We start from the raw sequence: 111,488 nt of genomic DNA on the forward strand, positions 1-111,488 counted from the left end.
TGGCCGACGGACTCATCAGCGAGGCTGATAATCCGGCCCGCCGGGTACCCAAACCGCGCCGGCTGCCGTCGACGCGGCGCGGCCTGCCGGACGCACGCCTGGCCGAGATCAACCGCGTGGCCGCTGCCACGGGCAACGACCCCGCCTTGGACACGCTGTTGCTGCGGCTGCACACCGAAACCGCGTGTCGCCGCGGCGGCGCCCTGGCGCTCACGGCCCGGGATCTGGATCCGGATCAGTGTCTGGTCCTGCTGCGGGAGAAAGGCGACACCGTCCGGTGACACCCGGTTTCACCGATGTTGATGCGGCACCTGCAGGCCCACGCCGACCAGCGCGGCGCCGCCGCGTCCGGTGGGCCGTTGCTGCGGTATCGCAGTGGTGAGCCGATCACCCGGCGGCGCTACGACCCCCTCTGGCACCGGCTCGGTCAGCACTTGCCGTGGGTGGCCACCCAGCAGATCAGCACCCACTGGCTGCGCCACACCACCCTGACCTGGGTCGAGCGCCACTGCGGCTATGCCGTGGCCCGCGCCTACGCCGGACACACCCACACCACCGGCGGGGTGACGGCGGCACCACCAGCACCTACATCCGCGCCACCCTCCCCGAAATCGCCGCAGCCCTCGACACCCTCACCGGAGAAAACCACCCACTGGCCACATAGCTCCTGCCCACTCGCAGGAAGGACAGTGCCGAGCAGGGCCGGCTTCGCCAGCGCACCCAGCCTGGCGAAGCTGACCCTGGAGTCATCATCGCTCAAGATCGCAATGCTGACGGTGTCTGCACAGGTGCCAGGCAGCTTCGATGAAGCCATCGGTGGGTCTGTCTGAAATTTGGCTCTGGCTCGTTTTCGGTGGTGACGGGGTGGGTGGTGTTAGCCGAGGAGGATGCGGTGGCGGAGAAGGGGGAAGCCTGCGCGTCCGTACATCTTTCGTTTGATCAGCTTCGTTTTGGTGTTCACTCTTTCTGTTCGTCCATTATGGATTAACTGGGTGATGGCGGCGTTCATGGCGTGGCGGTCGAGCTCGAGGTCGCGGGTGAAAGCGTGGAGGTGGGGCAGGTTCTCGGCTCGGGCGTGGTTGATCCAGCGGGTCAGGCGTTCGTTGTTCCCGGGGTCGAGTGTGAGTAGTGCGGCGAAGTCGCCGATGAGGGTGGCGAGCGCAGTCATTTCGGGGCAGGCGCCGGTCGCGGCTTCGATTCATTCTCGTTGGTGAACGTGGATTTTGTCCGAGTGGGTGAACAGGTAGCGGGCAAGCCGTCTGGGCGAGATCGCTGGCCGGTCGGTTTCGACGCCTCCTTGCGTGATGTAGCGATACAGCAGGTTCTGGCTTCCGGTGTAGCCGAGTTCGGTGATCTCGTGGAGCAACTGCAGGACGGTTACGGCTGGCTCTTCCTCGCGGCGGCGGCGCAGGTAGTCGCGGAACGGGTTGACCAGGGTGGGCCGGTACTGCGGATGAGGCGTTCGGGTTGGTCGATGCGGGCGTAGCTCTTGACCGTGTTCAGCGCCAGGTTCAGCCTGCTGGAGCTCTCGAGCAGTCCGATGCCGCGATCGAGCAGATCTGAACCTGCCGCCAGCGTTCGCGGGTCGTGGCGGCGCGCTTGCCCTCGCGGGGTGGTGGGCCGGTTTTGCCCCCAGCACGCGCTGTGGGCAACGACCTCTTTGAGGGCGCTTCGGCGAGGTTGTGCCACAGGTGCCACCGATCGGCGACCTGCACCGCGTCGGGTAGTGCGCGGCGAATGGCTTCGGCGTAGGCACCGGAGCCGTCGCGGCAGACCACGTGCACGTTGGGGTGTTCGCATAACCAGGCTCCGAGCGTGGTCGCGGTGCGGTCGGCCAGGACGTCGACGCGGTCTCCGGTGACCGCGTCGATGATCACGGTGGCGTAGCGCTGTCGCTTGCGCAGGGCGAAATCGTCCACCCCGATCACCGTCGGCACCGGCTGGTCCGGCACCGGCAGACGCAACAGCGCCCGCAGCGCGGTGTGCCGTGACAACGAGGCATCGAGACCGGTCAGGACTCGAGCCCCGGCGCGCCCGGCCAGTTCTCGCACGACATAGCCCACCTGTGGCAAGCCGGGTAGTGCGGCGCTGATACCGCTGGGCCACGCCGGTCAGTGGCTCGCGGAAGGTCCGATGCGAGCACTCCAGCGTCGAGCAGAGCATCCGCCGTGCCCGCGCCCGGACCACGAGGCCGCCCGTCGACCGGCACGTCGGCGACTCGCCGCTCGACATAGCCATGCACCCTCGCCTCGTCTCCGCGGCGCAGCCCGGGTAGTCCACCGGCCCAGGTGGCGTCGACGCCCGGACAACGATCGTCCCAGCATCATCCTCGACCCCTTGGATGACCAGGGAAGACAATCCGAGAACACCAGCGTCACAAGTTGATCAACATCGCACCGGCGTCACCATGTCATAACACGCCGTGGTCAACGGTCCGACCCCCCGGAACCACCGAGAACGAGCCAGAGCCAAGATCAGGGCAGTCCTCCATCCCGCTTAACGTGGGTGACATCCGAAGGTGGTGTCGGGTTAGTTGACGCAGGGGATGCCGCTGGCGGTGATGGCGTCGTCGCTGGGTTTCGGGGTTGCGGGTGCTTGGGAGTGTGGCCCGTCGAGCTGGAGCGGCTGCGAGGGGCTGAAACTGTCCTCGGCGCCGGGCCCGTCGTAGTCGTCGGCCAGCAGGACCCGGACTTGACCGTCGGTCAGACCCGGGTCGCGGGTGGTGGGCAGGCCGTCGAGTTCGTCGGCGACGTAGCGGGCGGCCTTGTCGCTGCCGGGGGCGTAGGTCACGCGTGAGTTGGACCGGGGGTCGGCGTTGCCGGCGGCGGCGACGGACAGGTCGGCCTCGGTCAGATCGTCGGACACGCGGGAGGCCAGGCCGGTGATGTCGGTGGTGTTGTCCACGGTCACGGTCGCGTCGGTGAGATAAGCAGGTGGGGCCGGCTTCGGGGGGATCCCCTTGTTACCTCGGCGAATGGTGTCGCGGACCTCGTCGGGGTCGATTTTGATGGCTTCGCCCTCGGGGGTGTTGTAGGCGGGGTTTTCGACCGGGATGGTGTCGAAGGTGATGTTGCCGCCGGCCAGGCCCTGCATCTGTTGGGCGAAGGTGAGGACGTCCCAGCCCTGGTCCAGCACGATGGAGCGTTGCAGGGAGTCGAACAGCGTGTTGAGTTTGTTGGGGTTGGCCAGGGTGCCGGTGTCCAGCATGGAGCGGGCCAGTCCGGCCAGGAAGGCCTGTTGGCGCACTACCCGGTCCAGTCCGCCGCGGGGCAGGCCGTGGCGTTGGCGCACGAAGGCCAGCGCGTCGGACCCGGAGATGGTTTGGCGTCCGGCGGGGAAGTCGGCCCCGGAGTAGGGATCGTCGACGGGGTCTTTGAGGCAGACTTCGACGCCGCCGACGGCCTTGGTCAGTTTGTAAAAGCCCAGCAGGTTGACTTCGGCGTAGTGGTCGATGCCCACCCCGGTGAGGTCCTCGACCGTGTCGACCAGGAGTCCACGCCCGGCCTCCGCGGAACGGCGTTCCAACTCCGCTGAGTTAGTGACTCCCTGCTCGCGCAGGTCCTCGGCGGCTTCGGACTTGGCCCGCCCGAACGTCGAGTTGATCTTGTGCTGGCCGTAGTTGTCGGCCAGTTCGACGTAGGAGTCCCGCGGGATGGAGTAGGCCACCGCCCGGGAGCGGTCCTTCGGGATGTGCAGCAGGATCAGCGTGTCGGTCAGGCTGGCCTCGTTGTCGCCGGCGCGGAGCTTGTCCAGCACCTCCTGCGGCAACGGGTTGCCCTGGGCGTCGGTGCGGCTGTCCTTGCCGACCAGCAGGATGTCGGTGGAGCTGTCTGCTCCGGGCCCGGCGGTGACGTCGCTGGTCGACAAACCACTGCCCAGGTCCCGCAGGCTCGTCCACGCATAGCCGGTGACCACCAGCACCACCGTCGAGACCAGCGCCACCAGTGTCCGCGCCCCGGCGCGCCAGCGTCTCCGGCCGCTACCAGTCGCGGCCCGAGTTCGTGGTCCAGAGCGAGAGCGCTGGCCCTGTTTCGGGATCGGCCTCGTACGCTCGGTCTCCGCCTGGGAAAAGAGGTCCCCCCGCAGCGAGCCGGCCCACCGGTCCGACCTGGTGGGGTGTCCCCGCCGAGGGGGCGACGACCGGGACCGCCGGCGCGGAGCGGGGTCCTGACCACGGGCCACGGCGTTCTCCTCCCGTTGCGACGGCCGGTGTCTCCTCATGGCGGGTGGCCCGCCCGACGGCCAGGCTACCGAACCGCGCCTCATCCCGAGGACCGCCTCGATCCGCTCCCTCGAGGCGATCCTCGGCAGAATCGGCTGTGTTGAGCGTGGTGCAGGTGTGTCGATGGAGGGTTTTCAGCCGCGCGTGTCGGTGATGGTGCGTTGGGTGGCGTCGCGGATGTCGCCGACGAGTTCTTCCAGCACGTCTTCGAGGGTGATGACGCCGAGGACCGTGCCCTCCTCGGCGACGACCTGGGCCAGGTGGGCGCTGTGCTGGCGCATGTGAGACAGCGCCTGGTGGAGTGGAGTGGTCGCGGAGAACGTGGGAAGCGGGCGCAGCCGTGCCGACGGGATCGGTTGGTGGGGTTGGGTGTGTTCGTCGTCGAGGACGTCTTTGAGGTGCAGGTAGCCGAGCAGCCCGCCGGCGTCGGTGGCGATGGGAAAGCGGGAGAAGCCGGTGCGGGTCGCGGAGCCCTCGACCTCGGCGGCAGTGGTGTGTTCGGGCACGGTGGCCAGCTGCTCCAGGGGGAGCAGGACCGAGCGCACGGTGCGTTCCGGCAGGGACAGCGCTCCGGTGATCAGTTGGTGCTCGGTGGGGGCCAGCAGGCCCTCCTGGCGGGACTCGGCCACCAGCGCGGCGACCTCGTCGCGGGTGTAGGTGGAGCTCACCTCGTCCTGGGGGGTGATCCGGCACAGCCGCACGATGCCGTTGGCGGTGGCGTTGAGCACGAGCATCGCCGGTTTGAGCAGGCGCACGATGCCGTACAGCACGGGCCCGAGCGCCAAGGCGACACGGTCCGGGCCGGCCAGGGCGAGGTTCTTGGGCACCATCTCGCCCAGCACCATGTGGAAGTAGACCACGATCGCCAGGGCCAGGATGAAGGCGAGGGGATGCAGCAGTCCCGCGGGGACGCCCAGGGCGGCGAAGGGCACTTCCAGCCAGTGGGCCAGCAGGGGTTCGGCCACCGCGCCCAGCCCCAGTGAGCACAGTGTGATGCCCAGCTGGGCGCAGGCCATCATCAACGAAACCTGCTCCATCGCGCGCAGCGTGACCCGGGCGCGCTGCGATCCGGCCTCGGCGCGGGGCTCGAGCTGGGTGCGTCGGGCCGAGACCAGGGCGAACTCGGCGCCGACGAAGAACGCGTTGCCCGCCAGCAGCCCGAGCGCGATCAGCAACTGGATCATCCGGCCTGCTCCCCGGTCTCGGCGTCCGGGGCGTTGTGCCCGACTGTGCGCAGGTCGAGGCGATCGATCCGGAAGCCGTCCAGGTGCTGCACCGTCACCGACACGGTGCGGTCCTCGGCGCGGATGTCGATCCGGTCGCCTGCGACCGGCAGGCGCTGCAGCTGGTAGTTGACCAGACCACCGAGGGTGTCGTATTCGGCGTGTTCGGGCAGCGCGATTCCGGTGATCTCAGCCACCTCGTCGGGACGCAGCAGCCCGGACAACCGCCAGGTCCCATCGGGAAGGCGCCGCGCCCGGGTGCTCGCCCGGTCGTGCTCGTCGCTGATCTCGCCGACGATCTCCTCGACGAGGTCTTCCAGGGTCACCACTCCGGCGGTGCCGCCGTACTCGTCAACCACGATCGCCAGCTGCAGCCCGCGCCGCCGCAGCAGGCTCAATAGGCCGTCCAGGTCGCGGGACTCGGGCACCGAGACCGCCGGGATCATCACCGTGCGCACCGGCTGGTGCTGCCGCTGCTCGATCGGGACGGCCACCGCGTGCTTGAGATGCACCAGTCCCACCGGGTCGTCGGCTCCCTGACCGAACACGGGAAAGCGGGAGTGGCCGGTGCGGCGCGCCAGCGCCACCACCTCGTCCACCGACGCCTCAGGGGGCACCGCCCACAGCCGTCGCCGCGGGGTCATCACCTCCCCGGCCGTTTTCGCGCCGAACTCCAGCGACCGGACCACCAGCCGCGCCGTCGGGGTATCCAGCGTGCCGTGTTCTCCGGAGCGCCGCACCGAGGAAGCCAGCTCCCGCGGGGACCGGGCCGAGGCCAACACCTCCTGCGGCTGCACCCCCAGTCCGCGCAGCACCCGGTTCGCCGAACCGTTCAGTACCAGGATCAACGGCCGCGTCAGGGTCGTGAACCCCCGCTGCGCGCCGGCCACGAGTTTGACCACCCCCAGCGGAAGCGCGATCGCCAGGTTCTTCGGCACGAGCTCGCCCAGCACCATCTGAAAAACCGTGGCCGCCACGAACGCCACGGTGAACGCCACCGGCGTCGCGGCCGCACCCAACCCGAACAGCTGCAACGGGCCGCGCAGCAGCACCCCCAACGACGGTTCCGCGACATAGCCCACGAGCAAACTCGTGACCGTGATCCCCAGCTGAGCTCCCGACAGCTGCGTCGACAACGACCGCAGCGCCGCCAACACGCTCCGCAGACGGCGATCCCCGCGCTCGGCGCCGCGCTCCACCGTGGCCCGATCCACCGTCACCAGACTGAACTCGGCGGCGACGAACACCGCATTCGCCGCCACCAGCGCCACCACGGCCACCAGCAGGACCCACTCGATCACATCACACCCCTCGCCCTTGCCCGGACCACGGCGTGATCTCGACCGTCGGGAAAGCTTTTGCCCCGGTCACGAACGGCGTTGACCCACAGTAAGCCATCACCGCCGACGGCACCCGCCGTCGACGCCAGCGCACACACCCTCGCTTGTCGGCACCGCCCCGTAGCCCCATCAACGTTCCGGGAAACTATGCACATCCCCGTGACGACCTGGTCGTGCCCGTGCCAGGGCCCAAGGTGGGAACTGCCGGGCAGGTGAGCGCTGCCCCACACGGGCTAACGCGCTCGTCACCCTGGGGTTTCCGGTCACATCGCGGCAGCGCGTCCACCGTGTTCCAGAAAGATCAATACTGTGGTGGGGCGGCTACCGGTGGTGATAGGAACTTCCCACGGGTTCTGCCCGACAGACACCCCGCCGAGAGGCGCAGCATGGGCGACATCGCCGGCAAACTGGACAAGTCCTACGAAAGTATGGGCCTGAGCGACCTCGCCGAGACCCCGGTCGCAGCACTGCAAGGAGTCAGCGACACCGACGTGCAGCACCTCACCGACGCCTTCGGCATCCACACGATCTGGGGCCTGGGGACCAACTCCTACTGCCGGTGGGCCTAGTCGATCGTGGGCCTGGTCGACTAACAGGCGCACAGCACGCGGGGCGCGGCCCGGCACAGGCCGGGCCGCGCCCCGCGTGAGCTGCCAGCACATTAGAGGCGGGCAAACACCAGCCCTCTCAGATGGCTGTCCCCGGGAGGGCAGCACTGTCCGTACCGAACAGAGCCACCAGGCTCTGCGGAGGGAAACGAGTACCGCCTGTAGGAGTAGTTCCCCACTTGCGGTTACAGCTGTCGCCGTAGCTGGACGGAGTTGCAGGGTTGGGTCGCTGCAGTGCAAACGCGTGCTACTACGCGATTCCCCTTGTTGTTCGTCGGTTCCGACGAGTAGCACGGGACACGGGGCGTCCTGGAGGAACTGAGTGACCACGGAGCCCACCGTCATGCCGGTGACCGGGCCTTTGTGTTTGCCGCCGAATACCAGTAGATGAGCCTCTCGTGCCTGCTCGAGCAGGGCCGTAGCGGGTTCCCCGCGTTCTCGGTGATGCGGTCACGAGGTCGTAGAGTGGATGTTGTCCCCATTCGTCCGATTTCTTCGAAGCAGGCCCGGACCGTGCCGGAGCAGGAGGACCCGCCATGATCGGATTCATCATCGCCGGCCTGGTCGTCGGTGCCTTGGCTCGCTCACTCAAGCCCGGCAAGCAGAATCTCGGCATCCTGGTCACGTTGCTGCTGGGTCTGGCCGGTTCGGTGGTCGGCGGTGTGATCTCGAATCTGCTCGGCACCGGCAGCATCTTCGAACTCAACGTGATCGGATTCCTGGTGGCTATCGTCGCCGCGGTGGCATTGGTCGGGACCGCCGAGAAACTCGCCGCGCGCCGCAAGTAACGACAGCTCCGCTGAAGGGGCGCAACGGCAGCTTTCGGTGAGGCCGTGCCCACGGTGCCCGAGTGTTTCTGTTGCTGTGGCCAGGCTTGCCTGCGTATCGGTTCCGCCACCTCGTCCCGCGGCCCGGTGGTATCCGCTCCTCCGTCTCGTTGGGGGCCGGTGGTGGTACGGCAGGCACGAGCTGTTGCAGTGTCACAGCGAGCCCACCAGCGAGGTCGCCCCTATCCAACGTTGACGGCCAGAACGGCGAGATCTCCGTCCAGGCTTCGAGGAGTGCGCTGTCCCAGGGTCAGGCCAAGGTCTACACCGTGGACGCTGAGGGCACTACATCCACGTCGGTGACCATTCCTGTCGGCGGGGACTACAGCCTGGTCAGCAATCTCACGGTTCTCTTCAACGAGAGCGGGGACATCGTCCAGTACGGTGAGACGCTCATCAGTGAGAACGACGCCGGAAACTTCAACATCACGAGTTACACGGACGGCGTTCTCGTGAACAGCAACGACACTGATCAGCCGTACACGACAGACGCCCAGCTGCAGCAGGATACGGACAGCGGACCTGTCAGTTCTGAAGGGATGGCTGCGATGGGCGCCGGGGGCACGGCCGCCTGCGTCGCGGCAGTACTTGGCGTAAGTGGCGTCACCGCGTACCTCATCGTGGGTGCCTGCACAGGTGCGTGCGCGGTTCCCGGAGTGGGGACGCGGTACTGGTGTCCCTCGACGTCGGTCTCGGACGGCAGATAGTCCGGACCGCTCCCACGAAGGTCGTGACCGACGCCAAGAGGTCCCATCGAGCGTCGGTCACGACCTTCGCCTGCGTGGAGTGGTCACGAGCCGAGAGCGGCGTCGACCCCCCTTCGCCTACTGCTGCACCCGGGCGAGGTGCGGGTGGGCGTTTGGAAGGTCCGTGACAGAGGAAACGCGAGTGAGCATCACAGCTGGTCATAGCCTCTGAGGCGAACACTGGGCCAGCCTCCGACGGTGACTGAGCCCGCCCGGTGACCAGCGATGACGTTCAGTCCTTCCCAGCCCTTCTTCAAACCCCAACCTGTGTTCGTTCGGCTTTCGGGAACACCGCGCCCCCGTAGATCGTTGACGGGACGAGGCGTGGTTGCTACTCCCCGTGCCCACGGAGGGACTGGCGAGTTTGCTCGGCCCGTGATCGGGGTAAAGCGGCGGCACGACTGAGGGCCTCATGTGGTCCGTGTACCGACCTGGCAAAGGAGGGGCCGAGATGAGCATGATGGACAAGCTGAAGGGGCTCGTCGGCAAGAGCCCGGACAAGCTCAAGCAGGGGATCGACAAGGCGTCGACCTTCGCCGACGAGAAGACCGGCGGCAAGTACCACGACAAGATCAGCAAGGGTTCCGAGCAGGCCCGGAACTTCGTCGACAAGCAGGACTCGCAGTCCCAGGGCGGCCAAGAGGGGCAGCAAAGCCCCGGGCAGCAGGGGCCCAACCAGAGTGGCGACCAGTCCCAGGGCGGCCAAGAGGGGCAGCAAAGCCCCGGGCAGCAAAGCCCCGGGCAGCAGGGGCCCAACCAGAGTGACGACCAGTCCCAGGGCGGCCAGTCCCGCCAGTAACCAACCACATCGGTAATCGACCTGGTACTCCTGAACGTGCCCCAGAGCGCGAAGTATGGCGTATGGCTGGTGAGGGCGCTGATGTCAGCAGCTACTGGGCTGGTGTCCCTGTTCGCGATCATCGGACTGGTAACTCGCTGAGCTGCGAGAACATGACACTTTGCGTGCTGGGCCAGTTTCGGGGTGTCGGTAAGGAAGCTGTCACCAGTCGCAGACGAGCGTCCCGGAGTGGGAATCGGATACGTCGGGAAGGGGTCGTGCTACTCGTTTTCGCTGGTCAGCAGTTCGGTCGACAGGACCGTGCGGCGTAGATCGTTCGTATCGAATGCGAACACCCGTCCGTAGCCGGTGCGTGCTCCGACAATCGTCGTGCAAATACTCGGGTTGACGTCATCGTCCTTACTGGCTGGCTTGGCTGTGCCCTACTGGCCAGCGAGGACGCCGAGGCGTGCTGTTATCGGAGCAGTAAGCAACCGGAATGCCAGGATATGTACCCGGTCCCGATGACTATGCCGTCACCTTCCGTCGACCCCACGGCCCCTTTCGGGGTTACCTCGCCTGTCCTCTTCGGTCATACCGTCGTCATCGTCGGCGACCGAGTTGGGGCGGCTGGCTCGCAGTCACCAGTCGAAGGGCTGGCGGGCCTACCTGAACGGATCCGGCACACCGGTTCCTCACGTGGGCAGCGGACGAATCGCGGCCAGTCGTGAAAAAGCCGTGCTCGTCCTGTTGGCACACCGGGACGTCCGGAGCAGCTGACCCGCTGGTCGGATTCGTATCAGGCTGTCGTGCCGTCGACTTCGTTGCGACTGGCTGTGATCAGTGTGGGGGTGCTGACTCCGTGTTGGGCACCGGCTTCGGCGAGGAACGCGGCCAGCCATCCTAGTGCGTCCAAGGACCAGCTGACGAGAGTGCCGTGGACGGTAACTCGGTGACAAGGAGGTCCGTTCCATACCTGGTCGATGACGGGTGGTTTCATCCCCCCATTCTCGTCCTGGTCCGTTTCCGCGACTGAGTCGTCCGTGAATACGTGTTGTTGGAACTGCCGTAGCCACTGCAGCATCCCGGGTATTGCCGCACGGATGGTTGGGTCCTGTCCACTGTCCAGGGTGATCTGTACCGATGTTCTCCACGTTCCGGGGCAATCGGCGAACCAGCCAGCATCCTGCATCAGGGACATCACGGCGTTCTGATGGGGAGAACGGCTTGTTGTGGCGGCGCGATCCTGTATCGGCACCATGAGTTGTATCGCCCGCAGGTCCAGCGTGCCCATGCGCGCTAGCACATCACCGGCACACACGAGGAACGGCTGCACCGATAACGGCTGCACCGATAACGGCTGGTCCGATGATGTCGGCCTGTTCCAGGACACCTGGAAATAGGCGACCCGTGGGGGTTCGATCCGGAATCAGGGCCGTGCCCTGCTTCGTTCATGCCCCACAGGCCGCTGGTTGGGCTCTCCACGGCGTCAGCGAGCCAGCCCATCGCCGAGGAACGTGCGACGAACAGGCTGTAAGCGTCCGACGAATCGGTGGTGGGACTCCGCCAGGGGTGCCAGGTCATCCCCCCGTGCAACGCCGCGACCATGGTGCTGGCAGCCCTGATGTTCACTGTGTTCCTCTCACGTTATCGCCTGCAGCAAATGTCCTGTGGTGGTGTGACGAGTTTGCCCGGGTCGTCGACCAAACCGACCAAATCCACATCGATGACGCTACGCCAGCCTGTCAGCTTACTGAGCCTGCAGCTCATGCGCCCGGTCGCGCGATTACCGGCACCACCACCGGGGATCACTGTGGCCCTGCCCGGTCTCCCCATGTTTCTCCAGACATCGTCGCTGTAATACTGCTGCAATTGCACTGTCACGCGCGCCGTCGTGGTGGGGAAATTGCCATTAGTCCACCATCCATGTCCGGACGCTTCAAAAGCGGTAGAGGAAACGTGGACGTAGTCACCCTTATTCTTGAAGAGACAGGGCGCCAAAGGCGCCGGAGTGCCGGACGGAGATCCCGTGTTCTCCGAACTCGCCACACCCTCCGGGGGGGGGGCAGGCGCGGGGGCGAGAGCAGGCGCGGGAGATTGCTCTTCCGGAGTCGCAAGCGCCAAATCTTGTGTCGTCCCGAGCAATGCCACACTCATGAGTCCTGCTGCGATGGAGGCTTACGTGGTAAGCGACGCGTGATCGTTCCTAAAACGGGTGGTGACAGTATTGGCAGTCCCAGTTGATCGACTCCTGTCTCAATGGGAGATCAACGATAACACCACACGAACACCGCCAAGTAGGCGAATATTGGTGACTATTCAACTGTCCCCGGATGGAGTAGCGTGCCTGCCCGATAGGGCGCTGGGAAGCACTTTCACTCGGCGACGCTTCACGTCGCCACCGAATACCGCCACATCTCATGTCCGATTTTTCCACTTGAGAACAAGTGATATCATTTTCTCCTGATCGCCGCAACAAGTCACATGATTACCAATCTGGGCAAACTCCCAGAATTGGATAGCTGAATAGCTATGAATATTTTTCATATCATGCTCTTGGGTCGTGCCCAGGGCCAGCAAGGCCGGCGTACTCATCTCGCGCGTGTTCACTCGGTGCCTCGTTGTGGGCATCGATGTCGCGGTGGACCTGGTCGAGCTGTCGTATCAGCGGCGCGACCGGAAGAGCTTCGACGTTGGTCTCTCGGAGCCGGTCGAGCACATGCCCCGAGGGGTCGGTGACCGTGCTCGGCGCGCGCAGGGAGGTGACCAGGAACCCGTGCTGTACCAGGGAAGTCACGGGTCACCGGCCTGCGGAAAAGCATGGCCCAGCTTGTCGGTCAGCACGCGGAACTGGACCGGTGACCGGGTTTCGCGGCGGACGGTGCGCACCGCGCTGCTCTCGCGGACGCTGGTCGCATTGTGGTCGGGGATTTCCAACCGCCCACTGCGGGATTCGGCCATGTCGGTGAAGACCACATCAAGCCGGGCCAGCAGCTCCGGGCAGCCTTCGAGCTGCTGAATCACCCCGTGGAGCCAGCCCATGTCAGCACGCACGACGGGAACGTGCTGCTCTGCCCGCTGAACGCTGCTCACCGGACCGACGGTGACCGGGGCGACTCCGGCGAACGTGCCGAACGGCGTGGACCGCCCGGCAGCGCGCAGCGCACCACCGCCAGGGTCACGCGTTGAACGTCCCGGGCCGGGGAAGGATCACCGGTCAGGATCGCTTCGACCCGCCCGGCGAGGACCGGGCTCGCGTGCCGAATGGGCATCGCCAACCCCGGCAGGGACCAGGCCTCGCTCAGCCAAGTGCGGCAGTCCTGGGCGTCAGTGGGATCCGGCCACCAACTGGGCTCGACGGTCTCCGCTGTTGCTCGCAGCAGCCCGGTGCCGTGGTGCTGGTAGTCCACGGGCATTGCGCACACCTTCCAGGGGTAGGGCCCGGGGGCCGGGCCTTGGCCCGGCCCCCGGGGGTGATCAGTGCGACGAGTTGCAGGCCGAGATCTCACACGTGTGCCCGCAGCCGTCGTCCGTCTGACGCGGTGGTCCCGCGTTCCGGATCGGGTCCGTCGTGACCCGCACATCCAGGTCGAAGACGTCCACCGGCTCCTTCGAGACGGCAGTGGTCATGAGTCACCTCCTTTCGAGACGCGGAGTCGCGACGGGGCCACAGGTGCTGTGGTCCCGTACTGCGGAGCCGGGACAGCTCCACAGAGTCTTCTTGGCCTGGACTTCATCCGGACTTTTTGGTTGGAAGCCCGCCCCGGCCATGCCGTTGGGACAGGGGCGGGCGTGGTCCGGTGTCGGTCGGGGGACAGGCGGCACCGGACCGAGTTCTACGTGCGTCGGCGGTGCGCTCCTCCGCGTCCGCGCAACGGCACACCTGACTCGGTGAGCACGCGGTGCACGAAGCCGTAGGAGCGGCCGGTGGACTCGGCCAGACGGCGAATGCTGGCCCCGTCGGCGTATCGGAGTGCCAAGTCGGCGGCGCATCGGTCATGCGCGAGCAGCTGGAACTTCTTCGGGAACTGGCCGATCTCCAACACGTCACGCTGCAGGTCCTGCCGTTCAGCACGGGCACTCACGCCTCGATGGGGACCTCGTTCACGATCCTGCGGTTGCACAGCAACGGCAAGCGCACCGTGTACGTGGAAGACCTCACCAGCGCGGACCACCTGGGTCGACCGCATCACCTGGACACGTATACCCGGGTCTACGACCGACTGCGCATGGCTGCGCTCGGCTTGAACGAGTCGCAGTCCGTACTGACGCAGGTCATAGACGAACTCGGCACTGGAAGGTAAGGACGTCAACCCCCGATCTCACCGGAGCTCGGTGGCGCGAGCCCACCCGTAGTAACGGCAGCGGTGCGTGCGTTGAAGTGGGGATCGTGCCTTCCGCTACTGGCGTGCGTGACACCAAGCTCGGCGAGGTCAGCCCCGTACTGGCGTTCACACGCACTCAGTGGAGCAGCTTCCTCCAACGCGTCCAGGACGGATGCCTCGACGTCTGATCCGATCATGACTATCGAGGCTTCGTCCGAGTGCAGCTTCGGACTGAGTCTCGCTCCAGATCACCTGAACAGGTGCTGCAGAGTAGCCGTGAGCTTGCGGAGGCTTCCTCCTCGTCGGAGCCGCACTCGAGGTGAGGGAGCACGGTATGCCCGTTCCAGCAGACTTCGTCCAGGCAACCTGGCGTAGGTCAAGCCGAAGCGGCAACACCGGTAACTGCGTCGAGGTCGCCGAGCTCCCGGCCGGTGTCCGTGTCGTTCGCGACACAAGGACCGCGACGGTGGTGTCCTCGCGGTGGAGGGCACCGCGTGGTCGGCCTTCACCGGCGTGATCAAGGACGGTCGTCTCGACGGCTGATCTGTCCGGATGCACGGGAAGCCCCACCTGGAACCGCTGCGGATCGGGTGGGGCTTCGTGTTGACTGCGGTAGGTGCCGGGTGGTCTCCATAATGGTGCTGCGCGGTTATCAGGACGCGGAGGTGCGGGCACGTTCGAAAGCCGAGCGCCCGGGGCGGGTGCTCGGAAACCGTGAGCCACCCGAGGAAAGGTGAGGGTTGATGCGAGTCAGCGTGGACAACGACATCTGTGATGCGCGCGGCCAGTGCAACGTGGTCGATCCGGAGCTGTTCACCCTCGATGAGGACGGGTACAGCGACATCGGTCAGGGCAAGCAGGTCCCTGCTGGGAAGGAAGATATCGCGGAGCAGGGCGTGGAGATCTGCCCCGTGCAGGCGCTGTACACCGACTGACCCGGCCACCGCCCGACTTCGAGGGCCTTCTTTCAGATGGTGAGGGTGATGGGGCCGCCGGCGGATTCGAGCATGGCTCCGGCGGCGGTGATGATGTCGAAGTCGTGGCCGTGGGTCTCGGCGTGGGCGCGGCGGAGGTTGACGGCGTGCCGTTCGGCGTCGTGCCAGGTCGCCCAGCTTTCGCGGGCCTGGGCTTCGAGGGCGTCGAAGTCGGGATTTTCGGTGGTGCCGACGGCTTCGAGCAGCCAGCGCAGGTAGTCGCGCAGTTCGGCCAGTGCCGTGTCCTGAGCAGTGATCACGGGGCCGTGGCCGGGGACGAGCTGGGTGGCCTGGAAGTTCTCCAGCCAGTCCAGGGCTTCCACCCACCCGCTGATGGAGCCGTGCATGGCCAGGGGGGTGACGCCGTGGAAGGCCAGGTCTCCGGTGAACAGCACCTCGTCGTCGGGCTGCCAGACCACGAGGTCGCCGTTGGTGTGGGCGTGGGTGGGTACGGGGTGGATCTCGACGGTGGTGCCACCGAGGTCCCAGGAGGTGGACTCGGTGAGGGTCTCCAGCTGCTCGGGTGGGGTGATCTCGCCCCAGCTGGTGCAGTCGAACAGTTCCGGGTAGGTGTGCGGGCCGGTGGCGATGTCGGCGGCGGCCGCGGCGGTGGCCAGCACGTCACCGCCGGAGGCGGTCACGAGTCCGGCTCCGTGGGCGTGGTCGCCGTGGGCGTGGGTGAGCACCGCTGAGACGGGGACGTGCGGGTGGGCAGCTTGGGCCTGTTGCAGCAGGTGCCGGGAGCGGGCCTCGGTGGCGCAGGTGTCGACCAGCACCGTCCGTTCGGTGCCGGTGATCCACCCGGCGTTGTTGAGGAACCACCCACCGGGGAGCTGGAGGTAGGCGGTCGCGGTGGCCCCGAGCGGGGTGACGAGCGGATCGGCGGGCACGCGGAGTTCCTCCCTCGGGATTAGTGCTGGGCCGGCTGCATCCGATACAGCACGTGGTGCGGAGTGTCGGCATCCGAGAGCCTGACGCCGGCACCGCTGACCGTCAACGCCCGCCAGCTTCCGGAAGCCGCGGCGAACCTCACCCGCACCGGCTCGGCCGCCGAAGAGGGCTGGGACAGAGAGGAACTCCTGCGTTCCCGGAGCGCCGCCCGTTGACGGCGACGGTGCAGGTGACCACGGGGTTGCCGCTGCGGCTGTGGCGCACCTCGGGGTCCTTGGTCAGGTTGCCGTGGATGGTGCTCTCCGTTCATGGCTGGCACTCCTGTGGGCTCGGATGATCGCGCTGGCTTCGGTGGTCAGGTGCTCGGTCGAGTCGTCCTCAACGTCCCCCGCCTGGCGGTACCGTGCGGGAATCCCTACCGGTTGCACTGTTTGTGGGGATTTGACCACGGAAGGTGTTCGCGGTGGCCGCAGCGTCTCCACGCCGCCCACAGGCCGAGCAGCACCGCCGGGAGTGGCTGCACACGATCGCCCAGCAGTTGGCTCGCCGCCAGGGGTGCTCGGCTCGACCAGTGCTGCACGTCGAGTCCTGGCTGGAGAGCGATCCACGGGTGCGCCGTGACGAGATCGTGGTGACCTGGACGGCGGCCGAGGCCGGACTCGTCCGCTGGGCTCTGCGCGAGCAGCTGTCCCCGGAGCGGGTGTTTGCCGCTGCGCCCCGCGTGCGCTACGGTCCGACCGCCCACCGACCTGAGGACATTCCCGGCCCTCGCGGTGGTTCTCCGCCCGAGTCATGACCGTTCCGGCTACCGTCGGGCGCACCGGTGCTGGTGGTGTCGTGGCGGCCGGCCGAGTCAGTCCAGGGCGGCGGAGAGTCTGTCGCCGAGGGCGGTGATCGCGTCCTTGTCGTCTGAGGTGCCCGGTTGCCAGGGCCGCACCAGTCGGTCCTTGGTCTTGTCGACGTAGCGCGGAATGACGTGCAGGTGGAAGTGGAAGACCGTCTGCCAGGCGTAGGCGCCGCAGCAGTTGAGCAGGTTCACCCCGGCGGCTCCGAACTCCTTGACCGCTGTCCTGGCGATTCGCTGTGCGGCCAGGGTGACCGCGGTCAGGTCCTCGGCCGGGATCTCGAGCAGGTCCTGGCTGTGCTGCTTGGGAACGACCAGCAGGTGACCGTCCGAGGCCGGGTTGATGTCCATGAAGGCGTACGTCGTGTCGTCCTCGGCCACGTTCACGCTGGGGATGGTGCCGGTCACGATGCCGCAGAACAGGCACTGATCGCTCATGGCCGCTGACGTTAGTCAGCGCGGCTCTTCCTGCGTGAGGTGGGTGGGCGGCTCCGTTGCCGATGAGCAGCATGCGCAGTCGGTAGCCGGCCCAGTCGTCGAATTCCTCCCGTCCTCGCAGGTGGTTCATCCGAGCGCTGTGGAGGTCTGGTCGGGTCGCTGATTCGGCGGTGTCTTGTGCCAGGGTGGGTGTTGTGGAAGCTTGGCGGGCCGACCGGGTCGGGTCGGCATTGCGCGGTGAGAATCCCACGGTCCTGGCGCGGCTGCCAGAGGCGTTCGCGGTTATCGGCGATGTGCAGTGGCTCCCCGGTTACTGCGTCCTGTTGACTGATGATCCGTCCGCGACGCGGTTCAGCGATCTGCCGCGCGATCGACGGCTGAGGTATCTGGACAGCGTTGATCACCTGGCCATTGCTGTCGAGACGGCTTGTGTCGAGGCTGACAGTGGCTTTCGTCGGGTGAACATCGAGATCCTGGGCAGCGCCGATCCCTTCCTGCACACCCACGTCTGGCCTCGCTACGAGTGGGAACCCGAGCAGTTCAGGAGCAAGCCGGTCTGGTGCTACCCGCCGGAGCGGTGGAGGGAGTCGGCGACCGTGCTGGGCAGCCGCCACGATCCATTGCGGAAGGCGTTTACCAGGCTGTTGACCGTGACCGATTGACGAGTACGGGCTGTGTCGGTGCGTTGCCCGATCAGGCGCGGGTGCTTCCCCAGGTGAGTCCGTCGTGGATGGTGGTTTCGGCTTCGGTGGTGGTGAAACCTTCCGTGCCGATGTGGGTTTGGGCGGCGCCGAGCAGGTGGGCGCGGGCGTCGTCGTAGTTGAGCTGGCCGGCGCCGACGAAGCGGCCGAGGCCGGCAGCGGCGGAGAGCAGGGTGCTGTGGCGGGTGCCGACGGGGGCGGCGCGGACGGCGGCGGTCCGGCGGCGTAGCGCACCTTGGACGTAGGCGCTGGCGTGCCCCGGCGGGAGATCGTCGCGCATCGGTGGGGGAGGCGCCGGGGGAGCCAGGCGCTGGACCAGCCACCGGGGGAGCGGGGCCGGTTCGGTCGGGCGGGTGGTGTCACGGCGGTAGCACCCGTGGGGCAGTGTTGATCCGGCGGCGATGATGAGTCCGCCGGTGGCGCGGACGTCGATGAGGCATCCGAGCCCGGTCGGGCCGGTGCTGTTGCGGATCGTGGTCTCGCTCGGGGCCTGGTAGTAGAGGTGGTGGCCTCCGCCGGGGGTGTGGACGGTGTAGGTGGCCAGCGGTACCGGCTGACCGGCCTCGGCGGCCAGCCGGGCGAGGACGTCCACACCGTGAGTGGGACCGTTCGGGGCGTTGGCACCGTGTCCGGCGGCGTGGTCGAGGTCGAGGACGACGAGGCCGGCCGGCCCGGTGGCGATGCCGATGTTGTAGGCCCGCTGGCGCCACCAGGCCACCAGCAGGTCCGGGTCCGTGGTGGCACGCGAGGACCATCCGAGGTGGCCCTGAGCGCAGGCGCCGGTGCCGGGGCACCGGTCGCGGTGGTGCAGGGCCGGAATTTTCGAGCGGGGGTGCAGCGGAAAGACGGGCCAGCCGCGCTCGGTGGCGGCCAGGGCGGCCGCCAGCAGAGGCGGGGGCTGGTGCGCGGTGGTGACCATCGACGGGCTCGTTTCTCCTCGGGAGCAGACTACGACGCAGCACCGACAACCGAGACCGAGCAAGTTGCTGGGGAGGTCGTGGTGAGCAGTGGTGAGAGCGTGCTTCGGTGGGACGCCCGTGCGCCCCACCGAAGCGCTGGGATCAGGACTCGTGCTCAGGGCTGGACCACACCGGTGACTCCATTCGCCCGGAGTCGTCGTGGGGGTCGGGCAGGCGGGGAACCTGTTCGACGATGGCGGCGGCCAGCGCGCGGGGCTCGGTCACGGCTTCGGCGGTGATGGCTCCCCCGGCGCGGCAGCGGCGCCAGTAGCGCTGCTCCCGCACACCGGGCAGGCACGAGACCTGGTACGGCCGGTGGTCTCCGGCGGCGAACTCGATCAGGTAACTGCGGTCGTAGTCGTCCCCGCAGTGATGGAACTCGGAGTCGCCGGGCAGGACGGCGACCTGCGCGGTGATGCCGTACTCGGCCAGGGCCAAGCGCGTGGCGTGCGCGAACAGGCGACTGGCGTGCCCGGCGGCGTAGGCGGCCAGCTCCGAGTCGCCGACCGCGCGTGCCTGCATGATCATGTTGGTGGCGTCGTCGATGCGGAAGGTCAGCTCGGTCAGGAACAGCTCGGGGTGCTCGGACGGGATCATCGTGGATCGCTCCCTTGTGGATCGGGGTGGGAAAGGCCTCGGCGGCTCGGATTGGGAGGCGATCCGAGGGGCGACTGCGGGCGCGAACGGCTACCGCCACCTACGCCACTGGATGCGGTCGAGATCGTGGCGAGCGTGATCGGTCGCCAGGATTCGCGCGCGGCGCAGGTCGCGGGGTGTGCCTGCGGTGATCTCGATGGTGAAGTCGCAGCGCGGGCACTCGTACCGGCCGTGGTGGGAGAAGTGCCGGTCGATGACCGTCTTCAGCCGAGCGGTCAGGCGCTGGATGAGCCGATCGCTGGGACCGGGGAACAGCAAGCCCATCGTGGATCCCTCTTTCCGCGGTCGCGAGGTGTGTTGACGGGTCCGGGCCTCAGCGCACCGAAGGGTGGGGGTCCCGCAGGGACGGCGGGGGCTCCGGGTCCACCAGCCCGGGTGGGATCGCGTCAGCGACCCGAAGGGCTCGTCTCACCCGGGTGGTGCGGCCCGGGTTCATCGCCGCCTCGCCCCCACCCGGTGTGCTGACCTCCGGCGTCAACACACCCGACCGCGGTGGCGGGGCCCGCGAGCGCGCGGACCCCGGTCGTGACCGCTTCACCGAGGGTGCTGTCCGCGTGGAGCGGAGTAGTCATTTCCCATGGGAGGTGCGTAAGAGTGCTGATGGCAGCGCGAGTGCCTCGTCGATCCGATCGGGGTATGGACAGTGAAGTCGCCGACCGGCGTCAGGCGCGGATCACGAGCACGGTGTTGGCCGCGCCTGTGCTGGCCGTCAGCATCCTGCTCACCCGGGGCTTTTCAGCCTCGTTCCCGCTGACCACTTGGAAAGCGCTGGTGGTGTGCTGGCATTGCCCGGCCTGGTGGGCTTCGCAGCACTGCTCAACGTGATCGCCGTGTACCAGGCGCCGAGTGCGAGAACGGCGTGGAGCAGGAGCAAGCCGCTCGCCGTCGGCGGAACCCTCGCGGTGTTGCTGCTGAGCAACTGGATCTCCGAATCGCTGTGGTCCTGACGAGCTTCGAGCTGGCCCGAAGCCCCGAACAACCGCTGTATCGCAGCGGGATGGGTTACCGATGCATGAGCAGCGCCTCAGCACCGCCGGTTCCTGGATCGGTGATGGTCTACGAGGGCTGAGGGTCTGGCCAGTTCACGGTGGTGGTGCGGTTGCTGTAGCTGTGCTTGAGTACTTCGAGGAACTGGTCGTGGGTGACGGGTCCGTCGAAGCCGGAGCCGATGTCGGTGACCTGGACGTGGCGCCGGTCCACTTCGGTCGCGCCGAGCACTGCCATGACGCAGTCGCGGCGTTGCCTGCTGGCGCGGATGCGCGTCCCCAGCGATCCCTCCACTTCCAGGCGTGGCCGCAGGCCGGCAGCGATGAGGGCGTCGACGAGTTCTTGGGCGGCACGGTCCTGGTCGGGCCCAACCGGCATGACACATGCCTGCACCGGCGCCAGCCACAGCGGCAACCGGCCTTGGTAGCGCTCGAGCAGCGCAGCAACCACGCGTTCCATGGATCCGACGGTGCCACGGTGGATCATCAGGACCGCTTGTCGTGACCCGTCGGCGGCGTCGTAGGTGAGGCCGAAGCGTTCGGGCTGGTTGAAGTCGAGCTGCACAGTGGCAATGGTGTCGTCGTATCCATGCCCGTCACGAACCTGCAGGTCCAGTTTTGGCCCGTAGAAGGCCGCTTCACCGTCAACCTCGACTAGGTTGAGCCCGCGACTGGGCAGCTCGACCGCGTGGGCGGCTTCGCGCAGCGCCTGTTCGGCGTGCTGCCATTGCTCGGTCTCGCCGAGAAAGGCCGGGCTGGTGTCTCGCCGTGACAGGCGCACGTAGTCGACCCGCAGCCCCAAGATCTCTTGGGCGCGCAGCGCCGACCGCAGCGCGCGGGCCGCCTCGTCTGCGACCTGGTCGAAGCGGCAGAACACGTGGGTGTCATCGAGGTTGATCTGACGCACTCGGCCGAGTCCGGCCAGGACACCGGAGCGCTCGGCGCGGAACATCGGAGCCAGCTCGTTGAACCGGATCGGCAACTCTCGGTAGGAGTGGCGCGAGGCGGCGTAGATGAGCGCGTGATGGGGGCAGTTCGCCGGTCGCAGCACGAGATCGTCGCCACCGACGCGCATTGGCGGGAACATGTCCTCGGCGAACTTGCCCCAGTGCCCTGAGCGTTCGAACAGGGACCGCTTGCCCAGAACCGGCGAGTGCACGCCCTGACATCCGTCTGCTTGAGCGATGTCCCGGGCGAGCCGTTCGAGCTCAGCACGGACCGCCGAGCCGTTCGGTAGCCAGAGCGGCAAGCCCGATCCGACCACCGGGTTGGTGGCGAAGATGTCCAGATGTTGGTTGAGGTCGCGGTGATCCGGTGCCGGTGCGACGTCGTGGTGGTCGTGGTTCACGAAGGTCTCCTCGGTGGTAGGCCCCAGAGTCGTGAACCGAGGTATGACAAAGCCCCGGAGCACAGCTCCGGGGCCCAATGTCTACGTCAATGCGACTCGTCAGCGCCGGAGTGGTTCCGGCGTCGTCGTCTGCTGAACAAATCGCATACAACTAGTCTAGAACACGCCTGCATGATGCTGGCGCCACCACGACCAACTCACCCCAATACTCAAAACTCAGTAGCGCCGTCTGTCGTTCCGATGTTCCTTGAGCCCCGTCAGCCCGCCGCGCAGCGCGTCCTCGACGTCGACAGCGGTTCCCAGCGGCTCGTAGTCGACATCGATGTGCTCCAGCGCGTCCCGCGCAGGTTGGTCGGTCGCGGCGACGACGGCGACCGCCTCACCGACGAAGCGCGCCTCGTCGACGGCGACCGGTAGGTGCTCCGGCAGCCTGATGTCCTCGGCGACCGGCCACGTGCACGGGATCCCGATCACTCGGTCGCGAGGTCGCGAGCGGTGAACACCCCTAGCACAGCCCCTCGAGCCACCGCGTGTGAACCGCACCGGTCCGCAGCTCGGGCTCGTCGAGCAGACGTCGGTGTGTGGCAACCGTGCTGGGCACACCGTCCACGTGCAACTCGGACAGCGCCTGGCGCGCACGGGCCAGTGCGACATCGCGATCGGGTCCGAAGCAGATCAGCTTGGCGATCATCGAGTCGTAGAACGGGCTGATCCGGTCACCGGCGACGAACCCGGTATCCACCCTGACCCCGGGACCGCCGGGCAGGTCGAGCCGGGACAGGTTCCCGGGCGTGGGTTGGAAGTCGTTGTCCGGGTCCTCGGCGTTGATACGCAGCTCCACCGCCGCACCGTCGAGCGACACGTCGTCCTGGTCGAACGACAGCGGCAACCCCGCCGCGATGCGCAGCTGCTCGGCCACCAGGTCGACATCGGTGACGACCTCGCTGATCGGGTGCTCGACCTGGATGCGGGTGTTCATCTCGATGAAGAAGAACTCGCCGTCCGGCGTGAGCAGGAACTCGACCGTGCCAGCACCCACGTAGCCCACCTGGCGGGCCAACCGTACCGCCGCGTCGTTGATCCGTTGCCGCGTCTCCGGCGCCAACCCCGGTGCTGGCGCCTCCTCGATGAGCTTCTGCCGCCGCCGCTGCACCGAGCAGTCCCGCTCGAACGTGTGCACCACGTTGCCGTGGCCGTCGGCCAGCACCTGCACCTCGACGTGGCGGGCACCAACGATCGCACGCTCCAGGTAGATGCTGTCGTCGTTGAACGCCGACCGCGCCTCGGCCTGCGCGGCGGGCAGCACCTCGGCCAGCTCCTCGGCGGTGTGGGCCGGGCGGATGCCCCGTCCGCCACCACCGGCGGCGGCCTTGAGCAGCACGGGAAAGCCCACGTCCTCGGCCGCCGCGACGGCCTCGTCCACGGTGGCCACAGGCGGACTGCCCGGAACGATCGGCACGTCGGCCCGTTCGGCGGCACCGCGCGCGGCCGCTTTGTCGCCCATCATCTCGATCGTGGACACCGCGGGGCCGACGAAGGTCAGACCCGCGTCGCCGATCTCCTTGGCGAAGCCGGGACGTTCGGACAGGAAGCCGTAACCAGGGTGCACCGCGTCCGAACCGGTGCTCACGGCCGCCTCGACCAGTGCGGCGGAGTTCAGGTACGACTTCGCCGCCGCCGACTTGCCGATGTGCACCGCCGCGTCGGCCAACCGCACCCACTGCCCCTCGGCGTCCGCGTCGGAGTGGACCGCGACCGCCTCGATGCCCGCGGCGTGGGCCGCCCGGATGACCCGCACCGCGATCTCACCGCGGTTGGCTACCAGGACGCGTCGCATCAGCCCTCCAACCGCACGATGTCCTGTCCCACGTCGACCTCGTCGCCGTCCTCGACGAGGAACGCGGCGACGGTGCCGGACTCGTCGGCCTTGACCTCGTTGAACGTCTTCATCACCTCGATCAGTGCGATCGTCTGACCTGCACTGATCGCGTCACCGTCGTCGACGTAGGCGGGCTTCTCCGGCGCGGGTCGCCGGTAGAACACGCCCGGCATCGCGGCCTTGATCGTCGCCATCGTTGGCTGCCTCCTTCACCGTCCGAGTTGCTGCCTGACCTGTTCGATCCGCTCGCGCCGGTCCCGTCGCGCGGCCAGCGCCGTGTCCAGGTCGACCGAGCGGAACCGCACCGACTCCCCCGTCTTCGCCTGGGCAATGCGGTCGCGGTCCACCGAGATCACCGTGCCGATCGTGGCGTAGCCACCGCCGGTCACCGCGTCGTTGAGCAGGACGATCGGCTCGTCACCGCCGGGCACCTGGATCGAACCGATCGGATAGCCGAGGTCGACGACGTTGGCGGGGTCGCTGCCCGCGCCGAACGGCTGCTCCCGCTCGGTGAAGTCGAGCTTGCCGCCCCGCAGCCGGTACCCGACGCGGTCGGCGTCCTTGGTGACCTTCCACTCGGTGCCTAGGAACGACGCCAGGGCGTCCTCGGTCAGCCGGTAGGAACACAGACCCACGACCGTGCGCAGCTCGGCCGGGCAGTCCAGGTCCGGACGCAGGTTCTCGGGCACCACCGCACCGCCCGAGCCGGTCGCCTGCCCGTCGGCGGCCAGCTGGAGGGTCTCGTCGTCGACCAACTTGCGCCCCTCGTGCCCGCCCATCCCGGTCAACGTGTACGTCGAGCGCGAGTCCAGGTACACCGGGACGTCGATGCCGCCGCTGACGGCGACGTAGACGCGGCAGCCCGCGCGGATCATGGCGAACGCCAGCACGTCGCCGGGCCGCACGCGCACCGCGGTCCACGGCTCGACGGGTTCGTCGTTGAGCGTCACGGGCGCGTCCGCACCGGTGACCGCGAGCAACCGGTCGTCGGTGAACTCGAGTTTCGGGCCGACGTAGGTCGCCTCCAGCACCGCGGCGTCGTCGGCGTTGCCGACCAGCATGTTGGCCACCACCGCCGAGTAGATGTCCATCGCGCCGGACGGGGGCATGCCCATGTGGTAGTGCCCGAACCGGCCGGTGTCCTGCACCGTGGTGTACAGGCCACCGGCACGAACCAGAAGCCGATTCATCGGTACAGCACCTCCAGCAGCTCGCGGTTGACCGCGTCGGGATCGGCCAGCAGCGCCGCGGGCTCGAACTCCGCCTCCCGGATGCGGTAGCGGAACGTGCCCGCCTCCACCTCGGCGCGGGTGGCCTCGAACTCGGCCATGTCGATCGCCCGGTAGCGCAGCACGTCGTTGGCCTTGGGGAAGCTGATGTCCTCGGCGAAGTCGGGCAGGCTCTGCGACAGGTCGAACACCGGCGCGGGCGCCATGCCGAACATCTGGTAGCCGCCGGCGCCGCGCACCGGGTAGACCACCGCGAACGCGCCGCCGAAGCCGAACGTGCGCTCCGGGGTGTCGGTGCGGGGCCGCACGTACTTGGGCACCTGGATCTGACGCTCCCGCGGCACCAGCTGGTAGCAGAACGGCAGGCCGGGGACGAACCCGAGCATCGTGACGATCCACGGCGCGCTGGTCATCGCGTCGATCACGCCCTGCATCCCGTCGAACCCGTTGATCCGCGCGGCGTACTCCAGATCGGTGGCCTCCGGGTCCTGGTGGCGGTCCCGGAATCGCATCAGCGTCTCGTGCGACCAGGGGTCGTTGAACAGGACCGGGACGTCGACGACGCGGGTCTTGAGCACGTAGTCCTCGGGCAGCGTGCCCACCGAGGCCTCGAGTCGCCGCAGCTCGGTGACCAGGTCCCGCGGGTCGATGCGGTCCGGATCGACCTGGACCATGTACGACGCGTTGGAGGGACAGATGTCCACGACGCCGTCGATGGCCTCCTCGCGCAGCGCGTTCGTGACCGCCATGCCCGCGAAGTTCGCCTCCAGGCTCATGGCTTGGTCCAGCTCGACGAACACGAACTCGTCCCCGCCGTACTCGTACCGCGCGGGCGGCAGTTGGATCTTGTCAGTCATCACCACGACTCCAGCGTGTCAGCGATCACATCACTGTGCCCGCTGTGCCACCCGCCCGCCAGCGACACTCCGTACAACACCGGTATCGCCGCGTTGGACACACTGCTAGATTCGGCAAGCATGCCGACCGTGAGCGAGCTCGCGGACATCACGCGGCTCGGGCTTGTGCTCCGCGCGGGCAGCGCGGGCGCCGACCGGCTGATCTCCTGGGTGCACTCCAGCGAGCTCACCAACCCGGCGCAGTTCCTGTCCGGCAGCGAACTGCTGCTCACCACCGGTCTCGCGCTGCCTTCCAGCGCCGCCGGCCAGGCGGCCTACGTCCGCAAGCTTGCCGACGCGGGCCTGGCTGGCCTGGGATTCGGCATCGAGCTCGGCCACGACGAGATCCCGTCCCCGCTGCTGGTGGCCGCCGACGAGGCGGGACTGCCCGTCCTCGAAGAGCCGCACCGCACGCCGTTCATCGAGATCAGCAAGACCGTGTCGCATGTGCTGGCCGACCGCAACAGTGCCGAGGCCCGCCGGATCGAGTCCGCCTGCAACGCGCTGACCACGGCAGCAATGCACGCCGACGACCTCGGCGGGCTGGTAACCTGGCTCACGGCCGAGCTCTCCTGCTGGGCGCTGCTGCTGGACCCGCGGGGACGCCTCACCCACGCCGAACCCGCCTCGGCGTCGCGCCACGGCCCCGCCGTCGCCGACGACCTCGACCGGCTCCGCGCCACCCGACCACCGTCCAGCGCCGGTTGCTCTGCCGACGGCCAGGCCATCGCCGTGCACTCGCTCGGCGGAGCGACCAAGCTGACGGGGTTCCTCGTCGTCGGCCGTGCGCGCACCTTCACCACCACCGACCACCACATCACGCACATCGCGGGCTCACTGCTGACGATCGCCCTGACCCAGGCGAAACCTGTAGCCGCCGTGCGGCTTCGGGCCACGGCACTGAAGCTGCTGCTCGACGGGCACCACGCCGCCTTCGCCGACCTTGCCGACCCCCTCGGTGTCACCCCACCCGACGAGCCCGTCGTGGTGGTGGCCGCCTCCGGCCACTCCCCCTCGCTCGTCGACGACTGCGCGGCCTCGGGGCTGCTCGCCGGTGAGATCGACGGCGAGCTGATTGTCATAGCCCCCTCCTCGCAACGGCTGCCCGCGGCACGCCACCTGGGCGTGTCCGCACCGACCGGCTGGGGCGGTCTCGACACTGCCCGACAACAGGCGCGCATCGCGCTGCACGAGGCCACCCGCCACGGCGCCGCGGTGTCCCGGTTCGACGAGCTGGGCATCGGACTGCTGCACCACCTCGACACCAACGAGGTTCTCCAGCGCGCCGAAGCGATGCTGCACCCCCTGCGTCGACACGACACCGAGCGGCGCGGCGACCTGGTGCGGCTCCCTGCGCACGTGGCTGTCCCACCACGGGCACTGGGATCCCGCCGCCACCGAGCTCGGCATCCACCGGCACACGCTGCGCCACCGTATGGGCAGGGTAGCCGAGCTGACCGGCTGTGACCTGGACTCGCCCGACGTTCGCAGCGAGCTCTGGCTGGCGCTGCGGCTGAGCGTGTAGCACCGTCGACCCGGTGGACACGACGCACTGTCGAGGAGCCACCCCGTCCGATTGGCCACAACGTCCATTTCGCGCACCGGTCCGGCGCCCCACTGTCTCGCCCATCGCGTTCTCGACCCACGAAGGGAGCAGGTCTTGAAGACGCTCATCGATCTCAACGCCGACGCCGGTGAGAGCTTCGGCCGCTGGAAACTCGGCGACGACGCCGCGTTGCTCCCCCAGGTCAGCTCCGTCAACGTCGCCTGTGGCTGGCACGCGGGGGATCCGGCGACCATGCGCCGCTCCGTGGAGCTGGCCACGTCGAACGGCGTCTCCCTCGGCGCGCACCCCGGGTTGCCGGACCTCACCGGGTTCGGCCGCCGCTCCATGGCGCTGACGCCCGTCGAGGCCGCCGACGCCTGCCTGTACCAGTACGGCGCACTGCGCGGCTTCGTCGAGGCAGCCAGTGCTGACCTCGCGCACGTCAAGCCGCACGGCGCGTTCTACGGGCTGACGCTGCGCGATCCGGAGGTCGCCATAGCGATCGCGGAGTCCGTGACCGCGGTCGATCCAGATCTCATGCTGGTGCTGCTGGCCGGGCCTACCGCCGAGCGCGTGCTCGCCGACGGATTCCGCGTGGCGCGCGAGGCCTTCGCCGACCTCGACTACGACGACAACGGGCACATCATCATCGAACCCAACCCGGAGGTCAAGGATCCCGAGCAGTGCGCCCAACAAGCCGTCGACGTGCTCAACGGCGGCGTGACCTCGGTCAACGGCAAGGCACTCGACGTGGACGCCGACACCGTCTGCCTGCACGGCGACCGCCCGAACGCCCCCGACATCGCCAGGGCGATCCGAGCGCGGTTCCAGCAGCACTCCGTACGCATCGCCCCCATGCGCGAGGTGATCGCCACTCGGAACCAGTGACCACCTCGGGACCACGCGGCGCCGGATTCAGCGACCGGCCAGTCGATGTGGCGCTCACAGCGTTCGACGCGTGGACCGCCGCAGTGGGCTATCGCAGTCCACCCATCACGCGGCGAGCGACCAGGAGATCTCCGTGTGACCGTCACCTTCAACCACACCATCATCGCCGCCAAAGACCGCGAGGAGTCGGCGTGCTTCTTCCGCGACATATTCGAGGCAGCCGAAGCGCCATCGTGGGGCGTATTCACCAACGTCCAGCTCGACGAGGGCGTGCTGCTGCAGTTCGCCGAGCCACCGGTGGACGAGATCCAGATGCAGCACTACGCCTTCCTGGTCGACGACGATCTGTTCGACCGGGCGTATGCCCGTATCCAGGACCGCGGGATCGACCACGCTGCGGACCATCAGTGGAAACGCCCAGGTGAGACCAACACCGAGCACGGTGGGCGCGGCGTGTACTTCATGGCCCCCGCAGGCTGCGGCCTCGAAATGATCACACGGCCGTACTTGTAGCCGTACTCCGGTGGGGGTTTTCGCGGTATCGCACAGCGGGAACCCCTGTCGTACGTACGGAAGGGATCCGCTTGCGATACAGGGTACGCGGGTCACGTTGCGGGTTGGCAGGTATCGAGCTGGCGCAGCTCGTCGTCGGACAGGCTGAGGTCGGCCGCGGCGACGTTGGAGCGGAGGTGGCGGACGCTGGTGGTTCCGGGGATCGGGATGACTGGCACGTCGTGTGCCTGCTGTCGGTAGTGCACCCAGGCCAACGCGATCTGTCCGCTCGTGGTGTTGTGCGTACTGGCGATCTCGTCCAGGGTGCCTCCGAGGCCACTCGCTCCCTGCTCGTCGGCTGTACTCGGAAGCTGGTGGAGGAATCCGTGATCGTTCGGGGAGTGGGCCACGACGGCCACCCCGAGGTCGGCCACGGTAGGCAGCAGCTGCTGCTCGATGTCGCGCTGCGCCAGGGACCATTGCTCCTGTAGCGCCGCGATCGAATGCACGGCGTGTGCGCGGCGTAGGTCGTCCGCTGTCACGTTGGACGGACCGAGAGCACGCACCTTCCCTTGACTGACCAGTTCGGCCATGGCCCCGACGGTTTCCTCGATCGGGACCGTCTCACGGCGATGGTGCAAGTAGTAGAGGTCGATCACGTCGATCCCGAGCCGTTGCAGGCTCGCCTCGCTGGCCTGCTACACGTACGACGGGTCGGCTCGTACGTCGAAGCCGCCAGCCACTTCATCTCGCCATACCAACCCGAACTTGCTGGCCAGTAGCATCTCATCACGGCGTCCTCGAATTGCTCGCCCAACCAGTTCTTCATTCTCGTAGGCATCCGCGGTGTCCACCATCGTGATGCCCCCATCAAGGGCGGCGTGGACCACGGCCACCGGGGCGCGGTCGGTCTCGTCGGCAGTTCCCTCGCGCAACCTCATCGAGCCGAACCCCTGGCGATTGAAAGCATCCCGGCTCATGGACAAACGCGTTCCCGTCTCAACAGTTGGCATGATCCACACCCTAGGACCTCAATCGCGATCGAGGTCCAGTCCATGAGTCCGTCCGCAAACGACCCCCACTGAGACAGCACTACCTGGCCGGTATCGACGCGGCGCAAGCACGTGAGCGGGAACGCTGCTGACCAGGGATGTCTCAGTAACCTAGGGCGGTGACATTCTCACGGGCGGGCTCAGCGTGACATTGCAGGACATGCTTAGCGTCCTGGTGTGCCACGCCGTCGCTCCATCGAGGATCGAGGTCTCATCGCTGGGCTCCGGTGCCTGACCGAACTCGGTGGCCGCATCGGATCCCTTTCGAGCACAGGACCGGCCGGGGCGCGGGTGGCGCGCCCCGGCCTGGGTGTCCCTAGTCGAGTCGGCCTTGGATGTCGTCGGCGGCACTGGTGATGAGCTCTTCGAGCTGTTCGGGGCTGATTCCGCAGCTCAGGCTCTCGGCGAGCAGGGCGGCCAGGGCGTGGCCCGGCGATGCTCGCTGGGCGTGCTGGCAGGCGATGTTGGCCAGTGCCCCGTGACCGCGCCGGTAGGCGGACACGGCCAGCAGCACGGCGGGCTCGGCCCGCCACGGACGGGGAGCCTGCCGTGTGAGGTGGGCCCAGAGTTGTTCGGCTGCGCCGTTCCAGGACAGGCAGTGGTCCCGAACGTCCGGATCGGACAATGCTTGCAACAGCGCGACGATGTCGGCATCGCTGTCGGGCAGGTTGGCGAGCGCGGCATTGCCGGCGGCGTGGCGCAGCAGCGCCAGCCGCGCTCGGCGGGAGGAGGGCTCATCGGTGTGCTGGATCAGCAGCTTGGTGCGTCGAGCGAGGTCCTCCGCGGGGGCTGGGGCGAGGAGTGCGGCGATCTCCTCGCGGCCGGAGAAGGTGACCTGGCCGCAAGCCGCCTGTTCGGCGGCGGCCACGGTGCTGCGCGGGTCGGGCAACAGGTCGGTGTGGTGCGGGTCGTCGTAGTCGCGCCAGCGGACGCCGGCGGTCACCGCCGGCAGCCAGTAGCGCCCCACGATGGTGGTTCCGGCCGGGTCCAGCCGGGTGCCGACGATGTCGAGCAGGGAGCGGTACGGCAGGTCGGTGGGGTCGGTGCCGCTGCCGACCACGGCCAGCACCTGGTGGTCGACGGTGACGTGGCCCAGCTGGGCCCGCATCGACTGGGCGAACTCCTCGAGCACGGCGGGGTGTCCGGTCGGCAGGTCGGCGCGGCAGGCATAGCGCACCCGGGCCTCGCGGATACCGACGACCAGCAGCGACTCGTGCGGGGTGAAGCCCAACAGGGCCGGGGCGCAGGCCAGCAGCTGGCCGGGGCTGGAAACGTGGCTGGGCATGACGAGTGGTCCTTTCACGCGGTCTTCGACGAGCCCCGATCGGGGCGCCCCCGGTGTGGGGTGCACTCGCTGAGGACCGGCGTGCGGGTGGGCCGGGCGGGGCGCCGCGTTCACCCGAGCGGTGTGAGATCGCCGCCAGGCGACCCGACAGGGCCGCGTCTCACCCGTCTCGGCGTGAACAGCAGCGGGGATCGCCCGCAGCCACCCCTGCCGGTCAGAGTGCACACCCCTCACACCGAGCGAGGCGTCCCGGCGACGGGCACGTGACCGCGTTGACCACCGTGGCCGCCCAGCTGCAGACCTGACCGCGCTGCAGCCTCGTACCGAGTCGGCCTCGTGCTCTCGAAGCCGTCCTGAACCACAAAGCAGCCGGGGATCGACTGGTCACCGCCCTGTGATCGAGGTCGAGCCTCGTTGCAGGGGGCGATAGACTGTGGCCAGTCCCACGGAGAACAGCTCGGCTCACGGGCAGGCCAGCTGTACTGGCGATCGCCGACAGCACTTCGGACGAATTCCTCGGCAGCGTCGTGCTCTTCGACGTCGCCAACGACCGCGCGAAATCGGGTTCTGGCTCGTCGCAGCGGCACGTGGCCGTGGAGCTGCGCACCGGGCTGTGGAGTGTGCGGTCGAACTCGGCACCCGCATGGGGCTTCGCGAGCTGTGCGCCCGGAGCGTCAACGACAACGACGGCCTCTGTGCGCACGCTGACCAGTGCAGGCTTCGTTCCTCACGGGAACGTGGAAATGAGAATCGCGCCTTCAGGCGAGCAAACCCTCCTACAGCACTACACCCGCAGCCTATGAGCACACCGGCCGTTGTCCAGCACGAAAGCCGGCCACGTGCTCGGCGAGAACACGACGTAAGGAGACCCCTCAGCGAAAGGCGTTCCCTTGTGTGCGGGGGGTGACGTGGTGGTCCAGAGTTCCGCCAGAGTGCTGTTGACACGGTCGGGGTGTTGGATGTGGGGATAATAGCCGGGAACGTGGGGCTGTTCGGCGCCGATCGCGTGTGCCAATCCATCGGCGCAGGACATCAGCGCTTCTCCGGCATATTTCCGATGCAGTTCGGGTGCGTCCTGCCAGATTCCGGAGAGGACCGGTCTGGGGCAGCTGGCGGTTCGCAGCGCGGCCGTGGGGATCTCGGCTTCCCAGACCGGGCGCTCACGCATCGAGGTTGCCAGCCATGCGTTGGACGGTGACGTGCTGCCGGTGCCGGCGTCTCCGCGGTGAGGGCGAGGACATCGGGACACTGCGGACAGACCGCGCTGTTCTCGAGTAGGGGAGTAACCGATACTCGACGTATGCCAGAGGAACAACGAGCGCGAGCACGCGAGGGAGCGGACCTCCCGAAAGACGACAACACCGGTGGCGACTCCGCGTGCTGGCTCACGCACGTCTGCCCGGAATGCGGGCGGTTCGCGGAACAGGACCCGCCCACCCAGTGCGACCGGTGCGGAACCGACGTCCTGCCCACCTGAGGCGGTCATGCTTCCGGCGCTGAACCGGCACGTCCCGAGCTCGCGCACCGAGGAAGAGCTTTGGAGAAGAGGAGTGCCGCGGCCCGTTTCGGCCGAACTCCGTTCCGCCTCCTCGACAGGGGCCACGGCGGTTTCGTAGCCTGATCATCTCCACCCGAGTCAGGGTGGGCCTCACGCGTCCCGTCCCGCCGGCTGATCCGCCCCCGAGCCGGTGGGTGCGGGCCCACAACTGCCCCGGCGGGGTCGCTGCGCGGAAAGGAGTGTGCGCGATGGGGCTGACCCCGTTTGAGCACGGGCTGTTGCAGCGCTATGGTCCCGAGACCGAGCTGGGTTGGATGGTCGGGCAGGGCTCGCGGCACGCGTATGTGGGCCACCCGTTGGCCCGCCCCGCCACCATGACCGCGCTGTGTGCGGTCACTGTCCACGCCGACCAGCCGCCCACCGGCCCTGAGGCTCTGCCGGCCCCGGTGCCGACGTGTGCGTCTTGTTGGCGCCGTGCCGTGCTGATCCGCACCCGGCGCGCCCCTCCGGACGAGACCGACCAAACCCCCGAGCCGGGCTCCGAAGACGGACATCGCACCGACAAACATCTCCGACCGCGCCCACCCGAGACCCCGTAGGCGGGCACACCGAGCGACTCGGGATGAGCCGTGCACGAGCGGGAGGCGGTGCCTCAGCGGCGGCTGGTGGCATCCAGCACCTGCGCTCAAGGCGTCCTGCTGCGCGAGGTCATTGTCCTCGCCGAGGGGCAGAGGTGTGATCGTGCGGGTCCGGTGCCGGGACTGCTCGGTTCCACCCACACCGGGGGTGTGCCCCCCGCCGGCGACGGGCATCCGGTGGGCATGGAGTCATTGACCGAGTTGGAGCTTGAGCCTGTGCTGCTGCTGGTCATCACCACGGGGGTACCGTTGGCCGACGGTCCTGCGGTGTTGCAGTTGCTGTGGCTGCTCGCGCTGGTGGTGGGTGCGTGGCGGTTGCTGTGGGGGTACCGCGCGGATGTTAACGCGCCGGCCGCCTTGTGATCCTGCCGGGCCGGCGTGGGGCCAGGGTGCAGGAAGGGGAGCGCTCTCGGGGATCCCTATCTGGTGGGTCAAGCGGGGTGTGGGTGGCTGGTAGGGAGTTTTGTCTCTGAACGTGGCGAACAGGACGTTGCAGCGGCGGCGAGCGAGGCAGATGGGGGCGTTGTGGCGTTTGTCTTCGGCGCGTTTGCGGTCGTAGTGGGCCCGTGAGGTGGTGTCGGCCAGGGCGGCGGAGGCGGCCAGATGTCCTGGGGTGGCGCAGGCCGAGGCGTCACCGACTTCGAGGAGGATGCGGGCGGCGGTCGGAGACTCCGATGTCAGGCATCGAGGTCTCCGACCCCGGCAAAGTTCTTGAAAACGGGAGGCCCGGCCCCGCACCGGAGCAGCGTTCCGGTGCGGGGCCGGGCCCGGATCACACCGACAGCAGCTGGTGGGCGTGCTGCTTCTTGCCGGCCAGGGTGGTGCTGGTCAGCACCCGGTTGGCGCGGACGTCGGCGTCCTTGGCGGGGCTGTGGTGGTCGAGGTACTCGGTGACGGCCTGCAGGCCGGCCCAGCGGGTGCCGCGGATGGACGCCTGAGTCTCGGCGTTGGTCCACAGCCGCATCAGCTCACCGGTGCGGCGCTCGTGGTTGCTGCGAGTGCGTGGGGAAGCGGTGTTCCCGTCGAACGGCCACAGCCGGTCGATCGTGTCCCGGAACTGCGCGGTGGACAGCTCGGCCTGGATCATGCGTTCGGCCTCGACCTCGAAGGCCTCGCAGTACTGCCACATCAGCCCGAGCTTGGACCGAACTTCGGCGATGCGGAACCGACTGTTCTTGGTGTGCCGGATCGAGTACGAGGCCTGGGCGTGGCGCAGGGCCATGTGCTGGGTGTTGGCGCAGACCACCCGCACGGGGCTGACCAGCACGCGGAACGCGCTGCTGCCGTCGTGGCTGTTGAGCGCCACGATGTAGAAGTCCACGCTGTCGGTGCCGGCCAGACGCATCGTCTGCGGCAGCTTCATCGTCACGAAGGTCTCGCGCCCACCACGCAGGGACCCAGCGGTTTCGAAGTGGGCTTCGGACTCGTCGACCAGCGCATCCAGCAGCTCGACCTGTTCCTCGTTCTGGCGGACGACGTACTCGGTACCGACGGTGCCGAGGTAGTCCGGCTGGCCGGTCACCGGGTGGGTGCGCACGGTCATGAACTTCTCGGGATTGTCCACCGTGCTCACACCGTCGGGAGTGAGCTCGGTGCCGGACTGGGCCAGCTTGCGCACGTTCCACCCGCCGAGCCGTGCGGCGCTCATGACCTCGGCGCCGGTCATGCACGCGCGGGTGACGGTGCCCAGCCGGTGCCAGGCGTCCAGCCGGGCGCTGGCGAAGGCCGCGCTGCCGTCGGTGAACCGTTCGATGTGGTGAGCCATGAGAGAACTCCTCGATTCTCGAAATCGTGTGCTGCCCCTGTGGTGGGGCGCACTCGACCCGGAATCGGCGCCGAGCGGGAGTGTCCAGCCGCGCGTACAGCCGGACGAGTTTTCCCGGAACGCGTGGCACCGCCCAGGGCGGTTGGCGCCGTCGTGGGTTGGAGAAAAGTCGTCCGGCTGCGGCTGGACGCGACCCGGCGCTGATTCAGAGTGCCCGCCTTACCACCAGCGGCAGCCCACTGCGGAATCGTCAGCGAGTCCTCGGCTCCGGTGTCGCGGAGCAACCTGACGAGTCCGTGGGGGTACGTTCCGGAAGGGTCGGGTGCTCAACGGGACGCGCTGGAGGGTGCGGTGGACGGTCGGTCTCGAGGCGGAGGACAGCTCGGTGAGGTCGGTGATGCTGCAGTCGTCGGCGGCGTGCATCCGTGGCAGTTCAGCCTGCTGCTTCGGCGGGAGTTCTGGCTGCTTCCAGTGCAGCTTGCTCTTCCTTACTGGCACCCCAGTTAGGTTCGCCGCCTGAGCTGATCCAGTCCATGCACGGCATCACCGAACAGGAGGTTCAGGACGTGCTCGCTGCGCTGGTCGTCCGCGCCTGCGGCGGTGATCGTTTGTACTGCTGGATAGCCGCGCAGGCCGACCTCGGTCGGTCGTCCCGCGGAGATGACGGTGTATACCTCGCGGACCGGGTAGGTGTGGACGGCGCTGACCTGTTGGGTGGATGCCGCGTCCGGCCGATCCCGATGATGGGCAGGCTTGGGGGTGGGGTGAGTTCATGCGCGACGAGGTGGAGCCAGCGGTTGTCCCGGCGTCGTCCCCGGGCGAGGCGGGCGAGGCGGACGAGTAGGGCATCCGCGTCCTGTTACCGCGGCGGGCTCCTGGAACGATCCCGCGTACATGGGGTGAGACCGGAATACGCCAGAAACCTGCCGTGGTGGCTGATAATCGCTGGTCAGCGACTGGAAGGGGGTAGGTCGGGTTCAGCTGCGGCGGCGAGTCCGGGCGGACATAGCGCTACACCGAGCGCAGGCTCTTGTGTCCGGTCTTGGCCATGATCACGTTGGCGTCGCCGAGGTGGGCGGCCGCGGAGTGGCGGAGCTGGTGTAGGTGCAGTCCGTCGCCATAGTGGGCCAACAGGATGCGGGCGCGATCGTAGCCCAGCCGGGTCCGGCCGGTTTCGGGGCAGAAATCGCCGGGGTTGAGGCGCTGCCCAAGCCTGAGTTGCTGAATGCTCTCGGCGTTGGCGTCCTGCTCGGGCATCTTCAGATGATCTGGCTTGAGTAGTGCTCAACCCCTGACATGTCAACTGCAGCCAGACTCCTCAAGACTTTCCGCAAACAACTAGTTGCAAATACTTCTTTGCGGTCATAGCTTGGTGCCATGTCGGACGGAGAAGATCTGCGCAGGGTCACCCTCGACGCGAAGCGGTTACGTGCGCTCGCGCACCCGCTGCGGGTGCGGTTGCTCAGTGCTTTGCGCCTGGATGGGCCGGCGACGGCCACCGGGCTGGGGCGACGTTTCGGGCAGAACTCGGCGAACGCCAGTTGGCACCTGCGTCAGCTGGCCGAGGTCGGGCTGGTCGCCGAGGATCGTCGCCGGGGCAATCGGCGGGAACGGTGGTGGATCGCCGCACAGGACCGCACGGAGTTTGACCCCGGGGACCTGTCCGAGGACCCGGACGCGTCGGACTCCCTGGTGACCTACTTGAGCGTGGTCAATGGTGTGCACCACGAGCAATCCAGTACATACCTCGCCACCATGCAGGACTGGTCGCGGGAGTGGCGCAGCGCCGCAGAGCTCACGGACGATCGCTTGCCTCTGACTGCGCAGGAGGCTTCGGAACTCAACCGGCGCATCCAGTCAGTGGTCGAGGAGTTCCGCCGTGCACCACAGGCCGAGGACGTCGAGGTGTTCACGCACTGGCACGCATTTCCGGTGCGAGAGCATCCCGATACTGGTGACCAGCTGTGATCGCGCGGCACCGGAGCGGCGGCTATGCGAGCGTGGCCGCGACGCGCCGTGCCTTTTTGGTGTTGACCGCACTGCGGTGGCTGCCGACCGGGCTGCTCATGCCGACGCTCGTGCTGTATCTGACCTCGGCGGGGCTGAACCTGGCCGAGGTCGGGTTCGTCACGGCGCTGCAGGGCGGGATGATCCTGCTGCTGGAACTCCCCACTGGCGGACTGGCTGATGCGTGGGGCCGCTGCCCCGTGCTGGCCGGAGCCGCCGTGGCCTCCATAGCCAGTATCGCCACGTTGCTGGCCGCCGACACGATCGCGCTGTTCGGACTAGCGTTTGCGCTGCAGGGGGTTTATCGCGCGCTGGACTCCGGCCCGCTCAATTCCTGGTACGTCGATGCCGCGCTGGCCGTCGATCCCGCAAGGAATCTGGAACGTGATCTCGCCCAGGCCGGCAGCGTGCTCTACGCCGCGGTCGCCACCGGCTCTCTGCTGGCCAGCGGACTGACTGTGCTCGACATGCTGCCAATCGACCCGCTCGCCGCGGCTCTGGTCGCCGCGTTGGTCTGCGAAGTCCTGCACTTGGCGGCGGTGTTGGTGTTGCTGCGCGAAGTCCGGCCACACCGGGGATTCGCGGCCGCTCATACCGCGATCGTGCAAGCCCCCCGTGTGATTGCCGCCTCGGTGCGGCTCGGATGGAGCCGCCGGTCGCTGCGCCTGCTGCTGGCCGTGGAACTATCCTGGGGCGCGGGGCTGTGCGCCCTGGAACTGCTGTGGCAACCCCGCACCCAGAGCGAACTCGCCGGTCCACAACAGGCGTGGGTGTTCGGCACCATGAGCGCGGCCGCCTGGATCACCGGGGCCGCCGGCGCCGCGCTGCTGCCCCTGCTGATCCGCATCCTCAACCGGCGAGTGACCTGGACTGCTGCACTGCTGCGCATCGTCCAAGGAGCAACACTGGTCACCCTGGGGTTGGCCTGGGGCCTGGCCGGTGTCATCGTCGGCTACGTGGCGTTCTACACCGTGCACGGGGCAGCCAACCCCGCCCACGAGGCCCTACTGCACCGGCGCGTGACAACCGGCCACCGCAGCACCGTCCTCTCACTGAACTCGCTGGTCATGCGCGCAAGCTCACTTCCCGCCGGAATCCTGTTCGGAGTCCTCGCCGACCACTCAGGACCATCAGTCGCCCTCGTGACCGCCGGTCTCCTCCTAACCACGGCCGCCCCGCTGTACCTCCTCTCAGGAGAGCCTCCCGCCAACCCCACCCAAGATCCCTCGATGAGGCACCCGAGCACGAAACAAGCAAGTACGAACCCACCCGCTGACTAATGGGAAGAGAACTTCTTTGCGCGCGTCCCACAAGCCGAACCCCCAACGCACATTTCGATCTTGACCCAATGGCGAGCGACGATCCCCCTTTCAGTACCAGTGATCACCGTGGTTCAGTCGCACTGACGATCGTGTCCGATGATCGACGTCGAGGAACTTGTGCCCGATCAGGAGACAACCCGGCTGCCTACCTCCCTGGCCATCCTCACCTGAGCGATTTCGTGCCACCCACCGGGCGGCACGAAATACTGCACTGCACGCGCTGGTGCGATCGTGTCGGCATCGGGCAGCGCGCCTACATCACCGTCGAGCTGCCGCATACGCAGCAGGAGTGAGTCCGATCGGTACGACCAGAACGCCCGTCACCGCGCGTGGTGCATCCTGTCCCGCATGGAATCAGTGTCCCCACCACACGGACAGCACCACTATCATTACCGCGCGCCGCAACCGCCCCGCGCGGACAACGCGATGGGTACCGCCGCGCTCGTTTTGGGGATCTGCGCCGTGGTGTTTGCCTTTATCCCCTGATCGGCCTCATCGCCTGGCCCCTACTGATCATCGGCCGCAGCCTCGGTCGTCTCGGCCGGCAGAAAGCCACCAGCGGCACCGCTACCAACGGCACGTCCGCCAGGGCAGGAGTGATCCTGTGCGACATCGCCCTGTTGATCTGCCTCGGCTGGGTCGCCCTGTTCGCCACGGGGATGCCCAGCACCTGATCAGCCCTTGGTCTCCGGAAAGGGGTGCACCGGCGGTTGCTCGCGAACTATGCGGGAGCCGTTTCGGCGCCGAGGCCTTCGACCGTGCCGCGGTCAACACCGCCCTGGCCGTCCTCGCCGACTGGGCGCAGCATTCCGTGCCAACCATCAGGCGGCACGAAATGCTGCGCTGGGTGCTCAGGCGAGACCGTCGTCACCACCTGCCTCCGCATCCTGTGCCGACGAACCGACCACGGACTATCGTCACCAGCACAACCACCCCCAGCTCGCACCGCAGAGCGGGAGGCACGACATTGGCGTCCTACACCACCGACGACGCGAAGCGCGTCACTGCCCAGGACATGGCCGAGGCGCACGCCTACTACACGCGCCTGGCCGCTGAGCAGCGCCCGGCGGTGCGCCGCGCCATCGCGCATCTGACCAACACCACCCCGCCCGCGGACACCGAGCCGGACGTCGACGACGACCGAGACGAGGCGGAGGGCGAGCTCGACGGTGAGGCGGGCGAGCAGTAGCAGCTGCTAGAACAGCGTGGTCTGCACCGCGGTGCTTCCGGTGTCCGCGGTGTCGTCTTCGCCGCGCAGGCGGCGGCACCTCCGGCAGGTCACCGGTCTGCGGGTCGCCGACAGTTCGCTGTGGGTGCCGTGTCCGGCGAAGCCCTGGCGCCGGGGCCGGCAGCATCAGGTTGTTGATCCAGTCCAGCCACGTCGTCGCGTGCACAACTTGTGATTGGCCGACGTGCAGGTTCCTGTCGGCGAACGCCCGCTGCTGGGCGGCGGCGAACCGCGCCGGATCACGCCGCCGTCACCCACCACGACCTGGCGGGGGAGCGAACGGCACGATCTCGGCGCCCTGGTTGTCGTGCTCGGCGGGATCGGCAGACATGCGCCCAGTACGGAGCTTCCACGGGCCGTGAGGAACATCGGCACGACAGACAGCGCTAAGGCTGTCGATGCTGGTCACCGTGCTGGTCTGGTAGCACCGCGAGTCGGTGTCGTCGAGCCTGATGCGTGATTCCTGCATCGGATGCGATCGTTCCTGTCGCAGATAAGCACGCCGTGTCGGCCTGCCTGCCCGCTCTGTCCACTCTGGTCAGCGATGCGCCGGGCGGGAGATACCGCAGAGAGTTCAGGGATATCCACGATAGTCACGGACCGTACAAGCGCCACTCGTCGGTCCGATGTTCCTCGGCCCTCAGCCCCCGGTCATGAGCCTGTCGTGAGTGTGGCTCTATGGCGAAGTGCTGATCCGACGTCCGCCTTTCGGTGCGGGGTTGGCTGCACGTCGTCTGTCGTGCGGCACTCGTGCTCCGTGCGCTGGCGGTGTCTCCCCTGGAGCTGCCTGCGATTCACGTATGAGCTTGGCTTCTGCTTGCTAACTGTTGCCTCGATTACATATTGCATGTAATTTTATCGCCCCAAGGAGGCCGATGATGACTCAACACACACTGGACGCAAGTTCCATCACCCGAGGCGACGGCCTCGTGGATAAGGCCTACAAGGTGATCCGCGACGCGATCCTCAGCCGGCGCCTGGCGCCAGGCAGCCGACTGTCCGTCCCCGAGTTCGCCCGGCAACTCGATATCAGCCGGAGTCCTGTTCGGGAGGCCATCGCTCGCATCGAGTACGAGGGTCTCGCGGAGAGCACCTCCCACCGCGGGGCGGTCGTCGTGCAGATCGGCCTCGACGAGCTCATCAGCATCTATGACCTCCGAGAGGTCCTCGAAGGGCTCGCAGCGCGACTCGCAACCCGAGCCGCGGACACCACTGTGATCGACGACCTCGAGCAGAACTGGCAAGCCCACCACGATGCCGTCGAAAGCGGCGACGTGGAGCGGCACATGGAGCTCGACGCCGCGTTCCACGGTCACATCCGTGACGCCGCCGGCAACCTTCGCCTCTCGGACAACCTGCGACAGCTGCAAGGGCAGATCCGGATCGCCATGACCACCACCGTCGCCCGTCGTGGCGGCATGGATGCGGCGCTTGCCGAGCACCGCACCCTCATCGACGCCATCCGAGGCGGCGACCCCGCTGTGGCGGAGAACGTCGCTCGAGACCACATCACCCGTCTGCGCGAGAGCCTCCACGATGCCGCTCTCGCAGACCATCACCACATCGACGAAAGGCACGAGACATGACACTCACCGCAGTGATCGGACTGGGCACCATGGGCGGCCGCATTGCCGACTCGGTCGCCGAAGGCGGCCACGAGGTCCGCGGCTTCGACCCCTCCGAGGGCGCCCGCGAAGCGGCCTCCGCCTCGGGCCTCTCCGTCTACGAGACCGCCGAAGAGGCCCTTCAGGGAGCGGAGCTGGTCGTCCTCTCCGTACCGCGCCCCGAGCACGTGCTCGCCTCCGCGCGCGGCGCACTGTCCACGGCCGGGGGAGCCGTCGTCGTCGACATGTCGACGATCGACCCCGGTACCGCCCAGGATGCCTCGACGATCCTCGCCAAGCACGACGTCACCTACGTCGATGCTCCGGTGCTGGGCCGCCCGGACAAGATCGGCAATTGGACCCTTCCCGCCGGGGGGACCGAAGTCGCGACCGCCCTGGTGCGCTCCGTGCTCGAGGGCACTGTCGCCAAGCAGGTCATCCACGTGGGCGACGTCGGCGCCGGCCACGCCGTGAAGGTCCTCAACAACCTCATGTTCGGTGCGATCAACGCGATCACCGCCGAGGTCCTCACCACCTGTGAGGCCGCGGGCGTCGACCCGGAGGTCTTCGTCTCCACCATCGCCGACTCGGGCGCCGCGACCGTCTCGAACCTGTTCCGCGAGATCGCCCCGAAGATGATCGCGAGCGACTTCGAGCCCGCCTTCGCCCTCGGGCTGCTGGCGAAGGACAACAAGCTGGCCATCGATCTCGCCCGCTCCGTCAGTGCGCCCACGCACCTCGCCGAGATCATCGACAGCGTGAACACCGCGGCCATGGAGCAAGGCCTGGCCGACCGTGACACCGGAGCCGTCCAGGCGCTCTACCACTCGCAGTCCGCAGCCGTTCGATGAGCGGCCAGCTCATCGAACGCATCGTCGCGCGCGTTCTTGAGAGCCCCCTCGATGACCACGTGCCGATGTCCTTCTCCCAGCTGAGCGTCCGACGCACCTTCCTGGTCGAGGTCCATGCGGGCGGTGAAGTCGGAATCGGCGAGAGCTGGATCAATTACCCCAACTGGGCTGCCACCGAACGCCTCGCGACCCTGCTCGAGGGGGTCGCCCCGATCGCTCTTGGACGCGACGCCCTCGACCCCGGGACACTGCTGGACACCCTCGTCGCTGCTCTCGGAGGCGTCGGGCGACAGTGGGGAGCGCACGGCCCGATCTGGCAAGCGATCAGCAGCATCGACATCGCCCTGTGGGACCTGCGCGGTCGCCTGAGCGGCACGTCCACGGCGCAGACGCTCGGACCGGTCCGCGACAGCATCCCGGCGTACGCCAGCGGCGTCGGTCCCACCAAGGTCCACGAGCTCACCGAGCGTGCGCTCGAGCTGGGCCTGACCGCGGTCAAGACCAAGATCGGATTCGGCCGGGAGACCGACCGTGCCACTATCGCGGCGGTCCGCGAGGCCGCCCCGAACATCCGCATCTTCGCCGACGCCAATCAGGCCTGGACCCTCGACGAGGCCATCGACAATGCGACGTGGCTGCAGGAGGAGGGCGTCGAGTGGCTCGAGGAACCTGTCTCCGGGGATGATCCACAGGATCTCGCCGCGCTGCACAAGGTCACCGGGATGCCGCTGGCCGGCGGCGAGAACGTGTACGGGCTGGAGAACCTGGTCCGCCTCGTGACCACCGGGGGCCTAGTCCAAGCCCAGCCCGACGTCGCCAAGTCGGGCGGTCTGACCGTCCTGCGTCGTCTTGCCGAGCAGCTCGGGGGCACCGGCTGCGTGCTCAGCCCGCACTGGTACTCCGGCGCCATCGGCCTGCGCGCATCGATCACGCTCGCCACCACCGTCGCCCACGCCGGGTGGATCGAGCTCGACGTACGCGCCAATCCCCTGCGTGATGATCTCGTCACCGGCGGGTTCCCCCTCCACGAGGGCAACGTCCTCGCCCCCACCGCTGCCGGCCTCGTCGGCGATCTCGACGCCGACGCCGTGAACCGATTCCAAGTCCACTCCGACGAACGGAGATTCTCATGAACACCACGTATATCCCCGCAGCCCGCATCGGCGGCCACTCCCTCGACGGCGTCACCCATGACGTGATCGACCCGGCCACCGGCGCCGCCTTCGCGAGCGTCGGCTGGGCTGGTGCCACCGACGTCGAGCACGCCGTTGGCGTGGCCACCGACGCCTTCGCGGCCTGGTCCACGACCCCGGCCCGGGAGCGCGCCTCGGCCCTGCGCGGCATCGCCGCCGACCTGCGCGCCGAAGCCGCCGAGATCGCGCCCGCGATCGCAGCCGAGTCGGGCAAGCTCCTGGCCGAGGCCACCGGTGAGGTCGAGTTCTCCGCGAAGTACTTCGACTGGTTCGCCGAGGCTCCTGCGATCGCCGAGGAGGAAGCCGGCCGCGTCACTCCGATGCGCCGCTTCCGCGTGCGCCGCCACCCGGTGGGGGTCGTCGCCGCGATCGGCACCTGGAACTTCCCGCTGTCGATCCCCGCCCGCAAGATCGCCGCGTCGATCGCCGCCGGCTGCCCGACTGTCCTCAAGCCCAGCGAACGCACCCCCGTCTCCTCCGATGCGCTGGTGCGCATCTGTGAACGCCACCTCCCCGTCGGCGTCATCGGCCAGGTCATCGGCGACGGCATCGAGATCTCGAACGCGCTGATCGACGACCCGCGCGTCGCCGCGGTCACGTTCACCGGAGCCACCCCGATCGGCAAGATCATCGCCGAACGCGCGGGCCGCACCATGACCCGCGCCTGCCTCGAACTCGGCGGCCGGGCCCCCTTCATCGTGCGCGAGGACGCCGACGTGGCCGACGCCGTCGACCACCTGATGATTGCCAATCTGCGCAACAACGGTGAGTCCTGCATCGCCGCGAACACCGTGTTCGTGCCCACCTCGCTGTCCGAGGAGTTCCGGTGCGTTCTCGCGGCACGCATCGAGGCCACCCGTCCGGGGGCGCAAAGCGAGGCCGAAGCCGACTTCGGCCCGCTCATCGACATGGATGCGGTCGAGCGCCTGACCGCCCTCGTGGACAAGGCCGAGCAGGCCGGGAAGCGTGTGGTGCGCGGCCAGGCAGGTCCTGATAGCGGCGCCTTCATGGCCGCAGCCGTCGTCGAGGACGCCCGCGACACCGAGCTGTTCGAGCAGGAGATCTTCGGTCCGGTCCTGGCACTGGTCACCTACGACGACGAAGACGCCGTCGTCGAAGAGGTCAACGCATGGGGTGTGGGTTTGGCCGGCTACGTGTGCGGCCGGGACCTCGCCGCCGCGCAAAATCTCGCCGAGCGCCTACGGATCGGCATCGTCGGGATCAACAACGGTGCCCCGAACACCCCGGAGGTCCCCTTCGGCGGCTTCGGTGCCTCCGGAATCGGCCGCGAGGGCGGCATGGACGGGTACGACGAGTTCACCGAGCTGCAGACGATCTCGATCGCACGCTGAGCGTTCCCTCCCCAGGAAAGAGACCGCCATGGACAAAGTAGTCCTGCGCACCAAGCGTGATGTGATCACGTTCGTCAACGACCATCCCACCGGCAGCTCCCGCGGCAAGATCATCGCCCTGATCGCCCTGGGCTCCATCTTCATCGACGCCTACGACTTCACATCGCTCGCGATCGGTCTGGACTCGATGAAGGCGGAGCTGAACCCGACGCCGTTCCAGGTGGGCACCACCACCTCGGCAATGGCGGTCGGCGCTCTCCTGGGCGCAATCTTCGGCGGGTACCTCGTCGACAAACTCGGCCGCTACAAGCTGCTGATCCTCGATCTGGTGCTCTTCGTCGTCGCAGCGATCGGCGCTGCCCTATCTCCCTCCATCGAGATGCTGATCTTCTGGCGCTTCCTGCTGGGGCTGGGCGTGGGCCTCGACATGCCGGCGGCGCTGAGCCTGGTCGCGGAGTTCACCCGCAACAGGGACAAGGGCAAGTTCGTCAACCTCTGGCAGCCCATGTGGTACGCCGCGACGATCACCTCCGCAGCCCTGGTGCTGCCGCTGGTGTTCCTCGGTATGGAGGAGCACATGTGGCGCTGGGCCGTCGGCTTCGGCGCCGTCCCCGCGCTGGTCATCCTGGTCCTACGCTTCCTCTTCGCCGATGAGAGCCCCATGTGGGCGGCGCACAATCTCGGCATGGGAGAGGCGGTGAAGATCCTCCGCAAGAACTTCCCTTCCACGGAGTTCGTGATCGAGGACGGCGAGGTGGAATCGGAGACCGACACCCGTATCAGCCGCATCTTCGAGCGCGGATACCGACTCCGCTCCCTCGTCGTCGCGGTGGTTAGCGGCTTCCAGGCGGCCCAGTACTTTGCGGTCGGGTTCTACCTGCCCGTGATCGTGGGGCTGATCTTCGGCCAGGACGTCGTCGCCATCGTGATCGGCACGATCCTGCTGAACGTGTTCGGCCTTTTGGGCGGTGGCATCCAGCCGTTCCTCACGCATCGCTTTGGCGGACGAGTGCTCACCCTGATCGGCAGTGCGATCTGCGTTCTCGCACTGATCGCCGTCGGCATGGTCGAGGTGGAGTCCGCTCCATACCTCGCCGCGATCCTGATGGGTGCGTTCATCTTCGGCCACTCCTTCGGTCCGGGCTCGCAGGGCAAGACGATGGCGACGCTGTCGTACCCCACCGATCTGCGCGGCACCGGAACCGGCTGGGCCGAGGCCTGCAGTCGCGTGGGATCCATCGCGGGCTTCTATGTGTTCCCGCTGGTGGTGGCTGCGGTGGGTCTGTCCCAGACGATGATCTTCCTCGCAGCCGTTCCGCTGATTATCTTCGTGACCGTGCTGGTCGCCCGCTGGGACCCGAAGGATGTCGACATCGAGGCCGGGTCCGTCGGTCCGGCCGCCGGATCGGCGAGTCCGGCGCTCGCACCACGGCAGCCCTAGCCGCATCCCATGGCCCCGCCGCATCCCCTGGACGGGTAGGCGGCGGGGCCCATCCGCACTGGCGGACCACTGCTTTCCCAAGGCGAACAGGCTCATCCGCTACCGCTGAGTCTTGTCCGGGATCCATGAGCACCAGCTCGTGCTCGGGGCCGAGGAACATCGGACCGACGAGTGGCGCTTGTAGGGGTAGCGGTAGTTTTCGCGCAAGATCCAACGATGGGATCGTGGTCTGATTGACTGGGGTGTGTGGCGACTCGGGTGTTTTCGCAGGCAGAGCTGGACCAGCTGCGACGGTTTCCGGAGACGATCACGGATGAGGAGCTGGTCCGGTATTTCACGCTGACGTGGACCTGTACTCCTGAAGCTGACCTGAGCCGCGAAGTAGTGGAAAGTTGGTGGTCAGCGTGCTTGCCCGTTCGGGTCTCGGTGCAGGGTGCGGTAGGGGGAACGCCGGAGTACGTCGGCTCAGCACACCACAGCGCTGCGGCCGAGGGCGGACTGGGAGATCCTCAGCGGCTGGTCCGTAGTATGCGGCTCGCGCGCAGTGCCTGGGGCGGTTCGCCCTCGAATTCCGCGGATCCGTCGAGGTAGCCGGCGATGAGTTCTGCGGCGGAGTGGTCTTCGACGTCGGTGAAGCCGAGGGAGCGCAACTGTGCTGCGATGCCGTCGGGGGTGAAGTAGCTGAACCAGGGTTCGCCGGCAGCGGCCACTCGATTCGCGCGCTCCCGCAGCTGCGCACGCTCCTCCTCGGTGTCCGCCGGCTGCAGGTAATCGAAAACGACCTCGACCGGCTGGGCCTGACCGGCGATGTATTCGAGGGTGGTGTGAGCGGCATCCGGGGTCAGGTAGAAGACGACACCAAGCCACACGAACACGGCCGGTTCGGCCCGGAGGAATCCGGCGGACTCCAGTTCCGTTGCCAGCCCGTGGGTTTCGAAGTCGACCGGCACGAACGTCACCGTCTCGGGGCGTTCGATGCTGGCCGCAGCGAGACGTTGACGTTTCCAGGCTTGGGTAGCCGGATGGTCAACCTCGAACACACGCAGACCAGGGTGCGGATTGCGGTAGGCGAAGGTGTCCACGCCCGCGCCGAGGACCACGACCTGCCGCACACCCGCAGACACGGCCGCGGCCACGCGGTCCTCGGCGAAGCGGGCACGAGCAGCGAAGAACAGGCGGCGCGGCCGATAGCTGGCACCGCTACCGGGGCGGTCCTCCGTGGGCTCGACGAATGCGGACAGTTCATCGGCGGTGACACCGAGCAGACGCGCCGCGAGCGGGTCGGTGAGGATGAGTGGCCGGTCGGCGATCTGGTGATAAGCACGGGCATAAGCGGTCGCGAGCGCTGTCCGGCTGGGCCCCTCGTTGTCCATGCTCACGAATCTACTCACGAACACGACACGAGCATCATGAACTCAGCACGTTACCTACGCCAGGTAATAGCGTTTATCTGGGGCAGTGGTGATCGCGGCCAGGGGAAACCCCCTCGGTGGCGCACACCGACGATGACTCGTTATCTGGAATAGCGAGGGGTCGCTTGGGAAGCGTGACCGCGTTCCGCTCGTCCGACTCGGACTCGGCCGGGGTTCCCCCGGTGCGCGCCGCGCTGGATAGCTTCGCTCACCAGTTGCGCAACACCCGCCAGCAGTCCGGGCACTACACCAGTGAGCACACCGTGCGTAGCTACCGCTCGACCTGGCGGGTCCTCGTTCCGGAGGAGACCACCCCGGTGTCCGAGCTCGACGGCGTCGAGCTGGCCACCCGGTTTCGTCGGCAGTGGGGGCGGAGTTCGCCGACGACGTGGAACGCCAAGCGCGCCGCGGTGCGCGCCTTCACCGTCTTCGCCTGCCAGCGGGGGTGGCTCGACGAGGACCTGGCGGCCGGGCTCTGCCGGCAGCCGCAGCCGGACTCGACCGACCGCGCCCGCGGCCGCTACGACCTCGACCGGCTGCTGCGCGACAAGCGCCACCCGCTGCGGGAGCGCACCCTGTGGCGGCTGCTGTATGCGACCTTCGCCCGCGCCGACGAGATCCTCGCACTCAACGTCGAGGACCTGGACCTGCGCAACCGGCATGCCTGGATCACCCGCAAGGGCGGCGACCGCGACCGGGTGGCCTGGGACTCCACCACCGCGCGCCTGCTGTCGCGCCTGATCGGGCAACGCAGCCACGGCCCGGTGTTTCTGACCCACCGCTCCGCCAAGGGCGCCGGCCGCGGCGAAGTCGACGCGGCCGATCTGGACCCCGAAACCGGACGCGGCCGGCTGAGCTACAACGCCGCGCTGAAACTCTTCAAAGAGGCTACGGGCGGGTGGACGTTCCACGACCTGCGCCACTCCCGACTCACCCACGCCGCCGAGGACGGCGTACCGACCACCGTCCTGCGCGCCAAGTCCGGACACCGCGACCTGCGCAGCCTCAGCCGCTACGCCAAGCCCTCCGTCGAGGACGCACAACGCCAAGTCGACCAAGCACGCGAGCACCGGAACGGAAAAACACGATGATCGCGGCGAGCACCGACCATCGCCCCACCCGAGAGGACACGACCACGCACGTGCTCATCCCCGACGACGAGGACCTCCTCGGCCCGTGGCAACAAGCCGAGGACCTGCTGCGGTGACTGCACACCGACACCGCCGAGGACGAGGTCGAGCCGTGGCTGCTGCCCGTACCACTGGCCGACGCGGTGGCCCTGCGGGCCCTGGAGCGCATCTGGGACGCCCTGCGCACCGAGCTGGACGCCGTCCCCGGGGTGGGAACGGAATACGTCTGAAACTGACATCGCGGGGCTCGCGAGGTGCGGCACTGCTGGGCTGACCAGCACGAACCGGTTTCCGGGTTTCTCGGCTTCGCTCATATCGCTGATTCAGCCAGGAACGCGGCTGACTCGTCCAACGCATTCCGGCAACCGCATAGGAGCAAGCTTGGACCAACCGCACCCAATGGTCACGGTAAGTAACCACCTGCCCTATCCGCTCCCGGGAATACAGGTCACTCCAATACAAGAGCTCACCAGTCCCAGACCCCCGCCCCCGGCGGCAGGCGGGTTGCCCATGGTGGGCAGCCTCCCCGGCGGGAAACCCTGCTCACTACCGCAGCGCAACAACCTCCAAGGTCCGATGACCACCAACTTCCCGCTACTTTGCGGATCAGGGCAGCTTCGGGAGTACAGGGCCGCCGAGCAGCGTGAACGCGACCAGGCCCTGCAGCCCGCCCAAGCCGGACTTGCTCGAACACAGCAGGGCATCGGCGAGCTCGATCCGTCGGCGCAGCCGGAGGTCGCGCTCGAGCTCGACGAGCATCAGGTCGAGCCCGGTGACGACGAACTCCGTTGATCATTCGTGTCGGTTCCGTCCGACACGCTCACCCCCGAACCTGTCCGCATCGACACACACAAGGGAGCAGGCTTGCCCGCACCGCACACCGCGAACGTCAGTGTTGAGCACATCCGTGAGGGGTTGCGCATCGAGTGCGATGCCACCGTCGCCGGGCTGGTGGCCGAGGCGGTCCAGCTGTACACGCTGGAATCCGGCAGCGATCAACTCGCCGACCTGGCTCACCAACTCGGCGAGGCCACCGGCACCGACGTGACCGTAGCCGGGCTCGCTCCGTAAGTCCTTGTGGCAGCAGAAGGGGCAGCCAGAGTGGTGTTGTGGCCCTGAGTGGTCGGGTGGTCACCGTAGGATGATCGCGTGATCACTCCCGCGAGCATGCCCAGCCACCGGCCAGGACAGCATGAGCCGGTCTTTGTGGACCAGGCCACCGGTGAGACCGGCATTATGCTGCAGCGCGCCGACGCGGTGTTTTGCTTCCATCCGCACACCGGTGGCCCGCCACGGCCGATCCTGCAACCCGGTCGATATCGCCGCGCCGACACCACCACCGACACACGGCGAGGCCAGCCCCGGCGCCGCCGGGCGGGCCGCGCACGCGCCAGCCGAGACGACCGCTCCGGCGAGGCGGTGCCCGAGCCGGGTGAATCGGGCCGGTGGTGCCCGTCGGGGCACGGGGCGGTCTCGAAGGTCAGGTGCCCGCCCGGCGGCCGTCTCGTGACAGCGTGCCAGTATCGGCGGCCACCGGGCCGGGTAGGGGCGTGGGTAGCAATGGAATCGTGCGTGGCGCTACGGCGTCCAGTTTGCTGAACACCCGTGGGATGCTGCTCTCGCGTGGCGATCAACGAACGGGTCGAGGCCGGACGGCGGGAACGTCGGGTGTTGCGGGTGGCGTGGCGATGGGACCAGGCCGAGCGTGAGCGCGCGTGGGCGCTGGCTTCGGCGCGTGCCGAGGGAGTGTCGGTCCGAACGTTGGCGAGGGCGGCGGGATTGTCGCCGTCGCGGGTGCATCAGCTTGTCACCGCCGTCGACCTGGCCGAAGCCGAGACCGCGCGGGCCGAGTTGCGAGCGGCGGACTGGCCCTGCCCGGAAAACCCGGACGAGGAGGATGACCCTGAATTGACCGGCCGGGATGCGGTGGCCGACCGGCTCTGCGACGAGGTGGCCTGGCTGGTCCAGTTGGACACCGGTCGCTACCCACCGGGGGTGAACCCGGGGTGTGAGGAACATCGGAACGACAGACAGCGCTAAGGCTGTCGATGCAGGTCACCGTGCTGATTCGGTGGCGCCGCGACCCGGTGTCGTCTCGCCTGATGCGAGTTTCCCGCATCGGATGTGGTCGTGCCTATCGCAGATGAGCACGCCGTGTCGGCCTGTCCGTCCGAGTCGTCCACGCTGGCCAGTGAAGTGCGGGTCGGGATGTACCGCAGATAGTCCGGGGCTATCTGCGGAACCCCCGAACGTGTCCTCGCACCTCCGACACGCACCTCGCTGACCAGCAGCATCAACGCTTAGCGCCAGTTTTCGTTCCGATGTTCCTCAGGCCCCGGAACAAGATCGTCAACGAAAGAAAAAGCAGCACACAGCTTGATCAGAGCTTAGCGCTGTCTGTCGTTCGGATGTTCCTCAAGCCCCTGCCCGTGCACATCGCCACGACCGTGAGGCCTATGCGAACGCCAAGCAGGCGTTCGTCCGCCGTGTGCTCGAGCGGAACTCGTAACCGGCCCACCCACCCGATAGGGGATCCCCAGCTGAGACGGCTGTTCGGTGTAGAAGCCAGCTTCCTGTACCGCGATGAGTTCGGGCCAGTTGCGGAGTCGGTACCGGATGAGTGACGTTCCTGCGGGGAGAGGAGCAGAGATGGCGACGTTCGTACTGATCCCCGGTGCCGGCGGTGCCGGCGAGGTGTACTGGCGCGAGGCCGCGGCCGAGCTCGAAGCGCGCGGGCACACCGCGATCCCGGTCGAGATCGAGGGCGACGACCCGGCGCTGGGCCTGCGCGAGTACGCGGTCATCACCGACCAGGCGATCGGCGAGCACCGCGAGGTCGTGCTCGTCGCGCAGTCGATGGGCGCCTTCACCGCGCCGATGATCAGCAAAAGCGATGCCATCGCCCGCATCGTTCTGCTCAACGCGATGATTCCGATTCCCGGCGAGTCGCCCGGGGAGTGGTTCGAGGCCACCGGCTCGGGCGAGGCTCGCCAAGCTGCCAACGAAGCGGCCGAACGGTCGAACGAGTTCGACCTCGAGGAGGTCTTCCTGCACGACATCCCCGACGACGTGAAGGCCGACATGGCCGAGGGTGATCGCGAACCGGCCGAGACACCGTTCGCACAGCCGTGCACCTTCGAGGCGTGGCCGGATGTCCCGATCCACGTCCTGGTCGGCGCTGACGACCGCCTGTTCCCGGCCGAGTTCCAGGTGCGGGTCGCCCGCAATCGGCTCGGCGTCGAGGCCGACGTGATGCCCGGAGGGCACATGGCGGCCAAGAGCCGTCCGGTCGAACTCGCCGAGCGACTGATCGCATACCTGGACGCCGGCACATCGTCAGACGAGCTCAGTACGGCCGAGGTCGGCTTCGACCTCGCCGACGCCGCGGCCGAGATGCGGCGAGTCGCGGCCGGCGTCCGCGATAACCAGCTCGACGCCCCGACGCCGTGTGCCGACTGGACCGTACGTGACCTCGCCGCCCATGTGCGCGGGCTGACCAAGGCGTTCACGCACACCGCGCGCCACGAGCACCCAGGCGAGCCGCCACCCGACGGTGCGAAGCTGCCCGACAACTGGCGCGAGCAGCTCAACCGCGACCTCGACACGCTCGTCGCGGCCTGGCGAGAGCCGTCGGCATGGCAGGGCGAGGCCGAGGCCGGCGGTTTCACCATGCCGTCGACCGAGCTCGCGACCGTCGTGCTCGACGAACTCGTCCTGCACGGCTGGGACCTCGCCCGCGCCACCGGTCAGAGCTTCACCGCGACCGACCACGACGTCGCCATCTGTACCGGCTTCGCCGCCGCGATGTCCACGCCCGACACGCTCGACAGTCGCGAGGGACTGTACGGGCCGACCGTCGACACCGGCACCGACCCAGCACCGCTCGATGCCCTGCTCGGACTTGCCGGCCGCGATCCCGGACGACCATCGTGATCTAGGGGTCTGAAGAAGAGTCGGGAAGGATTGAACGTTATCGCTGGTCACCAAGCTGGCTCAGTCTTCGGCGGAAACTGGCCAAGTGCTCGCCTCCGAGGCTGTGACCAGCTGCGGTGATCATTAGCGTTTAATCTGTCACGGATCTTCCCCAGACCCCGAAACCCTCCGGCGGTGGACGCCAGCGGCGCCGCAGCTACACCAGCGAGCAACTGAACAACTACCAACTCGAACCCGTGCGCAGCGACTCCGGCGAGATCCTGCGCTACACCGTGGTTTTGGCCGGTGACCGGATCGGCACCATCACCCGCCCCCCGTACCGCAACCGCGGCTGGCAGGCGCAGACCACCACCGGGCCCTCCTGCCCCCACAGTGGACCCGGCCGCTACGCGGCCACCCGCCAGGTCGCTGTCGTCGATCTGCTGCTCGAGCTCGGCATCACCAGCACCGACCGCTGAAACCCACTGGCCAGCACGTCATGGCATTCTGAGGTCACCACGGTTCGTTGGTGACCGGCGAAGGAGGTGAGGATGGTCGCAGGCGGTGTTGTTCTGATGCTGGCCGGAGCGGTGGTGCTGACCAGCTCGGCGCTCGCGCTGTCCCGAGCCAACCCCACGGCCGTGTTGCCGCGCTGGTCGAATCCGCCTCGCCAGCCTGTTCGGGCCCGGTTGCTGCGTGGCGCCGGAGCCGGTCTGGCCGTCTACGGCAGTATCTTGCTCTCGTCCCTGTTCGGATACTGGTCGGTCGGGCTCATCGCCGTCGCCTTCGCCGGTGTGCTCGGTGTCCACGGGCAGCACAACCGGCAGGTACGTACCGCGTGTCGGACCGAATAGGCCGGGTGCCGCCACACGGTCCCGGGTGTGCCGACGCCGTGTGCCCGGTGTTGCCTGCTCTCGTGGTGGACCGGTGGGGCGGGCTACGGTGTGGGTCATGGCCAGATGGGGTGGTCCGACGTGGGGCGCGGTGACCCGCCTCGATCGCGGGATCGTGGCCCACCCGTGGCTGGCGGCGCTGTCCACCACGGGGGGTGCCGGAGGGGTCGCGGTGCTGCTTGAGGTGCTCACGCCCGCCAGCCGCACGATGGGACTCGGGTTGCTGCCGGTGCTGGCGCTGGTCAGTTACCTGCTGCTGTTTTTGCCGATGAGCAAGCACTATCGCCGCCGACCACCCCGGCAAGACTGACCGGCACCTCGGCCCGGGTGCCGGACTGTGGGCCCCCGCACCTCGCCGACGGTGTCCGCACCGCGGGAGCAGATGCCGGGCTCCTTCCCGTAGCGGGTCGCCAGCCGCGTGTAACGGCTGGTCTGGATCCCCAAGGGCGGGATACGGTCGCGGATCAGTACAGACTGCGAGGTGGGGAGTGGGCAGGGGACGCCACGAACGCAGTGATGACCCGTACAGGCAGCCTCCGGAGGTGGCCGCCGGGGTGGATGTGGACAGTCCGAACTCGGCGCGGATGTATGACTACTACCTCGGCGGGGCGGCGAACTTCGCCGTCGACCGCGAAGCCGCCGAGGCCGGGCTGGTCGCCATGCTCTACGCACGTCACTACGCCCAGGCCAACCGGTCGTTTCTCGGTCGGGCGGTGACCCACCTGTGCCGGCGCGGCATCGATCAGTTCCTCGACCTCGGCAGTGGGGTGCCCACGGTGGGCAACGTCCACGACATCGCTGGCCGCCACAACCCCCGGGCGCGGGTGGCCTACGTCGATCACGAACCGGTGGCCGTGGCTCACGCCCACCGGATGCTGGCCGATTACGACCACGTGACCATCACCTAGGCCGACATCCGCGACCCGCAGACCGTGCTGGCCGCGCCCGGAGTGGCCGGACTGCTGGACTTCGACCGGCCGGTGGCCGTGTTGGCCGTGGCCGTCCTCCCGTTCGTGCCCGACCAGCAGGAGGCACAGGCGGTCCTCCGCCTACCGGCAGGCCACCCCGGCCGGAAGCGCCCTGGTGCTGTCGCACATCGCCGCGCTGAGCGCCACCTCGCAGCAGGTCGCCGATGCCGAGGCGGTCATGGCCCGCACCCCCACACCGGTGCGCTGGCGCACCCACCAGGAGATCGCTGCCCTGCTGACCGGCTACCAACTCCTGGACCCCGGCCTCGTGTCCGTGGACCACTGGCACCCCGCCGACCCGGTCTCCGACCACCAGGCCGCCCAAGCCAACGTCTACGGCACCGTCGGACTCCTACCACCCCACGCTCCCGAAGACAGACTTCACCTCTCGACCTGAATCAGGCCCGCCCCGTCCTCACTGAGGACGGGGCGGGCCTGATTCAGAAGGACAGAACTATGCCCACCAGCAGAAGCAGTCCTGCCATGATCGCGGTTGCGATCAGCAGGAAGAGTCCGATTCCCGTCAGGGACACAGGCTCCGGAGATGGCCGGTCCTGTTCGGCAGGAGGAGGGCCAAGTTGCCTGTCCTGTCGGTCTCGCCCCAACTGAACGAGGGGCGAGGTGTTTCCTCCGGGCACGCGGTGCTGTGGACGAGCGTGGAGGCCTTGCCAGGCGTCGAGGTAATGCTCGGCGTCCTCAGGGGCTCGCCCGGTTGCTTTGCACAGTACGACAAGCAGCGTACGCAGGTGTTCTTTCTTGTTTTGGTCAGGCAGCTTCTGTCCGGTGACATAGGCAGAGAGGGCGGATCTGGCCCAGGCATGAGCGGAATCGTGTCCACGCATCTTCATTGCCAGGTCCCGCAGGCTCAGGCCCGCCTGTTCGGCGAGCTTGGCCAGCGCCTGCTGAAACTCGGCTGCGGTGGTGATCTGGGCGATGTCGTCGGGTGGCGCGCCGCGCTGCTGCAGTTGGGAGGACAGCAGAGCATGGATACGCAGACAGACCTGGCGGGACTCCTCGTCGGTTTCCAGAGCATATAGCAGCCGTTCGTAGGTCTTTCGTTCCACCAGATCCGGGCCGGGATCGAAGGCCCGCTGTATCTCGGAGATAGATACTTCACTGACCGCAGACAGCACCTCAGTCGTCCAGAGCGTGCCGCTGACGGGCTGCTGGTACAGCTGTTCCAGAGTGCGCCGTAACGTCGCGGCGTGGTGGTACTTGTCGCTCCCGAACCAGAAGTGATCCGGCACGCCCGCGCGGGGTCGCGAGGGAGGCGAAGCATTCATCGTCAGCACCACCGTTCCGCGCCGTCAGTCTGCGTAGGGTTCGGTCCAGGGCCTAGCGCGGGAACGGTGACCGTCACCAGCCAGGCCGCGATGCTGGCAGCCACCGTCAAAGGCTGGCCCACCAGCACCATCAGGGTCACGAAGACAGTGACCACAGCCAGGGCGACGAGCTGGGCGCGCGAGCTGGCCCCGCACGTAGTACGCGGCGACGAGGGCAACGGATTCGGCAAAACAGACATCAGGTGATCTCTCCACAGTGAGGGTCGGTCGAGCACGCGTCGAACTTCTCCCTGCGGAAGCAACGCACGGTGGTGGCCAGCCACTCTCCCGCCGGGGTTTTTTCATCATGGAGCAGAACCACACGGCCACGGAAACAAGCGCTGTCCACTTTCAAACCTCACGGGAGTGATCTACAGCACGATTTCGCGGGCTCCCCCCATGTCGGGCCTCACACCGCAGCAACCCCAGGTGTGCAGGGAAAACAACTTGCGAGAGGAGCGGCGTCACATGTTTCCGCTGGTCTCAGGCTCTGCCAGGGGGATGTCCACCTCCCTTTCCGGCGAGCCGTACCGGCTGAGGCTGAGCCTTACAGTCAAGCCTCGGAAGGGGCCGAACCCGAACCTGAGCAGGCCAAACAGGTTCCCTCGTGTTTGGCCGTTCGACATCAGGTGCCCGGGCGTTGTGGCACGCGAGCGCGCCCGGGGGCCAGTATCAGACTCTCTGCCTGTCCGAAACCGCTGGTCGCAGACCTTACAGGGCCTGTGCAGAAGTAGGGTCGTTACGGGAAAACCCCGGTCAGCAGGCTAAGACTGGCCACAGAGGATGGATGAAGCAGGGTGAACTTGCTGCTCGCGGCCCCTGTTGGATCCAGTAGGCCATCACAAGCCCCTGGTCATATCCGCAGTAGGCACATACTGTTTTCCCCACACCGCCCGAGGCAGGGATCCCTCCCTGGTAACAGGCGCGACCAGCGAAAACGTAGTCCGCGAAGAAGGCGCCCAAGCTTCTCGATCGAAGAGCCGCCGTGCCGCCGCCGAGCTAGAGGACGGCACGGGTGCGGAGTAGTCGCAAATGTCAGAACAGCGTGGCCTGCACTGCGGTGCTCCCGGTGTCTGCGGTGTCGTCTTCGCCGCGCAGGCGCCGGCACCTCCGGCAGGTCACCGGTCTGCGGGTGGCCGACAGTTCGCTGTGGGTGCCGTGTCCGGTGAAGCCCTGGCGGCACGCGGGTGCGGGCAGGGTGAGGTCGTCGATCCAGTCCAGCCACGTCGTCGCGTGCACAACTTGTGATTGGCCGACGTGCAGGTTCCTGTCGGCGAACGCCCGCTGCTGGGCGGCGGCGAACCGCGCCGGATCACGCCGCCGTCGCCCATCGCGACCCGGCGGGGGAGCGAACGGCACGATCTCGGCACCCTGGTCGTCGTGCTCGGCGGGATCGGCGGGCATGCGCCCAGTATGGGCTTCCGTGGCCGCGAGCGACAGGAGCCAGGATCAGAGCGAGGATCACAGAGCGGTTTTTGCGACGCGGCTGGACGGGATAATCCCCGGAGAGTCGCGCACGGCCACAATGCCGTCTCATTTTCCCACAGAGAAAAATAACCTGCTCATGGACTTGGTTGATCGGGGGGAGATTTCACTCCTTGGCCATGTCGACGAACCGGGAGTAGTGCAGCTGGTGGGCCACGGTGACCGTGGTGGGCGGGCCTTGGCGGTGTTTGGCCAGGATCAGGTCGGCCTCGCCCATGCGGGGGTCGTCGCGCTCGACGGCGTCGGGCCGGTGGATGAGGATGATGTTGTCGGCGACCTGGTGGATCGTGTCGGACTCGCGGAGGTCGCTGAGAGCCGGGCGCCTGTCGGCGCGGTTGTCTACGGAACGTCCCAGTTCGGCGGTGACCACGACAGGCACGTCGAGCTCGCGGGCCAGGGTTTTCACACGGCGTACTGCGGTGGATAGCTCGCGTTCACGGCTGGCCCCGGCCTCAACCGAGGCGGTCAGGGACGCCGGGGAATCCACGGCGATCAGGCCCATCGGGTGTTGGGCACACAGCTCGGTGGCCTCGGCGGCCACGGCTTCGACGGAAGCGGCCGGGGTGCTGTTGAGCCACAACGGTGCCTCGGCGAGTTCGGACATGCGCCGTGCCAGGCGGGTCCAGTCGTCGTCGCTGTTCATGCGCCCGCCGCGCATGTCGCCCAGCCGGATGCGGGCTTCGGCGGACAGGATGCGCTGGTTGATCTCCGTGGCTGGCAACTCCAGGTTGAACAAGGCTGCGCCAAGTCCGTGTTTGATCGTGCAGCCGCGTACGAAGTCCAACAGGAGGGTGCTGCGTCCGACTCCAGGGCGGGAGGCGAGCACGGTCAGCGTGCCGGGACGTAACCCCGTCGTTATGGCATCCAGATCGGTGAATCCAGTCGGCAAGCCAACGGATTCACCTCCTCGACTGGCTACGTCGTCGATCTCATCCATCGTGGGCTGCGACAGATCGTTCCACTGCCTCGTGGGGGTCAAGGGGTCTGGGGAAGAACCGTGCGAAATTGAACGCTAAGCCCTTGATCGCAGGTCAGCATGCGGTGGCGGATACGGGGTGTGTCGCTGGAGTTTCTGAGCGGTGAGCAGGTCGAGGCATTCGGCCGGTTCACGGGTGTGCCATCGCGGTCGGAGTTGGACCGGTTTTGCGTGCTCAGCGACACCGACGTGCAGCGGGCGCGGCAGCGGCGCCGGCCACAGAACCGACTCGGCTTCGCCGTGCAGCTGGTGACGGTGCGCATGCTTGGCCGGTTCTTGCCGGATCCGCTGGAGGTGCCCTGGGAGATCGTCGAACAACTGGCTGGCCAGGTCGATGTCGACGATCCGTCGTGTCTGAAGCAGTACGCCCAGCGTTTGCCCACCCAGCATGAGCACACCCGTGAGATCACGGTGATATATGGCTACCGCGCGTTCGAGGATGCGCAGGCGCAGCAGGAGTTTCGCGAGTTCGTTGCCGCGCGGGCGTGGACGAGCACCGAGGGGCCACGCAAGCTGTTCGAGCGGGCCACGGTCTGGTTGCTGCGTCACAAAGTGTTGTTGCCGGGAATTACCACGTTGAGCCGGCGCGTGGGCGAGATCCGTGACGAACAGGCCCAACGGCTGTACACGGCGGTGGGTGCACTGGTGTCGCCGGAGCAGGCCGACGAGTTGGAACAACTGGTTCGGGTTGGTGACGGGGCGCGGCTGTCGGAGTTGGAGAGGCTGCGCCGTTCTCCGACGGAGAACACGCCCACGGAGCTGGCACGGCAGGTGGAGCGGCTCGGCGAGCTGCGCGGGTTAGAGCTGTCCGAACTGGACATCTCGCGGATCCCACAGAACCGGCTGTGGCACCTGGCCCTCTACGGGCTGGGCACCAAGGCCGCGACCATTCGCGGGCTGAGCTCGGCCCGGAAGACGGCCACGTTGGTGGCAATGGGACGAGTGCTGACCCAGCAGGCCACTGACGACACCCTGGATGTCTTCGACACGCTGGTGCGGGAGAACCTGATCCGCCGCGCTGAACGCGAGTCAGCCAAGACTCGACTGCACTCCTTGCCGAGGCTCTCTCGCGCCTCGATCACTGTGGCCACGGGGTTGAAAACGGTGCTGGGCCAGTTACGTCAGGATTCCGATCAGGCGGTGGATGCTGATGCGGTGTGGACCGCACTGGAGACCGCGGTGGGCCAGGCCCAGCTGGCCGAAGCCCTGGACGCGGTCGAGGAGCTGACCGCCGACCAGGGCGATCCAGATGCCGCGGCTCGGGCCGAACTGCTCGATCGGTTTCCCACCCTCCGCAAGGCCGTGGCGTCGCTGGTTGAGGTCCCGTTCGGGGCGGCTGAGGGCGGCACTGCGACGCTGGCGGAGTTCCGGCGGTTGCCGCAGCTGTTTCCCGGCCGGTGCCGCAAGCTTTCGACCGCGCAGATTCAGTCCGAGTTGGTGGGCCCGTCCTGGCGGCGCCTGGTGTTGGGTAACCCGGATCTGGCCGCCGATCAGGTCGATCAGCGCGCCTACATTTCTGCGGTCACCGAAGCGTTCCATAGTCGGCTGCGCCGCGGGGATGTGTTCGCCCACGGTGGACTGCGCTGGGCTGATCCGCGCGAGAAGCTGCTGGACGAAGCCCAGTGGCAGGCAGCCAAGCCCGAGGTGCTGACCAGCCTGGAACTGCCGGAGGATCCGCAGCCGCATCTGGGACAGCTGGCGGGCAAGCTTGATACCGCTTACCGGGTTGTGGCCGATCGCGGACAGGACAGCGAACCACAGGCTGCGACCGTCGGCGCGGACGGTCGCCTGCACCTGGACAAACTGGAGCCGCAGGAATCGCCCGAGGAGGCCACTGAGCTGTCCCGGCTGTGTGCGGCGATGCTCCCAGAAGTCGACTTGCCGGACCTGATGATGGAGGTGCACGGCTGGACCGGGTGCCTGGAGGAGTACACGCACCTGTCCGAGACCGAGGCCCGCATGAGTGAGCTGCCGCTGTCGGTAGCGGCGTGCCTGGTCGCTGAGGCTTGCAACGTGGGTTTCACCCCGGTGATCCACTCCGGGCATCCCGCGTTGCGCCGAGACCGGCTCTCGCATGTGCAGCAAAACTACCTGCGACCTGACACGCACCGGGCGGCCAACGCGCGGCTGCTGGAGCGGCACAACACCCTCGATCTGGTGGGCCAGTGGGGCACCGGTGCGGTGGCCTCGGTCGACGGGTTGCGGTTCGTCGTGCCGTCGGCCAGCGTCCGCACGGGGGCGAACCCGCGGTATTTCGGCCAGCGCGGCAAGGGCGTGACCTGGCTGAACTACGTCAACGACCAGGTCGCCGGGCTCGGCGGGCTCGTGGTCACCGGCACCGTCCGCGACAGCCTGCACGTGCTCGACGGACTCTTGGACCTCGACGGCGGCCCACGCCCAGAGATGATCGCCACGGACACGGCCAGCTATTCCGACCAAGTCTTCGGGTTGTTCGCACTGCTGGGGTATCAGTTCTCGCCGCGGTTGGCCGACATGCCCGATCAGAAGTTCTGGCGCATGGATCCGGCCGCCGATTACGGGCCGCTGAACGCGCTGGTCCCGGACCGCAGGCACGTGCTGGATCTGGAGCTGATCCAGCGCAACTGGCCCGACCTGCTGCGCGTGGCCGGTTCGCTGTCCACCGGGGCGATGAAAGCCTCGGAGCTGATGCGGCTGACCCAGGGCGGCGGGAGTCCGACCACCCTGGGCAAAGCCCTGGCCGAATACGGCCGCATCGCCAAAACCCTGCACATGCTGGCCTTCGTCGATGCTGATGAGACCTACCGGCGACGCATCCACACCCAGCTCAACACCCAAGAAAGCCGGCATGCGCTGGCACGGCGGATCTTTCACGGCAAGCGTGGTCAGCTCTATCAGCCCTATCGACAAGGTCAGGAAGACCAGCTCGGCGCGCTCGGGCTGGTGCTGAACATGGTCGTGCTCTGGAACACCCTCTACCTCGACGCCATCGTCAAACACCTGCGCAGGCAGAACTATCCCGTCCGCGACGAGGACGTGGCCCGCCTATCTCCGCTCGGATGGCGACACATCAACGTGCAAGGCCGCTACGCCTTCACCAACAGCCCACCGAACGAACTCCGCCCGCTGCGCGATCCCACCAGCCCCGACGACGAACTCTGAACCCCTGTACGGATGGGATCACTGACCGGACGTTTGATCTTCCTTCTCAGCGGCTGTGCTATTCGCCTGAAGGTTGTCCGGGTGCAGGACGAACGCGGCGATCGTCGCTCCGGCAAGCGCGCAGCCTGCGGCGGTGAGCAACGTGACGGTTTGGGCTTCGGTGAAAGCAGTCCGCGCCGCCTCGGCCAGCGCGGCTTTGTCGGTATCTGTGCTGCTGTACGCGAGGCTGGCCGCGAGCGATCGGCCGGCATCCTCGGGAATGCTGCCGGGTAGGCCGGCGCGGTAGACGACGGCGAGGAGGCTGCCGAGGATCGCGACCCCGAGGGCGGTGCCGAGTTGTTGGTGAGTGTCGTTGAGCGCGGACCCCATTCCGGCCCGTGATTGCGGGACGGCGCCGAGAACAGTGCTGTAGGTGGCCGGGCTGGAGAATCCCGTGCCACTACCAGCCAACACCAGCCCGATCGCCACAGTCACGTAGGAGCTGGCCGGGGTGAGGGTCGCGAGGACGACGAACCCGCTGGCCGTGACGGCGAAGCCGAGCATGATCGAGCGCCGGGCACCGATGCGGGCCGGTGCGCGACTGCCGACCGTGGAGCCTGCCACGGTGCCGAGGGCTAGGGGAATGATGGCTAATCCGGCCTGCAGCGCCGTGTGCCCGCGTACGAGCTGGAGGTATTGCAGCAGTACGAACAGCACGCTGCCGGTGCCCAAAGTCAACAGGGCGGCTGCAGCGCTGGCCCCGGCGAAGGCCCGGTCACGGTAGAGCGTGAAATCGACCATCGGTGCTGCGGCGTGGTATTGGCGCCAACCGAACACCCCGAGAGCAACCAGTGCGATGCTCGCGGCGACCGGTACGAGTGGGGAGCCCGCGCCGGTCTCACCGAGGGTGATGATCGCGGTGGTCAGTGCCACCATCCCGACCGTGACCAGCGCGGCCCCGCCGATGTCGAGTCGCCGGGCGTTGTCGTCGCGGAAGTTGGGCACCAGCCGTGCGATCCCGACCAGCGCTACGGCCACAATCGGAATATTGATCAGGAACACGCCGCCCCAGCTCCAGGCCGCCACGAGGGCACCACCGGCGACCGGGCCGACTGCCATGGCCACCGAGGCGACAGCGGCCCACACCGCGAACGCCTTCGGGCGCTCACCGGTGGGGAAGGCATGAACCAGTACGGCCAGCGTGGCGGGCATGATCAGCGCGGCGCCCACCCCCATCACCGCGCGCATCGCGATCAACCACCACACCGACCAGGCCGCGAGCGCCGCGACCGAGGCGAGACCGAACACGACGAGCCCAACCAGCACCGTGCGGCGATGCCCGTAACGATCCGAGGCCACCCCGGCAGCAACCAGCAGGCCGGCGAACACGACCACGTAGGCATCGATCACCGCCTGCAAGCCGGCGGTGGACGCGTCGAACGCTTGCCCGATCGCCGGTATCGCCACGTTGACCACCGTGTTGTCCATGACGATCACCAACAAGGCCGCGCACAACGCGACCAGGATCGACCACCGCCGCGGATGGCCCTCTTCGTCGTCCCTCGCTGACTCGGCCGCCGCCATCCCATGCCTCCTGTCCAGGTAGTCCTACAATGCAGGACTACTGTAGACCTACACTGTAGGGCTATGCGGTGGGGTGGATGCATCCGTTGGTTACGATGCGGCGGATGAGCCCGAAGCGTGGCGGCACCGGCCCTCACACCCCCGGGGCGATCTGGCTACGGACTCGTGCTCCCGGGCGCAACACCGGCAGCGAACTCAGCCGCGAACGCATCGCCGACGCGACCGTTACCGTCCTCGATCGCGACGGCATGAGCGGACTCAGCCTGCGACGACTAGCCACCACGCTGAACGTGCACGCCACGACGCTCTACTGGCACGTCGCCACCCGAGACGACCTGCTCGACCTCGCCCTCGACGCCGTGTTCGGCGAAGTCGTTCTTCCTGAGACGCACGCGCACGACTGGACACACGACATCACCGGTTACATGCACGGCCTGCGCACCGCGTTGCTCCAACATCCCTGGTCAGGCGCCCTGGCCAGCAGTCGCCCTTTGCTGGGCCCCAACGCGCTGGCCCGGGCCGAATTCGTACACGCCGCCCTGGCCAGCGCCGGATTCACCGAGCTGGACCTCACCGCCGCCGCCGCCGCCATCTCCAACTACGTCATCGGCACGGTTGCCACCGAGACCTCCTGGCAACACGTAGACGAGACCCCCGCACGCCAAGCCCTCAACGAACACCTCCACCACCACGCCGCGCTCTACCCCACCCTCGCTACCCAACCCCCACCCATTGACACCACGTGGGAAGCCCACTTCACGCGGGGAATGACCTTCCTGCTCGCCGGTCTCACAGCCCAGCTATCCCGCGACCAGTGAGGAACCGCTTGCGTACATCCGCCGACGCAGCGGGCGGCGTGCCGTGGCCTGGACCTGCGGCGTTGCAGATACCCCGTACGGTGAAAATTCCGATCGTCGGGGGCTAACCGTACGCTCGCCCGCCATGAGCGCCACGATCATCGGCTACGCCCGCTGCTCCACCGACGAACAAGACCTCACCGCCCAACAACAGCGCCTGGCCGAGCTCGGCGTCGCCGACGAGCGGATCTATCTCGACCACGGGCTGACCGGCACCACCCGAGCCCGCCCCGGTCTCGATCAGGCGCTCGCCGCCGTCCGCCAGGGCGACACGCTCGCGGTCCCGAAACTCGACCGGCTTGCCCGATCGGTGCCCGACGCTCGCGCCATCGGCGACTCACTCTGGCCGAACGAGGCATCAAGCTCTCCCTCTGCGGACAGGTCTACGACCCGGCCGACCCCATGGGCAAGATGTTCTTCAACATCCTGGCCACCTTCGCCGAGTTCGAAGTCGACCTGCTGCGGGCCAGGACGAAGGAAAGCATGGCTGTGGCCAAGGCCAAGGGCAAGCTGCGCGGCAAGCAGCCCAAGCTCTCGGCTAAGCAACAGCGCGAACTCGTGCGCATGTACGGCACCGGCGAGTACACCATCGCTGACCTCGCCGAGCTCTTCACAGTCTCCCGGACCACGATCTACCGCACCCTGCAGCGCGAGCCGAACGGGCAAGCGCGCTGACCTGCGATCAAGGGTTTAGCGTTCAATCTCGCACGGCTCTTCCCCAGACCCCGAGTAGCGGCCGAGCATGTTGGGGTTCCGGTAAGGGTCGTGTCGTCAGGTGCCGTCGAACATGACCTGTGCCAGGACCGGGTCGGCGATCCGGCAGCACCGTTCTGACCACCACGAACTCCTTGGCGGCTCGGGACGGTTTCAGGATCAGTCAGTTGTTCATGGAGACCAGGCGTTGGTCCGCGTCGGAGTGCGGGGAATCGTCGATTTCCAGGCGTGCGGCTGCGATCTGGCGGCGTCCCCAGCGTTCGCTGTAGCCGTAGCGCCTGCCGAGTTCGCCGCCGGTGAGAGGCTCGCCGGCTTCCAACGACAGCCGGTAGTCGCGGCGGGCGAAGGTGCGCTTGTCCTCGTCGGCGATTTCGCCCTCGGCCGGGACCGGAGGCAAGTGTTGGGTCGGCTCGTCGTCGCTGTCCGCAAGTTCCGGGCCGGGGGCCGCCGGGGGCGGTTGCGGCGGTGTCTGCTCGGGGAGCGAGGTGGGTTCGGCGGACCGGTGTTGTCCGGTCGCGAGCTCGGTGGGGGCGAGCGTGCTCGCCGAGCCGGCCGGCTCGGCATGCCCGGGGTGCGGATCATGCCGGACGGCGGACACCTTGGCCGCGCTGGTGGTGAGCTGGTGAGGGGTGTGCCGGACGGTGGGTTCTTCGGCGGACTCGTGGGCGACCACGGCCAGGCCGGCGATTTCCGAGACGGGGATGTCGGTGACTTGCTGGCGGAACGCACTGGAGGTGCCGTCGCGGTCGAGCATCCAGCGCAGCAGCAGCAACCCGGGGCGCAGACGCAGTCGGCGCTTGCCGTGGCGTTCCTCGTAGTCGGCGCGGAGTTCGGCCAGGACCACGTCGAAAACCGCCACGGCCGCGATCGGGAGCCCGGCGGCCACGATCCGGGCCTCGGGAGAGATTTGATGGATCCAGTTGATCCAACTGGAGATCGCAGTGAACGTCCACATCAGCAAGCGCCCCCGGACCGCGCTGCGCCCATAGATCGAGGCCCGGTAAGTGATCAGGGTGGCCCCGAAGGCAGCCCCGTCGAAAGTGCCGGGTACCAGCCAGGCAGTCCAGTAGCTAAAGCCGACCATCTGGTCCAGGCCGTAGGCGTGCAGCCCGACGAAGGATGCCCCCCAGCCCATCACCGCCGCCAGGGCCACGAAACTCAACGCGGCCCGCGAAAGCCATAACCCGCTGCGCTTGGCCGCCTGCTGGGCAGTGCTCACCGTCTTGCCCCCGACGCTGGCGAGAGGACTGGTCCGCGCCGGCGCCACATCGCCAGCTCACCATGGCACCGGCGCGCAGCCTAGATCACGCGTTCGACTACAAGCCGATCGGGAACCCGCCGCTGTCCGGTCAGCCGCGGACTGGTCTCCGTGCCGGTGCGACTGCACCTGGTGTGACATGCCCCTTACCGGCCTCGTACTCCTGAAGCTGTCCTGAGGGGCAGAGTGAGCCGATCGGTTCGGGGCGGGCATCTCGTGTCGTGGGCGCGGCGCCGCGCCCAGGATGCTGCCCGTCCTGACGAGATCCCCGGCCAAGGTTCCGGCGAGCCGTGACCCCTGCCGTGGCGAGGTTGGCAGGGGGCAGACTCACGGTATGAGTGAACACCCCAACGAGGTCGAGCAGGACGAAACCAGGTCGTCGGTGGCGCCGGGGGTGGCCGCGGCGATGCGGGAGGTGCGGCGCGTGGCCGCGGGTACCGGGGAGGTGGCCGGCCGGGTGGCTACCGGGCGTCTCGGTGGTGGCCGTCGCACTGTGGCCGACGGCGACGGCGAGGCGTCGCCGGACGGGGGCTGAGTTCGCCCGGTGGTTTACAGGCCGATGCCTTTGACGGCGTTGTCGTCCCAGCGTTCGACGATGTGGAGGTAGCCGTAGAGCGCCGATCCGTTCGGTGACCAGCGTCCTTGGGTGGCGATGGTGGTGGCGTCGTGGCCGGCCCGTCTGGCTTCGGTGGCCAGGCCGGCGCGGAGGCCGTGGGCGGACACGCGGGTGAGGTCGAGGCCGGCGGCGGTGGCGGTGCGTTGCAGCACGAGGTTGACGGCTTGGCCGGACATGCCGGACAGGACGCGGCCGTGGCGGTCGATGCGGCGGAACGCCCGGCCGGTGGGTTCGGTGCCGAGGTGGGTGGCCAGTGCGGTGCGGTAGGCGCGCCAGGCGCGCACGGGGCAGGTGAGTGCGCTGGTGCCGTGTGGGATCGCGATGTCGGTGTCGTCGTCGGAGGTTTTGCTCGTGCGCAGGGTGACGACCAGGCCCTCGTCGGCGACGGCGACGTCGGCGGCCCACAGTCCGGCCACCTCACTACGTCGGGCGGCCATGCCGAAGGCGACCAGTAGCAGTGCCCGGTCGCGCAGCCCCAGCAGTGTGTCGTCGAGGACTCGGGACAGCTGGCGGAGTTCGGCCACGGTGATGGGCCGGGCTTTGCCGCGGCCGCGCCGCAATCCGTGCTCGGCCAGGGCCCGCTGGTACTGGCGCTGGCGTTCGGCGACGATCTCGCGGTCGTCGATGTCGAGGTCGGCCACCCCGTCGTCGCGCAGACTGCGGCGGGTGCCGGTCACGCGGCGTTCGATGGTGCGCGGGGCCGCGTCGTGGCTGATCAGCCACTCGACGAACCCGACCAGGGTGCCCACGCTCAGCTCGTGCTGGCCGATGTCGAAGGCTGAGCAGTAGGCGTTCCACGCGCGCCGGTCGGAGTCGTAGGCCCGCCGGGTGGCGGCGTTGCGGCCGGCGTCGACGTGGGCTCGGGCCGCGGCGTCCAACTCGGCCCGCACCTCGGGAGAGGCCGTGGGGCCGAACAGCGCGATCTGCGGTCCGTCGCTGTCGGCGGGTTGTCCGGAATGCTGGGGCACAGTAAGCGACCCTATCGGAAGCGAGAGGTTCCATAAGCCGACTTGGGGTCTGAGTAGTAGCGGTACAGGATTTGGCGCTGTGCACGGTTTCGGCTGGTGATCGAGGTGTCGGCACACAGCCGTGGAACGACCAAGACGGTCCCGCCCTCTGCTCCGCGCTGCCGTAACCAGGAAGGAAGCTCGTTACCGGAGGATCCCGTACTCCTACTACTCAGACCCCGGATGAGTCCTTTTCGGTCGAGCTACCTTGCGGCTCGGCGTAGCGACCTGAGAACTACGCCAACACCTGCCGACCTGGGGTGGCGGTTTGGGGTCGGGACCGCTGCACCTTTTTACGCCTGTGCCGGGGCTCACGCTCGGTCGCGGTGAGCCCCGTGTCATCAACGATGGGTCAGGCGGTGCCGTGTGTCCAACCGGAACAGCTCCCGGATTTGACGTCATTTCCGTCGATCCGGCACACGTAGTACCTGATTGTGCTTCCCTCAGGCATGCTCATGTTGTGGTCGACCACGCTTCCGGCCCCGTTGCGGTTGGTGAATTCACCGGCATTAGGCGCGTCGGAGCGTTCGTAGTACACGTACACGCCGTGGCCGTCGGCTCTTTCGTCGTAAGCGTAGAGGTGTTCGCCGTGGTCGTCGAAGACCACACGGGCGGCGCAGTACCCCTCGGTGCTACATGCCGAAGAACTTTCGCCCGCATATGCCGAGGGGACGAACAGCACACTGGCCACAGCGGCGAGAACAACAACGAGTAGCTTGCGCATGAGCGAATCTCCTCACGTCAGTAGCATGATCCGCAGCGCAGACTTCCACATTCTCTCCGCCAGTACGACCGTTTTGTAGCTTTTTCCCACGTTCGGAGCAGCCTTGGCTGGGACTGTCTCAGTTGGGGTTCCCCTGCGGACGCGACGACGTCGCGTGAGTCGTCGGTCAGGGACGGGTTGGCGGTGCGCTGAGCGCAAGGGTGATGCTTGGGTATATGGAAGATCGATACCCTGACATTGAGCCCTATGAGTTCGGCCTGTTGGAGGTCACCGACGGGCACGTCTTGTACTGGGAGACCGTCGGAGACCCGGCTGGTACGCCAGCGGTGTACCTGCACGGCGGCCCAGGATCGGGTAGCACTCACGGCGCTCGCCGCCATTTCGACCCGGGCGGCTTTCGTGCGGTTCTGTTCGATCAGCGCGGCTGCGGGCGGAGCCGTCCGTTGGCCAGCGAGCCGGATGCGGAGCTGTCCACGAACACCACCGCGCATCTGGTGGCCGACATTGAGCGGTTGCGCGAGCACTTGGGCATCGACCGGTGGATTGTCGTCGGGATCTCCTGGGGCGTGACGCTCGGCCTGGTTTATGCCCAACATCATCCGGAGCGGGTACTGGCGATGGTGCTCGGTGCGGTGACGGCGGGCACCAGGCGGGAGATCGACTGGATCACTCGGGATATGGGACGGGTCTTTCCGCGCGAGTGGGAGCGCTTTGTTGCGGCGGTACCCGCAAACGAACGCAACAAGGACCTCTGTGCCGCCTACGCTCGGCTGTTGGCCAGCCCCGATCTCCACACTCGGGAAGAGGCGGCACGGCAGTGGTGCGCTTGGGAGGACACGCACGTGTCGTTGATGCCAGGCTGGACACCGAACCCAAGGTACGAGGACACGGCGTTTCGCATGATCTTCGCTCGGCTCGTGACCCACTACTGGAGCCACGGTTGCTTCCTGGCCGACGATCAGGTCCTCAACGCGATGGACCGACTGAGCGACATTCCCGCGGTGTTGATCCACGGACGCTTCGACGTCTCCGGGCCGCTGGACACTGCCTGGCAGCTCCACCGAGCCTGGCCGGGCAGTCAACTCGTCGTTGTCGACGATGCCGGCCACGGGGGCGGCAGCTTCACCAGCGAACTCATCGCCGCCTTGGACTCCTTCCACACACTCAACCTGCCTCGCTGAGGGATCCCCTTCGTACAGAGGTTCAGAGTTCGTTGTCGGGGTCGCGTAGCGGGCGGAGCTCGCCTGGTGGGCTGCTGGCGAAGGCGTAGCGGCCTTGGACGTTGATGTGTTGCCAGCCCAGTGGTGACAGGCGGGCGAGGTCCTCGTCGCGGACGGGATAGCCCTGACGGCGCAGCTGTTTGATGGTGGTGTCGAGGTAGACGCTGTTCCAGAGTACGACCATGTTCAGTACCAGCCCGAGCGCGCCGAGTTGGTTTTCCTGGCCTTGCCGGTAGGGCTGATACAGCTGGCCGCGTTTGCCGTGGAAGATCCGGCGGGCCAGCGCGTGGCGGGACTCGGCATGTGGGGACCAACCGCCGGATACCCGGCGGTTGGTCCCCACATGCCGCGCTGTGAGGGTGGTTGGTCAGGCGTACTCGCTGTCGGCACGGCGCCGGGACTCGTGCCATCGTTGCCGTACTTCGGCGCGTTCTCCGGCGCTGAGCCCTTGAGAGTCATCCTGGCGGTCTTCCTCGCGTTCGGCGGCTTCCTCGATTCGTTTGGCAATGGCTGTGGCAGCTTCATCGCCGGTCAAGCCGTCGAACTGGCTGTCGCGGATGTCGTCATGGATGCACCGCGCGATGAATCGCAGCGTCGGCACGTGGTCCGGCGTGGTCACGGTCACGATCGTAGCGCTACTTACCAGCCACTCGCCGTAGCAACGAGGCCGGTACAGGCGAGCTTAGCGTCGGATTTCTGCCGGATGGTCCCAGTGCCCCGAGAGCACGATGATCGCGGCGAGCACCGACCATCGCCCCACCCGAGAGGACCCGACCATGCACGTGCTCATCCCCGACAGACGCAGCGCCATCGTCCGTGCCCCCCACGGGCACCCTGGCGCTGACCGCAGTGCAGGACAACACCGCCCAGCTGACCGTGCTCAATCCCTGAACTCGCTAGCTGGGCCTTTATGGCCATGACCAACTCGCCGCACGCCAAGTCCCACTACCGACGACGTAAAAGGGGGTCGGCCGGAGTACGTCAGAAACCTGCCACGGTGCCTCGACTGGAGGTGCCCTGGCCGAAAGGCGCGTCAGCTTGGCCAGCGAAGAAGCAAGCCAAAGGTCAACGGTCTTCGGTGGTAAGAGCCTGCCAGCCCCAGACCCCTCCATCGAGTCATGTCCCGAGTCGACGGAGGATGTTTGCGAGCAGAACGACCGTGTCCGACGCGATTCCTGCCTCGCGGCGGTTCGGTGTCGTCTGGTGCTTGACTTGGTGAGCTGCTGCGACGGCTCGTTTCGCCAGGCCGCGAAACTCCTCGTTCGGTGCCCCTGGCAGCTCGGCCTCGATGTAGCGATCGATACGCTGCTTGGACTTGTTGACTGGAGGTTCGGTTTCTCCAGGGCGAAGGTGCTGAGCTGGGTCGTATACGGTCCGGCTGAGCGCTTCGATCACTCCCACACAGTGGGTGCCCACTGCCCGGTAGTCCTGCGGGGTCGATGCCGTGCGGAAGCGTCGACGCAGTTCCCGGATCTCCTCATCCACGGCTGACCAACCCGTTGCGCGTCGCGGTGACACAGGCTCGGCTAGCTCGTCGAGCGAGGCCTCTTCCATCCGGGTCAGCTGTGTGACGAGTGGTTCGAAAAACGTCTCGAGTATGTCTCGACGCGCTTGCCAACTACCGCTGGCTCCATTGCGGCTCCAGTATGAACGGAACCTGGTGAAGTCACGGAACGGCAGCTCTAGCGTGATTGACAGTCGTTTCAACACAGCATGGAGTGCCCTGATCGCGAGTGCGCTTTCCTTGTCCGTGAGTCGTGCCCGACCGTGAGTGCCATAAGCTTCAAGTTCTTCGTGTACGAGGTCGGTGAGACCTTGCGCGACTTCCAGCTCATCGTGATCTGGAGTAGGTCCACGTCGAACAGCGTCGACAAGCGTGCCGTCGAACTTGAGCTTGGTCTGCCACGGCTCGGCGTTGGGCCCCCAACTGTCGTCTGCCTCGTAGAAGAAGTCATCGCTCTGCACAGCAGAAGCATCGTACTAGTCGATCTCGACGAGCAGTTTCGGCACACGTACGCCTCACAAAGCTGATCCGGCGTGGACGTCTCCGTCTGCTCACCTCCAGCACCTCTACGAGGCGACTCGCGCATCATCTCGCGCACTCTAGTCTAGTGTCAGATAATGGCGTATTACCGGACAAACAGGGAGGTAGGTCCTGGGAAAACACCCGCGAGCCTGCCCCCCTTTTGTGTCCGTTATCTGACAAATGGCCAGGAGGCGGCTCATGGCGATCGCACGACACCTGCGCTCGGTGGATGCCGGTGGCTCGCGGGCGTTCCGGTCGTCGAGGCGATCTCTGCGTTCCTGCGATGGCTGAGCACCAAGCGGGGTCCGGTCCAGGCGGGCCACCTCGTCAAAGACGGTGCGGTCCTCCAAGTCGGCGCTGCCGAGAGCGTTGACTGGACTGGCCACGGTAGACGAACTGGCCATCGAAGCCGGTGGGCAGCGGCTGCGGGCCAACGCGTGCGCATCGCTTGGGGACACCAGGCGCCGTCGACGTTCAACGCCAAACGCGCGGCTGTTGCCTCTGCGTTGTCGTACTTCCAGCGTGAGGGAGGGCTTCCCACCGACGCATAGCCATTGAAGGGACTGGGGCGCGAGCCCGAGCCGAAGTCCGCTGGTCGGGTGCGAGACCGCGGTGAGATCGATCGGCTCATCACCGCCAAAACCCGGCCCCTGCAGGGCCGGGCGCTGTTCTCCCTGCTGTACAGCACCGCCGCGCGCTGCGAGGAAGTCCTCGCCCTGGACATCGGCGACCTGGACCGCGCGAACCGGCGCGCCCGGGTGACTCGCAAGGGCGGACGGCCCGATGAGCTGATGTATGACATCCGCACCGCTCGGCTGCTCGGGCAACTGCTCGGCACCCGCACCTCGGGGCCGGTGTTCCTGTCCGACCGCACACCCCGTGATGGGACCGTCCGCGACACCGATTGCGACCCCGAAACCGGGCGGCGCCGGATGACGTATCGCACCGCCGCCCGACACCTCGCCACCGCCACCGGCGGATGGGCCCCACGACCTGCGGCACTCCCGGCTGGCCCACGCCGGCGAAGACGGCGCCACCGAGGCCGACCTGCTCAACCTCTCCGGCCACGAGGACTGTCGCACCCTCCAGCGCTACCGCACGCCTTCCAAAGAAGGTGCCCATTCCCGTCTGGGCGACCTCGACGTGCAGCGTGGCACCTGGACACAAGGCACGAACGCGATCACCATCCGACTGGCTGAGGTCGATGCCGAGCAACCGCCAGGACAGACCGCGGTGCCGCTGCCCGAGCACGAGTAAAGCGGCGTCAGGTATCAACGAAGTCCCGGCCTGGAAGTTGGCCGGGACTTCGTTGATGCTGCTAATCATCGCCGGGCTCGGTCGCCGGTCCGAAGTGATCAGGCGGTGTCGTATCTCCAGCCACTGCAGTTGGCGAAGTAGCCCCCGTACAGTTCGCAGGCCTTGTAGCGCACGGAAGTGCCCTCGGCGTAGGACAGGTTCTTGTCGACCGCAGCGCCGTAGTAGCCGTTGTAGTTGGGCACTTCGTGACGCCGGTCCCAACCGTTGCCGGTCTTGACGTCCAGCACGCCGACCGTGTCGCGGCCATCGAAGGCGTAGTCGTGCACGATGAGGTGTTCTCCGTAGGATTCGAAGTCCACCCCGGCCGAACCCTCCGCGTTGACGACGCTGCCACTGGCGTAAGCCGGTGCCGCGGCCAGCGTTACCGCTAACAGGCAACTGCCCACAGCGGCGCCGAAAGAGGTCAGGCGTCTCGTTTTGAGGTTATCCACAGCATCTCCCAGTCAGTACTTCAGCTCGCTGCCGGGCAACCCTGGATATTGTTGCCCAACAGAACTGATCCCTGGTGGATCCCTTGTAGTCTAAACAAACCAGGAAATCCGGAGAACGAGAATCAACTCGAGCAACCCGGATGGAGCAACGTCATCGACCGGAACGGCGGCACGGAGGGCCGAAACGACACCCAAGTGGATGATCGGAGTGCGCCAGTAACCTGCTCGCAGCTTCGCCCAGAAGCCTCTTCGGTACAGCACCAATAGATCGAATCCGATCATCATCAGTGACAGAAGGAGACGGCATGGGCACGGACGAAACGGCAGGTCCGATTCCGGATCGGGTCACACTGGTCGGGGTCTGCACGCGCTGCCGTTGGTGTAGCTGATCTCCATACCAGCGTGTTCGCCTCCGTCGAGCATCGTCATCGTGTGCTGGGCGATCCTGCCCGGAGTCTGCTGCACCGAGTTCTGCGCGGGCAGATCGCGAGCCATGGGACAGCGTCTGTCCCAGCGCGTCCAGCTGCCTGTCTGCTTCCACGCTCGCCGACTTTCCAGTGCTGTGACCGAGTGAAAACCACCGGCAGCAGCCGACTCGGGTCGGCTGCTGGTGTGCGCTCAGTACTCGTCGTCTTCGTCGACGATCACGCGTCCGTCGGGGCCGACCAGACGCTGTGCGTGGCCGATGGCTTCGTGTGCCTCGTCGCCGTCGACGAAGGCCGCGTACTGCCCGTTCGCGGTGGTGATCTGCCAGCCGCGGACGGGGTGGGCGGCCACGTGCAGGACCTGGGCCATGATGCCCTCCCCTCGAGTCTCGGTGGTGCGGGTCAACTGCTGGTGGTCGGCGTGAGCGATCTCGTGGGGGTGAGTCGGATCTCGGAAGCCTCGGCGGCGGTTTCGACACTGTCGGTGTAGGCGAACTGGTCGGCCACCTCCAGCAGCGCCAGCAGCCGGTCGACGGTCCTGTTGCCGGTGAGCAGCCGCAGGGCGGTGTCGCCCATGAGCCCGCGATGACGGGCTTCCAACAAGGCGACGACAGCAGCGGTGGACAACAACGTCACCCGGGACAGGTCCAGCACGACGACGTTGGCCGTCTGGACGAAGCGGGTCCGCATCGACTCGGCGAACCGCGTCGCGGCGTGGCTGTCGAGATCGCCGGCGGCCTGCAGGACCTCCATGCCCGGAGCTGGTCGGTAGCTCCGGAACCGCGGCCGCTCGACCGGCGAGGGTGGTACCGGCGGCCTCGGGGAAGACGTGCCGTGGTCCCTCATCCCGGACTCGGGCATAGCTCACCTCCGCAAACATGCGCACGGGACTTCCCACCAGCTGCCGGCTGGAAGGCGATTCCCTGTCACTCTAAAGCCATGCAGGCCCGTAACCAGCGAAGATGACATTTAGCGTTAATCACACTACATAGAGTTCCAGACGGAGGTCTCGTGTTCCCGCCTGGTTACACGAGTCAGTCACGCAACTCGTCTCGGTGGCACTGGTCCGGTTGCTGTATGCACACAACTTTCTGACGAGCTCGGTCGATGAGCTCGGAGGGTGCGAGTCGCCGATGAAGCTGGCGAAATGATCTCCGGTCAAGATCGTGCGGCGTGGAACCCGCCGCCGCACCTCCGGACACCGTCGGGAAGGCCGGAGCTCTCGAACGGGGGGGCCCCAGTAAGGGGATCTTGCTGATGTGTGCTGGCACGGTCGTCTCCCGAACCTGGAGGTCGAGGTCAAAATCGGACACGAGCCGCCTCATGGGGGCACCATTGCGTGCTGCAGGGCAGTTCCGGCGAGCACGCAAGTGACCGTTGGAGAGCGATCCAGTTATTGGGAGTTGTGGTCTTTCCCGGTCCGAACAGGCGCGGTAGGCAGCTCTCTTTGTATTCGTTTTCGGAGGTTCTGTCGTGAATGCGGTGAAACGGGACCACGATCGGCCGTGCCAGCGCATTTTTCTCCTGCCTCGCCTCGGAAGGGCAAGGACCCGGTGGTCGATCAAATTGCCACGGCCGCTGCTCCGGAACGTTCGATGTCGTCTTGCCCCCGGGTGTGCTGCACGGTGGCGAGCGTGGTTGTCCGCCGCAGCGGGAACGGTCCAGATGTCTTGATCGTGACCGCGTTGGTGGAAGCGACTCCTCGACGGCCGTTGAACAGCAGCTGATCGACTTGGTGGTGATGGACGCCGTGGGCGTTGAAGTGGGCGATGAGCGCACTGGCATCGAGAGTGATCACGCGGGCCAGTCCTTGCGTAGGTCTGCGAGCTGGTGGTCGTTGCATGCACCGGTCACACCAGCCACGCCCTGGCTAACCACGTGCCCATCCGGTCAACGTCTACCTGTGCGTAAGGTCCTCATCGACGGCGGCCTCGGTGGCCCGGTGGCGGGCTGAACGGCAGGCGGCAGTCCAGTGGTGCTACTGCGGTGCTCGTCCGTACCTGTTGGCCGACCAGTGCCTGTTGTCCTTTCTCGACCCTTGATGGGAAGAGCTGAACCTGGGCGGTTGGGTCGTTGTTCCGGACATGAGTGACTAGATCGGTGGAGCTGGCCAACGGGACTGATCAGGCTGGCCAACGAGCGCCCGATCCGGCCGAAGAGAGTACGACGAGCGCGTCACCGAAGCGCACTCGGTCGAGGGCGGCGGCTGGTTCGGTGGCGAGGAGGTCGTTGTCGATGTGGTGCGCGGCGCTGAGCTCACGAGTTGCACGTCGAGGCGTTCGAGGCAAATACCGACTGGACGGTATGCACATCGGTGCTCGGCATCTAAACTCGGGTGACCTTCGTGCGGTAGCGAGTGCTGTCGCTACGAAAGTCCGACTACGACAGGGAGTTGTCGATGGCAGTCGATCCTTCGGGGGCCGATCTCGCATGCATGCTGGACGAAGTTCCGGACGGGCCCATCGTGATGCTCAACCTGCTGCGGTTCGCCCCGGACGGCCGCTCCTCGTACGAGGAGTACTCGCGGCGGGCGGGGCCCTTGCTTCAGCGGTACGGAGGCGAGGTCCTCTACGCCGGCGATGGAACGACGCCCCTGGTTGCCGAGGCAGGACAGGACTGGGACGCGGTGCTGCTCGTCCGATATCCCGATCGGGAGGCGTTCAGCCGCATGGTCGCGGATCCCGAGTACCAGGAGATCACCGGTCTGCGCGCCCGCGGGCTCGCCGAGGCCGTGCTCCAGCCGACTCTCCCCTGGGGCTCGCGTCGCGAATCCTGACGACCTCGGTCGGCGAGTGGACGTTGGGCCGACCGTAGGAGTGGATCACCGTACTACGAGGCCGACGCCCCGGCGGCCCGGTAGGCGGCTGGTGCCAGGAGCCCGTCGAGTCTGCTGGTCACTCCGGGGCAGGCCGGTGCACGTGATTGTCGCCAAGGCCTACCCCTTGCGGGGCATTCGTCAGTATCTGCGGTGTCGCGGTATCGCCACCCTCATTCCGGAATGACCTCCCCCTCCTGGAAGCCGAACACGTGTTATGCGGCTTGGGGGAGCTGTTGATCGTGCTTCCATTGTTCGGGGGCGGGCGTAACCCAGGGGCGAGTGTAGTCGTCGGCGGTTGTACCAGGTGTGAATCCAGCTGAAGACCGCCTGTCGTGCCTGGGCACGGGTAGTGAAGTGGTGTCGGTGCACGAGTTCTTGCTTCAGCGCTGGAGAAAAACGGCTCGATGACGGCGTTGTCCCAGCATATCCCGGTGCGCCCGGGTGAACGCCGGATGCCCAGCTCGGCGCAGTGCTCGGCGAACCGGGAGCTGGTGTATCGACGTCCTCTGTCGCTGTGAAAGGTCACGCCGGCGACGTTGCCGCCGTGGGCGGTCACTGCGGTGTCCGGGCAGTCGGTGAACGACTGCGGTGCGCAGGTGGTTGGTCATCGCATAGCCGAGCACGCGGCGTGAGCCGATGTCGAGCACGACGGCCAGATACGACCAGCCCTGGGCGGAGACATAGGTGATGTCGCCGACCCAGCGCTGGCCCGGCACACCAGGCGTGAAGTCTCGATTCAGCAGATCCGGTGCGGACTCGGGATCAGAGGCAGGTACCTTGGTGCGCACCTGCTTGCGCGGGCTCGCCCCCACGATGCCGTGTTCCCGCATCAGTCGTTGCACGCGTTTGTGGTTGACCACCCAGCCCTGGCGGCAAGGCTCATGAGCTCGTTTGAACAGGGCACGCTCCATCCGCAGTTTCGCGTTTTCCTGCTCGAGCTCCTGCATCCTGGCCCGTTCCTCGGTATTCAAGCCCTCTTGCTGTCCGGGGTCGAAGTGGGTCTGCTTGACCCAGTTGTCCAGAGTCGAGTCATCCATCCCCAGATCTCGGATGGCCTCGGCTACCGACTTGCCACCGGTGAGTACCAGCTCCACAGCCGTCCCGCTTGAACTCCGCCGAGAACGTCCGACGAGTCCGTTGTCGTTCCTCTGCCACGCGGCCACTCTCCAACCAACACGAGCGTCCGGTCCACCGGGGGAACCTCAGTGCCGGGGCGAGGTGAGCTGTTGGATGCTGTCGTCGTCGTAGCCCAGTTCGCGGAGTACTTCCTCGTTGTGTTGTCCGAGGGTGGGTGGGGCGGTGCGCATGGTCGGGCGTTGACCGCGGTAGTTCACCGGGAATCCCACTTGGTGGATAGGACCCACGGTGGGGTGGTCGACCTTGTCGACGATGCCGATTGCTTCGGTGTGGGCGGAGTCGTATATCTCGTCCAGCCCTCGGATCGGGGAGACGGGAACTCCGCTTGCCTTGAGGGTGGTGCACCAGTGTTGGACTGTTCCGGTTCGCAGCGTCGTGCCGAGTTCGGTGTTGAGTTCCGCGCGGTGCTCTACGCGCCCCTCGTTCGTGGAGAGCCGTGCGTCGTCAGCCAGGTCCGGTCGTTCGATGACGCTGCAGAGTCGCTGCCAGAGGGCGTCGTTGCCGACGGCGATGACGAAGTGCCCGTCCGAGGCGGGATATGCCTGGTAGGGCACCAGGTTGGGATGTCCTGACCCCAGGCGTTGTGGGACTTCGCCGGTGGCGAAGTAGCTGGTGGCCCAGTTGATGTGCAGCGCCAGTTGGGATTCGTACAGGGAGGTGGTGAGGTATTGGCCGAGGCCGGTCTTGGCGCGCTCGACCAGTGCGGATAACACGCCGACGGTGCCGAACAGTGCTGCGCTGAGATCGCCCATGGCATACCCGGACTTGACGGGCGGCCCGTCGGGTTCACCGGTCAGTGACATGAGACCTGCCGCGGCTTGGGCGACCATGTCGTAGCCGGGTTCGTCTTGTAGCGGGCCGGTTTCCCCGAACGCGGAGATGTGCAGGACCACCAGGTGGGGGTAGGTCTTGCTGAGCTCGCTGTAGTGAAACTTCTCCTGCAGCGTGCTTCCCGGGCGGAAGTTCTCGACGACGACGTCGGCGTCGGCGATGAGCCGATGGGCGGCCTTCTGACCAGCGGGCGACGTCAGGTCGAGGGTCAGCGAGCGTTTGTTGCGATTGGCGGCCAGGTAGTAGGTCGAGTCGGGTCCCTGGAAGGGCGGGCCCCACTGGCGGGTCGGATCACCGCCGTCGGGGTGCTCGACCTTGATGACGTCGGCTCCCATGTCGGACAGCGACATGGTCACGTACGGGCCCGCGAGAATCTTGGAGAGGTCGACGACCCGGAACCCCTGCAGCGGGGAAGCGTTGGCGGATTCAGCGCAAGACATGGCATGTCACCTTTGGTGGGGAAGAGTACGTGTCGGCGTCAGATGCGTTACTCGTCCGGTGGAACGTCGCCGCCGTCGACCAGCTCACCCAGACACGCCAGTGCCCGGTCGTGCGCGGGAGTAGTTGGTGATCCGAGGAGCCGCTCGATGTAGGTGGCGGACACCAGAGCCGTTCGGTGGCCGTGTCCGGCAGCGATGTCGTAGGCGGCTTGTTCCACCAGTAGCGAGGCCATGACGGTGCGTGTCAGGGAATCGGCGTAGGCACCGATGCGTGCTTGCTGGTTCCGGCGATCGCTGGCGAGTAGTTGATCGCCGTCGCGCAGCAGGGTTTCCCAGCGTTGGACCACGGTGTCGACCGCAGCTTTGATCTGCACGTCGTCGAGGGCGCGCAGGCGTTGCAAGTAGGTCTCTGCGAGCAGTTGGTGGGACGAGTCTTGGCGCATGCACCGCAGGACGTCGAGCGCGATCACATTGGAGGAGCCTTCCCAGATCGACCCGAGGTGGGCGTCACGAAGCAGGCGGGGGTTGACCCAGTCCTCGATGTAGCCGTTGCCGCCACGGATCTCCATGGCCTCACCGGTCACGGACCGGGCTTGCTTGCACACGGTGTACTTCGCCAGCGGGGTGAGCACGCGCACGAGTCGGCGGGCTTCCGCGTCGCCGGTGTCGGCCTCGTCGAGGCGAGCGGCGGATTCGAGCACCAGGCCCAGTGCTGCCTCGGTGTCCAGGAGCATGGGGAGCAGGGTTGCTCGCATGAGGGGTTGGTCGAACAGAGGCTTGCCGAACACGACTCGCTGGCGGGTGTGTTCGACGGATTCGCGCACGGCGCGACGCATGAGGGCGGCCGAGCGCATCGCGTTGGACAGGCGGGACACGTTGAGCATCTCGGCCATCTGGTGAAAGCCCTGCTTCAGTGTGCCGACGGGGCGCGCGTAGGCATCGTCGAGGGCGACTTCACCGCTGGCCATCGACCGGGCTCCGAGCTTGTCCTTGAGCCGGTCGATGCGATAGCTGTTGCGGCTGCCGTCCGGCCGTCGTCGTGGGACGAGGAACATCCCGAGGCCTTGGGTGCCGTCTCCCTGGCCGGGTACGCGCGCCAGGGTGAGGATGATGTCGGCCGAGGCGTTCGAGGCGAACCACTTGTTCCCGCGCAGGGTCCAGTGCGTGCCGTGGTCGGTGGCTTCGGTGGCGGTCTGGGCGATGTCGGTGCCGCCCTGATTTTCGGTCATGAACATCGCGCCGGTGGCGAGGTTGTCCATGTCCGGAGAGCTCAGCGCCGCGATCTCAGCGGTGAAGGTGTCCGGGTCGAACATGCGCAGGATCCGGGTGGCGGAGTCGGTCATCGACAGCGGACAGGCCAACCCGAACTCGGCTTGGACGAAGACGTAGGACAGCGCGTACTTCACCGTGTGGGGCACCGGTGTCGGCCATCCCAGTACGCCTGGGCGGTGCGACATCGCCGCGAGCCCGAACCGTTCGAACGCCACTTGCGACAACTTGGCGTAGGACGGGTGGTAGTCGATCTCGTCGATGCGTTCGCCACCGGGACTGTACTGGCGCAGCTGTGGCGGATTGGCATCCGCGGTGGTGGCTAGCTCGTCCAGTTCGCCGGCAGCCAGCTCCCCGAGCTCGGTCAGCACCGGCTCGACGCGTGCGCGATCGGCGCTCGACAGGACCCGGTCGAGGAGACGAGGCAGGGCGGGATCTTGCTCTGCGAAGTTCACGGCGTTTTCCGTTCAGCTCAGCGAGGTGGACGCGGCGGAGGTGGGTTGCGCGAGCGGTGGTGCCTGCCCCCAGCTGCTGCGGCGGACCAGGGCGAGCACGCAGAGCACCGTCAGGACGACGTAACCCAGACCGAGGGCCACGACCGGCCAGATCGAGCCGGTTCGGGCCAGCAGGAACTGAGCGACGATGGGCGCGGTCCCCGCGAAGAGCGTCGTGCACAGCTGATAGCACAGCGACATGCCGGTATAGCGGATCTCGACGGGGAACACCTGGGACAGGACTCCCGCCAGCGCCGAGTAGTACATCGCGTGCGGGAACGTGGCCACGGCCATTCCGACGCTGGCCCACAGCAGCGACCCCGTGTTGATCAGCAGAAACATGGCCGGCAGCAACACGAGCTCGGGCAGAAGCATGACCAGGATGGCTCGCTTCAGGTCGATCCGGCTGGCCAGGACCGCTCCGAAGGGCTGGACCAGCACCTGGACCACGAGTGCGACCGCGATGACGGTCAGGAAACTCGACCGGGTGAAGTTCAGGTCCGTCGTGGCCCACGACAGGGCGAACGTGGTCTTGACGTAGGTAATCGAGACACCGGCAACGCCGGCGCCGACACCGAGGGCAACCAGCCGGGGATAGCGGCTCAGCACTTCCTTGATGGGCAGTTTCGATTCCTGCTTGCTGTCGATGACCTGCTGCATTTCCGGGGTCTCGTTCAGACGCAGCCGGATGAACAGGCCGATGAGCACGAGAACGGCCGAGGCCAGGAACGGCAACCGCCAGCCCCATGACATGAATGCCTCGTTGGGCAGCCACGCGATGGTCACGAACGCCAACGTGGCCAGGAGATTGCCCACGGGCGAGCCTTGTTGCGCGAACGCCCCGTAGAGGATCTTCTTGCCGGGTGGGGCGTACTCGGTGGCGACGAGGACCGCGCCTCCCCACTCCCCGCCCATGGCAACTCCCTGCAGCATGCGCAGAACGATGAGCAGTACGGGAGCGGCGACCCCGATCTGGGCGTAGCCGGGCAGCAGGCCGACGCACAACGTGCCGATGCCCATCATCAGCAGGGTGGTGATGAGAGCTTTCTTGCGTCCGAAGCGGTCCCCGACGTGCCCGAAGACGAGCCCACCCAGGGGGCGGGCGAGGAAGCCGACCCAGAAGGTGCCGAACGCCGCGAGTGTGCCGAGTGCCGGCGACATTTTCGCGAAGAAGATGTCGCCCAGCACCAGCGCGGATGCGGAGCCGTAGATGTAGAAGTCGAACCATTCTACCGTGGTGCCCACGAAGGCGGTGATTCCTGCCTTGCGGGCCTCTCGAGCTGGTACGTCGGGTCTGTCGGCCCGGACGGCGCTGCCCTGCGACACGGGGTGCTCCTCTCTCGCGGAGTGGTCGTCCCGCCATGCGAGGATTAATGAGGCCTGCATCGCGAGATACAGGACACTGTGGCAGCGAAAACTAAGAGCTGTCCAAGATTAATTTGTTCCTTCGTTGATACCGAATCGCTCTTAATTCGGTGGTGTGGGCAGCACGTCCTCGGCAAGGCGCAGGACGGAGTGCAACGCCGCCGACGGGTTGTCCGAGCGCCAAGCCAGTGCGATGGACATGGTCGGGACATCTCCGGTGAGCGGCCGGAACGCGACGTGCTCCATGTGGATGTTCTGCGCCGAGCTGACCACGAGCGCGACACCGACCCCCGCGCCGACCACCGTCAACAGGTTGTAGGCGTCCGGAGCTTCTTGGGTGATCATCGGACTGAACCCGACGTTGAGACACGCCTGCATCGCCGTGTCGCGCACGGCGGAGCCCCGCGTGGCCGGGAACGCGACGAAGCGCTCGTCGGCGAGCTCTGCCACGTCGATGCTGGACCGCTCGGCAAGTGGGTGGGTGTCCGGCACAGCGCTGATTAGCTGCTCAACTCGAACCACCCGTGAGGAGATCCCGCCGCGGGTCGGAAGCGCAACAAAGCCCAGGTCCAATGTCCCCTCGCTGATCCGGCTCAGTGCTTCCCCGGAGTACGTCTGTCCTTGAAGGACGAGTTCGATGCCGGGCAGTTCGGAGGTGACGGCCCGGGTGAGGCGGGGGAGAGCGCCGTAGCTGCTCGCGCCGGCGAACCCGACGGTCACGCGTCCCACCTCACCGCCGTTGGCAGCCAGTACGGTGCGCCGTGCGGCTGCTGCCTCCGCGAGGACTCTCCGTGCTGGTTCGAGCAGCGAATCACCGGCTGCGGTGAGGCGTACCGAGCGAGTGTTGCGTTCGAAGAGCTTAACGTCGAGATCCCGCTCAAGCAGGCGAATGTACTGGCTCAGCGGCGGCTGAGCCATGTGCAGCCGCGCGGCGGCCCGCCCGAAGTGCAACTCCTCGGCAACCGCCACGAACCCTTCGAGATGGCGAAACTCCACCTCGACAGCTTCTCAGGGTGGTACTCCAGTGTCACTTGTGATCGTGGCTGTGAGGTTCGCAGGTGGAGCACCGCGCATCATCTTCTTTGGAACCGCGTCAGCTGGAGGGGTCTCCGCGAGGTGCAGTCCAGGTACAGGGGGAGCCCTGCGGGATCGTCTGCCAGCCGGGATGATCAGGGAACTGTCTTCATCAGCCTCCGAGTGCGAGTCATGTCTGCTGGTCGAGTGCGTGGGCGTAGTGGTCTGCTCCGGCCTCCGACGCAACTCGTCATCCTGTGCGCTGGTGTTTCGCGGAGCTACTGCTGTCGCGCGGAGCAGCTGTGGCGCTGACCTGAGGTTTTGGGTGTGGGAGTTCAACTCGCCCCGGACACGCCCGGTTTGCCCACGGGGTGCTCATCCATGGTTTGCGGCGAGGGTGTCGAGGGCAGTGAGCGCTGTGGCGATGGTGGGATGGTCGCGGCTGCCGTGGCGGGTGACGGTGAGGAGACGTCCCGATAGGAGAGCGGGGCCGGTCAGCGGTGCGCCGCAGGTCGCGATGGAACCGGCACTGACCGGCGACATGCTCGCCGCGCAGCGTGCCCACGAGGTGGGCCTGGTCAACAAGACCACCGAGGACGGCTGCGCGCTGACCGAGGCGCTGGCGCTCGCTGGCCGGATTGCGGCCAACGGTCCGCTGGCCACCGTCGCCAGCAAGCGGATCGTGCTCGACCACGAGCAGTGGCCGAAGGAGGAACGGTTCTCCCGCCAGCGGGCGATCACCGACCCGGTCTTCGCCTCCGAGGACGCCCGCGAAGGCATCCGGGCGTTCGCCGAGAAGCGGCGACCTCACTGGCAGAGCCGGTGACGTGGCGACGATCACCCACCGAGAACGGTCCTCCCGCTCGAGAGGTGGCAGGCGAACGGTTCTCCGGAGCGCCGGCGGTCGATGTCGGTGCCGATCGGCCCGCATCGCGCCGGGAGCTGCGAGCACCGGTCGTCCGGAGTGACCGACCACACTCCGACCGCGGTGGATAACAAGGTTCTGCGCTGGGCAGAGGTGCTCCATACTGGGAAGTCATGCGCGCTCAACAGATTCGGACGGACAGCGCGGACACCCTGCGGTTCGGCAGCGGATCGTTCGGCGCCGCCGGGCTCGCGATCGCGGCGACGACCTGTGGATTGCTGGGCGTGTTCGTCACCTCGTCGTTGGCGCCGTTGCTGCGCTCCGACGGGATCGTGACTCCCGCCGGGCTGGGAATCGCCACGGCGGTGTTCTTCGGGGTCAGCGCGGTCGTCGCCCCGATGGGAGGACGGCTCGCGGACCGCTTCGGCAGTGTCCGCGTGATGCGCGTGGCGCTCGTCGTCGCTGCCGCGTCCATGCTGGCCGTGGCCGTCGGTGTGACCGGATGGCAGGAACTCGCCGTCGTCCTCGGCTTCGCGGGAGCGACCAACGGAGCGATCCAACCGTCGACCAATCGTTACATCAGTCGACTGGTTCCGTCGAACCGCCAGGGGTTGGCGTTCGGCGTGAAACAGGCCGCGATCCCGATGGCCATTCTGCTCGGCGGGCTCGCGGTCCCGGTAGCCGCCCATGTCTCGGGCTGGCGCAGCATCTACTACTTCGGAGCGGCGTTCTCGCTCGGGGCGGCCCTGCTGATTCGCACGCCGTCGCCCGCGGCCGTGAAGCCGCAGGTCGCTGCCTCCTCGGCAGCGGCGGGAAGAACCGGTCCGCCGCTGCCGAGGAGGGCGCTGATCGTGCTGGCATCCGGCTGGGGCCTCGCCTCGGCCGGAGCGAACGCGCTCGGTGCCTTTTTCGTTCTCGGCGCCGTGCATGCGGGTTTCGCGACCGTGACGGCGGGAATGTTGGCGGTGCTCGGTTCCGTGGCCAGCATCGCCACCCGTATCGCCCTGGGTGCGTTCGCCGACCGGCGCAGCGGCAGAGGCTTCGGTGTGGTGGCCGCGATGAGTGCGGTGGGGGCTGTCAGCGTGGCCTTGTTGGCCACCGATCAGGGGTGGGCGTTCTTTCTCGCGGCGGTCATCGGTTACGGCATCGGCTGGGGCTGGGCCGGTGTGTTCAACTACGCCATCGTGCAAACGTCGCCGGGGCGTCCCGGGCGGACCACCGGTATCACCCAGGCCGGTGCGGGTGCGGGTGCCTGCCTGGGGCCGCTGGCCTTCGGAGCACTGCTCACCCACACCGGCTACGCGTGGGCCTGGCTAGCCGCCGGGGCCGCCCTGCTGTTGGCCAGCGTGGTCATCACGGTCGGCCGCGGGATGCTGCCCGCACAGGTGTGCACGCAGGGTGGAGCATCCTCATCCGCCTGTGAGGACGAGCCCGATCATCACGGGTAGCAGCAGTGCCACGAGCGCCATTCCCGCGAAGTCCAGGGATATGCCCGAGCGCATCATCTTGGTGATCGGGACGGCTCCGGATCCGTAGACGATGGCGTTGGGCGGTGTGGACACGGGCAGCACGAAACCGAACGAGGCGGCGAACGTGGCACACATCGCCGGGATCATGGGGTTGACGTCGGCCGCCGCGGCCAGCGGCAGGACGATGGGCACCACGACGGCCGCCGACGCGGTGTTGGAGGTGGTCTCGGAGATCGTGACGGCGAGCACGATTGCGAACAGGCTCAGGCCCACGATGCTGGACAGCCCGAGTGCTCCCGCCGACGACGTCGCCACGGTCTGGGCGAGCCCGGTGTCGGCGAGCTGGGTTCCGAAGATCATTCCGGAGCCGAACAACAGGATGGTGCCCCAGTCGATCTTGACTGCCTCGCTCCAGGTGAGGGTGAACTCTCGCTTCGGCCAGTTCGTGGGCAGCACGAACAGCAACGATGCTCCGAGCACTGCGACGATGCCCTCGTCCAGGTGCTGCTTGACGGTGTCCAGGGCCGCGGAGTCCTCGCCGGCGATCAGGGCCACGATCGAGGGCAGGATCCACAGGGTGACGGTCAGGCCGAAGGCGATCAGCGTGTTCTTCTCGGCGCGGGAGAGGCCACCGAGCCGTGTCCGCTCGGCGGCGACGTAGCTCTCCACCCCGCTCAGCTTTTTGATCTCCGGCCGGTTGAGCAGGAGCAGTACCCCGCACATGACCACGAACATCACCCCGACCACCGGCGCGGCCATCAGCATCCAGTCCAGGAACGTGATGGTGCGCCCCGTCGCCTCCTCGATGTACTCGCGGCCGATGAGGTTCGGCGGTGTCCCGATCGGGGTCAGCAGTCCACCGATCACCGCCGAGTAGGACAGCATCAGCATCAGGGCTGTGCCCAGGCGCAGACGAAGCGGATCGATTTTCTTGTCGGAGGACGTGGCCGGGAGGAGCTTGCTGATCACCGACAGCAGGCCCAGCGCCGTGGGCAGCAGCATCGCCACGGTCGCGGTGCTGGACACGAAGGCCGACAGCAGCGCGGTGACGGCTCCAAAGGCGACCAGCACGCGCGTGGACGTCCGTCCCACACCCGGTAGGGACAGGATGCGGAAGGCGAACCGGTGGGCGAGCCCGTGACGCAGCATGGCCTGGCTGAGGATGAACGCCCCGATGAAGGTGAACAGGGTCGAGGACCCGAACGGAGCCATGACCTCGTCGGGCGGAGCCACCCCCAGCAGCACGATCGCGGCCACGCCCAGCAGCCCGGCGACGGGAATGGGAACCGATTCGCACAACCAGAGCACGACGACGCCCAGCAGGACGGCAGCGAGCCGGTGCTGGCTCGGGTTCATCCCGAGGGGCACGAGCAGCATGACGATCGTCGTCAGCGGCGCCAGGAACAGCCCGGTGGTGCGGCGAACGCGTTCGAAGCGTTCCTCGGCGGGACTCAGTACCTGTTCGGACAGGCCCCGGTAGGTGGCACCGGACAGCACGGTGGTGTCGCTGGACGTGGGTGGCCCCTCGGCGGAGTCGTCATCACGGGTGCTCATCGGCGGTCCTTTCACTGGGAAGTGGATCCGCGTCGCCGGGGCGGAAGGGAAACGCCCGTCGCGGTAAGAGAGGACCGTAATTCAGGCCACACTGCGTGACAATAGGTCATTGACATTTTATAAAAACTTGGCGGAGACTCGCTCCCAGTACTTGCCTGCGCTTCCGAGGAGGGCCTGATGTTGCCGTTGGAGGGCGTCGTTGTCGTGGCGCTGGAGCAGGCGGTTGCTGCTCCGTTCGCGACCCGCCAGCTGGCCGATCTCGGAGCCAGGGTCATCAAGGTCGAACGCCCGTCCGGCGACTTCGCGCGAGCTTACGACACGACGGCCAAGGGGATGGCCAGCCACTTCGTCTGGCTCAACCGCAACAAGGAAAGCGTGACGCTGGATCTCAAGGATCCCGCCGACCGGGCTTTCATGGACAGGCTGTTGGACAACGCCGACGTGTTCGTGCAGAACCTGGCACCGGAGGCGTCCACTCGGCTCGGTCTCGGCAAAGATCGGCTGACCGCGCGCTACCCACGCCTGATCGTGGGTGACATCAGTGGCTACGGCAGCTCCGGCCCCTATCGGGACAAGAAGGCCTACGACTTGTTGGTGCAGTGCGAGGCGGGGTTGGTCTCGATCACGGGCGGCCCCGAGGAACCGGCGAAGGCGGGAATTTCGGTAGCCGACATCGCCGCGGGTATGTACGCCTACTCGGGTGTGCTCACGGCATTGTACGAACGGGAGCGCACTGGGCGGGGCGGCGCCTTCGAGGTGTCGTTGCTGGACGCGCTGTCGGAGTGGATGGGCTATCCGTACTACTACGCTACCTACGGTGACGCGGCCCCGCAGCGGACCGGGGCTCGGCATGCGGCGATCGCGCCGTACGGGCCGTTCACCGTCGGGGACGGTTCGCAGGTGTTCCTGGCGGTGCAGAACGACCGCGAGTGGCAGACCCTGTGCGAGACGGTTCTCGACGATGTGGCGCTCGTGACCGACGAACGGTTCGCGACCAATCCGGCGAGGGTGGAGCACCAGGAGGACCTGACCGCGGTGATCGAACGCGCGTTCGCGGTCTGCACGGCGGAGCAGATCGTGCAGCGGCTGGAGGCGGCGGGCATCGCGAACGCGCGAATGCGCACCCTCTCCGAGTTCGCGCAGCATCCGCAGCTGCGGGAACGAGATCGGTGGCGAGAGGTGGCCTCGCCGGTCGGGCCGTTGCACGCGCTGCTACCGCCGGTGACCATGGACGGGCGTGAGCATCGGATGACCGCGATCCCCGCGCTCGGGGAGCACACGGAGATGGTCCGCGCCGAGTTCGGCGACGGGCCGCGGTGATCCGGCCATTTCCCGTTGCAGGGTTCGACGACCACGACGTACAGGAACGATGGTGCAGCCCATGGCGGACTTCGCCTACACGCAACTCCTCCCGCTCGGCGCCGACGAGACCGAGTACCGGCTATTCACTCGTGACGGGGTGTCCACCCAACACGCGGCTGGACGGACGTTTCTGTCCGTCGAGCCGCAGGTGTTGCGGATGTTGGCTGCCGAAGCCTTCGCCGACATCGCCCACCTGCTGCGTCCGGCGCACCTGAGCCAGCTCGCCCGGATTCTGCGGGATCCGGCGGCCTCGCCGAACGACCGGTTCGTGGCCCGGGACCTGTTGCGCAACGCCAACATCGCTGCCGGGGGAGTGCTGCCGATGTGTCAGGACACTGGCACGGCCATCGTCATGGGCAAGCGCGGCCAGCGGGTCCTGACCGACGAGGACGACCAGCGGCATCTCGCCCGGGGAATCCATGACACCTACGAGCGGTTGAACCTGCGGTATTCGCAGATGGCGCCGCTGTCGATGACCGAGGAGGTCAATACCGGCACCAACCTGCCCGCCCAGATCGAGCTGAACGCGACCTCCGGCGACGAGTACGAGTTCCTGTTCATGGCCAAGGGCGGGGGTTCGGCGAACAAGTCGTTCCTGTTCCAGGAGACCAAGGCGCTGCTGCGGCCGGAGAAGATGCGGGCGTTCCTCGAGGAGAAGCTTCGCTCGCTGGGGACGGCAGCCTGCCCGCCGTATCACCTGGCTGTGGTGGTGGGAGGGACGAGCGCCGAGCACGCGCTCAAGACCGCCAAGCTCGCCTCGGCGCACTACCTGGACACGCTGCCCGATCACGGATCGCCGGTGGGGCACGGTTTCCGGGACCTCGAGTGGGAGCAGGAGATCTGGGAGATCACGCGGCAGCTGGGACTCGGTGCCCAGTTCGGTGGCAGTTACTTCTGCCACGACGTGCGAGTCGTGCGGCTGCCCCGGCACGGCGGGTCGCTGCCGGTCGCGCTGGCGGTGTCGTGTTCGGCCGACCGCCAGGCCAAGGCCAAGATCACCCGCGAGGGGGTGTTCCTGGAGCAGCTGGAACGAGAGCCCGCGGCATACCTGCCGGAGACCACCGACGCCGATCTCGGGACGGGTGAGGCGGTGCGCGTCGACCTGAATCGGCCGATGACCGAGATTCGCGATCAACTCGCTGGGCTTCCGGTGGCCACCCGTCTGTCGCTGTCGGGCCCGCTGGTCGTGGCCCGCGACATCGCGCACGCCAAGATCGCCGAGCGGTTGGACGCGGGCGAGGCGATGCCGGACTACCTGCGCGACCATCCGGTGTACTACGCGGGCCCGGCCAAGACGCCGGACGGGTACGCGTCCGGGTCGTTCGGCCCGACGACGGCCGGTCGGATGGACTCCTACGTCGAACGGTTCCAGGCCGCCGGGGGATCGCTGGTGATGCTGGCCAAGGGAAACCGCTCGGGCGCGGTCACCGAGTCGTGCAAGCGGCACGGCGGGTTCTACCTGGGATCCATCGGCGGACCCGCGGCGCGGTTGACCGAGGACTGCATCCGCGACGTCGAGGTCCTGGAGTATCCCGAGCTGGACATGGAGGCGGTCTGGCGCATCGAGGTCGAGGACTTCCCGGCGTTCGTCGTCGTCGACGACAAGGGCAACGACTTCTTCACCGACCCGACGGGGCCGCTGCTGACGATCGGTTCGCGCTCCTGATCGACCGCCTTACGCGTCGGAGGTCCTAGCCTCGTCCGCGTCGGCGAGCTGGCGGAACGTGTCCTTGGCGGCTTCGGAGATGTGCTCGTGCATCAGTTGTGACGCCCGGTCGGAGTCGGCGTCGAGGACGGCTCGCACGATCGCGCGGTGTTGCTCGGCGGAGCGTTGCTGCCGGTCGGTGAGGCTGATGGCTTGGAACGGGACACCATTCCAGAGCTTGTCGATGAACTCCGACAGGTACGGCGACCGCGCGGCCGTGTAGATCCGGTGGTGCAGTGTGGCGTTGAGCGCGGCGACATCGGCGTCGCGTCCTTCGGCGACGGCCTCGTCGAGGTCGCTGAGGGCCGTGGTGATCTCGGAGCGATCGTCGTCGGTGGCGTGCGTGGCGGCGAGCTCGGCGGCCACGGGTTCCAGGAGCAGACGCAGCCGGTATATCTCGCGGGCTCGTTCCAGGGTGTACTCGGCGATGACGGTGCCGCGGTTGGGTTCCTGTTCGACCAGGCCCTGGCTGGCCAGCCGTCGCAGTGCCTCGCGCACCGGGGTCAGGCTCATCTCGAGGCTGTCGGCGAGTTCGTTGAGGGTGACCCGCTGGCCCGGACGTAGCTGACCGTTGCGGATCGCGCTACGCAGGGCCTGGTAGGCGGCTTCGCCCTTGGTCGGGGTGTACACGGGCCTGAGGTCCACGACCGTCGAGTGTAATGAACGGGTGACGGGAAGACGCGGGTCCTGGCTGAGCCGTGTGGTGCTACCGCACGTTGCGCCGCAGTCGCACGCGGTAGGAGTAGTGCTCGGGCAGGAAGTAGCTCACGGCGAGTTCGACGGGTTGGCCCGCCGTGGAGTGGTAGACGCGGTCGATGCGCAGCAGCGGCCGGTCGGGCTCGCAGCCGAGATGGTGGGCGATCTCGGGGGTGGCGGTGGCGACGGTGATGCTCTGCTCGGCCTCGGCGATGGGGTCCGGCAGGCGGTCGTCGAGCAGCCCGATGATGGTCACCTCGCTGCGGGCGCCGACCTCACCCAGCTCGGGCAGCGACTCGATGAGTTTTCCCACCGACGGTGGGAGGTGCACCGTGGTCACGCAGAACGGTGTGTGTTCGTGTAGGCGCAGGAACGCGAGCTTGTGCACCCGGTCGGACTGCAGGTGCAGCCGTCCGGCTGCGTCGAGGTCGACCTGGCGCCGGATCGGTGAGACGAGTTGCATGCTCGTGTCGATCGACAGCCCCATGAGGTCGTCGACCGACCCGAACTGGCGCAGGTACTGCTCCTCGCGAGGTGCGGCGAACGTGCCGCGGCCCGGTACTCGGTACACCATGCCCTCGTTGACCAGGTCCTGGAAGGCCCGGCGGACGGTCTGCCTGCTGACTTGGTGCGATTCGGCCAGTTCGGCCTCGGTGGGCAGCCGCACGCCATCGGGGTACTCGTGCTGCAGGATGGCCGTGCGCAGCCGCCGCGCGAGCTTGGTGTAGGCCGTTTCCCGGCCGCTGTCGTTGTCCGTGACCGCCGACATGTCCGCCTCACCTCGTTTTCCGCCCACTACCGTAGTCGACAGCCTGCCGCGGGTCGTGCCGTCACCGGTGACGTCAGGCGTCGAGCCCGCCCCGCGCGACCAGCTGGGAGGCGATGACGTTGCGCTGGATCTCGTTGGTGCCCTCGCCCACGATCATCAGGGGCGCGTCGCGGAAGTAGCGTTCGACGTCGAACTCGGTGGAGTATCCGTAGCCGCCGTGGACGCGCACGGCGTTGAGCGCGATCTCCATGGCGGCCTCGGAGGCGTAGAGCTTGGCCATTCCGGCTTCCATGTCCACACGCCTGCCCGCGTCGGCCTCGTGCGCGGCGTGCAGGGTGAGCTGCCGGGCGGCGGTGAGCTTCGTGGCCATGTCGGCGAGGTAGTTGCCGACCGATTGGTGCTTCCAGATGGGCTTGCCGAAACTCTCGCGGTCTTGGGAGTAGGCGAGCGCGTCCTCCAAGGCCGCCCGTCCGACACCCAGCGCGCGGCAGGCCACCTGGATCCGCCCGGTCTCCAGTCCCTTCATCATCTGCGCGAAACCCCTGCCCTCAGTTCCGCCGAGGATCGCGTCGGCCGGTGCGCGGTAGTCGGCGAAGGACAGCTCGCAGCTTTCCACGCCCTTGTAACCCAGTTTGGGCAGATCGCGCGAGACGGTCAGTCCCGGCCCGTGCTCGGCCAGCAGGATGGAGATGCCCTTGTGAGCGGGGTCGGCAGCCGGGTCGGTCTTGCACAGCAGGGCGATCAGCTGCGACCGGCGGGAGTTGGTGATCCACGTCTTGGTGCCGTTGACCACGTACCCCGTCTCGTCGCGGTGAGCCTGCGTGGTCATGGCTTGCAGGTCGGATCCGCCGCCCGGCTCGGTCAGCGCCATGGTCGCCCGGATCTCGCCGGTGGCCATCTTCGGCAGGTACCGGTTCTTCTGCTCGTCGGTGCCGAAGTGCAGCAGCAGCTTCGACACGACAGTGTGCCCGCCCATGGCCCCGGCGAGGCTCATCCACCCGCGTGCGAGCTCTTCGGTGACGAGCACGTAGCACGGCGTCGACACCGAGGTGCCGCCGTACTCCTCGGGGATCGTCAACCCGAAGACGCCCATCTCCTTCATCTGGTCGATGAGAGATTCAGGGTAGGTGTTGGCGTGCTCCAGCTCGGCTACGACCGGTTTGACGTCTTTGTCGACGAAGTCGCGCACGGTCTCGACGACGAGACGTTCCTGCTCGTCGAGTATGTCCACAGTGCTCACGTGTGTCGCTCCTGTCCTCAGATGATGCCGCGGGTGCGAAGGTCGTCGATCCGCGATGCGTCGTGGCCGAGCCCGGCCAGGGTCGTGTCGGTGTGCTCGCCGATGTCGGGGGCCGGGTCCATCCTGGGTTCGAGTCCCACCGGAACGGCCGGAGGCAGCAGCGCCGCATCGTGGCACCGGGAACGGCCACCTCGCGCCAGCGGTCCCGCTCGGTCAGCGCGGGGTGGTGGACTGTTCGGTGGTCGGTGCGGCCAACGCTGCGTGGCGATACGCAGCTCAGGACGTGCACGATGTGACGCACTTCCTGGACGGTGGTGCAGGAGCTCGGTTACCGAGTTCAGCCCCGCGTTGGCGGTGATCGGGTCGAGTTCCTCGCTGTGAGCGACCCGATCCGCCCCCGTGGCGAAACGGGGGTCGTCGGCGAGCTGCCGGATGGCGAACGGGGCCGCCACCGCCTGCTCGATGCTGACCACGTTGATCCCGTCCAACGGCAGTGTCGTCATGAGTGCTCCTCCGGGACGCGGGGGAAGGTGGTCCGCAACAGGCTCGCCACCGACTTCCAGGTCGCGCCGGCGAGTCGGCCGGCGACGTCGGGGCCGCAGGCGGCGAGTTTGCCGTCGAACTCCGCGGCCGACGGTGGACGCGACGGTGACCCGGGTGGCCGGGCGAGCCGGGTGTGCCGCTTCGACCCGCCCGCGCACTCGACGTCGATGTCCACCTCGCCGGTCAGCAGGTCGTCACCGCCGTCGTCGTGCAGCTCGACCTCGACGCGGTCGAGCAGACCTCGCGCGTCGGCACGGCCCACCGCCGTGTCGGTGAAGGCCGCGAAGTCCGGGTAGGTGTCGAGCACGGCTGTGGCGATCGCGTAGGGCAGGCTGAACTTGCCCTCCAGCCCCGTGCGCGGCCGGTCGTGGATCAGGGGCAGGATCGACGCTTCCGGCGTGCGCACCACCACCCGTTCTACGCCCGCGTCGAGCTGGTCACGTATCTCGCGCACCGCGGCGATCGGGCGCTGCATCGCATAGCAGCACGGGAAGACCTTGATGGCCAGACCGCCGGGAACGGCCGGGCCGGACAGATCGACGGTCCCGATGCGTCCGCCAACGAGGCCTAGCCAGGCATCCAGCGCGCCGGAATCGGCCGTGGCTCCGGCGCGAGCCAGCTGAGCCGCCCGGACACCGGCCTGCGCGGCGAATCCGACCTGGAGTGACTTTCCGTGCGTGCCGAAGGCGTTCTGGACACCGCCTGCACCGGGAACTGCCAGGGCCATGGCGGTGGTCAGCTGGTCCGCGGGCAGTCCCATGGCCGTTCCGGCGGCCACGGCGGCCGCCGGAGCCCCGGCCGTGCACGTGGCGTGCCAGCCCGCAGAGTAGTGCGGCCAGCCGAGCGCGGTGCCCAACCGCGCCATGACGCCCGCCCCGGCCAGGTACGCGCGGGCATCCCCGCCCGTGGCCAGCACGGCCGGGGCGACGACCACGCTGATGTGGGTCGTGGAGTCGATGTGCAGATCGTCGAAGTCCAGCACGTGCCCGAGGGTCGCCCAGCGGGCCGCGTCGGGCAGGCCCGAAGCGATCGTTGCCACGGGGTGTTCTCGTGCGGCGAGGGCGACCGCGGCAGTGTCGAGCAGTGACCGCTGGGCCAGCGCCAGGTCGTCCGGGGTCGGGGCGAGATCGGTCGCCCACCGCGCGAGGGACTCCGCGTTGGTCGTCATGATTCCTTCCTCCGCGAGGGGAGCCCTGTATCTCTGTCTCGAGAAGCCGGGGAGGTCGCCGAACCTTGTTGACCAGATTTGTACGGCCAAAAGTGAGCAACGTCAATACTTGAATGCTTGGTGGTGGGTAGCCGGGTTGCCCCGGAGAAGAAGTTCCTGTGCAGGTGTTGACATTCAATGATCTATGAAGCGTACTCTTGTGCATGATTTGTACGGCCAAATATGATAAGCCGGGTTCCGGCTCGGACGAAGGGAGCACGGGTGGCTGACCTCGACACGTACCTCGAGGAGTGGGAACCGGGCCCCGTGACCGATACCGACTCCCTGGACCCCGAGCGGTCCCAGGCGCTGGCCGCGGTCCTGGAAACACCGCGGCAGCTGTTCGGAGAGACCGAGCTGGCACCGCTGTGGCACTGGGTGTATTTCCAGGAGTGGCCGCCGCACAGCGCGTTGGGTTCGGACGGTCACCCCACCGAGGGTCATTTCCTGCCGCCGATTCCCGACCGTCGCCGGATGTTCGCGGGGGGCCGGCTGAACATCACCCAGCCCCTCCAGCTCGGTCAGCCCGCCGAGCGCACCTCGTCACTGGCTCAGGTGGTTGTCAAGCAGGGGCGCTCCGGGGAAATGGTGTTCGTGACCGTGCGCAGCGAGTTCCGGCAGGGCGGTGCACTGCGGGTGGTCGAGGAGCAGGATTACGTCTACCGATCGGGGGAAAGCACCACCAAGAACCCACACTCGGAACGGCCCCGGCAGGTACCGGAGTCGACGAGCGAGTGGCAGCTGGAGTTCACCGGCGACCCGGTGCGACTGTTCCGCTTCAGCGCTCTGACGGCGAACGCGCACCGCATCCACTACGACGAACCATATGCGCGGGAGGTCGAATCCTACCCGGGACTCGTCGTACACGGTCCGATCCTGGCGATGCTGATGACCGAGCTGGCCCGGCGCAGCCGTACCACGGGGCGTGTGGCCACGGTCGACTACCGGCTCCGCGCTCCGGTGTTCGCCGGGGAGCCGGTGCTGGTGACGGGTGAGCCCGAGACAGACTCGGCGCGGATGGCCGTAGTGACCGCTCCTGATGCCGTGATGGCGCAGGCCGAGGTGGGGTTCGAGTGATACGACAGGAGACGCTGGCGCACGCCCGGAGTATGTTGTTCGTTCCCGGGAACCGGCCTGATCGTTTCGCCAAGGCCGCCGTGGCCGGTGCCGACGCGGTCATTCTCGACCTCGAGGACGCAGTAGGTGTCGAGGACAAGGACACCGCCCGGCAGCATGTCGCGGAGTACCTTCGTGACGGCCACCCGGCCGTCGTGCGGATCAACGCGGCAGGCACTCCCTGGTACGACGACGATGTCGCGATGGTCGCGCGGCACCCCTGCGCGGTCATGCTTCCGAAAAGCGAGCACGCGGATGCACTGGTCGAGTTCACCCGCCTCCTCCCGGACACCCCCGTGATCCCGCTGCTGGAAACAGCCACCGGACTCATGAGCGCGCACGCGCTTTGCCATGCCGAGGGCGTCGTTCGAGCGGCCTTCGGCAACGTTGACCTCGCGGCCCAGCTCGGCATCGATCCCGGTGATCACCAGGCTCTGGTCACCGCGCGCTCAACGCTGGTACTGGCCGCCGCATCCGCCGGTATCGCACCGCCGATCGACGGCGTGACCACCTCGGTGCACGACGACGAGGTGCTTGTCGCCGACACCGACCATGTTGTCGGCCTGGGCTTTACCGGAAAGCTGTGCATCCACCCGAGCCAGGTCTCGGCCATCCGGTCCGCATTCACCCCGTTGCCGGAGTCGGTCCGCTGGGCGCACGACGTCATCGCCGCCTCGGACGAGGGCTCGGTTACCGTCCTCGATGGCCAGATGATCGACAAACCCGTCGTCGACCGGGCCCGCTCGATCCTGCTGCGGACCGATCTTTCCTGAGCAGGGCTGTGGTCGCGCACCCTCGTGCCGGTGTAGGTTTCCTGTCGACGTAGCGACATGATGAGCTCTGACCGGGGGAGTACCACGAAATCGGGAGGGTGAGCGTGGAACTGCGCCACCTCGAGACGTTCGTGGTCGTGGCGGAGGAAATCAACTTCCGCAAGGCGGCCCAGCGTTGCACATGTCCCAGCCGCCGCTGTCGCAGCAGATCAAGCGCATGGAGAACGAGGTCGGCGTGCCGTTGTTGCGGCGCACGACCCGCCACGTCGCGTTGACCGCCGCGGGGGAGGCGTTCCTCGCCGAGATCCGTAAGAGCCTGTTCCTATACCGGTTTGGTCAGGTGTTTGCTGGTGATTCGGATCATGTCCCAGTGGCCCATGGCTTCGTGGTGATGGGGTAAGCGCTCGTAGTCGCGCACGCAGCGGCGGTGTTGGGTGATCCAGCTCAGGGTGCGTTCGACGACCCAGCGCCGAGGGAGCACCACGAAGGTGGTCTGGCCAGCGAGTCTGGCCACGATCTCGATCGTGAGGCCGAACAGGTGTTGCGCCCAGGCCAGCAGGGTGCCGGTGTAGCCGGCATCGGACCACAGGTGCCGGATGCTCGGACACCGGTAGCGCAGGCGAGCCAGCAGGTTTCGCGCGGCGGTGCGGTCCTGCACGTTGGCGCTGGTCACTAGCACGCAGACGAGGAGTCCGAGGGTGTCGACGCCGATGTGGCGCTTGCGGCCATCGACCTTCTTGCCGGCGTCGAAGCCGCGGCTGTGGGCGCTGACGGTCTCGGCGGCTTGCACCGAGGCCGAGTCGATGATTCCCGCCGGGGGCCGGATGAGCCGGTCCTGCCCGCCACGATCGGCTACGAGGCAACAGGAACCATCCACAATGGACGATGGTCGCACGAGGGATGGAGTTGTTCGCGATTGTGCCAGTAGTCCCATTCCGTGGTGGTCAGTGAGTTTTTCCGAGCAACCGGTTGTCACCGTGTGTGAGTGGTTGCGGGGTTGTAGTGTCGCCGCGAGTGCTGTGATGACAACGGCGACTGCATCGGCTGACGCCGCTCGCTGATGCGTCGGGTCGTGCCCGGCGGGCACGACCCGACCACCACAGGTGCCCTTGTCCCGATATCGGACCGACGGCTCCCGGAGGCGGAGCGTCGGATCGTCACACCCGAACGCGGTCGCGCACCATTTTCCCACGTCCTCGCACCGACAACCGACGTCTCCGGGCGGGCATGGGCGTAGGCGATACCGGGTAACCCGTGGACATGGTTGACGCGACGAACGCAGTGCCTCGGATCGAGCTCAACGACGGGACGCAAATCCCGCAGCTCGGTTTCGGGGTCTACCAGATCGACCCGGCCGAAACCGAGCAAGCGGTGTCGACGGCGCTCGAGGCCGGCTACCGTCACGTCGACACCGCCGCCGCCTACCGCAACGAGCGGCAGGTGGGCGAGTCGGTCCGCGCCTCCGACGAGCAGGTCTACGTCACGACCAAGTACATGAACCCCACCGAGGACCACGGCTACGAGGACGCCAAGGGCGCGTTCCAGCGCAGCATCGACCGCCTCGGGCTCGACCACGTCGACCTCTACCTGATCCACTTCCCCATCGGGGCCGGCGAGGGCTACACCGCCTCGTGGCGTGCCCTCACGGAGCTGCGAAACACCGACGGGCTGCGGTCGATCGGTGTCTCGAACTTCACCTCGACCCACCTGGCCCGCGCGATCGACGAGACAGGCGTTACCCCCGCGGTCAACCAGGTCGAACTGCACCCCTACTTCCAGCAGGCCGAGCTGCGCAGGGATCACGCCCAGCGCGGCATCGCCACGGAGGCGTGGGGTCCGCTCGGGCAGGGGGCGGTGCTCGAGGACCCGGTGCTGACCGAGATCGCCGAGGCGCACGGCAAGACCGTGGCCCAGGTGGTCATTCGTTGGCACCTGCAGCTCGGCACCATCGTGATCCCGAAGTCGGTGACCGCGTCGCGCATCCGGGCGAACTTCGACGTGTTCGACTTCGAGCTCACCACCGAGCAGATGCGCTCGATCGAAACCCTCGACCGCGCGGACGGACGCAACGGCCCGGACCCGAACACCTTCGTGTTCCCCAAGGAACCGATGCCGGAAACCTGATCCCGCCCCGTACCGAACGCTTCGGGCAGCCCCCCGGCAGCGGAGTCCTGGCGCAGGATCACTCGGACCAGACAGGGGCACCGTTCCGGTCAACGATGCCACCGGTGCCCGCCCGCACGAGACCTCGGGAGTCTGTCGTTGACACGGAACAGCAAACGGCCGGTGGCGCTGGTGACCGGTGCCTCCAACGGCATCGGCTACGAGCTCGCCGCAGAACTCGCCCGCAAGGGATTCGACCTCGTGGCCACTGGGCGCAGCGAGAACGTCCACACCGCAGAGACCGGCCTCACCCGTCTCGGTGCCCACGTCACGGCGCTGCAGGCCGACCTGAGCACCTACGACGGGGTCGAGAAGGTCTGGCAGGCGGTCGAAGACCTCGGAAAGCCGGTGGAGGTCGCCGCGCTCAACGCCGGGGTCGGGCTCGGCGGTGCGTTCGTCGGCAACGACCTCGACGAGGAACTGAACCTGATCAACCTCAACATCACCTCCGTGGTGCACCTGAGCAAACGCCTGGCGACCGACATGACCCGCCGGGGCCGGGGTCGAATCCTGATCACGTCCTCGATCTCGGCGACCCTGCCGACACCGTACGAAACCGTCTACGGACCTTCCCGGGCGTTCACCCGCATGTTCGCCCTCGGCCTGCGCGAGGAGCTGCGCGGCACCGGGGTCACGGTCACCGCGCTCATGCCCGGCGCCACCGACAGCGACTTCCACGCCCGAGCGGGGATGGGCGACACCGCCTTCGGCCCCGACGCCGGCAAGAACGACAAGGCCGAGGTCGCCCGACAGGGTGTCCGGGCCCTGCTGGCCGGCAACGCCGAGGTCGTCGCGGGCGACCGCGCGACCAAACGAACCGCACTGGCCAACCGGTTCCTGCCCGAGCCCCGCAAGGCAGCCCGCCATGCCCGCAAAGCGAAACCACGCGAGTAAATGAGGTGCCCCGAGGTCTTCGGGTTGCTCGCGCACCCGTGTCGGGCCAGCCGCAGTCCCCGGAGTGACCTGACCATCACCATGTCGGAGGAGGGCACTCGTGAAGGTCGTCTGCGTTTCCTATCCGAGCGGCAACGTCCGGGACGAGTCGGCTGTGATCGCTGCTGCTGAGAACGCGCTGGGGCTGCGCCCCTTCCTCGAGGAGCACGGCCACGAGCTAGGTAGTGTCTGGTGATCTTGTGGTGAGGTCGTGCAGTCAGGTGCGGATGCTGGCCACGGTCGGGTGCCCTGGTGGGTGTAGTCGCGTTTGTCGTATCTGGTGGCCACGGCTCGGTGCTGCTTGAGCTTGTTGAAGCAGCTTTCGGCGGTGTTGCGGTCTCGGTAGGCTGCGGCGTCGAAGGCGGGTGGGCGTCCTCCGGCCGAGCCCTTGCGGGCACGGTTGGCGCGTTGGTCACGGCGTTCCGGGATGACGGCGATGATGTGACGCCAGCGCAGTTCGACGCGGATGGCGCGGCTGGAGTAGGCCTTATCGGCCAAGATCCGGCCCGGTCGGGTCCGGGGTCTGCCCGGACCGGATGACGGGAACCGAAGCACCCGCAGGACCTCGGTGAACATGACCGAGTCGGCGCGTTGGCCCGGGCTGGTCACCGTCACGACGGGCGGCACCGCAGGTCGGCGGCCAGATGGATCTTGGTGGTCAGCCCACCACGGGAGCGCCCCAGCGCCTCCCGCCCATCCCGATCCACCCGGGTCAACGAGCCCCCTTTGCCGACTGTTCGGCCGGAGGCTCGTGCGGAGCGCCGGCGGCGTGCTGATGGGCACGCACACTGCTGGAATCCACCCCGACCGTGGGAGCGGCCAGCGTCTCGCCGGTGTCGGCATCGATGCGCAAGGCCTCAGCGATACGCGCCCGCGTCCCATCGGCCGACCAGCGATGATGCCGGTCATACACCGACTTCCAGTTACCGTAACGTTCCGGCAAGCCCCGCCACGGTGCCCCGGTACGGACCTTCCACAAGATCCCATTGATCGTCCGACGATGGTCGTTCCACTGGTGCCCCTGAACTGGATTGCCCGGCATCAACGGCTCCAACAGGGCCCACTCCGCGTCCGTGAGCTCATGCCGTTTAACCACACTACAGGCCTACCAGCGCCCAACATCAAGATCTCCAGACAGACCCTGGCACCCTCGTGATCACAACCGATCGTGCCCGCCCTTCACGCCCCTCACCGGCCGCACACCAACTGCCGGACACCCTAAGGCTGTCGATGCAGGTCACCGTGCTGATTCGGTGGCGCCGCGACCCGGTGTCGTCTCGCCTGATGCGAGTTTCCCGCATCGGATGTGGTCGTGCCTATCGCAGATGAGCACGCCGTGTCGGCCTGTCCGTCCGAGTCGCCCACGCCGGCCAGTGAGGTGCGGGTCGGAATGTACCGCAGAGAGTCCGGGGTTATCCGCGATAGTCACGGACGGTACAAGCACCACTTTTCGTTCCGATGCCCCCAGACCCCTTGGCCAGCTCGGGCCGTCGGGCCAGCGTGTCGGGGCCTTGTCGACGAAGACCTCGTCGCAGCCTGTTGCGGTCAGGGCGTCATGCTGGGCTTCGGGGTGTTGATCGCGGGTGGAGACGCGTCCGTAGCCGATCCGCATGGCCGGACTGCAGTGCGAAGGCCCGACAGCGTGACGGTGGCGCGGACACAGATTGCATGACAGAGCCGACCTGAGGAAACGCTGCCGGGTTCGGGAGTGTCCCGCGAACGTTCGTTCCCGGGACACTCCCGAAGAGTAGAGCGCTATGTGGAGAAGGCGCGGGCTGAACACGGCGGTGGCGGATGGCGACTGATCGCAGAGGCGGCTAGAGCAAGCTGGTGATGAGGCTGTAGCAGGTGGCCAGGATCGCGATGAGGCCGATGGCGGCGATGGTGTTGTGCCACCAGCGGTTTCGTAGGTCGTCCATGAGACTGTGGTTGTTGGCGAGGGTGATCAGCAGGAGACCGAGCAGGGGCGCGACGACGACGGTGAGCGCCTGAGCGATGATGATCAGCTGGATGGGCGAACCGCCGATCACGGCGGTGACGAGCGCGCCGAAGGCCAGCACTGCGAGGATGCCCAGCCGGACTCGAGGTGAGGAGAGTTGGTTGCCTCCGCCGAGTCCGTCGGAGAGCAGGGTGCCGCCGGCGGTGGCGTTGGCCAGCATCGAGGAGAACGCGGCGCCGAAGAAGCCCAGGGCGAAGATGACCCGTCCGGTCTGACCGGCGATGGGTTCGAGTACGCCGGCCAGGTCGGCGAGGCCGGCACTCTGTTCGCCGTTGAGTGCGGTGGCCGAGGCGATGATGACCAGTGTGGTCATGATGCCGGGTGCGACGATGCCGGGGATGGTGTCGGCCAGGGTGGTTTGGCGGTACTGGTCGCGGCGCAGGCCGCGTTCCCGGGAGGCGTATCCGGTGTAGAACGCGGCGTTGATGGAGAAGTTCGTCCCCACCAGTGCGACCAGCAGCAGTCCAGTGCCCGGTGGGATGGTGGGCAGCAGTCCGGCGGCCGCACCGGTCCAGTCGGGGCGGCTGAGCACAGCGGTGACCACGAAACAGACCGCCATGGCCGCGACCATGGCCAGCAGGACTTTCTCGATGATGCTGTAGAGCCCACGAGCGAACAGCACGGTGGCGACCACGGCGGTGCATGCCAGGGTCCACCACACCGGCGAGCCGCCGAGCACCAGCGACAGCCCCAGCCCGGCCCCGACTACGCCTCCAGCGCCCAAGGCCGACGCGACGGCTACCAACAGGCCCTCACCGAAGCCGGAATCGTCGTCGACGAAGCCCTCATCGAAGGCGACTCGTTCTCGATCGACGCCGGCGAAACCGCAGGCCGAGCACTCCTGAACAGACCCGACCGCCCCACCGCGATCTTCGCCGTCAACGACAACACAGCAATCGGCGTCATGGCCGCCGCGCACACACTGGGCCTGCGCATCCCCGACGATCTCTCCCTCGTGGGCTACAACGACATCCCCATCGTCAGCCGACTACCGGTGCCGCTGACCACCGTGCGCGTGCCCTTCGACCAGATCGCCGCCGGCGCCCTCGATCTACTGCTCGACCACACCACCACCGCGCGCACTCTGGTCGCCACGCCAACCCTCATCCCCCGACGCTCCACCGCCCCACCCCAGCAGCAACCAGGACCCGCATGAAGGTGTCTGGGGAAGATCCGTGACAGATTAAACGCCGATGATCATCGCAGCTGGTCACAGCCTCGGAGGCGAGCACTTGGCCAGTTTCCGCCGAAGACTGAACCAGCTTGGCGACCAGCGATCGTTCGATCCTTCCCGGCTCTTCTTCAGACCCCGATTCTGACCAAGTGCGATGGTAGCGCTGACGACTCATGAGAACTTCCTTACCGGCGTCCCGTCCCCGTCAACAGGGCACAGCACCAGGGCGATACGTCCCTCGACGCGCCGTACCGCCGGTGTTGCGAGTTCGGCGCGTAACGGGACGAGCATGAGGGTTGCCCAGTCCGTGCCGTGATGCAGTTGACTCGCAGCGGCGCGGTAGACCCGGCCGCGATGCTGACCCAGCGGCAGCTGTTCTCGGAGGGCCTCGAGGCCTACCAATCGTTCGAGCACCTGACCGAGGGGTGGGTCAAGGTCGAACTCTCCTTCGACGGAACCCACGAGACGAGAACTGCCGACGGGCAAGTATCCGGCGGCTGATTACGGAGAGGAATCCCGGCGGAATGCGGCAGTTTACCTTACCGGGGGTCACGTAGGCGTGAGTTATCCGGCACCGAGGGTGGCGAGTGCTTCTGGTGGATGTCCAGCCTCGAGCAGCGGTTGTTGGATGTCTCGTGCCAGGTCGGGCAAGTATCCGAGCAGGAGATCAGCCGAACCCGTGAAGGAAATGTCCTCGAGCGCCGCGGGTAGGAGCAGGGATTCGGCGCGGCCGAGCTCGCCAGTCCAGTTCTCGGTGTCGAGCCTGGCGGGCGCGCCAGCATTGCTCACGATCACGGCCTGGTCGAACGAGCGTTGCACCACGGTTTCGGCCGCGAGGCGCCAGCGCTCGAGCGCGAAGTACGGTCCCGCGCAGCACAGGAGGCGGTCGCAGTCTTCGGCCAGTGGTAGGCGTAGGCCCGGTGTCGGAGTGGGGCGAGCCTGTGGGTTCCATTCGTCGAGGAGGCGGTCGATGTTGGCGCGGCGCTGGTCGGGAGGTACGAGCGAGCCGTCTTCCATGTTCCAGGGCATGGCGTGCTGCTGGATGTCGGAGGTCTGCTCGATTTCGTAGACCAGCGTGGCGGGGCCGAAGCTGTGCAGCGTTCCGCCCGGCACGTAGATCGTGTCACCGGGCCGGATGGGCAGGGTGCGCAGCACCGCATCGAAGTCCTCGTCCAGCAGCGCGGCGCGCAGCGTAGCCCGGTCCACACCGTCCTGGACGCCGAGGTAGGCGGTGGCCCCGGGGGCGGCGTCGAGGATGTGCCAAGCCTCGGTTTTGCCGTTGGGTTGGCCTTCGAGCCGCTGGGCGGTGGTGTCGTCGGCATGCAGGTGCACGGGCAGCATGCCGGCCGCGTCGATGAACTTCGTCAGCAGCGGAAATATGCGTCCGCGCCAGCCCCGACCGACGAGCTCCTCGGGGTGGTCGGCGGTGAGTTGCCGCAGTGTCCGGCCGGCCAGCTGCCCCTCGGCGACCTCGGCGCTGTTGCCGTCGACGTCGCTGACTTCCCAGGTTTCGGCGACCGGGCCGTCCGGTAGCCCACGGCGGCCGAGTCGGTCGGCGATCGCCCGACCGCCGAAGACGTGAGCTGCGATCGGCGTGCTCAACCGGAGGGGATACCAGGGCCGACTCACAAGATCGGCACCCCTCCGGTGACCGGGATGCACGCGCCGGAGACGTAGCTGGACTCGTCGGAGGCGAGCATGACGTAGACCCCGGCGAGTTCGGACGGCTGGCCGGGTCGCTGCAGCGGCACGTCCTGCCCGAAGCGCTCGACCTGCTCGGCGGGCATGGTCGCCGGGATGAGCGGGGTCCAGATCGGACCGGGTGCCACGCTGTTGGCCCGGATGCCTCGCCGACCGTACAGCCTCGCCAGCCCGGCGGTGAAGTTCGCGATCCCAGCCTTGGTGGTGTCGTAGGTCAGCAACATCGGCGGGGGCATATCGGAGTTCACCGACGTCGAGTTGATGATCGAGGCGCCCGCTCGCATGTGCGGCAGCGCGGCCTTGCACAGGTGGAACATCGCACTGAGGTTCGTGGCCAGCGTGTAGTCCCACTCCTCGTCGGGGACGTCCTCCACGGATTCGCGCGTCATCTGGAACGCCGCGTTGTTGACCAGCACGTCGACCCGTCCGAACGCCTCGAGGGCCCGGTCGACGATGCCCCGGCAGTGGGCCGGATCGGCGATGTCGCCGGCCACCAGCACCGCTGTGCGGCCTGCCTCCTCGACCAGGCCTGCGGTGTCCCGGGCGTCGGCGTGCTCGTCGAGGTAGGAGATCAGCACGTCGGCACCCTCGCGGGCGAAGGCGATGGCCACGGCCCGGCCGATACCGCTGTCGCCACCGGTGATGACCGTGGCTTTGCCGGCCAGCCGGCCGGACCCGGTGTAGCTGTCCTCACCGTGGTCGGGCACCGGTGTCATCGCTCCGGTGACACCGGGCGGTGTCTGCTGCTGCGCGGGCTGATCCATCGCGGGCCTTTCGGGCCGAGAATGCCTCCAACGATGCAATACCCCAAGACATCGCGCAAAAACACGCACCACAGCAGACCGATCGCAGGGGCGAGGCGGAGCCCGTCGCCGCGAGCGCGTGCAGAATTGCTCCGGCCGAGGGCTTCGCTGATGCTGCTACTCGTCGTCGGGCTCGGTCGCCGGTCCGAGGTACGTCGATGCGGTAGCGGAAGGCGCCTCCCGCCGTCGAGGTGCACATCCGTGGCGTGCGGATCGACGTAGGGTTGAAGGTTCACGGCCTCACCGATGATGACGCCGTCGGCGTGCTCGAACGCCAGGTGCGCGACGTCGATCGGGTCGGCGATGTCGCCGATGTTTTCAGGGGGTGCGGTTGTCGTGCTCCTCTTCCTGGTTGTTCTCGTGCCAGTAGCAGAACGCCGAGGCGATCCCACCGGTCAGGGCGTGGGTCTTGCAGTAGCGACTCCGCGGAGTGGACCGTCCTCGAGTGGGGGACTGAGTAGCAGCGGTCCAGGATCCTCCGCTAAGCGGTGAGGGTGTTGCTCTCGTTCACGGAGCTAGCCGTAGCCGCTGGCCCGCTGAGCACGCCCGCTGTCGGTGGGTTCGGTCTGGTGTTGGGTGGCCCAGGAGGCGAGGATGGGCAGCCGGTCGTGGGTGGGGGTGTCGGGCTCGGCGGTCCAGGTGACGAGGTGCTGGTCGGGGTCGTTGGTGCAGGTCAGCGTGTCTCAGTCGAGGGTGAGCTCGCCGACGACGGGGTGGTGCAGGGTTTTGGTGCCGATGCGCTGGTTGGCGACGTGGTGTTCGGCCCACCACTGGCGGAAGTCCGTGTCGCGCACTGAGAGTTCGCCGACCAGTTCGGTCAGTCGGTGGTCGTCGGGGTGGTGGGCGGCTTGGCGGCGTAGCAGGGCCACGCTGGTGTGGGCCACGGATTCCCAGTCGGCGTAGAGGGCGCGCATGTGCTGCTCGGTGAACAGCAGCCGCACGTAGTTGCGGTGCTTGGTCGGCAGTTGGGCGAAGTCGGTGACCAGGGCTGCCGCCAGGGGGTTCCAGGCCAGCACGTCCATGCGGCGGCCCAGCACGAACGCGGGGGTGAATCGCAGGTCGTCGAGCACGCGCTGCAGCGAGGACCGCAGCACCTGGCGCGTGCGTCGACGCGGCCGCGTGGCGTCCTTGCCTGCGAGTTCGGACAGGTACTCGCGCTGGGCGTCGTCGAGGTGCGGCACCCGGGCCAGGGCATCGAGCACCGGGGCGGATGCGGGAATGCGGCCTTGCTCCAGCCGCGTGTAGTAGTCGGTGCTGATCGCCGCCAGCTGGGCGACCTCCTCGCGGCGCAGCCCCGGCACGCGCCGCTGGCTGCCGGTGTCGGGTAGTCCCTCGTGGTGCGGGCTCAGCTCGGCACGTCGCGCCTTCCGGTCCGCGTCGACGTGGGGCTGGGTGACCAAGTAGTCGATCACGTGGCTGAAGTCCTGCACCCGGAAGGCCAGGTCCTCGGTGAACCGCGGCTGGCCACCGCTTTCGCCCTGGAAACTCGCGTCGAAGGCGATCGCGACGAAACCCTGACGGGCCAGCTCCGCGGCATAGACGTTGCCCGCGGTCTGCTCCTTGCAGCTGCCGGTCGGGTGGGCGCTGATGACCGTGGCGTAGGTCCGGTCGCGATCGAAGTCCGGCGGGAAGTAGATGTCCGCCGCGATGTCCCAGGCCAACGCCGTGATATTCACGCGTTCGACGTTGTCGGAAGGCATGGTCCTCACTCCTCAGATTTGCCGCATCGGCCCGGCGGAAGGGCCGTTGACCAGCGGATTCGATGGCGTACACCCCTCACTGTGGGGCGGAGCGGTACCGTGTGGCAGGGACAGTTCCTTCCCAGGAAGCACCGTGCCCCCGGACGGAAAGCGCGCCGGACATTCACCATCGGACGTCGACCGGTACTCCGCTCAAGCACGCCCCTGGCCGGGCGCGACAGGGGCGGGTTTCAGCCGCCGCTGCTGGCTGGCCGACCAGGGCCAGTGCGTCAACGGACCGACTGGCACCGGAAATCGCTCACCGTCCACTAACGGAGGATCCTGTACCGCTGCTACTCAGATCCCGTTTGGCCGGGAACCTGCTCGGCGTTGGCACCGGCCAGGCGCGTGGCGACGGTCTGCTGTGCCTGCTCGGCGTCGGCATCGTGGTCGGCGACGACCAGGCCGGACACGGCCCGGAAGGCTCCGGTCCGGAGTTAGTCGCGGCGCCGGTAGTAGCGCAGGGTGGTGGAGATGTGGGCGTGGCCGACGGCGGTGGCGACCTTCTCGGTCTGGCCGAACGACTCGAGGCCCTCAGCCCCGTTCGCGGGCACCGCCCCACACCAGAAAGCTAGGGAACCCACCCATCGGCATGACCAATGGAAGCAGGCTCTCCTGGGGCGGTCGCGAGCACCGGATCAGGACCCAAAGATGCCGTCGAGGACCATCAGGGTGAACCTGAGTACGGGCAGGACAGCGACCAGGCAACAGCGCGAACTCGTACGCATGTACGGCACAGGCGAGTACGCGATCACCGACTTCGCCGTCACACAGCCGTGCGCCACAATGGTCGACGACATCACCTATATCCGACCAGCGAAGGATGGGTTTATCTGGCCACCGTCCTCGACTGCTATTCGAAAACCATTGTGGGCTGGGCCCTCGACGACCACTACCGCGCCTCGCTGATCACCAAAGCCATCCACATGGCCGCCCACAGCCACACCATCCCTGCTGGAGCCATTTTCCATTCCGACCGCGGCAGCAACCATAAGTCTGCCGACTTCGGCAACACGCTCCGCTCGCTCGGCATCCGACGATCAGTCGGACGCGCCGGGAGCTCCTTCGACAACGCGATGGCTGAGTCCTTCTTCGCCACCCTGAAAAACGAACGAGTCCCTCGGATGACCGGCCTCATTCGACAACACGCCATCGCAGACATTGCCACCTGCATCGAGCTCCGATATAATCACCGCCGACTCCGCTTCGGAGTCGGATGCAAAAACCCACACGAAGTTCAAATCGAACGTCAAAACCGGCTGGACGTGGCATGAAATGGCCCACTGGCGAGCCGTCCGGAAAATCCGAGTCCGTCCACATGTCACTTTGCGTTTCAGGTCGGGTTCGGGAACATCATGTCGACGCGGGGCGCTGTGTCAGGCGCTGAGCCCGCTAAGGACGTCGGAGATCCTCTCCTGGAGCGCGATCGCGTCGTGCAGGGAGGTTTCGGGCATACCGCGCCACCCTTCGGCGTGTTCGGTGTCGATGAACTGGAGCTCACGAGCTTCGCAGTAGCCGAGTAGGACGGCGGTCAGCGCGGCGGCATCGCAGGCAGCAGCAAGCGCAGGGTCCGTCTCGGCGGATTCCAGTCTCTGGGCGAGTGCCCTGTGCAGGCGTGTGGTTCGCCAGTGCAGCACCGCGTGCTGTCCTTCGGCGCTTTCCTCGGCCCAGCCCGCGGCGGCGTCGACGCTCCTTTCGGAGGCACGGACCACCGCGTCGATCTCGTCCTGGGGCAGGCTGGTGTAGCCGAGGTCCATCTCGGCCCGGACGATCTCACGTTCGGCCGTCCCCAGCAGCGCGTTGGCCAGGGACAGAGTGGTGCGCACCCGCGTGCGCTTGTCATAGGACGGTGACATGAGCGCGGGCGGGGTAGTGACGCCGAGAGCTTTCAGGGCCAGGCGCAGTTCGTCGGTACGAGGCAAAAGTGTCTCCAGTGGATCGGGCTCGACGCTATGGAGGGAACCGAGCGTCGTGGTCGAAGAAAGCGAGCTTCGAGCGGTGTCACGCATCGGTCCGATCCCTGCGGTCGTGATCCTGCCGCTGTCCGCTGGAAGATGGGTCAGGCCGTGACAGCTTGCACCGAGTCCGTGATGATCCCAAGACCCTGTTCGAGCTCTTCGTCGGTCACGGTCAGTGGCGGCATGATCTTGACGACCTCGCTGTTCGGTCCGGCCGTCTCCAGGATCATCCCGCGGTCGAAGGCCGCCTTGGACACCTTGCCCGCCAGGTCCGGGTCCTCGAAACCCAGCCCCCTGGCCAGGCCGCGACCCTTGGCCACGGTGCCCTCGTGGGTGTTCACCAGCTCGTCGAGCACCTGGCCGACGCGCTCGCCCTTGGCGACGGTGGAGCGCTGCAGGGCGTCGTCGCTCCAGTACTGGCGCAGCGCCTCGGTAGCCGTCACGAACGCCGGGTTGTTGCCCCGGAAGGTGCCGTTGTGCTCACCGGGCTCCCAGACGTCGTGCTCGGACTTGATGAGCGTGGTCGCCAGCGGGCTGCCGTAGCCGCCGATCGACTTGGACAGGCAGACGATGTCGGGGGTGATCCCGGCTTCCTCGAAGCTGAAGAACGGCCCCGTCCGGCCGCAGCCCATCTGCACGTCGTCGACGATGAGCAGCATGTCGTGACGCTTGCACAGATCGGACAGCCCGCGCAGCCACTCGGGGCGCGAGGAGTTGATGCCGCCCTCGCCCTGGAGGGTCTCCACGATCACGGCCGCGGGAGCGTTGAGCCCACTGCCGCTGTCGGCCAGCAGCCGGTCGAAGTACAGGAAGTCCGGGTACTGGCCCTCGAAGTAGTTGTCGTAGGGCATCGGTGTGGCGTGCACCAGCGGAATGCCGGCACCACCGCGCTTCATCGAGTTCCCGGTCACCGACAGCGACCCCAGCGTCATGCCGTGGAAGGCGTTGGTGAAGCTGATAATCGACTCGCGACCGGTGATCTTGCGGGCGAGCTTGAGCGCCGCCTCCACCGAGTTCGTCCCGGTCGGGCCGGAGAACTGGAGCTTGTAGTCCAGCCCGCGCGGTTTCAGCAGTTTCTCGTCGACGGTCTCCAGGAACTCGCGCTTGGCCGCGGTGGCCTGGTCGAGACCGTGATGAATACCGTCCCGCTCGATGTACTCGAGCAGTTTTCGCTTCAGCAGCGGATTGTTGTGCCCGTAGTTCAACGCCCCGGCACCGGCGAAGAAGTCCAGGTAGGGCGTCCCGTCCTCGCCGTAGATCCAACTACCCACCGCACGGTCGAACGTCGTCGGCCAGGTGCGGCTATAGCTGCGAGCTTCGGATTCCAGAGTTGCGAAGATGTCGTTCATCGTCTCCTCCACAGGCACGGTGCCCGGGGCAGACACGGCCGTCGGGTGCCTGCCCCGAACACCGGTTCCGGGTACGAGGCGTCGCCGGTCAGTCGTGTGCGTCGGTCAACAGGGGGTAGACGCCGTTCTCGTCGTGGTCCTCCCGCCCGGTGACCGGCGGGTTGAAGACGCAGACGGCGCGAAAGTCGGTCTTGGTCCGGAGGGTGTGCTTCTCGTGTCCGTCGAGGAGGTACATGGTCCCGGGTGTGATCCAGTGCTTCTCACCCGTTTCGTCGTTGGTGAGTTCGCACTCTCCTTCGACGCACAGGACCGCCTCGATGTGGTTGGCGTACCACATGGACGTTTCGGTCCCGGCGCGCACGACGGTCTCGTGCAGCGAGAAACCGACCTTTTCCCTGGCGAGTACGATGCGCTTGCTCTCCCAGGTGCCGGAAGCGCCCTTGACGTGGCGCTCGGTGTCTTCTATCTCTGCGAACGAACGGACGAGCATGAGAATGGATCCTCTCGTGGATCGGTGTCGCAAACGTGCGGCGCTGCGTCAGCTTCCGGCTGGTGCCGCGGCGCTGTCACCGGACGACGCGAAGTCGATGAAGGTTTCGACGGTCTCGAAGTCGTCGACGTCCAGGTCTTCCGGGTCGATCACCAGCCCGATGGACTCCTCGAGCGCCATGAGCATCTCGAGCATGGTGGTGGAGTCCAGGTGCAGGTCCTCGAAAAGGCGGACGCCACCGGTCAGCCCGGTCACGGGACGCTCCAGCACGTCGGTCAGGGCGGTCTCCAGGGCTGTGAGCACTGTGTCGCGGTCCATTAGTTCTTCTCCTTTACTGTGGGTACCGCCCGGTCCTCGACCAGGGCGACGATCTGTGCGCGGTCGAGCTTGCCGTTGGCGTTGGTCGGCAGCGTCGGAAGCACGACGCAGCGGCGAGGGATCTTGAAGGCTTCGATGTGTTCGTGCATGCGTTCGGTTACTTCCTCACCGGTGATGTCGGACTCGACGGCCAGCAGCGCCGGGCGCGTCTCGTTCGGCGGGATCAGGGCCACCGCATTCACCCCGTCGACACGACGTGCTGCGGATTCCACCTCGGTGGCGCTCACGCGGAAACCACGTTCTTTGTAGATGTCGTCGCGGCGTCCGGAGAAGTAGAGGTAGCCGTCGTGGTCGCGCCATCCATAGTCACCGGTGCGGAGTTCGGGGAACAGTCCCTCGACGCGGGGAAAGCGTTCGGCACTCAACTCGGGGCGTCGCCAGTAGCCGGCCATCACGTGGGGGCCGCGCACGACGAACTGCCCCAGCTCGCCGGGAGGGAGTCGTTTGCCGTCGTCGTCGAGGATCAGGACCTCCGTGCCCGGCAGTGGAAACCCGCAGGAACCGGGCCGGTCCAGATCGCCGTCCGGGGGCATGATCGCGGTGCGTTTGCACTCGGTGAGTCCGTACATCACTTGGATGCGCAACCGGGGGAGGGTCTCGCGCAGTGCCGCCATGGTGCCCTCGGCGAGGGCGGCACCGGTGTTGGTGAGCAGCCGCAGACGCTCGGGCTTGTCGGTGCTGCGCCGCAGTAACCAGGCGAGGCG

115 protein-coding genes and 11 pseudogenes (2 of these 126 running past the window's edge) are annotated in these 111,488 nt (G+C 67.3%); 58 read left to right on the forward strand and 68 right to left on the reverse strand.

Annotation, left to right across the window (positions count from 1 at the left end):
- On the forward strand, positions 1–281 hold the 3' end of the coding sequence (locus FHX42_RS27265) for a hypothetical protein (protein WP_328795918.1). The gene continues 361 nt to the left of window position 1, outside the view; only the last 281 of its 642 coding nucleotides appear in the window; its start codon lies beyond the left edge, outside the window; it ends in the stop codon at positions 279–281.
- A 15-nt stretch (positions 282–296) separates the two neighbouring features.
- Positions 297–830 (forward strand): hypothetical protein, encoded by a 534-nt coding sequence (locus tag FHX42_RS27270; protein WP_328795919.1) that lies wholly within the window; start codon positions 297–299, stop codon positions 828–830.
- 44 nt (positions 831–874) lie between these two features.
- Here the strand turns inward: FHX42_RS27270 and FHX42_RS27630 are convergent.
- The 4 genes and pseudogenes from FHX42_RS27630 to FHX42_RS05815 form a co-directional block, all read right to left on the reverse strand.
- Positions 875–2,358: pseudogene (locus tag FHX42_RS27630) on the reverse strand (ISL3 family transposase).
- 171 nt (positions 2,359–2,529) lie between these two features.
- Positions 2,530–3,942, reverse strand: a complete 1,413-nt coding sequence (locus FHX42_RS05805; protein WP_328795921.1) for an LCP family protein — start codon at positions 3,940–3,942, stop codon at positions 2,530–2,532.
- A gap of 414 nt (positions 3,943–4,356) precedes the next feature.
- A complete protein-coding gene (locus FHX42_RS05810; RefSeq protein WP_182543078.1) occupies positions 4,357–5,406 on the reverse strand; it encodes a hemolysin family protein in 1,050 nt (349 codons plus the stop codon).
- Entirely contained in the window at positions 5,403–6,746 is a 1,344-nt protein-coding gene (locus tag FHX42_RS05815) for a hemolysin family protein (protein WP_182543079.1), read from the reverse strand. Before FHX42_RS05815 ends, FHX42_RS05810 begins: the two co-directional genes overlap by 4 nt.
- A 425-nt stretch (positions 6,747–7,171) precedes the next feature.
- On the opposite strand from FHX42_RS05815, the gene FHX42_RS05820 reads away from it, so the two are divergent.
- Positions 7,172–7,354, forward strand: a complete 183-nt coding sequence (locus tag FHX42_RS05820; RefSeq protein WP_182543080.1) for a hypothetical protein — start codon at positions 7,172–7,174, stop codon at positions 7,352–7,354.
- A 333-nt stretch (positions 7,355–7,687) separates the two neighbouring features.
- Here the strand turns inward: FHX42_RS05820 and FHX42_RS27635 are convergent.
- Positions 7,688–7,828, reverse strand: a pseudogene (locus tag FHX42_RS27635) (universal stress protein); the annotation flags it as partial.
- A gap of 101 nt (positions 7,829–7,929) precedes the next feature.
- On the opposite strand from FHX42_RS27635, the gene FHX42_RS05830 reads away from it, so the two are divergent.
- The 3 genes from FHX42_RS05830 (at position 7,930) to FHX42_RS26355 (ending at position 9,765) form a co-directional block, all read left to right on the forward strand.
- Entirely contained in the window at positions 7,930–8,181 is a 252-nt protein-coding gene (locus FHX42_RS05830; protein ID WP_182543081.1) for a GlsB/YeaQ/YmgE family stress response membrane protein, read from the forward strand.
- A gap of 338 nt (positions 8,182–8,519) precedes the next feature.
- Positions 8,520–8,927, forward strand: coding sequence for a hypothetical protein (locus tag FHX42_RS05835; protein ID WP_182543082.1), 408 nt, complete (start codon positions 8,520–8,522; stop codon positions 8,925–8,927).
- A 490-nt stretch (positions 8,928–9,417) separates the two neighbouring features.
- Complete coding sequence (locus FHX42_RS26355) at positions 9,418–9,765, forward strand: antitoxin (RefSeq protein ID WP_182543083.1); 348 nt, start codon at positions 9,418–9,420, stop codon at positions 9,763–9,765.
- A 778-nt stretch (positions 9,766–10,543) separates the two neighbouring features.
- Here FHX42_RS26355 and FHX42_RS05845 read toward each other — a convergent pair.
- From FHX42_RS05845 to FHX42_RS26360, 7 genes are all read right to left on the reverse strand, one after another.
- On the reverse strand, positions 10,544–11,038 hold the full coding sequence (locus FHX42_RS05845) for a hypothetical protein (RefSeq protein ID WP_182543084.1): 495 nt from the start codon (positions 11,036–11,038) through the stop codon (positions 10,544–10,546).
- A gap of 1,124 nt (positions 11,039–12,162) precedes the next feature.
- Positions 12,163–12,354 (reverse strand): hypothetical protein, encoded by a 192-nt coding sequence (locus FHX42_RS05850; RefSeq protein ID WP_182543585.1) that lies wholly within the window; start codon positions 12,352–12,354, stop codon positions 12,163–12,165.
- Entirely contained in the window at positions 12,293–12,541 is a 249-nt protein-coding gene (locus FHX42_RS27640; RefSeq protein WP_182543085.1) for a lantibiotic dehydratase, read from the reverse strand. The genes FHX42_RS05850 and FHX42_RS27640 overlap by 62 nt, the downstream gene beginning before the upstream one ends.
- Positions 12,538–12,906, reverse strand: a complete 369-nt coding sequence (locus tag FHX42_RS05860; protein ID WP_182543543.1) for a lantibiotic dehydratase — start codon at positions 12,904–12,906, stop codon at positions 12,538–12,540. The genes FHX42_RS27640 and FHX42_RS05860 overlap by 4 nt, the downstream gene beginning before the upstream one ends.
- Complete coding sequence (locus FHX42_RS05865) at positions 12,834–13,160, reverse strand: hypothetical protein (protein WP_182543086.1); 327 nt, start codon at positions 13,158–13,160, stop codon at positions 12,834–12,836. Before FHX42_RS05865 ends, FHX42_RS05860 begins: the two co-directional genes overlap by 73 nt.
- 61 nt (positions 13,161–13,221) lie before the next feature.
- Positions 13,222–13,374: an FxLD family lanthipeptide gene (locus FHX42_RS05870; RefSeq protein ID WP_182543087.1), complete on the reverse strand. Its 153-nt coding sequence runs from the start codon at positions 13,372–13,374 to the stop codon at positions 13,222–13,224.
- 206 nt (positions 13,375–13,580) lie between these two features.
- Entirely contained in the window at positions 13,581–13,787 is a 207-nt protein-coding gene (locus tag FHX42_RS26360) for a helix-turn-helix domain-containing protein (protein ID WP_182543088.1), read from the reverse strand.
- Between FHX42_RS26360 and FHX42_RS26365 the strand changes: the two genes are divergently transcribed.
- From FHX42_RS26365 to FHX42_RS05890, 4 genes and pseudogenes are all read left to right on the forward strand, one after another.
- Positions 13,743–14,048, forward strand: coding sequence for a Scr1 family TA system antitoxin-like transcriptional regulator (locus FHX42_RS26365; RefSeq protein ID WP_235986910.1), 306 nt, complete (start codon positions 13,743–13,745; stop codon positions 14,046–14,048). The genes FHX42_RS26360 and FHX42_RS26365 overlap by 45 nt on opposite strands.
- 38 nt (positions 14,049–14,086) lie before the next feature.
- Positions 14,087–14,257, forward strand: a pseudogene (locus tag FHX42_RS25830) (DUF397 domain-containing protein); the annotation flags it as partial.
- Between the two features lie 146 nt (positions 14,258–14,403).
- A complete protein-coding gene (locus tag FHX42_RS05885; protein ID WP_235986911.1) occupies positions 14,404–14,586 on the forward strand; it encodes a DUF397 domain-containing protein in 183 nt (60 codons plus the stop codon).
- A 226-nt stretch (positions 14,587–14,812) separates the two neighbouring features.
- On the forward strand, positions 14,813–15,004 hold the full coding sequence (locus tag FHX42_RS05890) for a ferredoxin (protein WP_182543089.1): 192 nt from the start codon (positions 14,813–14,815) through the stop codon (positions 15,002–15,004).
- Between the two features lie 32 nt (positions 15,005–15,036).
- Here FHX42_RS05890 and FHX42_RS05895 read toward each other — a convergent pair whose 3' ends face one another.
- On the reverse strand, positions 15,037–15,933 hold the full coding sequence (locus FHX42_RS05895; protein WP_182543090.1) for an MBL fold metallo-hydrolase: 897 nt from the start codon (positions 15,931–15,933) through the stop codon (positions 15,037–15,039).
- Positions 15,934–15,996: 63 nt separating this feature from the next.
- Here FHX42_RS05895 and FHX42_RS26370 point away from each other — a divergent pair, with 63 nt between their 5' ends.
- Together FHX42_RS26370 and FHX42_RS05905 are read left to right on the forward strand one after the other, a co-directional pair.
- The gene (locus FHX42_RS26370; RefSeq protein WP_235986912.1) at positions 15,997–16,149 is read left to right on the forward strand and encodes a hypothetical protein; all 153 of its coding nucleotides are present in this window, start codon (positions 15,997–15,999) and stop codon (positions 16,147–16,149) included.
- Between the two features lie 248 nt (positions 16,150–16,397).
- The gene (locus FHX42_RS05905; protein ID WP_182543091.1) at positions 16,398–16,730 is read left to right on the forward strand and encodes a hypothetical protein; all 333 of its coding nucleotides are present in this window, start codon (positions 16,398–16,400) and stop codon (positions 16,728–16,730) included.
- 57 nt (positions 16,731–16,787) lie between these two features.
- Here FHX42_RS05905 and FHX42_RS05910 read toward each other — a convergent pair whose 3' ends face one another.
- Complete coding sequence (locus tag FHX42_RS05910; RefSeq protein WP_182543092.1) at positions 16,788–17,216, reverse strand: HIT family protein; 429 nt, start codon at positions 17,214–17,216, stop codon at positions 16,788–16,790.
- Between the two features lie 185 nt (positions 17,217–17,401).
- Between FHX42_RS05910 and FHX42_RS05915 the strand changes: the two genes are divergently transcribed.
- A complete protein-coding gene (locus tag FHX42_RS05915) occupies positions 17,402–17,878 on the forward strand; it encodes an HIT family protein (RefSeq protein WP_220479531.1) in 477 nt (158 codons plus the stop codon).
- Between the two features lie 31 nt (positions 17,879–17,909).
- Here the strand turns inward: FHX42_RS05915 and FHX42_RS05920 are convergent, their stop codons facing one another.
- From FHX42_RS05920 to FHX42_RS05930, 3 genes are all read right to left on the reverse strand, one after another.
- Entirely contained in the window at positions 17,910–18,836 is a 927-nt protein-coding gene (locus FHX42_RS05920; RefSeq protein WP_182543093.1) for a bifunctional DNA primase/polymerase, read from the reverse strand.
- A gap of 142 nt (positions 18,837–18,978) precedes the next feature.
- Complete coding sequence (locus FHX42_RS05925; protein WP_182543094.1) at positions 18,979–19,473, reverse strand: hypothetical protein; 495 nt, start codon at positions 19,471–19,473, stop codon at positions 18,979–18,981.
- A gap of 90 nt (positions 19,474–19,563) precedes the next feature.
- On the reverse strand, positions 19,564–19,797 hold the full coding sequence (locus tag FHX42_RS05930; protein WP_182543095.1) for a hypothetical protein: 234 nt from the start codon (positions 19,795–19,797) through the stop codon (positions 19,564–19,566).
- Between the two features lie 494 nt (positions 19,798–20,291).
- On the opposite strand from FHX42_RS05930, the gene FHX42_RS05935 reads away from it, so the two are divergent.
- Positions 20,292–20,480, forward strand: coding sequence for a hypothetical protein (locus FHX42_RS05935; RefSeq protein WP_182543096.1), 189 nt, complete (start codon positions 20,292–20,294; stop codon positions 20,478–20,480).
- Positions 20,481–20,589: 109 nt separating this feature from the next.
- Here the strand turns inward: FHX42_RS05935 and thrS are convergent, their stop codons facing one another.
- The 6 genes from thrS to FHX42_RS05965 all read right to left on the reverse strand — a co-directional run bounded on the left by thrS (position 20,590) and on the right by FHX42_RS05965 (position 25,832).
- Positions 20,590–21,867 (reverse strand): threonine--tRNA ligase, encoded by a 1,278-nt coding sequence (gene thrS / locus FHX42_RS05940; protein WP_182543097.1) that lies wholly within the window; start codon positions 21,865–21,867, stop codon positions 20,590–20,592.
- A gap of 216 nt (positions 21,868–22,083) precedes the next feature.
- Complete coding sequence (locus FHX42_RS05945) at positions 22,084–22,341, reverse strand: hypothetical protein (protein WP_182543098.1); 258 nt, start codon at positions 22,339–22,341, stop codon at positions 22,084–22,086.
- A 31-nt stretch (positions 22,342–22,372) separates the two neighbouring features.
- Positions 22,373–23,704 (reverse strand): acetyl-CoA carboxylase biotin carboxylase subunit, encoded by a 1,332-nt coding sequence (locus tag FHX42_RS05950; protein ID WP_182543099.1) that lies wholly within the window; start codon positions 23,702–23,704, stop codon positions 22,373–22,375.
- On the reverse strand, positions 23,704–23,940 hold the full coding sequence (locus tag FHX42_RS05955; RefSeq protein WP_182543100.1) for an acetyl-CoA carboxylase: 237 nt from the start codon (positions 23,938–23,940) through the stop codon (positions 23,704–23,706). The genes FHX42_RS05950 and FHX42_RS05955 overlap by 1 nt, the downstream gene beginning before the upstream one ends.
- A 15-nt stretch (positions 23,941–23,955) precedes the next feature.
- On the reverse strand, positions 23,956–24,936 hold the full coding sequence (locus tag FHX42_RS05960; RefSeq protein ID WP_182543101.1) for a 5-oxoprolinase subunit C family protein: 981 nt from the start codon (positions 24,934–24,936) through the stop codon (positions 23,956–23,958).
- Positions 24,933–25,832, reverse strand: coding sequence for a 5-oxoprolinase subunit B family protein (locus tag FHX42_RS05965; protein WP_182543102.1), 900 nt, complete (start codon positions 25,830–25,832; stop codon positions 24,933–24,935). Before FHX42_RS05965 ends, FHX42_RS05960 begins: the two co-directional genes overlap by 4 nt.
- A 120-nt stretch (positions 25,833–25,952) precedes the next feature.
- Here FHX42_RS05965 and FHX42_RS27645 point away from each other — a divergent pair.
- From FHX42_RS27645 to FHX42_RS05985, 4 genes and pseudogenes are all read left to right on the forward strand, one after another.
- Positions 25,953–26,306 (forward strand): annotated as a pseudogene (locus FHX42_RS27645) (PucR family transcriptional regulator ligand-binding domain-containing protein); the annotation flags it as partial.
- Positions 26,307–27,279: 973 nt separating this feature from the next.
- Positions 27,280–27,396, forward strand: coding sequence for a helix-turn-helix domain-containing protein (locus tag FHX42_RS27650; RefSeq protein WP_407926207.1), 117 nt, complete (start codon positions 27,280–27,282; stop codon positions 27,394–27,396).
- A 135-nt stretch (positions 27,397–27,531) separates the two neighbouring features.
- On the forward strand, positions 27,532–28,305 hold the full coding sequence (locus tag FHX42_RS05980; protein WP_182543103.1) for a LamB/YcsF family protein: 774 nt from the start codon (positions 27,532–27,534) through the stop codon (positions 28,303–28,305).
- 135 nt (positions 28,306–28,440) lie between these two features.
- Entirely contained in the window at positions 28,441–28,818 is a 378-nt protein-coding gene (locus FHX42_RS05985; protein WP_182543104.1) for a VOC family protein, read from the forward strand.
- Between the two features lie 92 nt (positions 28,819–28,910).
- Here the strand turns inward: FHX42_RS05985 and FHX42_RS05990 are convergent.
- Both FHX42_RS05990 and FHX42_RS05995 read right to left on the reverse strand, forming a co-directional pair.
- Positions 28,911–29,810, reverse strand: a pseudogene (locus FHX42_RS05990) (aldo/keto reductase).
- A gap of 355 nt (positions 29,811–30,165) precedes the next feature.
- Positions 30,166–31,134: a DUF4192 domain-containing protein gene (locus tag FHX42_RS05995; RefSeq protein ID WP_182543105.1), complete on the reverse strand. Its 969-nt coding sequence runs from the start codon at positions 31,132–31,134 to the stop codon at positions 30,166–30,168.
- A 2,127-nt stretch (positions 31,135–33,261) separates the two neighbouring features.
- Here FHX42_RS05995 and FHX42_RS06000 point away from each other — a divergent pair.
- On the forward strand, positions 33,262–33,633 hold the full coding sequence (locus tag FHX42_RS06000) for a hypothetical protein (RefSeq protein WP_182543586.1): 372 nt from the start codon (positions 33,262–33,264) through the stop codon (positions 33,631–33,633).
- Positions 33,634–33,708: 75 nt separating this feature from the next.
- Here FHX42_RS06000 and FHX42_RS06005 read toward each other — a convergent pair.
- The 3 genes and pseudogenes from FHX42_RS06005 to FHX42_RS06015 all read right to left on the reverse strand — a co-directional run.
- Positions 33,709–33,991, reverse strand: a pseudogene (locus FHX42_RS06005) (IS110 family transposase); the annotation flags it as partial.
- A gap of 51 nt (positions 33,992–34,042) precedes the next feature.
- Complete coding sequence (locus FHX42_RS06010; protein WP_182543106.1) at positions 34,043–35,035, reverse strand: DUF932 domain-containing protein; 993 nt, start codon at positions 35,033–35,035, stop codon at positions 34,043–34,045.
- A gap of 1,011 nt (positions 35,036–36,046) precedes the next feature.
- Positions 36,047–36,292 carry a site-specific integrase gene (locus FHX42_RS06015; protein ID WP_220479539.1) on the reverse strand — a complete coding sequence of 82 codons (246 nt, stop codon included), beginning with the start codon at positions 36,290–36,292 and terminating at the stop codon, positions 36,047–36,049.
- Positions 36,293–36,412: 120 nt separating this feature from the next.
- Here FHX42_RS06015 and FHX42_RS06020 point away from each other — a divergent pair, with 120 nt between their 5' ends.
- The 4 genes from FHX42_RS06020 (at position 36,413) to FHX42_RS06035 (ending at position 39,553) form a co-directional block, all read left to right on the forward strand.
- Entirely contained in the window at positions 36,413–37,003 is a 591-nt protein-coding gene (locus FHX42_RS06020) for a winged helix-turn-helix domain-containing protein (protein ID WP_182543107.1), read from the forward strand.
- A 62-nt stretch (positions 37,004–37,065) separates the two neighbouring features.
- Entirely contained in the window at positions 37,066–38,322 is a 1,257-nt protein-coding gene (locus FHX42_RS06025; protein ID WP_220479541.1) for an MFS transporter, read from the forward strand.
- A gap of 371 nt (positions 38,323–38,693) precedes the next feature.
- Positions 38,694–39,038 (forward strand): hypothetical protein, encoded by a 345-nt coding sequence (locus tag FHX42_RS06030; RefSeq protein WP_182543109.1) that lies wholly within the window; start codon positions 38,694–38,696, stop codon positions 39,036–39,038.
- Between the two features lie 293 nt (positions 39,039–39,331).
- Positions 39,332–39,553, forward strand: coding sequence for a hypothetical protein (locus FHX42_RS06035; protein ID WP_182543110.1), 222 nt, complete (start codon positions 39,332–39,334; stop codon positions 39,551–39,553).
- 289 nt (positions 39,554–39,842) lie between these two features.
- On the opposite strand, the gene FHX42_RS06040 is transcribed toward FHX42_RS06035, so the two are convergent.
- Positions 39,843–40,061: a hypothetical protein gene (locus FHX42_RS06040; protein ID WP_182543111.1), complete on the reverse strand. Its 219-nt coding sequence runs from the start codon at positions 40,059–40,061 to the stop codon at positions 39,843–39,845.
- 409 nt (positions 40,062–40,470) lie between these two features.
- Between FHX42_RS06040 and FHX42_RS06045 the strand changes: the two genes are divergently transcribed.
- The 5 genes from FHX42_RS06045 to FHX42_RS06065 are packed head-to-tail and all read left to right on the forward strand — an operon-like array spanning position 40,471 to position 46,033.
- The gene (locus tag FHX42_RS06045; protein ID WP_182543112.1) at positions 40,471–41,178 is read left to right on the forward strand and encodes a GntR family transcriptional regulator; all 708 of its coding nucleotides are present in this window, start codon (positions 40,471–40,473) and stop codon (positions 41,176–41,178) included.
- Positions 41,175–42,047, forward strand: a complete 873-nt coding sequence (locus tag FHX42_RS06050) for an NAD(P)-dependent oxidoreductase (RefSeq protein WP_182543113.1) — start codon at positions 41,175–41,177, stop codon at positions 42,045–42,047. The genes FHX42_RS06045 and FHX42_RS06050 overlap by 4 nt, the downstream gene beginning before the upstream one ends.
- The gene (locus FHX42_RS06055) at positions 42,044–43,180 is read left to right on the forward strand and encodes a mandelate racemase/muconate lactonizing enzyme family protein (protein WP_182543114.1); all 1,137 of its coding nucleotides are present in this window, start codon (positions 42,044–42,046) and stop codon (positions 43,178–43,180) included. Before FHX42_RS06050 ends, FHX42_RS06055 begins: the two co-directional genes overlap by 4 nt.
- Positions 43,177–44,592: an aldehyde dehydrogenase family protein gene (locus tag FHX42_RS06060; protein WP_182543115.1), complete on the forward strand. Its 1,416-nt coding sequence runs from the start codon at positions 43,177–43,179 to the stop codon at positions 44,590–44,592. The genes FHX42_RS06055 and FHX42_RS06060 overlap by 4 nt, the downstream gene beginning before the upstream one ends.
- A 28-nt stretch (positions 44,593–44,620) precedes the next feature.
- Positions 44,621–46,033, forward strand: a complete 1,413-nt coding sequence (locus FHX42_RS06065; protein WP_182543116.1) for an MFS transporter — start codon at positions 44,621–44,623, stop codon at positions 46,031–46,033.
- Between the two features lie 509 nt (positions 46,034–46,542).
- Here FHX42_RS06065 and FHX42_RS06070 read toward each other — a convergent pair.
- Positions 46,543–47,424, reverse strand: a complete 882-nt coding sequence (locus FHX42_RS06070) for a class I SAM-dependent methyltransferase (protein ID WP_328795922.1) — start codon at positions 47,422–47,424, stop codon at positions 46,543–46,545.
- Positions 47,425–47,579: 155 nt separating this feature from the next.
- Between FHX42_RS06070 and FHX42_RS06075 the strand changes: the two genes are divergently transcribed.
- The 9 genes and pseudogenes from FHX42_RS06075 (at position 47,580) to FHX42_RS06115 (ending at position 54,745) form a co-directional block, all read left to right on the forward strand.
- Complete coding sequence (locus tag FHX42_RS06075; RefSeq protein ID WP_328795962.1) at positions 47,580–48,536, forward strand: tyrosine-type recombinase/integrase; 957 nt, start codon at positions 47,580–47,582, stop codon at positions 48,534–48,536.
- A 615-nt stretch (positions 48,537–49,151) separates the two neighbouring features.
- Entirely contained in the window at positions 49,152–49,367 is a 216-nt protein-coding gene (locus FHX42_RS06080; protein ID WP_182543118.1) for a hypothetical protein, read from the forward strand.
- 72 nt (positions 49,368–49,439) lie between these two features.
- Positions 49,440–49,646, forward strand: a complete 207-nt coding sequence (locus FHX42_RS06085) for a hypothetical protein (protein ID WP_182543119.1) — start codon at positions 49,440–49,442, stop codon at positions 49,644–49,646.
- Positions 49,647–50,198: 552 nt separating this feature from the next.
- Positions 50,199–50,615, forward strand: coding sequence for a hypothetical protein (locus tag FHX42_RS06090; protein WP_182543120.1), 417 nt, complete (start codon positions 50,199–50,201; stop codon positions 50,613–50,615).
- Between the two features lie 609 nt (positions 50,616–51,224).
- Entirely contained in the window at positions 51,225–52,508 is a 1,284-nt protein-coding gene (locus FHX42_RS26375) for a TIGR03086 family metal-binding protein (protein WP_235986914.1), read from the forward strand.
- Between the two features lie 236 nt (positions 52,509–52,744).
- The gene (locus tag FHX42_RS06100; RefSeq protein ID WP_182543121.1) at positions 52,745–52,966 is read left to right on the forward strand and encodes a hypothetical protein; all 222 of its coding nucleotides are present in this window, start codon (positions 52,745–52,747) and stop codon (positions 52,964–52,966) included.
- 72 nt (positions 52,967–53,038) lie between these two features.
- Positions 53,039–53,341 carry a hypothetical protein gene (locus tag FHX42_RS06105; protein ID WP_182543122.1) on the forward strand — a complete coding sequence of 101 codons (303 nt, stop codon included), beginning with the start codon at positions 53,039–53,041 and terminating at the stop codon, positions 53,339–53,341.
- A gap of 97 nt (positions 53,342–53,438) precedes the next feature.
- Positions 53,439–53,690 carry a hypothetical protein gene (locus tag FHX42_RS06110; RefSeq protein WP_182543123.1) on the forward strand — a complete coding sequence of 84 codons (252 nt, stop codon included), beginning with the start codon at positions 53,439–53,441 and terminating at the stop codon, positions 53,688–53,690.
- 274 nt (positions 53,691–53,964) lie between these two features.
- Positions 53,965–54,745: pseudogene (locus tag FHX42_RS06115) on the forward strand (SAM-dependent methyltransferase).
- Between the two features lie 43 nt (positions 54,746–54,788).
- Here the strand turns inward: FHX42_RS06115 and FHX42_RS26380 are convergent.
- Complete coding sequence (locus FHX42_RS26380; RefSeq protein ID WP_182543124.1) at positions 54,789–55,643, reverse strand: hypothetical protein; 855 nt, start codon at positions 55,641–55,643, stop codon at positions 54,789–54,791.
- Positions 55,644–55,697: 54 nt separating this feature from the next.
- Here FHX42_RS26380 and FHX42_RS06125 point away from each other — a divergent pair, with 54 nt between their 5' ends.
- A complete protein-coding gene (locus FHX42_RS06125; RefSeq protein ID WP_182543125.1) occupies positions 55,698–55,877 on the forward strand; it encodes a hypothetical protein in 180 nt (59 codons plus the stop codon).
- 828 nt (positions 55,878–56,705) lie between these two features.
- Here FHX42_RS06125 and FHX42_RS06130 read toward each other — a convergent pair.
- Together FHX42_RS06130 and FHX42_RS06135 are read right to left on the reverse strand one after the other, a co-directional pair.
- The gene (locus tag FHX42_RS06130; RefSeq protein ID WP_220479545.1) at positions 56,706–57,074 is read right to left on the reverse strand and encodes a hypothetical protein; all 369 of its coding nucleotides are present in this window, start codon (positions 57,072–57,074) and stop codon (positions 56,706–56,708) included.
- Between the two features lie 187 nt (positions 57,075–57,261).
- Positions 57,262–58,044 (reverse strand): DnaB-like helicase C-terminal domain-containing protein, encoded by a 783-nt coding sequence (locus FHX42_RS06135; protein WP_235986915.1) that lies wholly within the window; start codon positions 58,042–58,044, stop codon positions 57,262–57,264.
- 147 nt (positions 58,045–58,191) lie between these two features.
- Here FHX42_RS06135 and FHX42_RS06140 point away from each other — a divergent pair, with 147 nt between their 5' ends.
- On the forward strand, positions 58,192–61,272 hold the full coding sequence (locus FHX42_RS06140; RefSeq protein ID WP_235986916.1) for a Tn3 family transposase: 3,081 nt from the start codon (positions 58,192–58,194) through the stop codon (positions 61,270–61,272).
- Between the two features lie 18 nt (positions 61,273–61,290).
- On the opposite strand, the gene FHX42_RS06145 is transcribed toward FHX42_RS06140, so the two are convergent.
- The gene (locus FHX42_RS06145) at positions 61,291–62,835 is read right to left on the reverse strand and encodes an MFS transporter (RefSeq protein WP_182543127.1); all 1,545 of its coding nucleotides are present in this window, start codon (positions 62,833–62,835) and stop codon (positions 61,291–61,293) included.
- A gap of 104 nt (positions 62,836–62,939) precedes the next feature.
- Here FHX42_RS06145 and FHX42_RS06150 point away from each other — a divergent pair, with 104 nt between their 5' ends.
- From FHX42_RS06150 to FHX42_RS27970, 3 genes and pseudogenes are all read left to right on the forward strand, one after another.
- Positions 62,940–63,653, forward strand: coding sequence for a TetR/AcrR family transcriptional regulator C-terminal domain-containing protein (locus tag FHX42_RS06150; protein ID WP_182543128.1), 714 nt, complete (start codon positions 62,940–62,942; stop codon positions 63,651–63,653).
- A gap of 124 nt (positions 63,654–63,777) precedes the next feature.
- A pseudogene (locus FHX42_RS27965) lies at positions 63,778–63,963 on the forward strand (recombinase family protein); the annotation flags it as partial.
- An 86-nt stretch (positions 63,964–64,049) separates the two neighbouring features.
- Positions 64,050–64,367, forward strand: a complete 318-nt coding sequence (locus FHX42_RS27970; protein WP_328795963.1) for a recombinase family protein — start codon at positions 64,050–64,052, stop codon at positions 64,365–64,367.
- 202 nt (positions 64,368–64,569) lie between these two features.
- Here the strand turns inward: FHX42_RS27970 and FHX42_RS06160 are convergent, their stop codons facing one another.
- Positions 64,570–65,625 carry a DUF2637 domain-containing protein gene (locus tag FHX42_RS06160; RefSeq protein WP_328795923.1) on the reverse strand — a complete coding sequence of 352 codons (1,056 nt, stop codon included), beginning with the start codon at positions 65,623–65,625 and terminating at the stop codon, positions 64,570–64,572.
- Between the two features lie 373 nt (positions 65,626–65,998).
- On the opposite strand from FHX42_RS06160, the gene FHX42_RS06165 reads away from it, so the two are divergent.
- On the forward strand, positions 65,999–66,199 hold the full coding sequence (locus tag FHX42_RS06165) for a hypothetical protein (RefSeq protein WP_182543129.1): 201 nt from the start codon (positions 65,999–66,001) through the stop codon (positions 66,197–66,199).
- A 14-nt stretch (positions 66,200–66,213) separates the two neighbouring features.
- Here FHX42_RS06165 and FHX42_RS27275 read toward each other — a convergent pair whose 3' ends face one another.
- Both FHX42_RS27275 and FHX42_RS06175 read right to left on the reverse strand, forming a co-directional pair.
- The gene (locus FHX42_RS27275) at positions 66,214–67,248 is read right to left on the reverse strand and encodes a tyrosine-type recombinase/integrase (RefSeq protein WP_182543130.1); all 1,035 of its coding nucleotides are present in this window, start codon (positions 67,246–67,248) and stop codon (positions 66,214–66,216) included.
- Positions 67,249–67,639: 391 nt separating this feature from the next.
- Positions 67,640–68,011 carry a hypothetical protein gene (locus tag FHX42_RS06175; protein ID WP_182543131.1) on the reverse strand — a complete coding sequence of 124 codons (372 nt, stop codon included), beginning with the start codon at positions 68,009–68,011 and terminating at the stop codon, positions 67,640–67,642.
- A gap of 203 nt (positions 68,012–68,214) precedes the next feature.
- Between FHX42_RS06175 and pip the strand changes: the two genes are divergently transcribed.
- Positions 68,215–69,192: a prolyl aminopeptidase gene (gene pip, locus FHX42_RS06180; RefSeq protein ID WP_235987090.1), complete on the forward strand. Its 978-nt coding sequence runs from the start codon at positions 68,215–68,217 to the stop codon at positions 69,190–69,192.
- Between the two features lie 22 nt (positions 69,193–69,214).
- On the opposite strand, the pseudogene FHX42_RS06185 reads toward pip, so the two are convergent.
- From FHX42_RS06185 to FHX42_RS06195, 3 genes and pseudogenes are all read right to left on the reverse strand, one after another.
- Positions 69,215–69,529, reverse strand: a pseudogene (locus FHX42_RS06185) (Tn3 family transposase); the annotation flags it as partial.
- A gap of 69 nt (positions 69,530–69,598) precedes the next feature.
- The gene (locus tag FHX42_RS06190) at positions 69,599–69,850 is read right to left on the reverse strand and encodes a hypothetical protein (RefSeq protein ID WP_182543133.1); all 252 of its coding nucleotides are present in this window, start codon (positions 69,848–69,850) and stop codon (positions 69,599–69,601) included.
- A 497-nt stretch (positions 69,851–70,347) separates the two neighbouring features.
- Positions 70,348–71,196: a hypothetical protein gene (locus FHX42_RS06195; protein ID WP_182543134.1), complete on the reverse strand. Its 849-nt coding sequence runs from the start codon at positions 71,194–71,196 to the stop codon at positions 70,348–70,350.
- A 660-nt stretch (positions 71,197–71,856) separates the two neighbouring features.
- Here FHX42_RS06195 and FHX42_RS27660 point away from each other — a divergent pair.
- Entirely contained in the window at positions 71,857–72,456 is a 600-nt protein-coding gene (locus FHX42_RS27660; protein ID WP_182543135.1) for a tyrosine-type recombinase/integrase, read from the forward strand.
- A gap of 156 nt (positions 72,457–72,612) precedes the next feature.
- Here FHX42_RS27660 and FHX42_RS06205 read toward each other — a convergent pair whose 3' ends face one another.
- From FHX42_RS06205 to FHX42_RS06225, 5 genes are all read right to left on the reverse strand, one after another.
- Complete coding sequence (locus FHX42_RS06205) at positions 72,613–73,005, reverse strand: hypothetical protein (protein ID WP_182543136.1); 393 nt, start codon at positions 73,003–73,005, stop codon at positions 72,613–72,615.
- A 345-nt stretch (positions 73,006–73,350) separates the two neighbouring features.
- Positions 73,351–73,500, reverse strand: a complete 150-nt coding sequence (locus FHX42_RS06210; RefSeq protein WP_182543137.1) for a hypothetical protein — start codon at positions 73,498–73,500, stop codon at positions 73,351–73,353.
- A 123-nt stretch (positions 73,501–73,623) separates the two neighbouring features.
- Entirely contained in the window at positions 73,624–73,800 is a 177-nt protein-coding gene (locus tag FHX42_RS06215) for a hypothetical protein (protein WP_182543138.1), read from the reverse strand.
- Positions 73,801–73,832: 32 nt separating this feature from the next.
- Entirely contained in the window at positions 73,833–74,183 is a 351-nt protein-coding gene (locus FHX42_RS06220; protein WP_182543139.1) for an STAS domain-containing protein, read from the reverse strand.
- 808 nt (positions 74,184–74,991) lie between these two features.
- Positions 74,992–75,228, reverse strand: coding sequence for a hypothetical protein (locus tag FHX42_RS06225; RefSeq protein WP_182543140.1), 237 nt, complete (start codon positions 75,226–75,228; stop codon positions 74,992–74,994).
- A 600-nt stretch (positions 75,229–75,828) separates the two neighbouring features.
- On the opposite strand from FHX42_RS06225, the gene FHX42_RS06230 reads away from it, so the two are divergent.
- Positions 75,829–76,206: a DUF1330 domain-containing protein gene (locus tag FHX42_RS06230; protein ID WP_182543141.1), complete on the forward strand. Its 378-nt coding sequence runs from the start codon at positions 75,829–75,831 to the stop codon at positions 76,204–76,206.
- 180 nt (positions 76,207–76,386) lie between these two features.
- Here FHX42_RS06230 and FHX42_RS27665 read toward each other — a convergent pair whose 3' ends face one another.
- From FHX42_RS27665 to FHX42_RS06260, 6 genes are all read right to left on the reverse strand, one after another.
- Positions 76,387–76,632, reverse strand: coding sequence for an IS3 family transposase (locus tag FHX42_RS27665; RefSeq protein WP_407926208.1), 246 nt, complete (start codon positions 76,630–76,632; stop codon positions 76,387–76,389).
- Entirely contained in the window at positions 76,629–77,342 is a 714-nt protein-coding gene (locus FHX42_RS06240; protein ID WP_182543142.1) for a DDE-type integrase/transposase/recombinase, read from the reverse strand. Before FHX42_RS06240 ends, FHX42_RS27665 begins: the two co-directional genes overlap by 4 nt.
- A 108-nt stretch (positions 77,343–77,450) precedes the next feature.
- Entirely contained in the window at positions 77,451–78,656 is a 1,206-nt protein-coding gene (locus tag FHX42_RS06245; protein WP_182543143.1) for a CaiB/BaiF CoA transferase family protein, read from the reverse strand.
- A 47-nt stretch (positions 78,657–78,703) separates the two neighbouring features.
- Complete coding sequence (locus tag FHX42_RS06250; RefSeq protein WP_182543144.1) at positions 78,704–80,380, reverse strand: acyl-CoA dehydrogenase family protein; 1,677 nt, start codon at positions 80,378–80,380, stop codon at positions 78,704–78,706.
- Positions 80,381–80,392: 12 nt separating this feature from the next.
- A complete protein-coding gene (locus tag FHX42_RS06255) occupies positions 80,393–81,745 on the reverse strand; it encodes an MFS transporter (protein ID WP_328795924.1) in 1,353 nt (450 codons plus the stop codon).
- A 141-nt stretch (positions 81,746–81,886) separates the two neighbouring features.
- On the reverse strand, positions 81,887–82,780 hold the full coding sequence (locus tag FHX42_RS06260) for a LysR family transcriptional regulator (RefSeq protein WP_182543146.1): 894 nt from the start codon (positions 82,778–82,780) through the stop codon (positions 81,887–81,889).
- Positions 82,781–83,207: 427 nt separating this feature from the next.
- Here FHX42_RS06260 and FHX42_RS26400 point away from each other — a divergent pair, with 427 nt between their 5' ends.
- On the forward strand, positions 83,208–83,624 hold the full coding sequence (locus FHX42_RS26400) for an enoyl-CoA hydratase-related protein (protein ID WP_328795925.1): 417 nt from the start codon (positions 83,208–83,210) through the stop codon (positions 83,622–83,624).
- 212 nt (positions 83,625–83,836) lie between these two features.
- Complete coding sequence (locus FHX42_RS06270; protein WP_182543148.1) at positions 83,837–85,111, forward strand: MFS transporter; 1,275 nt, start codon at positions 83,837–83,839, stop codon at positions 85,109–85,111.
- Here the strand turns inward: FHX42_RS06270 and FHX42_RS06275 are convergent.
- Positions 85,073–86,686, reverse strand: coding sequence for an SLC13 family permease (locus FHX42_RS06275; RefSeq protein ID WP_182543149.1), 1,614 nt, complete (start codon positions 86,684–86,686; stop codon positions 85,073–85,075). The genes FHX42_RS06270 and FHX42_RS06275 overlap by 39 nt on opposite strands.
- Positions 86,687–86,863: 177 nt before the next feature.
- Here FHX42_RS06275 and FHX42_RS06280 point away from each other — a divergent pair, with 177 nt between their 5' ends.
- Positions 86,864–88,006 carry a CaiB/BaiF CoA transferase family protein gene (locus FHX42_RS06280; protein WP_182543150.1) on the forward strand — a complete coding sequence of 381 codons (1,143 nt, stop codon included), beginning with the start codon at positions 86,864–86,866 and terminating at the stop codon, positions 88,004–88,006.
- A gap of 49 nt (positions 88,007–88,055) precedes the next feature.
- A complete protein-coding gene (locus FHX42_RS06285) occupies positions 88,056–89,714 on the forward strand; it encodes a fumarate hydratase (RefSeq protein WP_328795926.1) in 1,659 nt (552 codons plus the stop codon).
- Between the two features lie 9 nt (positions 89,715–89,723).
- Here FHX42_RS06285 and FHX42_RS06290 read toward each other — a convergent pair whose 3' ends face one another.
- The 5 genes from FHX42_RS06290 to FHX42_RS06310 form a co-directional block, all read right to left on the reverse strand.
- Entirely contained in the window at positions 89,724–90,398 is a 675-nt protein-coding gene (locus tag FHX42_RS06290) for a GntR family transcriptional regulator (protein ID WP_182543151.1), read from the reverse strand.
- 61 nt (positions 90,399–90,459) lie between these two features.
- Positions 90,460–91,218, reverse strand: a complete 759-nt coding sequence (locus tag FHX42_RS06295; protein ID WP_182543152.1) for a GntR family transcriptional regulator — start codon at positions 91,216–91,218, stop codon at positions 90,460–90,462.
- 73 nt (positions 91,219–91,291) lie between these two features.
- Complete coding sequence (locus FHX42_RS06300) at positions 91,292–92,458, reverse strand: acyl-CoA dehydrogenase family protein (RefSeq protein WP_182543153.1); 1,167 nt, start codon at positions 92,456–92,458, stop codon at positions 91,292–91,294.
- A gap of 17 nt (positions 92,459–92,475) precedes the next feature.
- Positions 92,476–92,961 (reverse strand): CoA-transferase family III protein, encoded by a 486-nt coding sequence (locus FHX42_RS06305; protein ID WP_182543154.1) that lies wholly within the window; start codon positions 92,959–92,961, stop codon positions 92,476–92,478.
- Entirely contained in the window at positions 92,958–94,169 is a 1,212-nt protein-coding gene (locus FHX42_RS06310; RefSeq protein WP_182543155.1) for an MmgE/PrpD family protein, read from the reverse strand. Before FHX42_RS06310 ends, FHX42_RS06305 begins: the two co-directional genes overlap by 4 nt.
- Positions 94,170–94,430: 261 nt before the next feature.
- Here FHX42_RS06310 and FHX42_RS06315 point away from each other — a divergent pair, with 261 nt between their 5' ends.
- The 3 genes from FHX42_RS06315 (at position 94,431) to FHX42_RS27280 (ending at position 96,497) form a co-directional block, all read left to right on the forward strand.
- Positions 94,431–95,285 carry a hypothetical protein gene (locus tag FHX42_RS06315; RefSeq protein ID WP_328795927.1) on the forward strand — a complete coding sequence of 285 codons (855 nt, stop codon included), beginning with the start codon at positions 94,431–94,433 and terminating at the stop codon, positions 95,283–95,285.
- Complete coding sequence (locus FHX42_RS06320) at positions 95,282–96,097, forward strand: HpcH/HpaI aldolase/citrate lyase family protein (RefSeq protein WP_328795928.1); 816 nt, start codon at positions 95,282–95,284, stop codon at positions 96,095–96,097. Before FHX42_RS06315 ends, FHX42_RS06320 begins: the two co-directional genes overlap by 4 nt.
- 217 nt (positions 96,098–96,314) lie before the next feature.
- Positions 96,315–96,497 carry a hypothetical protein gene (locus FHX42_RS27280; RefSeq protein WP_328795965.1) on the forward strand — a complete coding sequence of 61 codons (183 nt, stop codon included), beginning with the start codon at positions 96,315–96,317 and terminating at the stop codon, positions 96,495–96,497.
- On the opposite strand, the gene FHX42_RS06330 is transcribed toward FHX42_RS27280, so the two are convergent.
- Positions 96,420–96,974, reverse strand: coding sequence for a transposase (locus tag FHX42_RS06330; protein WP_182543157.1), 555 nt, complete (start codon positions 96,972–96,974; stop codon positions 96,420–96,422). The two genes, FHX42_RS27280 and FHX42_RS06330, sit on opposite strands and share 78 nt — an antisense overlap.
- 383 nt (positions 96,975–97,357) lie before the next feature.
- On the opposite strand from FHX42_RS06330, the gene FHX42_RS06335 reads away from it, so the two are divergent.
- Together FHX42_RS06335 and FHX42_RS06340 are read left to right on the forward strand one after the other, a co-directional pair.
- Positions 97,358–98,221, forward strand: coding sequence for an aldo/keto reductase (locus tag FHX42_RS06335; protein ID WP_182543158.1), 864 nt, complete (start codon positions 97,358–97,360; stop codon positions 98,219–98,221).
- Positions 98,222–98,359: 138 nt separating this feature from the next.
- A complete protein-coding gene (locus FHX42_RS06340) occupies positions 98,360–99,154 on the forward strand; it encodes an SDR family NAD(P)-dependent oxidoreductase (RefSeq protein WP_220479549.1) in 795 nt (264 codons plus the stop codon).
- 282 nt (positions 99,155–99,436) lie between these two features.
- Here FHX42_RS06340 and FHX42_RS06345 read toward each other — a convergent pair.
- Together FHX42_RS06345 and FHX42_RS26410 are read right to left on the reverse strand one after the other, a co-directional pair.
- Positions 99,437–100,235: pseudogene (locus FHX42_RS06345) on the reverse strand (IS5 family transposase); the annotation flags it as partial.
- Positions 100,236–101,010: 775 nt separating this feature from the next.
- Positions 101,011–101,937, reverse strand: coding sequence for an NRAMP family divalent metal transporter (locus tag FHX42_RS26410; RefSeq protein WP_235986917.1), 927 nt, complete (start codon positions 101,935–101,937; stop codon positions 101,011–101,013).
- Positions 101,938–101,943: 6 nt separating this feature from the next.
- On the opposite strand from FHX42_RS26410, the pseudogene FHX42_RS26415 reads away from it, so the two are divergent.
- A pseudogene (locus tag FHX42_RS26415) lies at positions 101,944–102,348 on the forward strand (substrate-binding domain-containing protein); the annotation flags it as partial.
- Between the two features lie 330 nt (positions 102,349–102,678).
- Entirely contained in the window at positions 102,679–102,867 is a 189-nt protein-coding gene (locus FHX42_RS06360; RefSeq protein ID WP_182543159.1) for a hypothetical protein, read from the forward strand.
- A 63-nt stretch (positions 102,868–102,930) separates the two neighbouring features.
- On the opposite strand, the gene FHX42_RS06365 is transcribed toward FHX42_RS06360, so the two are convergent.
- The 3 genes from FHX42_RS06365 to FHX42_RS06375 form a co-directional block, all read right to left on the reverse strand.
- Positions 102,931–103,968 carry a type I phosphomannose isomerase catalytic subunit gene (locus tag FHX42_RS06365; protein WP_220479553.1) on the reverse strand — a complete coding sequence of 346 codons (1,038 nt, stop codon included), beginning with the start codon at positions 103,966–103,968 and terminating at the stop codon, positions 102,931–102,933.
- Positions 103,969–103,991: 23 nt separating this feature from the next.
- Positions 103,992–104,831, reverse strand: a complete 840-nt coding sequence (locus FHX42_RS06370) for an SDR family oxidoreductase (RefSeq protein WP_182543161.1) — start codon at positions 104,829–104,831, stop codon at positions 103,992–103,994.
- Positions 104,832–105,553: 722 nt separating this feature from the next.
- The gene (locus FHX42_RS06375) at positions 105,554–106,570 is read right to left on the reverse strand and encodes an MmyB family transcriptional regulator (protein ID WP_328795929.1); all 1,017 of its coding nucleotides are present in this window, start codon (positions 106,568–106,570) and stop codon (positions 105,554–105,556) included.
- A gap of 815 nt (positions 106,571–107,385) precedes the next feature.
- On the opposite strand from FHX42_RS06375, the gene FHX42_RS06380 reads away from it, so the two are divergent.
- Positions 107,386–107,883, forward strand: a complete 498-nt coding sequence (locus tag FHX42_RS06380; protein WP_182543162.1) for a DDE-type integrase/transposase/recombinase — start codon at positions 107,386–107,388, stop codon at positions 107,881–107,883.
- Between the two features lie 102 nt (positions 107,884–107,985).
- On the opposite strand, the gene FHX42_RS06385 is transcribed toward FHX42_RS06380, so the two are convergent.
- The 5 genes from FHX42_RS06385 to FHX42_RS06405 form a co-directional block, all read right to left on the reverse strand.
- A complete protein-coding gene (locus tag FHX42_RS06385) occupies positions 107,986–108,531 on the reverse strand; it encodes a DUF6245 family protein (protein WP_182543163.1) in 546 nt (181 codons plus the stop codon).
- Between the two features lie 137 nt (positions 108,532–108,668).
- Complete coding sequence (gene ectB, locus FHX42_RS06390; protein WP_182543164.1) at positions 108,669–109,916, reverse strand: diaminobutyrate--2-oxoglutarate transaminase; 1,248 nt, start codon at positions 109,914–109,916, stop codon at positions 108,669–108,671.
- An 88-nt stretch (positions 109,917–110,004) separates the two neighbouring features.
- Entirely contained in the window at positions 110,005–110,406 is a 402-nt protein-coding gene (locus tag FHX42_RS06395; RefSeq protein ID WP_182543165.1) for an ectoine synthase, read from the reverse strand.
- Positions 110,407–110,454: 48 nt separating this feature from the next.
- Positions 110,455–110,724, reverse strand: a complete 270-nt coding sequence (locus FHX42_RS06400) for a phosphopantetheine-binding protein (RefSeq protein ID WP_182543166.1) — start codon at positions 110,722–110,724, stop codon at positions 110,455–110,457.
- Positions 110,724–111,488, reverse strand: the 3' portion of a protein-coding gene (locus FHX42_RS06405) for a class I adenylate-forming enzyme family protein (RefSeq protein WP_182543167.1). Its footprint extends 768 nt past the window's final position; only the last 765 of its 1,533 coding nucleotides appear in the window; its start codon lies beyond the right edge, outside the window; its stop codon occupies positions 110,724–110,726. The genes FHX42_RS06400 and FHX42_RS06405 overlap by 1 nt, the downstream gene beginning before the upstream one ends.

Origin of the sequence: Halosaccharopolyspora lacisalsi (genome assembly GCF_014137975.1) — a bacterium.
GTDB lineage: Bacteria > Actinomycetota > Actinomycetes > Mycobacteriales > Pseudonocardiaceae > Halosaccharopolyspora > Halosaccharopolyspora lacisalsi.

Coding starts and splice junctions, on each gene's coding strand:
- FHX42_RS05995 (WP_182543105.1), bottom strand. CDS start 31,134: ATGCCCAGCCACGTTTCCAGCCCCGGCCAGCTGCTGGCCTGCGCCCCG.
- FHX42_RS06105 (WP_182543122.1), top strand. CDS start 53,039: ATGGTCGCAGGCGGTGTTGTTCTGATGCTGGCCGGAGCGGTGGTGCTG.
- FHX42_RS27280 (WP_328795965.1), top strand. CDS start 96,315: ATGGAGAACGAGGTCGGCGTGCCGTTGTTGCGGCGCACGACCCGCCAC.
- FHX42_RS05890 (WP_182543089.1), top strand. CDS start 14,813: ATGCGAGTCAGCGTGGACAACGACATCTGTGATGCGCGCGGCCAGTGC.
- FHX42_RS06110 (WP_182543123.1), top strand. CDS start 53,439: ATGGCCAGATGGGGTGGTCCGACGTGGGGCGCGGTGACCCGCCTCGAT.
- FHX42_RS27270 (WP_328795919.1), top strand. CDS start 297: ATGTTGATGCGGCACCTGCAGGCCCACGCCGACCAGCGCGGCGCCGCC.
- FHX42_RS06065 (WP_182543116.1), top strand. CDS start 44,621: ATGGACAAAGTAGTCCTGCGCACCAAGCGTGATGTGATCACGTTCGTC.
- FHX42_RS06395 (WP_182543165.1), bottom strand. CDS start 110,406: ATGCTCGTCCGTTCGTTCGCAGAGATAGAAGACACCGAGCGCCACGTC.
- FHX42_RS26375 (WP_235986914.1), top strand. CDS start 51,225: ATGGCGACGTTCGTACTGATCCCCGGTGCCGGCGGTGCCGGCGAGGTG.
- FHX42_RS05920 (WP_182543093.1), bottom strand. CDS start 18,836: ATGGTCACCACCGCGCACCAGCCCCCGCCTCTGCTGGCGGCCGCCCTG.
- FHX42_RS06215 (WP_182543138.1), bottom strand. CDS start 73,800: ATGGCCCAGGTCCTGCACGTGGCCGCCCACCCCGTCCGCGGCTGGCAG.
- FHX42_RS06280 (WP_182543150.1), top strand. CDS start 86,864: ATGTTGCCGTTGGAGGGCGTCGTTGTCGTGGCGCTGGAGCAGGCGGTT.
- FHX42_RS06270 (WP_182543148.1), top strand. CDS start 83,837: ATGCGCGCTCAACAGATTCGGACGGACAGCGCGGACACCCTGCGGTTC.
- FHX42_RS05885 (WP_235986911.1), top strand. CDS start 14,404: ATGCCCGTTCCAGCAGACTTCGTCCAGGCAACCTGGCGTAGGTCAAGC.
- FHX42_RS06400 (WP_182543166.1), bottom strand. CDS start 110,724: ATGGACCGCGACACAGTGCTCACAGCCCTGGAGACCGCCCTGACCGAC.
- FHX42_RS06285 (WP_328795926.1), top strand. CDS start 88,056: ATGGTGCAGCCCATGGCGGACTTCGCCTACACGCAACTCCTCCCGCTC.
- FHX42_RS05830 (WP_182543081.1), top strand. CDS start 7,930: ATGATCGGATTCATCATCGCCGGCCTGGTCGTCGGTGCCTTGGCTCGC.
- FHX42_RS06230 (WP_182543141.1), top strand. CDS start 75,829: ATGGCAGTCGATCCTTCGGGGGCCGATCTCGCATGCATGCTGGACGAA.
- FHX42_RS06060 (WP_182543115.1), top strand. CDS start 43,177: ATGAACACCACGTATATCCCCGCAGCCCGCATCGGCGGCCACTCCCTC.
- FHX42_RS05955 (WP_182543100.1), bottom strand. CDS start 23,940: ATGGCGACGATCAAGGCCGCGATGCCGGGCGTGTTCTACCGGCGACCC.
- FHX42_RS05910 (WP_182543092.1), bottom strand. CDS start 17,216: ATGAGCGATCAGTGCCTGTTCTGCGGCATCGTGACCGGCACCATCCCC.
- FHX42_RS06310 (WP_182543155.1), bottom strand. CDS start 94,169: ATGACGACCAACGCGGAGTCCCTCGCGCGGTGGGCGACCGATCTCGCC.
- FHX42_RS26355 (WP_182543083.1), top strand. CDS start 9,418: ATGAGCATGATGGACAAGCTGAAGGGGCTCGTCGGCAAGAGCCCGGAC.
- FHX42_RS06175 (WP_182543131.1), bottom strand. CDS start 68,011: ATGCGCAAGCTACTCGTTGTTGTTCTCGCCGCTGTGGCCAGTGTGCTG.
- FHX42_RS06150 (WP_182543128.1), top strand. CDS start 62,940: ATGAGCCCGAAGCGTGGCGGCACCGGCCCTCACACCCCCGGGGCGATC.
- FHX42_RS06335 (WP_182543158.1), top strand. CDS start 97,358: ATGGTTGACGCGACGAACGCAGTGCCTCGGATCGAGCTCAACGACGGG.
- FHX42_RS06145 (WP_182543127.1), bottom strand. CDS start 62,835: ATGGCGGCGGCCGAGTCAGCGAGGGACGACGAAGAGGGCCATCCGCGG.
- FHX42_RS06295 (WP_182543152.1), bottom strand. CDS start 91,218: ATGTCGGCGGTCACGGACAACGACAGCGGCCGGGAAACGGCCTACACC.
- FHX42_RS26365 (WP_235986910.1), top strand. CDS start 13,743: ATGCGCGAGCAGCTGGAACTTCTTCGGGAACTGGCCGATCTCCAACAC.
- FHX42_RS05845 (WP_182543084.1), bottom strand. CDS start 11,038: ATGGGCACGCTGGACCTGCGGGCGATACAACTCATGGTGCCGATACAG.
- ectB (WP_182543164.1), bottom strand. CDS start 109,916: ATGAACGACATCTTCGCAACTCTGGAATCCGAAGCTCGCAGCTATAGC.
- FHX42_RS06020 (WP_182543107.1), top strand. CDS start 36,413: ATGTCGGACGGAGAAGATCTGCGCAGGGTCACCCTCGACGCGAAGCGG.
- FHX42_RS06275 (WP_182543149.1), bottom strand. CDS start 86,686: ATGAGCACCCGTGATGACGACTCCGCCGAGGGGCCACCCACGTCCAGC.
- FHX42_RS06010 (WP_182543106.1), bottom strand. CDS start 35,035: ATGGCTCACCACATCGAACGGTTCACCGACGGCAGCGCGGCCTTCGCC.
- FHX42_RS06045 (WP_182543112.1), top strand. CDS start 40,471: ATGACTCAACACACACTGGACGCAAGTTCCATCACCCGAGGCGACGGC.
- FHX42_RS06055 (WP_182543114.1), top strand. CDS start 42,044: ATGAGCGGCCAGCTCATCGAACGCATCGTCGCGCGCGTTCTTGAGAGC.
- FHX42_RS06220 (WP_182543139.1), bottom strand. CDS start 74,183: ATGGAGGTCCTGCAGGCCGCCGGCGATCTCGACAGCCACGCCGCGACG.
- FHX42_RS05960 (WP_182543101.1), bottom strand. CDS start 24,936: ATGAATCGGCTTCTGGTTCGTGCCGGTGGCCTGTACACCACGGTGCAG.
- FHX42_RS06305 (WP_182543154.1), bottom strand. CDS start 92,961: ATGACGACACTGCCGTTGGACGGGATCAACGTGGTCAGCATCGAGCAG.
- FHX42_RS06165 (WP_182543129.1), top strand. CDS start 65,999: ATGAGTGAACACCCCAACGAGGTCGAGCAGGACGAAACCAGGTCGTCG.
- FHX42_RS06245 (WP_182543143.1), bottom strand. CDS start 78,656: ATGTCTTGCGCTGAATCCGCCAACGCTTCCCCGCTGCAGGGGTTCCGG.
- FHX42_RS06375 (WP_328795929.1), bottom strand. CDS start 106,570: ATGCCTTCCGACAACGTCGAACGCGTGAATATCACGGCGTTGGCCTGG.
- FHX42_RS06080 (WP_182543118.1), top strand. CDS start 49,152: ATGACCACCAACTTCCCGCTACTTTGCGGATCAGGGCAGCTTCGGGAG.
- FHX42_RS05930 (WP_182543095.1), bottom strand. CDS start 19,797: ATGGGCTTGCTGTTCCCCGGTCCCAGCGATCGGCTCATCCAGCGCCTG.
- pip (WP_235987090.1), top strand. CDS start 68,215: ATGCTTGGGTATATGGAAGATCGATACCCTGACATTGAGCCCTATGAG.
- FHX42_RS05810 (WP_182543078.1), bottom strand. CDS start 5,406: ATGATCCAGTTGCTGATCGCGCTCGGGCTGCTGGCGGGCAACGCGTTC.
- FHX42_RS05820 (WP_182543080.1), top strand. CDS start 7,172: ATGGGCGACATCGCCGGCAAACTGGACAAGTCCTACGAAAGTATGGGC.
- FHX42_RS05925 (WP_182543094.1), bottom strand. CDS start 19,473: ATGATCCCGTCCGAGCACCCCGAGCTGTTCCTGACCGAGCTGACCTTC.
- FHX42_RS05965 (WP_182543102.1), bottom strand. CDS start 25,832: ATGACTGACAAGATCCAACTGCCGCCCGCGCGGTACGAGTACGGCGGG.
- FHX42_RS05950 (WP_182543099.1), bottom strand. CDS start 23,704: ATGCGACGCGTCCTGGTAGCCAACCGCGGTGAGATCGCGGTGCGGGTC.
- FHX42_RS06140 (WP_235986916.1), top strand. CDS start 58,192: ATGCGGTGGCGGATACGGGGTGTGTCGCTGGAGTTTCTGAGCGGTGAG.
- FHX42_RS06040 (WP_182543111.1), bottom strand. CDS start 40,061: ATGCAGGAATCACGCATCAGGCTCGACGACACCGACTCGCGGTGCTAC.
- FHX42_RS06210 (WP_182543137.1), bottom strand. CDS start 73,500: ATGGCTCGCGATCTGCCCGCGCAGAACTCGGTGCAGCAGACTCCGGGC.
- FHX42_RS06015 (WP_220479539.1), bottom strand. CDS start 36,292: ATGCCCGAGCAGGACGCCAACGCCGAGAGCATTCAGCAACTCAGGCTT.
- FHX42_RS06370 (WP_182543161.1), bottom strand. CDS start 104,831: ATGGATCAGCCCGCGCAGCAGCAGACACCGCCCGGTGTCACCGGAGCG.
- FHX42_RS06050 (WP_182543113.1), top strand. CDS start 41,175: ATGACACTCACCGCAGTGATCGGACTGGGCACCATGGGCGGCCGCATT.
- FHX42_RS05870 (WP_182543087.1), bottom strand. CDS start 13,374: ATGACCACTGCCGTCTCGAAGGAGCCGGTGGACGTCTTCGACCTGGAT.
- FHX42_RS06130 (WP_220479545.1), bottom strand. CDS start 57,074: ATGCCCGCCGATCCCGCCGAGCACGACGACCAGGGTGCCGAGATCGTG.
- FHX42_RS05865 (WP_182543086.1), bottom strand. CDS start 13,160: ATGCCCGTGGACTACCAGCACCACGGCACCGGGCTGCTGCGAGCAACA.